The 115343-nt window shown below is 64.9% G+C and carries 109 protein-coding genes, 2 tRNA genes and 1 pseudogene (2 of these 112 running past the window's edge); 31 read left to right on the forward strand and 81 right to left on the reverse strand.

Annotation, left to right across the window (positions count from 1 at the left end; all coding sequences use genetic code 11):
- On the reverse strand, positions 1 to 301 hold the 5' portion of the coding sequence (gene rpsB, locus CH285_RS20795; protein WP_094643011.1) for a 30S ribosomal protein S2. 572 nt of this gene lie to the left of the window's left edge; only the first 301 of its 873 coding nucleotides appear in the window; its start codon is at positions 299 to 301; its stop codon lies off the left edge, out of view.
- Between the two features lie 342 nt (positions 302 to 643).
- Between rpsB and CH285_RS20800 the strand changes: the two genes are divergently transcribed.
- Entirely contained in the window at positions 644 to 1144 is a 501-nt protein-coding gene (locus CH285_RS20800) for a M23 family metallopeptidase (RefSeq protein WP_080731215.1), read from the forward strand.
- A 3-nt stretch (positions 1145 to 1147) separates the two neighbouring features.
- On the opposite strand, the gene CH285_RS20805 is transcribed toward CH285_RS20800, so the two are convergent.
- From CH285_RS20805 to CH285_RS20825, 5 genes are all read right to left on the reverse strand, one after another.
- Positions 1148 to 2209, reverse strand: coding sequence for a MinD/ParA family ATP-binding protein (locus CH285_RS20805; protein WP_052067092.1), 1062 nt, complete (start codon positions 2207 to 2209; stop codon positions 1148 to 1150).
- Positions 2210 to 2572: 363 nt separating this feature from the next.
- A complete protein-coding gene (locus tag CH285_RS20810) occupies positions 2573 to 3499 on the reverse strand; it encodes a tyrosine recombinase XerC (protein WP_032390098.1) in 927 nt (308 codons plus the stop codon).
- 69 nt (positions 3500 to 3568) lie between these two features.
- Positions 3569 to 4351 carry a siderophore-interacting protein gene (locus CH285_RS20815; RefSeq protein ID WP_027496699.1) on the reverse strand — a complete coding sequence of 261 codons (783 nt, stop codon included), beginning with the start codon at positions 4349 to 4351 and terminating at the stop codon, positions 3569 to 3571.
- A gap of 98 nt (positions 4352 to 4449) precedes the next feature.
- Entirely contained in the window at positions 4450 to 5571 is a 1122-nt protein-coding gene (dprA, locus tag CH285_RS20820; protein WP_027496698.1) for a DNA-processing protein DprA, read from the reverse strand.
- Positions 5568 to 6845, reverse strand: a complete 1278-nt coding sequence (locus CH285_RS20825) for a YifB family Mg chelatase-like AAA ATPase (protein WP_141214969.1) — start codon at positions 6843 to 6845, stop codon at positions 5568 to 5570. The genes dprA and CH285_RS20825 overlap by 4 nt, the downstream gene beginning before the upstream one ends.
- 32 nt (positions 6846 to 6877) lie before the next feature.
- Here CH285_RS20825 and CH285_RS20830 point away from each other — a divergent pair, with 32 nt between their 5' ends.
- From CH285_RS20830 to CH285_RS20870, 9 genes are all read left to right on the forward strand, one after another.
- A complete protein-coding gene (locus CH285_RS20830; protein WP_094643012.1) occupies positions 6878 to 7216 on the forward strand; it encodes a hypothetical protein in 339 nt (112 codons plus the stop codon).
- Positions 7217 to 7337: 121 nt separating this feature from the next.
- On the forward strand, positions 7338 to 7529 hold the full coding sequence (locus CH285_RS20835; RefSeq protein WP_141214970.1) for a hypothetical protein: 192 nt from the start codon (positions 7338 to 7340) through the stop codon (positions 7527 to 7529).
- A gap of 164 nt (positions 7530 to 7693) precedes the next feature.
- Entirely contained in the window at positions 7694 to 12223 is a 4530-nt protein-coding gene (locus tag CH285_RS20840) for a transglycosylase SLT domain-containing protein (protein ID WP_094643014.1), read from the forward strand.
- Positions 12220 to 12504 (forward strand): hypothetical protein, encoded by a 285-nt coding sequence (locus tag CH285_RS20845; protein ID WP_094643015.1) that lies wholly within the window; start codon positions 12220 to 12222, stop codon positions 12502 to 12504. The genes CH285_RS20840 and CH285_RS20845 overlap by 4 nt, the downstream gene beginning before the upstream one ends.
- A complete protein-coding gene (locus tag CH285_RS28040; RefSeq protein ID WP_141214971.1) occupies positions 12494 to 12691 on the forward strand; it encodes a hypothetical protein in 198 nt (65 codons plus the stop codon). The genes CH285_RS20845 and CH285_RS28040 overlap by 11 nt, the downstream gene beginning before the upstream one ends.
- A 268-nt stretch (positions 12692 to 12959) precedes the next feature.
- Positions 12960 to 13490, forward strand: coding sequence for a hypothetical protein (locus CH285_RS20855; protein ID WP_094643017.1), 531 nt, complete (start codon positions 12960 to 12962; stop codon positions 13488 to 13490).
- Positions 13487 to 13822: a hypothetical protein gene (locus tag CH285_RS20860; RefSeq protein ID WP_094643018.1), complete on the forward strand. Its 336-nt coding sequence runs from the start codon at positions 13487 to 13489 to the stop codon at positions 13820 to 13822. The genes CH285_RS20855 and CH285_RS20860 overlap by 4 nt, the downstream gene beginning before the upstream one ends.
- Before the next feature lie 44 nt (positions 13823 to 13866).
- Positions 13867 to 14322 (forward strand): hypothetical protein, encoded by a 456-nt coding sequence (locus tag CH285_RS20865; protein WP_141214972.1) that lies wholly within the window; start codon positions 13867 to 13869, stop codon positions 14320 to 14322.
- A complete protein-coding gene (locus CH285_RS20870) occupies positions 14319 to 15821 on the forward strand; it encodes a terminase large subunit domain-containing protein (RefSeq protein WP_094643020.1) in 1503 nt (500 codons plus the stop codon). Before CH285_RS20865 ends, CH285_RS20870 begins: the two co-directional genes overlap by 4 nt.
- A 7-nt stretch (positions 15822 to 15828) precedes the next feature.
- On the opposite strand, the gene CH285_RS20875 is transcribed toward CH285_RS20870, so the two are convergent.
- Positions 15829 to 16014: a hypothetical protein gene (locus tag CH285_RS20875; RefSeq protein WP_094643021.1), complete on the reverse strand. Its 186-nt coding sequence runs from the start codon at positions 16012 to 16014 to the stop codon at positions 15829 to 15831.
- A gap of 252 nt (positions 16015 to 16266) precedes the next feature.
- On the opposite strand from CH285_RS20875, the gene CH285_RS20880 reads away from it, so the two are divergent.
- Positions 16267 to 16908: a recombinase family protein gene (locus CH285_RS20880; RefSeq protein WP_094643022.1), complete on the forward strand. Its 642-nt coding sequence runs from the start codon at positions 16267 to 16269 to the stop codon at positions 16906 to 16908.
- Between the two features lie 747 nt (positions 16909 to 17655).
- Here the strand turns inward: CH285_RS20880 and CH285_RS20890 are convergent.
- A complete protein-coding gene (locus tag CH285_RS20890) occupies positions 17656 to 18780 on the reverse strand; it encodes an AAA family ATPase (protein ID WP_094643024.1) in 1125 nt (374 codons plus the stop codon).
- Positions 18777 to 18944, reverse strand: coding sequence for a hypothetical protein (locus CH285_RS28045; RefSeq protein WP_176458530.1), 168 nt, complete (start codon positions 18942 to 18944; stop codon positions 18777 to 18779). The genes CH285_RS20890 and CH285_RS28045 overlap by 4 nt, the downstream gene beginning before the upstream one ends.
- Positions 18945 to 19172: 228 nt before the next feature.
- Here CH285_RS28045 and CH285_RS28050 point away from each other — a divergent pair, with 228 nt between their 5' ends.
- Entirely contained in the window at positions 19173 to 19523 is a 351-nt protein-coding gene (locus CH285_RS28050) for a hypothetical protein (RefSeq protein WP_141215494.1), read from the forward strand.
- Positions 19524 to 19729: 206 nt separating this feature from the next.
- On the opposite strand, the gene CH285_RS20900 is transcribed toward CH285_RS28050, so the two are convergent.
- The 10 genes and pseudogenes from CH285_RS20900 to CH285_RS20945 all read right to left on the reverse strand — a co-directional run bounded on the left by CH285_RS20900 (position 19730) and on the right by CH285_RS20945 (position 28729).
- Positions 19730 to 21127: a recombinase family protein gene (locus tag CH285_RS20900; protein WP_094643026.1), complete on the reverse strand. Its 1398-nt coding sequence runs from the start codon at positions 21125 to 21127 to the stop codon at positions 19730 to 19732.
- Between the two features lie 8 nt (positions 21128 to 21135).
- Positions 21136 to 21405 (reverse strand): annotated as a pseudogene (locus CH285_RS20905) (magnesium chelatase domain-containing protein); the annotation flags it as partial.
- The gene (locus CH285_RS20910; protein WP_027496696.1) at positions 21405 to 21761 is read right to left on the reverse strand and encodes a YraN family protein; all 357 of its coding nucleotides are present in this window, start codon (positions 21759 to 21761) and stop codon (positions 21405 to 21407) included. The pseudogene CH285_RS20905 and the gene CH285_RS20910, both read right to left, overlap by 1 nt.
- A 351-nt stretch (positions 21762 to 22112) precedes the next feature.
- Entirely contained in the window at positions 22113 to 22457 is a 345-nt protein-coding gene (locus CH285_RS20915) for a histone-like nucleoid-structuring protein Lsr2 (RefSeq protein WP_027496695.1), read from the reverse strand.
- Positions 22458 to 22854: 397 nt separating this feature from the next.
- Entirely contained in the window at positions 22855 to 23160 is a 306-nt protein-coding gene (locus tag CH285_RS20920) for a DUF2469 domain-containing protein (protein WP_008717288.1), read from the reverse strand.
- A 37-nt stretch (positions 23161 to 23197) separates the two neighbouring features.
- Complete coding sequence (locus CH285_RS20925; protein ID WP_080731213.1) at positions 23198 to 23959, reverse strand: ribonuclease HII; 762 nt, start codon at positions 23957 to 23959, stop codon at positions 23198 to 23200.
- Positions 23956 to 24747: a signal peptidase I gene (gene lepB / locus CH285_RS20930; RefSeq protein WP_032383412.1), complete on the reverse strand. Its 792-nt coding sequence runs from the start codon at positions 24745 to 24747 to the stop codon at positions 23956 to 23958. The genes CH285_RS20925 and lepB overlap by 4 nt, the downstream gene beginning before the upstream one ends.
- Before the next feature lie 184 nt (positions 24748 to 24931).
- Complete coding sequence (gene rplS / locus CH285_RS20935) at positions 24932 to 25273, reverse strand: 50S ribosomal protein L19 (protein WP_027496692.1); 342 nt, start codon at positions 25271 to 25273, stop codon at positions 24932 to 24934.
- Positions 25274 to 25406: 133 nt separating this feature from the next.
- The gene (locus CH285_RS20940; RefSeq protein ID WP_370878684.1) at positions 25407 to 26270 is read right to left on the reverse strand and encodes a hypothetical protein; all 864 of its coding nucleotides are present in this window, start codon (positions 26268 to 26270) and stop codon (positions 25407 to 25409) included.
- A gap of 107 nt (positions 26271 to 26377) precedes the next feature.
- Positions 26378 to 28729 carry a Tex family protein gene (locus CH285_RS20945; protein WP_032370789.1) on the reverse strand — a complete coding sequence of 784 codons (2352 nt, stop codon included), beginning with the start codon at positions 28727 to 28729 and terminating at the stop codon, positions 26378 to 26380.
- A 68-nt stretch (positions 28730 to 28797) separates the two neighbouring features.
- On the opposite strand from CH285_RS20945, the gene CH285_RS20950 reads away from it, so the two are divergent.
- Positions 28798 to 29754 (forward strand): serine hydrolase, encoded by a 957-nt coding sequence (locus tag CH285_RS20950; RefSeq protein ID WP_051365124.1) that lies wholly within the window; start codon positions 28798 to 28800, stop codon positions 29752 to 29754.
- Between the two features lie 5 nt (positions 29755 to 29759).
- On the opposite strand, the gene trmD is transcribed toward CH285_RS20950, so the two are convergent.
- The 12 genes from trmD to ftsY all read right to left on the reverse strand — a co-directional run bounded on the left by trmD (position 29760) and on the right by ftsY (position 42540).
- Positions 29760 to 30440: a tRNA (guanosine(37)-N1)-methyltransferase TrmD gene (gene trmD, locus CH285_RS20955; protein ID WP_032370788.1), complete on the reverse strand. Its 681-nt coding sequence runs from the start codon at positions 30438 to 30440 to the stop codon at positions 29760 to 29762.
- 3 nt (positions 30441 to 30443) lie between these two features.
- Positions 30444 to 30983, reverse strand: a complete 540-nt coding sequence (gene rimM / locus CH285_RS20960) for a ribosome maturation factor RimM (RefSeq protein WP_032391541.1) — start codon at positions 30981 to 30983, stop codon at positions 30444 to 30446.
- Positions 30984 to 30998: 15 nt separating this feature from the next.
- Positions 30999 to 31241 (reverse strand): RNA-binding protein, encoded by a 243-nt coding sequence (locus CH285_RS20965; RefSeq protein WP_027496687.1) that lies wholly within the window; start codon positions 31239 to 31241, stop codon positions 30999 to 31001.
- Positions 31238 to 31717, reverse strand: coding sequence for a 30S ribosomal protein S16 (gene rpsP, locus CH285_RS20970; protein WP_032366399.1), 480 nt, complete (start codon positions 31715 to 31717; stop codon positions 31238 to 31240). The genes CH285_RS20965 and rpsP overlap by 4 nt, the downstream gene beginning before the upstream one ends.
- Before the next feature lie 171 nt (positions 31718 to 31888).
- Positions 31889 to 32683, reverse strand: coding sequence for a CPBP family intramembrane glutamic endopeptidase (locus tag CH285_RS20975; protein ID WP_255032473.1), 795 nt, complete (start codon positions 32681 to 32683; stop codon positions 31889 to 31891).
- A gap of 73 nt (positions 32684 to 32756) precedes the next feature.
- Positions 32757 to 33875, reverse strand: a complete 1119-nt coding sequence (locus CH285_RS20980) for an amidohydrolase family protein (RefSeq protein WP_094643028.1) — start codon at positions 33873 to 33875, stop codon at positions 32757 to 32759.
- A gap of 11 nt (positions 33876 to 33886) precedes the next feature.
- Positions 33887 to 35446 carry a signal recognition particle protein gene (gene ffh / locus CH285_RS20985; protein WP_032366589.1) on the reverse strand — a complete coding sequence of 520 codons (1560 nt, stop codon included), beginning with the start codon at positions 35444 to 35446 and terminating at the stop codon, positions 33887 to 33889.
- A 153-nt stretch (positions 35447 to 35599) separates the two neighbouring features.
- Positions 35600 to 36559, reverse strand: a complete 960-nt coding sequence (locus CH285_RS20990) for a M23 family metallopeptidase (protein WP_094643029.1) — start codon at positions 36557 to 36559, stop codon at positions 35600 to 35602.
- 202 nt (positions 36560 to 36761) lie between these two features.
- Positions 36762 to 39293 (reverse strand): [protein-PII] uridylyltransferase, encoded by a 2532-nt coding sequence (locus CH285_RS20995; RefSeq protein ID WP_094643082.1) that lies wholly within the window; start codon positions 39291 to 39293, stop codon positions 36762 to 36764.
- Positions 39283 to 39621: a P-II family nitrogen regulator gene (locus CH285_RS21000; RefSeq protein ID WP_019664269.1), complete on the reverse strand. Its 339-nt coding sequence runs from the start codon at positions 39619 to 39621 to the stop codon at positions 39283 to 39285. Before CH285_RS21000 ends, CH285_RS20995 begins: the two co-directional genes overlap by 11 nt.
- A gap of 72 nt (positions 39622 to 39693) precedes the next feature.
- Positions 39694 to 40998, reverse strand: coding sequence for an ammonium transporter (locus CH285_RS21005; RefSeq protein ID WP_371832919.1), 1305 nt, complete (start codon positions 40996 to 40998; stop codon positions 39694 to 39696).
- Positions 40999 to 41184: 186 nt separating this feature from the next.
- Entirely contained in the window at positions 41185 to 42540 is a 1356-nt protein-coding gene (gene ftsY / locus CH285_RS21010) for a signal recognition particle-docking protein FtsY (RefSeq protein WP_094643030.1), read from the reverse strand.
- Between the two features lie 97 nt (positions 42541 to 42637).
- On the opposite strand from ftsY, the gene CH285_RS21015 reads away from it, so the two are divergent.
- The gene (locus CH285_RS21015) at positions 42638 to 43270 is read left to right on the forward strand and encodes an MSMEG_1061 family FMN-dependent PPOX-type flavoprotein (protein ID WP_094643083.1); all 633 of its coding nucleotides are present in this window, start codon (positions 42638 to 42640) and stop codon (positions 43268 to 43270) included.
- A gap of 7 nt (positions 43271 to 43277) precedes the next feature.
- On the opposite strand, the gene smc is transcribed toward CH285_RS21015, so the two are convergent.
- The 14 genes from smc to CH285_RS21090 form a co-directional block, all read right to left on the reverse strand.
- The gene (gene smc, locus CH285_RS21020; protein ID WP_094643031.1) at positions 43278 to 46952 is read right to left on the reverse strand and encodes a chromosome segregation protein SMC; all 3675 of its coding nucleotides are present in this window, start codon (positions 46950 to 46952) and stop codon (positions 43278 to 43280) included.
- A gap of 59 nt (positions 46953 to 47011) precedes the next feature.
- Complete coding sequence (locus tag CH285_RS21025) at positions 47012 to 47287, reverse strand: acylphosphatase (RefSeq protein WP_027496676.1); 276 nt, start codon at positions 47285 to 47287, stop codon at positions 47012 to 47014.
- Positions 47284 to 48180 (reverse strand): SMP-30/gluconolactonase/LRE family protein, encoded by an 897-nt coding sequence (locus tag CH285_RS21030; protein ID WP_094643032.1) that lies wholly within the window; start codon positions 48178 to 48180, stop codon positions 47284 to 47286. Before CH285_RS21030 ends, CH285_RS21025 begins: the two co-directional genes overlap by 4 nt.
- Positions 48180 to 48608, reverse strand: a complete 429-nt coding sequence (locus tag CH285_RS21035) for an OsmC family protein (protein WP_032400562.1) — start codon at positions 48606 to 48608, stop codon at positions 48180 to 48182. The genes CH285_RS21030 and CH285_RS21035 overlap by 1 nt, the downstream gene beginning before the upstream one ends.
- A gap of 49 nt (positions 48609 to 48657) precedes the next feature.
- Entirely contained in the window at positions 48658 to 49524 is an 867-nt protein-coding gene (gene mutM / locus CH285_RS21040) for a bifunctional DNA-formamidopyrimidine glycosylase/DNA-(apurinic or apyrimidinic site) lyase (protein WP_027496673.1), read from the reverse strand.
- On the reverse strand, positions 49524 to 50306 hold the full coding sequence (gene rnc, locus CH285_RS21045; RefSeq protein ID WP_027496672.1) for a ribonuclease III: 783 nt from the start codon (positions 50304 to 50306) through the stop codon (positions 49524 to 49526). The genes mutM and rnc overlap by 1 nt, the downstream gene beginning before the upstream one ends.
- A gap of 26 nt (positions 50307 to 50332) precedes the next feature.
- A complete protein-coding gene (gene rpmF / locus CH285_RS21050; protein ID WP_032397784.1) occupies positions 50333 to 50515 on the reverse strand; it encodes a 50S ribosomal protein L32 in 183 nt (60 codons plus the stop codon).
- Complete coding sequence (locus tag CH285_RS21055) at positions 50516 to 51124, reverse strand: YceD family protein (RefSeq protein WP_027496671.1); 609 nt, start codon at positions 51122 to 51124, stop codon at positions 50516 to 50518. It lies immediately after the preceding gene.
- Positions 51125 to 51215: 91 nt separating this feature from the next.
- Positions 51216 to 52007, reverse strand: a complete 792-nt coding sequence (locus CH285_RS21060) for a DivIVA domain-containing protein (RefSeq protein ID WP_045841865.1) — start codon at positions 52005 to 52007, stop codon at positions 51216 to 51218.
- A gap of 183 nt (positions 52008 to 52190) precedes the next feature.
- The gene (coaD, locus tag CH285_RS21065; protein ID WP_027496670.1) at positions 52191 to 52679 is read right to left on the reverse strand and encodes a pantetheine-phosphate adenylyltransferase; all 489 of its coding nucleotides are present in this window, start codon (positions 52677 to 52679) and stop codon (positions 52191 to 52193) included.
- Positions 52680 to 52806: 127 nt separating this feature from the next.
- Complete coding sequence (gene rsmD / locus CH285_RS21075) at positions 52807 to 53379, reverse strand: 16S rRNA (guanine(966)-N(2))-methyltransferase RsmD (protein WP_027496669.1); 573 nt, start codon at positions 53377 to 53379, stop codon at positions 52807 to 52809.
- Entirely contained in the window at positions 53376 to 56792 is a 3417-nt protein-coding gene (locus tag CH285_RS21080; RefSeq protein WP_094643033.1) for a pyruvate carboxylase, read from the reverse strand. The genes rsmD and CH285_RS21080 overlap by 4 nt, the downstream gene beginning before the upstream one ends.
- Positions 56793 to 56902: 110 nt before the next feature.
- A complete protein-coding gene (gene recG, locus CH285_RS21085) occupies positions 56903 to 59182 on the reverse strand; it encodes an ATP-dependent DNA helicase RecG (RefSeq protein ID WP_094643034.1) in 2280 nt (759 codons plus the stop codon).
- Positions 59183 to 59196: 14 nt separating this feature from the next.
- Positions 59197 to 60864, reverse strand: coding sequence for a DAK2 domain-containing protein (locus tag CH285_RS21090; RefSeq protein WP_094643035.1), 1668 nt, complete (start codon positions 60862 to 60864; stop codon positions 59197 to 59199).
- 283 nt (positions 60865 to 61147) lie between these two features.
- Here CH285_RS21090 and rpmB point away from each other — a divergent pair, with 283 nt between their 5' ends.
- Positions 61148 to 61339, forward strand: a complete 192-nt coding sequence (gene rpmB / locus CH285_RS21095) for a 50S ribosomal protein L28 (protein WP_008717389.1) — start codon at positions 61148 to 61150, stop codon at positions 61337 to 61339.
- Positions 61340 to 61484: 145 nt separating this feature from the next.
- Positions 61485 to 62279 (forward strand): enoyl-CoA hydratase/isomerase family protein, encoded by a 795-nt coding sequence (locus CH285_RS21100; RefSeq protein WP_255032474.1) that lies wholly within the window; start codon positions 61485 to 61487, stop codon positions 62277 to 62279.
- Positions 62280 to 62284: 5 nt separating this feature from the next.
- Here the strand turns inward: CH285_RS21100 and CH285_RS21105 are convergent, their stop codons facing one another.
- The 3 genes from CH285_RS21105 to CH285_RS21115 are packed head-to-tail and all read right to left on the reverse strand — an operon-like array spanning position 62285 to position 64496.
- Positions 62285 to 62977: a uracil-DNA glycosylase gene (locus tag CH285_RS21105; protein ID WP_027496664.1), complete on the reverse strand. Its 693-nt coding sequence runs from the start codon at positions 62975 to 62977 to the stop codon at positions 62285 to 62287.
- Positions 62974 to 63498 carry a gamma carbonic anhydrase family protein gene (locus CH285_RS21110; protein WP_032366386.1) on the reverse strand — a complete coding sequence of 175 codons (525 nt, stop codon included), beginning with the start codon at positions 63496 to 63498 and terminating at the stop codon, positions 62974 to 62976. Before CH285_RS21110 ends, CH285_RS21105 begins: the two co-directional genes overlap by 4 nt.
- A gap of 38 nt (positions 63499 to 63536) precedes the next feature.
- Complete coding sequence (locus CH285_RS21115) at positions 63537 to 64496, reverse strand: thiamine-phosphate kinase (protein ID WP_371831403.1); 960 nt, start codon at positions 64494 to 64496, stop codon at positions 63537 to 63539.
- Between the two features lie 233 nt (positions 64497 to 64729).
- On the opposite strand from CH285_RS21115, the gene CH285_RS21120 reads away from it, so the two are divergent.
- A complete protein-coding gene (locus CH285_RS21120) occupies positions 64730 to 64978 on the forward strand; it encodes an Lrp/AsnC ligand binding domain-containing protein (protein ID WP_032366384.1) in 249 nt (82 codons plus the stop codon).
- A 3-nt stretch (positions 64979 to 64981) separates the two neighbouring features.
- Positions 64982 to 65620, forward strand: coding sequence for a DUF3515 domain-containing protein (locus CH285_RS21125; RefSeq protein WP_094643038.1), 639 nt, complete (start codon positions 64982 to 64984; stop codon positions 65618 to 65620).
- Positions 65621 to 65627: 7 nt separating this feature from the next.
- Here CH285_RS21125 and CH285_RS21130 read toward each other — a convergent pair whose 3' ends face one another.
- Both CH285_RS21130 and CH285_RS21135 read right to left on the reverse strand, forming a co-directional pair.
- Positions 65628 to 66734 (reverse strand): D-alanine--D-alanine ligase family protein, encoded by a 1107-nt coding sequence (locus CH285_RS21130; protein WP_027496660.1) that lies wholly within the window; start codon positions 66732 to 66734, stop codon positions 65628 to 65630.
- Between the two features lie 73 nt (positions 66735 to 66807).
- Positions 66808 to 67806, reverse strand: coding sequence for an NAD(P)H-dependent glycerol-3-phosphate dehydrogenase (locus CH285_RS21135; RefSeq protein WP_027496659.1), 999 nt, complete (start codon positions 67804 to 67806; stop codon positions 66808 to 66810).
- Between the two features lie 119 nt (positions 67807 to 67925).
- On the opposite strand from CH285_RS21135, the gene cofC reads away from it, so the two are divergent.
- From cofC to CH285_RS21150, 3 genes are all read left to right on the forward strand, one after another.
- On the forward strand, positions 67926 to 68705 hold the full coding sequence (gene cofC / locus CH285_RS21140; protein ID WP_082079224.1) for a 2-phospho-L-lactate guanylyltransferase: 780 nt from the start codon (positions 67926 to 67928) through the stop codon (positions 68703 to 68705).
- A gap of 187 nt (positions 68706 to 68892) precedes the next feature.
- On the forward strand, positions 68893 to 71013 hold the full coding sequence (locus CH285_RS21145) for an RNA degradosome polyphosphate kinase (protein WP_228139401.1): 2121 nt from the start codon (positions 68893 to 68895) through the stop codon (positions 71011 to 71013).
- On the forward strand, positions 71013 to 71948 hold the full coding sequence (locus tag CH285_RS21150; protein WP_032390087.1) for an NUDIX hydrolase: 936 nt from the start codon (positions 71013 to 71015) through the stop codon (positions 71946 to 71948). The genes CH285_RS21145 and CH285_RS21150 overlap by 1 nt, the downstream gene beginning before the upstream one ends.
- A gap of 112 nt (positions 71949 to 72060) precedes the next feature.
- On the opposite strand, the gene CH285_RS21155 is transcribed toward CH285_RS21150, so the two are convergent.
- The 3 genes from CH285_RS21155 to leuC form a co-directional block, all read right to left on the reverse strand.
- Positions 72061 to 72756: an HU family DNA-binding protein gene (locus CH285_RS21155; RefSeq protein WP_027496655.1), complete on the reverse strand. Its 696-nt coding sequence runs from the start codon at positions 72754 to 72756 to the stop codon at positions 72061 to 72063.
- Between the two features lie 149 nt (positions 72757 to 72905).
- A complete protein-coding gene (leuD, locus tag CH285_RS21160; RefSeq protein ID WP_032366380.1) occupies positions 72906 to 73523 on the reverse strand; it encodes a 3-isopropylmalate dehydratase small subunit in 618 nt (205 codons plus the stop codon).
- A gap of 47 nt (positions 73524 to 73570) precedes the next feature.
- Entirely contained in the window at positions 73571 to 75025 is a 1455-nt protein-coding gene (gene leuC / locus CH285_RS21165; protein WP_032366379.1) for a 3-isopropylmalate dehydratase large subunit, read from the reverse strand.
- A 145-nt stretch (positions 75026 to 75170) separates the two neighbouring features.
- On the opposite strand from leuC, the gene CH285_RS21170 reads away from it, so the two are divergent.
- Positions 75171 to 75899 carry an IclR family transcriptional regulator gene (locus CH285_RS21170; protein ID WP_032366378.1) on the forward strand — a complete coding sequence of 243 codons (729 nt, stop codon included), beginning with the start codon at positions 75171 to 75173 and terminating at the stop codon, positions 75897 to 75899.
- Positions 75900 to 76019: 120 nt separating this feature from the next.
- Positions 76020 to 76187: a DUF5302 domain-containing protein gene (locus tag CH285_RS28055; protein WP_158514274.1), complete on the forward strand. Its 168-nt coding sequence runs from the start codon at positions 76020 to 76022 to the stop codon at positions 76185 to 76187.
- 91 nt (positions 76188 to 76278) lie between these two features.
- Here the strand turns inward: CH285_RS28055 and CH285_RS21180 are convergent.
- Both CH285_RS21180 and CH285_RS21185 read right to left on the reverse strand, forming a co-directional pair.
- Positions 76279 to 76351 (reverse strand) — tRNA-Glu (locus CH285_RS21180).
- A gap of 99 nt (positions 76352 to 76450) precedes the next feature.
- Positions 76451 to 76522, reverse strand: a tRNA-Gln gene (locus CH285_RS21185).
- 240 nt (positions 76523 to 76762) lie between these two features.
- On the opposite strand from CH285_RS21185, the gene CH285_RS21190 reads away from it, so the two are divergent.
- Positions 76763 to 78334, forward strand: a complete 1572-nt coding sequence (locus tag CH285_RS21190) for a bifunctional 3'-5' exonuclease/DNA polymerase (RefSeq protein WP_094643039.1) — start codon at positions 76763 to 76765, stop codon at positions 78332 to 78334.
- Here the strand turns inward: CH285_RS21190 and CH285_RS21195 are convergent.
- From CH285_RS21195 to CH285_RS21205, 3 genes are read right to left on the reverse strand one after another with little or no spacing between them, the layout of a single operon-like run.
- The gene (locus CH285_RS21195; RefSeq protein ID WP_032366375.1) at positions 78286 to 79296 is read right to left on the reverse strand and encodes a YihY/virulence factor BrkB family protein; all 1011 of its coding nucleotides are present in this window, start codon (positions 79294 to 79296) and stop codon (positions 78286 to 78288) included. The genes CH285_RS21190 and CH285_RS21195 overlap by 49 nt on opposite strands.
- 46 nt (positions 79297 to 79342) lie before the next feature.
- Positions 79343 to 80818: a glutamate--tRNA ligase gene (gene gltX, locus CH285_RS21200; protein ID WP_032390085.1), complete on the reverse strand. Its 1476-nt coding sequence runs from the start codon at positions 80816 to 80818 to the stop codon at positions 79343 to 79345.
- Positions 80819 to 80825: 7 nt separating this feature from the next.
- Complete coding sequence (locus CH285_RS21205) at positions 80826 to 81599, reverse strand: fumarylacetoacetate hydrolase family protein (RefSeq protein WP_027496648.1); 774 nt, start codon at positions 81597 to 81599, stop codon at positions 80826 to 80828.
- A gap of 132 nt (positions 81600 to 81731) precedes the next feature.
- Between CH285_RS21205 and CH285_RS21210 the strand changes: the two genes are divergently transcribed.
- The gene (locus CH285_RS21210; protein WP_032390201.1) at positions 81732 to 82967 is read left to right on the forward strand and encodes an MFS transporter; all 1236 of its coding nucleotides are present in this window, start codon (positions 81732 to 81734) and stop codon (positions 82965 to 82967) included.
- A gap of 83 nt (positions 82968 to 83050) precedes the next feature.
- On the opposite strand, the gene CH285_RS21215 is transcribed toward CH285_RS21210, so the two are convergent.
- From CH285_RS21215 to CH285_RS21235, 5 genes are all read right to left on the reverse strand, one after another.
- The gene (locus CH285_RS21215) at positions 83051 to 84061 is read right to left on the reverse strand and encodes a 3-isopropylmalate dehydrogenase (protein ID WP_032387210.1); all 1011 of its coding nucleotides are present in this window, start codon (positions 84059 to 84061) and stop codon (positions 83051 to 83053) included.
- A 43-nt stretch (positions 84062 to 84104) separates the two neighbouring features.
- Positions 84105 to 85700, reverse strand: coding sequence for a phosphoglycerate dehydrogenase (gene serA, locus CH285_RS21220; RefSeq protein ID WP_094643040.1), 1596 nt, complete (start codon positions 85698 to 85700; stop codon positions 84105 to 84107).
- A gap of 184 nt (positions 85701 to 85884) precedes the next feature.
- Complete coding sequence (gene ilvC, locus CH285_RS21225) at positions 85885 to 86886, reverse strand: ketol-acid reductoisomerase (protein ID WP_170944858.1); 1002 nt, start codon at positions 86884 to 86886, stop codon at positions 85885 to 85887.
- 62 nt (positions 86887 to 86948) lie between these two features.
- Positions 86949 to 87452 (reverse strand): acetolactate synthase small subunit, encoded by a 504-nt coding sequence (ilvN, locus tag CH285_RS21230; protein WP_008717436.1) that lies wholly within the window; start codon positions 87450 to 87452, stop codon positions 86949 to 86951.
- Positions 87449 to 89407, reverse strand: a complete 1959-nt coding sequence (locus tag CH285_RS21235) for an acetolactate synthase large subunit (RefSeq protein ID WP_032366369.1) — start codon at positions 89405 to 89407, stop codon at positions 87449 to 87451. The genes ilvN and CH285_RS21235 overlap by 4 nt, the downstream gene beginning before the upstream one ends.
- A gap of 257 nt (positions 89408 to 89664) precedes the next feature.
- On the opposite strand from CH285_RS21235, the gene CH285_RS21240 reads away from it, so the two are divergent.
- Entirely contained in the window at positions 89665 to 90204 is a 540-nt protein-coding gene (locus tag CH285_RS21240; protein WP_179274019.1) for a PH domain-containing protein, read from the forward strand.
- Positions 90205 to 90263: 59 nt separating this feature from the next.
- Entirely contained in the window at positions 90264 to 92105 is a 1842-nt protein-coding gene (ilvD, locus tag CH285_RS21245) for a dihydroxy-acid dehydratase (protein WP_032370767.1), read from the forward strand.
- A gap of 72 nt (positions 92106 to 92177) precedes the next feature.
- Here ilvD and CH285_RS21250 read toward each other — a convergent pair whose 3' ends face one another.
- On the reverse strand, positions 92178 to 93125 hold the full coding sequence (locus tag CH285_RS21250) for a DoxX family protein (RefSeq protein ID WP_032372647.1): 948 nt from the start codon (positions 93123 to 93125) through the stop codon (positions 92178 to 92180).
- 93 nt (positions 93126 to 93218) lie between these two features.
- Between CH285_RS21250 and CH285_RS21255 the strand changes: the two genes are divergently transcribed.
- A complete protein-coding gene (locus CH285_RS21255) occupies positions 93219 to 94367 on the forward strand; it encodes a PQQ-dependent sugar dehydrogenase (RefSeq protein WP_032370765.1) in 1149 nt (382 codons plus the stop codon).
- A 72-nt stretch (positions 94368 to 94439) separates the two neighbouring features.
- On the opposite strand, the gene gatB is transcribed toward CH285_RS21255, so the two are convergent.
- The 4 genes from gatB to CH285_RS21275 form a co-directional block, all read right to left on the reverse strand.
- The gene (gatB, locus tag CH285_RS21260; RefSeq protein WP_027496639.1) at positions 94440 to 95951 is read right to left on the reverse strand and encodes an Asp-tRNA(Asn)/Glu-tRNA(Gln) amidotransferase subunit GatB; all 1512 of its coding nucleotides are present in this window, start codon (positions 95949 to 95951) and stop codon (positions 94440 to 94442) included.
- A gap of 70 nt (positions 95952 to 96021) precedes the next feature.
- On the reverse strand, positions 96022 to 97053 hold the full coding sequence (locus CH285_RS21265; protein ID WP_032366581.1) for an ATP-dependent 6-phosphofructokinase: 1032 nt from the start codon (positions 97051 to 97053) through the stop codon (positions 96022 to 96024).
- 101 nt (positions 97054 to 97154) lie between these two features.
- Positions 97155 to 97817, reverse strand: a complete 663-nt coding sequence (locus CH285_RS21270) for a response regulator (protein WP_027496637.1) — start codon at positions 97815 to 97817, stop codon at positions 97155 to 97157.
- Between the two features lie 10 nt (positions 97818 to 97827).
- A complete protein-coding gene (locus CH285_RS21275) occupies positions 97828 to 99015 on the reverse strand; it encodes a sensor histidine kinase (RefSeq protein WP_094643041.1) in 1188 nt (395 codons plus the stop codon).
- A gap of 220 nt (positions 99016 to 99235) precedes the next feature.
- On the opposite strand from CH285_RS21275, the gene CH285_RS21280 reads away from it, so the two are divergent.
- Entirely contained in the window at positions 99236 to 99877 is a 642-nt protein-coding gene (locus CH285_RS21280) for a hypothetical protein (RefSeq protein WP_141214974.1), read from the forward strand.
- Positions 99877 to 101271: an alpha/beta-hydrolase family protein gene (locus CH285_RS21285; RefSeq protein WP_094643043.1), complete on the forward strand. Its 1395-nt coding sequence runs from the start codon at positions 99877 to 99879 to the stop codon at positions 101269 to 101271. The genes CH285_RS21280 and CH285_RS21285 overlap by 1 nt, the downstream gene beginning before the upstream one ends.
- Before the next feature lie 35 nt (positions 101272 to 101306).
- Here CH285_RS21285 and CH285_RS21290 read toward each other — a convergent pair whose 3' ends face one another.
- From CH285_RS21290 to gatC, 3 genes are read right to left on the reverse strand one after another with little or no spacing between them, the layout of a single operon-like run.
- On the reverse strand, positions 101307 to 102389 hold the full coding sequence (locus CH285_RS21290; protein WP_052053330.1) for an alpha/beta hydrolase: 1083 nt from the start codon (positions 102387 to 102389) through the stop codon (positions 101307 to 101309).
- Between the two features lie 6 nt (positions 102390 to 102395).
- On the reverse strand, positions 102396 to 103868 hold the full coding sequence (gene gatA / locus CH285_RS21295) for an Asp-tRNA(Asn)/Glu-tRNA(Gln) amidotransferase subunit GatA (RefSeq protein WP_032366363.1): 1473 nt from the start codon (positions 103866 to 103868) through the stop codon (positions 102396 to 102398).
- Complete coding sequence (gatC, locus tag CH285_RS21300) at positions 103865 to 104164, reverse strand: Asp-tRNA(Asn)/Glu-tRNA(Gln) amidotransferase subunit GatC (RefSeq protein ID WP_027496634.1); 300 nt, start codon at positions 104162 to 104164, stop codon at positions 103865 to 103867. The genes gatA and gatC overlap by 4 nt, the downstream gene beginning before the upstream one ends.
- A gap of 292 nt (positions 104165 to 104456) precedes the next feature.
- On the opposite strand from gatC, the gene CH285_RS21305 reads away from it, so the two are divergent.
- The gene (locus CH285_RS21305) at positions 104457 to 105107 is read left to right on the forward strand and encodes an amino acid-binding protein (RefSeq protein ID WP_027496633.1); all 651 of its coding nucleotides are present in this window, start codon (positions 104457 to 104459) and stop codon (positions 105105 to 105107) included.
- A 24-nt stretch (positions 105108 to 105131) separates the two neighbouring features.
- Here CH285_RS21305 and ligA read toward each other — a convergent pair whose 3' ends face one another.
- The 10 genes from ligA to CH285_RS21355 form a co-directional block, all read right to left on the reverse strand.
- A complete protein-coding gene (gene ligA, locus CH285_RS21310; protein WP_373454747.1) occupies positions 105132 to 107282 on the reverse strand; it encodes an NAD-dependent DNA ligase LigA in 2151 nt (716 codons plus the stop codon).
- A gap of 54 nt (positions 107283 to 107336) precedes the next feature.
- Complete coding sequence (locus tag CH285_RS21315; RefSeq protein WP_027496631.1) at positions 107337 to 107519, reverse strand: hypothetical protein; 183 nt, start codon at positions 107517 to 107519, stop codon at positions 107337 to 107339.
- A gap of 25 nt (positions 107520 to 107544) precedes the next feature.
- Entirely contained in the window at positions 107545 to 108732 is a 1188-nt protein-coding gene (locus CH285_RS21320) for a GGDEF domain-containing protein (RefSeq protein WP_094643045.1), read from the reverse strand.
- A gap of 155 nt (positions 108733 to 108887) precedes the next feature.
- Positions 108888 to 109907: a methionine synthase gene (locus tag CH285_RS21325; protein WP_032407036.1), complete on the reverse strand. Its 1020-nt coding sequence runs from the start codon at positions 109905 to 109907 to the stop codon at positions 108888 to 108890.
- Positions 109904 to 110992, reverse strand: a complete 1089-nt coding sequence (mnmA, locus tag CH285_RS21330; RefSeq protein ID WP_027496628.1) for a tRNA 2-thiouridine(34) synthase MnmA — start codon at positions 110990 to 110992, stop codon at positions 109904 to 109906. The genes CH285_RS21325 and mnmA overlap by 4 nt, the downstream gene beginning before the upstream one ends.
- The gene (locus tag CH285_RS21335) at positions 110992 to 112230 is read right to left on the reverse strand and encodes a cysteine desulfurase family protein (protein ID WP_094643046.1); all 1239 of its coding nucleotides are present in this window, start codon (positions 112228 to 112230) and stop codon (positions 110992 to 110994) included. Before CH285_RS21335 ends, mnmA begins: the two co-directional genes overlap by 1 nt.
- A gap of 82 nt (positions 112231 to 112312) precedes the next feature.
- Positions 112313 to 113242, reverse strand: a complete 930-nt coding sequence (locus tag CH285_RS21340) for a lysophospholipid acyltransferase family protein (protein ID WP_051365119.1) — start codon at positions 113240 to 113242, stop codon at positions 112313 to 112315.
- A complete protein-coding gene (locus CH285_RS21345; protein WP_027496626.1) occupies positions 113239 to 114057 on the reverse strand; it encodes a GNAT family N-acetyltransferase in 819 nt (272 codons plus the stop codon). The genes CH285_RS21340 and CH285_RS21345 overlap by 4 nt, the downstream gene beginning before the upstream one ends.
- 153 nt (positions 114058 to 114210) lie before the next feature.
- Positions 114211 to 115167, reverse strand: coding sequence for an electron transfer flavoprotein subunit alpha/FixB family protein (locus tag CH285_RS21350; RefSeq protein WP_027496625.1), 957 nt, complete (start codon positions 115165 to 115167; stop codon positions 114211 to 114213).
- Positions 115168 to 115210: 43 nt separating this feature from the next.
- Positions 115211 to 115343, reverse strand: the 3' portion of a protein-coding gene (locus CH285_RS21355) for an electron transfer flavoprotein subunit beta/FixA family protein (protein ID WP_027496624.1). It continues 668 nt past the right edge of the window; only the last 133 of its 801 coding nucleotides appear in the window; its start codon lies beyond the right edge, outside the window; its stop codon occupies positions 115211 to 115213.

A 115343-nucleotide genomic window follows, 5' to 3' on the forward strand; every position in this document is an offset into this window, starting at 1 on the left:
GCATGCCACCGAGCCAGCGCTGGTTCACGTAGGGCATGCCCACGCGAGTTGCCTCAGCGGCGATGGACTCCTGTGCCTGCTTCTTGGTGCCGACGAACAGAACGGTGCCGCCGTGGGCGACCGTCTCCTTGACGAACTCGTAGGCCTTGTCGATGAAGGTCAGAGTCTGCTGCAAGTCGATGATGTAGATGCCGTTGCGGTCGGTGAAGATGAATCGCTTCATCTTCGGGTTCCAGCGACGGGTCTGGTGTCCGAAGTGTGTGCCGCTGTCGAGCAGCTGCTTCATTGTTACTACAGCCATGGCTGAATAACTCTCTTTCATGGTTCGGTTGACGCAGAGTGTCGGTGACCTCTGCCCTGGCGACCGCCGAAGTTGTCGGACCTGAACCACAGGGGGATCAGGACCGCCGACAACCGGTTCTCGTATCGTGAACTCTGCCGAGGCAGTCGATACGATGACGCGGACGCGCGAAGTCGACCCGTGCACGCACAGGCCGCAACAAGGAGTGTAGACCTGCGGCGGCCCCCGTCATAACCAGGCCCGACTGTCAAGAGATTCCGGTGCCTGTGGACGAATCTTTCGGTTGTCCACAATTCGTGCCGGGCCTCGTTTTCCAGCACATTCACAGGCCATCGTCGACGAGTGAACACTCTTCGTACCGGCTGCATCGCCTGCGTTCTTGCCGCGATCGTGCTGACCACGCCGGCCGCGGCAGCCGAATCGGACTCGTTCGCGTGGCCGATTCGGCCGCACCCTCGCGTCGTGACACCGTTCGACCGCCCGGAACACGATTGGCTCCCCGGCCATCGCGGGGTCGACCTCGCCGCGGCGGACGGCACCTCGGTTCTGGCCGTCGCCGACGGCACGGTCGTGTTCGCGGGCGTCGTGGCCGGTAAGCCGGTGGTGTCGGTGGACCATCCGGGCGGACTTCGATCGACGTACGAACCCGTGACGGCGGCGGTCGGGGCCGGAGCACGAGTACGACGCGGCGACATCCTGGGTTCGCTGACGTCGGGACACGACGGCTGCACGGCGACATGCCTGCACTGGGGCATCAAGCGGGGCCGCGAATACCTCGATCCGACGGCCCTGGTGCGTGCCCGTCCGATCAGATTGAAACCCGTGCAGGAGCCGGTTCGGTGACGGTCAGCGCGCAGGGCCGGAGTGACGACCGGACGCGGCAGGAAAGTCGTCCGCGACCATGGCGGCAAGCTCGACGAAAGCGCTCCTGGTCTGGGGACGCAGCTTCTCGAGATCGACCACGGCCCCCTCGGCGAGGTGCTCGTCGAACGGAACCACCAGCACCGCGCGGCAGCGTTCCAGGAAGTGCTGCTGCAACAAGTTCATGTCGACCGCGGACGAACCCGGTCGGACCGAACTGATCACCACGACCGTGCGCTCGACCAGATGGCCGTATCCGTGCAGTTCCAGCCAGTCCAGAGTCGCGGCTGCGCTGCGTGCCCCGTCGACGGCCGGCGAACTGACCAGAACCAGCGCATTGGCCAGCTGCAGCACCCCGTTCATCGCCGAGTGCATGATGCCGGTTCCGCAGTCGGTGAGGATCAGGTTGTAATAGACCTGCAGCATGTCGATGACTGCGCGATAGTCCTCTTCGCCGAACATCTCCGACGCCGAGGGATCCCGCTCACCGGCCAACACTTCCAGTCGGCTCGGTGCCTGCGAGGTATGAGCGCGAATGTCGGAATACCGGCGAATGTTCGGGGCTGCGGCCAACAGATCGCGAACAGTCGACGCGGTCTGACGCGGTACCCGCTCTCCGAGTGTCCCGAAATCCGGGTTCGCGTCGACGGCAATGACGCAATCTCCGCGCAGCGACGCGAACGTCGACCCCAGACCCAGAGTGGTCGTCGTCTTGCCGACCCCGCCCTTGAGCGACAGGAACGCGATGCGGTAGTCCCCCAGCACCGGCTGGCGTATGCGATCGACCTGGTTGCGGTAGCGCTCCTCGGCCGTCGACTCGCCGGGGTTGATGACGCCACCGGTCAACCGGTGCACACCGCGACGCCACCCCGACGACGAGGTGCGCTTGGGTCGTTTGAGCAGCGATTCGGCACCCAGGTCCTGACTGCTCGGACGATACGGATTCGGGGCACCTGCCCACGTCTGCGGGGACCAGGGTGCCTGCTGGGCCGGCTGGGCCTGAGACCGATCGTCCCCGACGGGCGGAACGGGCGGAACGGGCAGCATCTGTGCCTCGGGATAGGCGGCCGGCGGGCCCGGTCGAAGCGGCACGGGCGGGTTGTACCGCGGCGGCACGGGAGGTCTCTGTGCAGAATCGGGCGTCTGCCACGGCGGGGGCTGCCGGTGCGTGGAGCGTGGAGTGGACATCGGTTCCGCCGGTACGGATTTCGCGGCATCGTCGCCCCGGCCGTCGAGTGGACTGCCGTCGCCTGTACTGCCGGGTCGTGCCCCGTTCACCGGCGCACTGTGGCCATGCGTCGACCACGGCTCCGATTTACCTTGCGGTCGGTCGCGGTCCACGGTCCCCCGTATTCGGTGTAGTCGATCCTGGGCAGACGCTACCAAACGATGCGCCGCCCAGCTCGACGCTCATGCTCTGGGATGCGCCTGATCGTGCACCGCCCGCAACCGTTCGACGGATACGTGAGTGTAGATCTGCGTCGTGGCAAGAGATGCATGTCCGAGCAGTTCTTGCACCACCCGGAGATCTGCACCTCCTTCCAGCAGATGCGTGGCTGCCGTATGGCGCAGGCCGTGCGGTCCCAGGCTGGGGCCACCGGGGACTGTCTCCAGCACAGCATGCACCGCCGACCTGGCCTGTCGCTGGTCGAGTCGTCCACCCCGACGCCCGAGCAACAGGGCCGGTCCGGATCGGTCGACGGCCAGGGCAGGCCTGCCGTCGGTGAACCAGGCGTCGAGTGCCTGCGCGGCCGGCAGACCGTACGGTGCCGAACGTTCCTTGTTGCCCTTGCCCACCACCCGAACGACTCGTCGATCGGTGTCCACGTCGTCGACATCGAGACCGCACAGCTCCCCCACGCGGACCCCGGTCGCATACAACAGTTCGACGACGAGTCGATCGCGCAGCGCTATGGGATCGAGTTCGGCGGCACCCGACTCGGCAGCGTCCAGCGCTCGCGTCGCTTGATCGTGACGCAGCACTCCGGGCAGGGTGCGGTGACCCGACGGGGACGCGAGACGTTGCGCGGGGCCGACCGTCACAGCCCCGACCCGTTCGAGCCACGCCCCGAACGTTCGCACCGACGAGGTGCGCCTGGCCATCGATGTCCGGGCCGCGCCGGCCGCCGAGTACCCCGCCAACCACGAGCGCACGACACGCAGATCCAGATCGGCGATCGTTCCGCCCGGTGAGGACGCGGCCAGGTGCGCCAATAACGAACGCGCGTCGGCAACGTAGGCCCGGATGGTGTGCTCCGACCGTTCCCGGCCGAGGCGCAGGTGTTCGGCGAACTCCTCGACGTGCACCTCCAGGTGCGGCGGCAGCGAATCGGTCATCGGCTCAGCTTGGGCGCTGACGTCTCGCTCGACAACCGGACACGCCGTCGGGTGGACGTCGGTGCGCGATCAGGCGTCGACTCCCGCCTCCGCCTGTGCCAGCTCACGCTTCCAGGCTCGGAAGGTTTCCTCGGTCCGCCCCCGACGCCAGTAACCCGAGATCGACGCCCACTCGGCCCCGACCCCACGTTCCTTGCGGATGTACGGACGGAGGTTGTGCATGACGGCCTGCGCCTCACCGTGGACGAACACCTGCGCTTGCCCGGGTAACCATTCGGTGTTCTTGACGGCCTCGATCAGCGGTGCGTTGTCTCCGGCCCGGTCGTCGCCGATCTCGTTCGACGACGCGCCCCGGTGCACCCAGGTGACGTCGACGACTGCGAGAGTCTCCATGTAGATCTCGTCGTGACGATCGCCGACCTCGATGAACACCTTGGCGATGGCGTCTTCCGGGAGGGCCTCGACCGCAGCCGAGATGGCCGGGATAGCCGATTCGTCGCCTGCGAACAGGTGCCAATCGGCGTCGGGGCGAGGCGCGTATGCCCCCGACGGCCCGAAGAACGACATCTCGTCGCCCGGCTTCGCGCGTGTGGCCCACGGTCCGGCGACGCCCTCGTCGCCGTGCACCACGAAGTCGATGGCGATTTCCCGCGCGTCGGTGTCGACGGATCGAACGGTGTAGGTCCGCATGATCGGTTCGTCCTCGGTTCCGAAGAACAGCTTGACGTACGCATCGGTCTTATCGATGGCGTCGAACTCCTCGAAGCCTGGACCACCCAGATACACCCGGTGCATGTGCGGGGTCAGCGCTTCCGTGCGCACTACGGTCAACGTGGTTTTCTTACGCGGCACTACAGACCCCTCTTCGAGCGAACGACGCCGATGCTCACTGCACCGACTAAGCATTACCTAACACCCTACCTTCACCGGGCCTCGGTAGGGCCGTCACCTCAGCCGCGCACCACCCGGGCCCACCCGGTCTCGTCGTTGCTCACGAAGCCGTCCATCTCCATCACCGGTAGCGCGGCGCGGACCTTCGACAACGGAACTCCGGAACTCTCCGACAGTTCACGGGTGGACAACGCTCCCGTGGCCGGCAGCGCGTCGTAGATCAACAGTGCGGTCTCGGACAGCGCATCGATTTCCCGGAACAGATCGGGACGGGGTTCCTCCGGCGAGCCGAGCGCCCCGGCCTCGGCCACCACATCGTGCGAGCTCGACACCAGAACGGCCTCACCCTCACGAATCATGCGATGGCATCCCTTCGACGTCGGAGAAGTGACCGGCCCCGGCACCGCAAGAACGGGGCGCCCCAGTTTCGCCGCCCACGCCGCGGTGTTGCGCGCCCCGCTCCGCCATCCCGCCTCGACGACCACCACCGCCGATCCGAGTGCCGCCACCAACCGGTTGCGCGCCAGGAACCGGTGCTTGGCCGGAGTGGTGCCCGGCGCGTATTCACTGAGAACCACCCCGCTCGAGGCGATCTGACGCAACAGTCGGGAGTGTCCCGCCGGGTATGCCCGGTCGACGCCGCAGGCGAGCACCGCCATCGTCGTCCCCTCGACTCCGAGCGCCGCACGGTGCGCTGCCGCATCGATACCGAACGCAGCCCCCGACACGACGGTCCAGCCGTCCAGCGCCAGATCGGCGGAGATCTCGGCAGTGACGTGGTCGCCGTACGGACTCGACGCTCGGGTTCCGACTATCGACACCGATCGTTCGGTGTCTGCTCCGACAGACCGGTTTCCCAACGCCCACAGTGCGATCGGCGGCGATGTGTCGACACCCGCGGTGAGGCCGGACCCATCGAAGCCGAGAAAACGCCACGCAGGCCACTCGTCGTCGTCAGGGGTGATCAGCCGTCCACCGAGAGCGGCCATGTGGTCCAGATCTGCTGCTGCAGTGTCGACATGAGCCCGTGCTGCCAGTCGCTCACCCAAGTGTCCGGCGCGTACGGCTGCGGCGGTGACCTCGGGGCCGTGGGCAGCGGCGTGGTCCGTCACCGTGCGATGCGGACCCTGTGCCACCCGGGACAGATACGCCCACGCCAGCCGACGTGCGTCATAGGTCATGCCACTCCCCTGTCTCGAAAATCCAGTGCGGCACCGACCTCGTCTGCACCGGGCACGGTGCCGCCGGCGAGATCGTTCAGAGTCCACGCCACCCGTATCGCACGATCGGCACCGCGCGCGGTCAGCGATCCGTTGCGCAATGCCCGCTCGATCGGTGCCAGCGTCGACCGAGCGAGCCGAAACCGTTGGCGCAGTGCGGGTCCGGGGACTTCCGCATTGGTCCTCCACCCGAACTCCGACCAACGATGGGCAGCGGCATCTCGTGCTCCCGTCACCCGTGCGCGGATATCGGCCGTTCCTTCTCCGACGTCGTCGACCAACGCCCCGGTTGCGACTCCCATCATCTGAATTCGGAGATCGACCCGGTCGAGGAGCGGTCCGGACAGCTTTCCCAAGTACTTGCGGCGAGCAGTGGGCGCACACACGCAGTCGGCCTGCCGCGCCGGTGCGCACGGGCACGGATTGGCCGCCAGGACGAGTTGGAACCTCGCTGGGTACCGGGCCACCCCGTCTCGACGCGCAATCCGAATTTCACCGTCCTCGAGTGGGGTTCGTAGAGCTTCGAGCACCCGGATACTCATCTCGGCGCATTCGTCGAGAAACAGAACTCCGCGATGCGCGCGACTGACTGCGCCGGGCTTGGCCATGCCGGTACCTCCGCCGACCAACGCACTCACCGACGTCGAATGGTGTGGGGCGATGAACGGCGGTGACGTGATCAGCGGCCGCGCACTCGTCAGCAGCCCCGCCACCGAATGGATCGCGGTCACCTCCAGCGCCTCGGACTCGGTGAGCGGCGGGAGTATTCCCGGAAGACGTTGCGCCAGCATCGTTTTCCCGATCCCCGGTGGCCCGGTCAACATGATGTGATGCGCACCGGCCGCAGCGACCTCCAACGCCCATCGGGCATCTGCCTGACCGGCAACGTCACTGAGATCCGGGTAACTCTCCTGATGCCAGTCGGTGGGGGTGGGCGATTCCAGCGCCTGCTCACCACGAAGCCACGCAACGACATCTGCCAGGCAATCGGCACCCAACACCTCGATACCGTCAACCAGACCCGCTTCGGGCAGACACCGACTCGGCACCACCACCCGCTGCCACCCCGCCGCCTTCACCGCGAGCACTCCGGGCAGAACCCCGCGGACCGCACGCAACCTGCCGTCCAGAGCCAACTCCCCCAGAAACACCGTCTCCGACAGGCTTCCCCGCGGAATGGCCTTGGCGGCGTCGAGGACCGACAATGCAAGCGCGAGGTCGAATGGTTTGCTCACACGGTACTAATCACCGAGCAAGGAGACACACCATGACCGCAGCAACCGCTTCGCAGGAATTCGGCACCGTAAGTGTCGAGGTCGAGCGCCACGAGGACTTCACTCTATTCACCGGCCCCACAACCCACGTGACCGACCCCGCACAACCTGAGCATCCTTACGAGGTCCATTTTTCAGGGACACGCGACGACGGCGACGACCACTCCGAAGCCCTGGTGTTCATCACGCGCGACGGCCAGCCTGTGTCGAGCTTCCCCAGCCATATCGCAGCACAAATCGGGTTGGCGATCATTCAGCACGGACGCGACGCGGAACTGTTTGGCGATCCGCAAATGATCGGTGACGATCAGCGAGATGCGTTCCGCCGCTAGACTTTGCCGTTTGCACAGGCGTGCATATACGAATAGAATGAGAGCACTGGCAGAGTTCTGCCTATAGACCCCGACACCAATTCTGGTGATCGGGGTTTTCTCATTCCAAGGGAGGGTCGACGTGGAACGCGACACTGAGTTCACTGAATTTGAGTCAATCACGGCGTGCGCGGCACGTACCGGCGTCTCGGCAGGCATCCTCTACCGGATGATCCGCGACGGCAGGCTCGTCCCGTACATGTTCGCCGACACGTCGATCCGCCGATTAAAGGTTGCGGAAGTCGACGCGCTGTTCGTGCCCCAAGCAGCCTAGAACTTCCCGCTTGTCGCGGTGCTGAGGTCGGCAAGCGGGAACGGTCACCAGATGTGAGTTGATCGAAACGGAGTAGCGGGTGGTGCCGCCCCCGGATCCTCACATCTGGTGACCACCAAAACTATTGCAACACAACAACTTAATAGAAGAATTGCGGTGATCGCATGGCGTCTCCAGGCGACCAGAGTTTCAGCGCCGGATCCGTGTCACTTTCGATCCGGCCTGATCTGCGAAAGTTCCCCAGCGAGTTGCGGACGGAACTGGCGAAGCAGAAGACGCCCACCGTTCCTGTGGACCTGTTTCCGCAGTTCGGGAAGTTCAAGACCGATCTCCGCGCCGGTATCAAGGGACTTAAAACACCTACGGTCGCGATCGACGTCAAGCCAAACACGAAGTCGTTTGGCCGGAACCTGCGTACCGAGATCAACGCAATGCCCCGTCAGCAGGTGCTCGTCGACGTCATGCCGAACATGACCGGCTTCCGGGGCCGGCTCGGTGCTGAAGTTCGCGGCGTCAACACACCCACCGTCAGAGTCGGCGTCGATCTCGATTTCGGTGTTGCTCGCGCCCAGATGGCTGCATTCCGCGCAACGCACCACACGCTCCACATGAACGTCGACATCGACATCACCGGTGCCCTCGCTCGCATTGCCGCACTCCAAGCTGCATCCGCGGGCCTCAACGTCACAGCGAACGCTGTTGGGTCGATTGGGGCCTCCGCCGCCGGCATGGCGAGCCCCGTAGGCATCGCGACAGCCGCACTTGCCGGACTAGCAGCAGTGACTCTCATCCCGCTCGCCGCCTCTGCGTCACAAGCTCTCGGTGTCCTGGCCTTGCTCCCTGCCGCTGGTGCAGCGGCCACCGCGGGCCTAGGCGCGCTTATCGTCGGCGGATCCGGCGTGGCAGGCGCATTCTCCGCAATGGGCGACGCATCCTCATCGGCCGGCGAATCCGTCGAAGACTCCGCCCGGCGACAGCAGGACGCGCTCGACTCCGTTGCCGACGCACAGCAGCGAGTCACCGACTCGCAACGCGACGCCACACTCGCAGTCCAGCGAGCATCCGACGCACAACAGGATCTCAACGACGCCCGCAAGGACGCAAAGAACGCGATCGACGACATGAACCTGTCGTTGAAACAGGGGCAACTCTCCGAGGAAGCCGCAGTCCTTTCCGTCTTCCGCGCACGCCAGCGGCTCGCAGAAGCGCAGGCGGATCCAAAGTCCTCGCAGCTCGATATTGCTGAGGCATCACTTGGGGTTCGGCAGGCTGAGCAATCTGTCACTGAGGTGCGGGTTCGGAATTCGCAGAAGCGTGATGAAGCGCGTGGCGTGAATGCCAAGGGTGTTGAGGGCAGCGATCAGGTCGTCTCTGCCACTCGTAACCTTGCCGAGGCCCAGTTCGGTGTCATCTCAGCGCAACGTGACACCGCAACCGCGACGCGTGATCTCGCGAAAGCACAGCAGGACGCAGCTCGGTCCCTGACCGACGCAGCCGGTGGTGCCGACAAGCTCGCCGAAGCACTGGCCAAACTGTCCCCGAACGCGCGCGACTTCGTCCTCAAAATGCAGGCGCTGGGACCGGAGTGGAGTGAACTTCGCAGAGCAGTACAGGACAACCTCTTTGCCGGTCTTGGTGACAGCATCACGACCCTGGCAAACGCCCAGCTCCCGACCCTTCAAACAGGCCTGTCAGGTATCGCTGACGTCATCAACAAGAACCTCCGCGGCGCACTAGAAGGACTATCTACCGAGTCGGCCAAGTCTGACTTCGCTTTGATCTTTGAAAATTCGCGCATTGCAATCGATAACTTACTCGGTGGCTTACGCAATCTCGGCGGCGCATTCCTCGATATCACCGCAGTCGGTTCGGAATTCCTCCCCGAATTGACAGGTGAGGACGGATTTCTCGGCTGGACCGAACGATTCGCCAACAAAATCAAAGAAATGCGCGAGTCGGGCGATCTGAAAGACTTCATCCAGGGCGCAATCGATAAATTCGGCGAGCTATGGGATATCGGCGGCCAAATTGTCGAACTCATTGGAAACATATTCAATCCATCCAAAGAGACTGGCGACGGAATGCTTACCAGCATATCCGACACGCTCAAGAAATGGAATGAAATTCTCGGAAGCCCGGAAGGGCAGAAAGAGATGAAGGACTTCTTCCAAAAGGTAAAAGACACCTGGTCTGAAATCGCAGCCATTGTGTCCGGAATTGCCAGCGTCATCTCCACGGTCACCAGCATCGGGAAGTCACTGGGCCTCGGCGGCAACGGCGACGCAGACCGACCAGAGAACGTCAGCACCGACGGCCAGGGCTTGGACCACAAAAACGGCTTCTTCCCCGGTGTGAAGGACGGCTCATTCGGAGACAAACTGTTAGACGGCGATTGGCTCGGATCTATCGGCCAGGTGCCGAAGGTCGGGGCTCAAATGGCGGAGCCGCTGGGAATGTTGGTCGCGCCCGGTCTGACCAATCGCATAAAGGGCGATCTCGGCATTGTGTCGGATGCGTTTACCAACATGAAGGATATCGCTGGTGACGCGTTTGCGTCGTTCCCCGAGAAATTCAGTAGTTTTCGCGATGGAGTCACGGGAATTGCTTCGGACGCTCTTGATTTCATAACAAATGGTGCGGGTTTTTCGTGGCAGGGCCTCGGAAACACCGTTGGTAACGTTATTGATTCTCTGACGGGTGGCGCATTCACTCGATTCAAGGATGGCGCAACCGGTGTGGCGTCGCACATTCAATCTTTATCAGCTCCCATCGCGAATGTCTGGTACGGGATCCTCGATACGATCAAAGCGGTTATTGGCGCAATTGGCCGACAGTTCCAAAAGATACCGTCTATCGACCTTCCGTTCGGTATATCAACAAAGGGCATCAAGGAACTAGGCGATTCGCTCGTTGCGTTCTCGTCTTCGTCGTCGAACGTGGGGATGACGGGCGGTACGCAGATCGGTAAGTCGGGGCCTGTGTCGACGCGCGCTGCGGGTGGCCCGATTGTGGGTGCCGGTACGGCGACGTCGGATTCGATCCCTGCACTGTTGTCGAACGGCGAGCATGTGCTTACCGCCGATGAGGTGCAGGCGGCGGGCGGTCAGGGGGCTGTGTACCGGCTCCGTGAGGCGATCCGCAACGGCACTGTCGGGCGTTTCGCGTCCGGTGGCGCTGCGGTGTCGAATGCACGCTCCTACATCGACTCTGTTGTCGGCACCCCGTACCAGTTGGGTGGCTTGGATTGTTCGATGTTCGCGTCGGGTGTCTATCAGGCGTTGACGGGCGGCAACACAGGGCAGCGAGCATTCGATACGACGAAGTTCGCTACTGCTGCGTCGGCTGCCGCGATGGGTTTCCAGCCCGGTTTGTTCGGGTCGTTCCAGGTCGGCGTGAATCCGTTGCCTGGCGCATCGGGGCATATGGCGTTTTCGTTGGATGGTGTTCCGGGCGAGTCGGGTGGTTCGCATGGCGATGTGGCGTTCGGTTCGGGGTCGGGTGCTATCGGCGCTGATGATTCGTCGTTCCCGTTGCAGTATTCGCTTCCCGGTGCATTGTTCGCGCCTCCGCAGTCGGATGCTGATTCGGCTACTCCGGCTGTGGATTACAACTATGGTGTGACGCCGCTGGAGGGCGGCAATTACAGCCCTACGGGCACGTATGTGGGGCCTGCGACCGGTTTGGGTGGTACGTCTGCCGCGGATGCACCGTCGGTTCCGACGCTCTCTGAGATCGGCGGGAAGATCGGTACCGCGATCGGTGCCGGTTTGCCGCAGTTGCTGGGCCTTGAAGGCACGTTCTTCGATGATCCGGCGAACTCGACTGTCGGTCGTGCGTACAGCATTTTCTCGGCTCCGCGGGTAGCTCCGGGGGATCCGTTCGCGCAACGCCCTACGGGTGATGCGGGTGCTGGGTCGCAGTTGTCGACTCCGGGCGGTAACCCGAATCCGACTCCGCCTACTGATGTGACGAACCCTGATCCTGCTGGTGTGGGTCGCGGAGCGGACGCTTATGACCCTTCGCAGGGTGCTGTGCAGTGGCAGCCGGAAGTGCTTCTTGGGTTGAACCGTACGGGTCAGTCTGTTGGCGCTTTGGCTGCAACGTTGCAGCAGATTTCGTATGAGTCGGGTGGTAATCCGACGATCACGCAGGGCGTCAAGGACGTCAACTCGGGCGGCAACGAAGCGGTTGGCTTGTTGCAGGTCATCCCGAACACGTTCGCTGCGATGCGCGATCCAGCTTTGCCGAATGACCGCACCAATCCGTTGGCGAACATCGTCGCGGGCATCAATTGGGTGGTGTCTCGGTGGGGTGGTATCGAGGAGCGTTGGCCTACCCGCGGTGGTTATGCGTTGGGTGGCCCTGTGGTGGGGCCGGGTACGGGTACGTCGGATTCGATTCCGACGCGTTTGTCGAATGGCGAGTTCGTGATGCGTGCGAATGCTGTGACGCCAGAGACGTTGCCGATCTTGCAGGCGATGAACAGTGGTCAGTCGTGGGCTGCTGCGGCTGCTGCGAATGCTCAGCAGTTCCGCCGTCAGCCCGCTATGGCCGGCGCATCGTCGTCGCAGCGTTCCGAAGATTGGTCGATCAACATGGGCGACGTCTACACCCGAGACGAATCAGAACTAGAGAACCGCATCGACAGGATGCAACACCGCCGATTCCGTTCCTACACAGGAGGTTTGCGATGAGCGAACACACAATAGTCACCAACGAAACCGACATGTATCGAGCCGCTGCAATCCTTCTCCATGGCGCAGCAGGCAACAGCGGAGGCGTGGGTGAAGTGCTCGACGAGATCCACGCGACAGACGTCGAACGGTATCCGGAAACGGTGGTCGCGATGGCCGCAACGTTCGAAAGCATCCTCTCCACCATCATCACGCCCGAGAACCGACAGCAAATCCTCGAACGCCTCGTCGACCATGCCGCGTTCTTTGCCTCGAAGGAGATCGAGAACCTTGGCAGCTAAGCGATCAAAGAAAGACAAAGACGCAGACCCCGACGTCGTCATCCCAAAGCCCACCGAGGGATCCGACTACCTACGTCGGCTCGCATCACTCCGCAGTGACCAATACGCCCGACGCCAGCCCGTCGACCGACACACGCTGGCGTCGGCTACACAGCGTGCCAACGCAACGAAGGAAGACCTCGAATGACATCAGACGAAATAACCGTGACCAGCACCGAGCCCGAGTTCGAACCGTACGTGTCGCGCAGCGCAAAGGCACGACTCGCCCGCAGTCAAGCCCCGACTGAGACACCGAACCACGGCTACTTCCGGGACATCACAGTCGTGAGCCGCGGGGACGTGATCGACGAAATGCTCGACGCCCGACACGACCAAAACGAAACAGAAACCGACATTGATGCATACCGCGCAGCACGCGCCGCACGCGTCGCAGAATCGAAGGGGCCGACAGCCGCATGAACGCAACCGACACACTTCACGCACTCACCGAAGCAGCCCGCGCCGGCCACACCGTCACAGCTACGGACCTCGCAGCAGCACGCGCACAGGTAGACGCCGAACGCACCATCGACACCCTCGCAGAAGAGGGCCGCGAAGAACGCCGCCTCGCAGCCGAACGCCAGGCAGTCCTCGACGAAAGAGAAGCCGCCAAAGCGACCGTGCGCGCCGGGATCGCCGCCGCCGAAGCGAAGGTGGCCAAAGCATACGAAGACGCGGCAGACGCGCTCTCCGACCTCATCGACGCCGACGAACAATACGCGAACAAGCTACGCGAGTACCGAACACTGTTGAGCAACAGTGGATTAGACACATGGAACTACTACGCGTCGATGGAACAGCCGCCCGCATCCGAGGAGTTCGATCCGACGATCTACGTGGCCGAGCACGCCCATGGAATCACAGTCGACGGCCACCCCTACAACCCCGTGTCGGCCGACGAACGACTGAACCAGTTGATGACGCAAGCAAAGGATGCACACCGATGAACAGCACTTCCGAGATCCGCGCCCACAAAGCGGCAGCGGTCGCATTCCGCGACGCGACGTGGAACGTCAAGCACGCCCTCGCCATCGCGCTCACCGACCTCACCGACGCCAATTCACGCGCCAAGTACCGTGCAGCGCGAGACGCCCACGAAACGGCACGACTCGCCCTCATCGCAGCGCAGGCCAACGTGACCGTCGCAGCCGGCCATGAACGCCCCATGCCATTCGGTCCCGCAGGCCCAATGATCTCGGACACCGTATCGAGCGCCATCGCCGCCGAGAACGCACGGTTCACATCAGACAAAGCACTGTTCGACAAACTTGAAACGTAAGCTCGAATAAAACTGCTACACAACATAATTGAATAGAGGATACGATGAGTGAAGGCGCTCTCGAACGGGTGGACCACGACCGGCGACACGAGCCGTTCAAGCCACAGAACACCGTCGCAGTCAAGCACGGAATGTGGTCACGCTCAGATCGGTTCATCAGCGTGCGAGTCGCCGAACTCATCAACGACATCCGCGACGACTGCGACTGGCTCCGGGAACCATCGTACGAAGCAGCCTTGGTCGACTGGGCACAGTCCGAGGCCCGTATCGAGCAAGGTGAGCGGTTCCTCGCAGAAAACGGTGGGGACTACGGAGACGGTGGCGGCATCAAAGGCGTCGCCAACTACCTGATCCGGCTCCGAGCCCACACCCTCAAAGTCCGCGAACGCCTCGGACTCGACCCGCTCAGCCGGTCCAAACTCCAACGAGACCAAGCAGCAACCCAAGTCGATCTCGCGTCGCTCATGGCGAGCACCCCACCCCGCGGCGGCACTAAGTGAGCCTCATCGAAGACGCCCGCGACGACATCGACATCTTCGCCAGAGAACTCGCAGGACGCCCACTCTGGCCGCACCAACTTGAAGTCGCCTACAACCCCGCCCGCATCCGCATCATGTGCTGTGGTCGACAGGCCGGCAAGTCCTCCAGCGTCCAGATGATCGCGCTGCACACCGCATTCGCGGCCCCCAACAAACAAATCCTCATCCTGTCCGCCACACAAGACACTGCATCTGACCTGCTCCGTGAGATCTCCCGTCTCATCGCAGGCTCAAGGTGGTTCGCAGGCTCCGTAGTCGAAGACCTGAACGAGCGCATCGTGCTCACCAACGGCTCCGAAATCCGCTGCGTCTCCGCATCCGAAAAACAGATCCGCGGTAAATCCATCGACCTCCTCATCCTCGACGAGGCCAACCAGATGCCAAAGAACCTTTGGAAAGCCGCAGCATTCACCGTCATCGCCCGACCCGGCTCACGCGTCATCCTCGCCAGCACCCCGTCATTCCGGGAACACTTCTTCCGCGATCTGTTCGTCAAAGGCCAAGAGCACACCGGCATGCACGCCAGCTTCCGATGGCCCTCCACCATCTCGCCCATCATGGACACCGAGATGCTCGCCGCCCTCAAAAGCGGCATGACCGAACGAGAAATCGCGCAGGAAGTCGAAGCACAGTGGGTGGATGACGCCGGCGCATTCTTCAGCGAGCAAGAGATCCTCGACGCGGTAGTCCCCTACCACCTCACGAAACCAGAAGACGCACAACGCCAACTCGTCGCAGGCGGAATCGACTGGGGCTACGCGAACGACGCCAACGCCCTAGCCCTCATTGGAGTCCTCGACGACAGCAACCCCGCCATCGCGAACGACGACCACGCCCTCACCTACTTCGTACCATGGATTGAATCGCACTCGCAGATGCGCGCACCCGCATTCATCGATCGGATTCTCGACGTCGCCAAGGGTTACAACGTGAATCGCCTCATCAGCGAGACCAACGGAATCGGACAATTCCCAACCCAAGACCTCGCTGACAAGTTCCATGTCGCCTACCGCAGTGGCACTCTCCGTAACCGCACCCCAGTGCACCCCATCGCCACAACCAGCGCACGTAAACAGTCAGGCTTCAACCAACTGAAGCTCATGATGAACGACGGCAGACTCATCCTCAGCACCGAAACACCCGCCCTGCTCACCCAACTCCGCAACCTCGAATACACAACTTCCGAGACCGGGAACGTTCGCATCGCCGTCCCCGAGCGCCGCGGACATGACGATGAAGCGATGGCGTTGATGCAGGCAATGTCGACTATCAACAGGGGTTTCCGCGGCTACCGTCACCAACCGACCGCATGGGATAGGGCACACAATCCGCAGCCCGACCTCAACACATTGCTGACAACCCCACTTGGCACAAAGACGCCACCAACACCAACAACCTGGGACATCCAGGCAGCATTCAGACACCCACGAGGCACCAAACACGAAGACGCAGGCTGGTGAATGTTCTTTAACTCAGCAGCCGCTCCCACTCGCGATACTTCTTCAGGTTGGCCTGAATCTTCTTCAGCACACTCTTACTTCCCTTGCTGCCCGCCTCTACCGCAATCAGGGCTACACGTTCCAACGCCTCACTATCAGCGATCTCCTGTCGGACGACATCTAGCCTGGACTTCGGCACTACGGGCTCAGTCATGCGATGAACCTAGCGTGAGCTGTTCGTGGGCGTGCTGTGTTCGTTTTGTAGCAACCCCGCGCGCGTGAGGAGTGGATGTGAATCGTCGTGAGCTGAGTGATGCTGCGGATGCGTTGGAGTTGGTGCTCGGTGAGCTTGAGTCGACTGCTGATGAAGCTGCATTCCTCGCCGGCTCTGTTGCTGTGCTGAGACATCTAACTGATTGAGCCACAGGGCTTTACGCAATACGGTCGTTATGCGTAAGATGGAGGCATGACATCGACCAAGGTTCTCGGCTACCTCCGGGTTTCGACTGACTCGCAGGCGGACTCGGGCGCAGGCATGGACGCACAGCGAGCCACCATCGACGCTGAGGCAGCACGACGTGGATGGACTGTGGAGTACGTCATCGACGCCGGCATCTCCGGTGCAACGCTCGTACGCCCGGAGCTGACCAAGGCACTGACACGGCTGGACAGAGGCGAGGTATCCCACCTGGTCGCTGCCAAGCTCGACCGTGTGTCCCGGTCTGTCGCTGACTTCGCCGGCCTACTGGACCGCAGCCGTAAGGCAGGCTGGTCGCTGGTGCTGCTGGACCTCGGAGTCGATACGTCTACTGCGTCGGGTGAGCTGGTCGCGAACATGATCGCAGCCTCAGCGCAGTACGAGCGTCGTTTGATCTCACAGCGTACGAAGGATGCCCTAGCGGCTCGCAAGGCCGCAGGCGTACGACTGGGGCGTCCTACGTCGATCTCTGATGAGACCGTGCAGCGGATCGTGCGTGAGCGTGAAGCCGGCAGTGGGTTGCGTGTGATCGCTGAGGGCTTGACCGCGGATGGTGTTCCGACGACCTCGGGTAAGCCGTGGTCTACGTCGACCATTCAGCGGGTTCTGTCTGGTCCCCGAGTTAAGTAGTTCCCTAGCGCAACGAAACTTTCATACACAGGAGAAAGCCCCCACCCATTCACTGGGTGGGGGCTCATTTGCTGTTACTCCTGAGCTTCGTTGTAAGCCCTCAACCGAGCCTTCACCTGGCGTTCCAAGGATCTGCGATCACGCTCGTCCTGGACCCTTTCGTTCCAGGCTTTGACTTCCACCGGAAGAACCGTCTCTCGATGCCGTGCGTTGGTTGCGGCTATCTGAGAGTCCAGAGCAGCAACCACTATTTCGAGGCCGGGTTCACCTAGTAACTCGGCGCTGGGCACGAAGACTGCAACCTTGGAATCGGACGTCGAGTACCCCATTCTCCAGCGACCGCCTCCGGCTTCACGAGCGAGAGTGTTGAAAAGGTGGCCCCATTGCGATGGAGTCTTACTCACGGCGGATCGAACCTGCACAAGGCCTTCCCGCTCTAAGCCGTCGCTCTCGACCTTTCCGACCCGGACTACGTCATCAAATGTCGGTTCACCTTGCGACTCAACGGGGCCTGGAGTCTCATTTGCGCTCATAAGCGGTGAGAGTACTTGACTGTGTCAACATGTTGTTGTGCCAAGAGTTCCCGTATGTCGCGGAGGTGGCATAACTACTCTTATATGGCATATCTAGTGGTCAGAGAGTTATGCCAGTAGATGAGAGATGACAGTTATGCCACGGACAGTTGTGCCAACTCGGGTAGATATGCCACCTGTGCCACCGAAATAGAGATGGGCACAGGTGGCACAACTAGGCGGGTAGCGACCACATCGTCTTCGCAGGAACGCCTTCGTAGCTGATCGTGACGTCCAGTTCTTTCCGGGCGCGAGCAAGGGTCCGTTCCGCATGGCCTGCCATCCTCGCAGCGTCCTTCACCTGCTTCGATGGGACGGACGGGCCTTCCACGCCTATGTAGTCCCGTAGCCACATTGCAGCACCAACGCGTTCACTACGGTCTTCTCCACCGTCATTGAACGCATCAGTCAGATGCTCGGTGATGGTTTGCGTGGAGTCACCGACGAGCTTGAGTAGCGGCACATGTCCATCGTCGTCTTCTGATGGTGTGAACACCGGAAGCGCGGTGATCTTAAATTGTGTCGCGTCGACCTTACGTGCGCCGTTGGATTTCTCGGGGCCAATGAGGAGTCCACCCTCGACCTCGGGGTCGGCCTGAGCGAACAACGCCATGCGGGCTTTCTTGCGGAGTTCGCCGGTTCCGCCATAGGTGTCTCGCGCGTTGCCGGAAGCCATGCGGTTGGTGTGCGTGAGGAGCAGGATCGCGGCTCCCGTGGTGGTGGCGATCTCTTTCCATGGATGCAGTGCTCTGCGTGCTTGCTGGGGGTCACGAACGGACATCGACGTGGGCACAGTGTCGAGCCACGCATCGACGACAATGAGCCCGGGCGCAGTCTTGCTCTCCCGAATGAGGTGTAGATCGTGGGGAAATGTCGGTGCGCCTGACCCGTCAGCGTCGGTGCAGATGACGGAGATCATGCTGAGATCCGCGCCGGCGACTTCGAGACGCGGACGCACTGTGGACGACCAGTCGTCTTCGGTCACCACCACGAATACGTGTTCGGGCTTGCGGGCCGGGATCCCAAAACGTGGCTCAGCTCGTCCCGTGGTGACTAGTCCTGCGAGCCACGTCCACATGAGGGACTTCCCGATACCCTCCGATCCCACGAGCAGGGAGATCGCAGCTCGTGGGATCCTGTTCTGCGCAAGCCATTTGGGCTGTTCCGACCCCTGAAGGTCTTTTGCGGGCCAGAGCCTGGCAGAGATGTTCTCAGGTTCAGATTCGTTTGGAACCACGTGGAGCGACGGAGCGGCATGTGGATCGTGAGCGTCGGGGTAGTCCCGGCCGTAGGGCATCATGCGGCGACCCCTGCCCTGTCGGCTACAGCCTGAGCCAAGCGGCGATCAATGCCGCCGCGACGCCATAGTGCGCGCAGAATCTCTACGTCGAGTAGGGGTGTCATGCCCTTGTCGAGGAGCATTGCGATCGTGTCTCGCCATCCATCGAGTTCGTGGTCGGTCACAGTTACTTTCTTCTGTTTGCAGCGGCATGTCCATGGATCGACACAGCCGCATTCCGCTGGGACGCAGAGCATTGCCGCTTGCCTGCGGAGTTGCAGTACGGGGGCGATATCGGTAGTATTGACTGTGGTGGAAACGTCTGATGTGATTTTATTTATGAAACGGGTACCGTTGGCGCGGTGCCCGTTTTCGCGTGTTGGGTTCATTATTCAGTTGTCCTTTTGGTTTGCGTGACTATCTACGACGGCGGCTGTGCGAGCGGTTCACGCGGCATCGCTCCGTGCGCTGACGCCAAGCAGGCGCGCGATGCGGGCACGGGTTTCTGGAGTCATCGGCGGAGCGGCTGCCACCAACTTGGCGATGTGTTCCTCGATGGAGGTGACCTTCGCCGTCCCACCGTGATTCGCCTCTATACAGGCTGCGAGTTCGTCGTGGTCAACAAACAATTTTCCGCCGTGCCGGTGCAACTCGACCTCGCCGGCCCTCGCCCAACGGCGGTACGTCTCACGGCCGAACCCGAAAGCGATTTCAGCCTGTCTCATGTCGATCAAACGAGCGCTCATGTTTCTCCCATTGTCTAGATTTCTGGTGTTGGGAGAGACATTAAGTGGCGATTTCACATCTGGCTAACGGCAAAACCGCTGGTCACGTACACTGAGTAGACGGTTTTCGCGCAACTTTCGACGCTGAATTTCTAGCGTGACCTGCGATACCATGCTATTTCTGTAGCGTCAACGCAACAGCTCAATTAGGCGCATTTCGTAACACAATCGTTACTTTTAAGGCCTCATCCCTTGAACTCGATCGCAATACAGTCGGGGTTGAAGTAGCCCCCACCAGGCTGCCGCCCCCTCGGCTGAGCGAGGATTGTCACAGTCATAAGAGCGTCGATGACTTGTGATCGCATTGCCGGCGATTTGGCGTCCCAGACCTCACGTAGACGATCCCCTGCCAGCACCAGATCAGCCAAGATGTCCGTCGACCGAATCTCCGCAAGCTCCGAGTTCAGAGCTGCGAGCTTGGTACGCAGCCCCTCGGTGCCCTTCTTCAATTGCGAGCCGTCGATCGAGCCATCCGCGAACAGCATCGCCAACTCGTCGAGTCGTGCCTGAATCCCATCGCGCCGCACTGTCAGCTCGTCCACGTCGGCAGTGACCGGGGTCAGGAGTAGACCCGCGTCAGGCTGACTGAGCCGAGCAATGGCAACCTCCGTGACGTAGGCATCCAATACGTCCGCCACACGGCCCATGTGGGCACCACCTGAGCACCTGTAAGACTTGGCTCGCTCTCCCCCACCCACGCCCCTGCCGCGCTGGGTAGCGGTCTGCATTTTCTGCCCGCACTTACCGCACACATATATCCCGGTTCCGAGGAACTTCCGCTCTGTCGAGAAGGCCGATTTCCGCGAAGGGTCGGTCAGCATGGCCACCAGCGTCGCCCAATCGTCGGGATCCACAATCGGAGCCCAATCATTGGCGGTCACCAGTTGGCCGTCGAGTTCGATCAGGGCAGCGTTCCGAGGACGCATCACAACCCGCCGCAAGTCCCGACCTGTCCACGCCTTTTCGCCGTAGGAGGTCACGAGACCCTGCTCGTTCCAGGCACGGACGGTGCCTGCGATCGATTCGCCCCGCAGCAGGGCCGATGTTGCTTCCCTAAGGGCCTGGGCTTCGACCTCGTGATGCGTCACTCCGTCTGATTGGAACCCGAACGGTCGCCGGCCACCGCGGTACTTGCCGTCGGCAGCCGCCTGCTTCTTCGCACGAAGCTGGCGTTCGATCGAGTGCTCGACCTCATGCCGCGCCGCTGCACCCAGCATTCGTGCAAGCATCTTCCCCGACGCCGTCGATAGGTCCATCGTTCCGGCATGCACCGTCCTAATCTCGATCCGGTGCGTCTCGCAGACATCGATAAACGACTCCAGTTCGAGCGGGCGGCGATGCAACCTATCCGGGTGCCACGCGACAATCGCCTGAGCCTTCCCTGACCGAACATCGTTCAGCATTGCGTCGTACCCAGGACGCCGCTTGCCCGAGTACGCCGAGATGTCATTGTCCGAGTGCACTGCGACCACATCCCACCCGAGTTTCGCTGCGAGGTCCATGCAGTCGGCTCGCTGCCGTTCGACGCCCAGCCCTCCGCCGGTTCGGTCCTTCGAGATGCGCGTGTACACAATTGCCTGCATGTTTAGAACAGTACCTCTTGACAATGCGCCAGGTCGTACACCGAGCCACCCTTGGGCAACGTCGCCGGAGACAACGCGAGAATCACTCGACTGTCCGGCCAGGTACCACCCGAATTCTTCACCGCGGCCTTGACCCGATCACGCGATTCGTTCAGCGCGGTATCGGGCAGTCCCACCAGATGGGTCCCCGGAAGACCCTGACCGATATCGGCTTCGATCTCCACCAACACTCCGTCGACGCCGTTGACCGCCACCGAATGGGCTCGCCCCAGGGGCATCAGAACGCCGCCCTGACGTGAGTGAGAACAGGGTCGTCACCGCGACCGATCACGATGGCGATCACGTCGAATCGGATGTGGACCCACGGCCCTCCGCGAAGCGAAAGCCACTGCAACGCCAATCCTCTGATCCGAGTCTGCTTGGTGTACGTCACCGCTTCCGCCGGCGTTCCGTAACCGATTCCCGAACGCGTTTTCACTTCGACGAACACCATCGTCTCGCCCTCGCGCGCAATGATGTCGAGCTCCCCCGAACGATGCCGCCAATTCCGCTCGATCACCTCCAGGCCGATGTGCTCGAGATGGCGTGCAGCAAGGTCCTCACCGCGGGCCCCGAGTTCTTGATTGGTCGGCATGTCGAATTCCTCCACTCTGCGGCCGCACAGCACGGCCGGATCCGGTCGCCATGACGGTGACACGACCGAAAGGAGGTGATTCCGAGAAAGTGCAGGTGCCGCATTGCCCTGTGGACACGCGCAATCCTGTGGAGAGAACCGTCGAATCGCAGGGCCGACACACCTGTTTTGTCGTACCTGTGTGCTTACCGGCGTTCATGCCCTGTCGATCGCCCGACAAATGGTTCGAACATGCAAAAGCTCCGTCCGGATTACTGCACGGACGGAGCTGAAGCACGGAATCGGTAATCGAATTCGATGACCGAACTACCGCTGACCGAAGACAGCGGGCATATCAAGGCTGGGACGCGGTCAGTGCGCAGCCTCGTAGGCGGCCTGAACTTCCTGGCTGATTCGACCTCGGGCGCTGACCTCGTGGCCGTTTTCGCGAGCCCACGCTCTGATGTCCTGCAGATCGACCTTTCCTCGAGCCGGTGCAGGCGCGGCACCGGTCTTGCGGGGGCGGCGACCGGAAATCTTCTCGGCGTGCTCGATCCAGAAAGCCAGCTGCTCGTGCAGTTCGTTCGCATGCTTGAGATTCAAGTCGATGCGGTACTGGTTTCCACCGATACCGAATTCGATCGACTCCCCCTGGCCTTCTTTGATTACCGAGCCGTCGACATCGTCGATCATCTGGACAAGCGTCTTGCGTGCCATCTCGTACCTCTTACGCGTCTGGGAGAATGTGGTAATTCAAGTTCTACCACCGATTATCGGACCGAGGCAAAGACCCAACGATGTTCACATCGGCGTAGGGTCGAAAACATTCGGTACGAAAACGTGTGAATACCAGAAGCTATTTGCATCATTAAATCGAAACACTATGGGAGACAACAGAATTCGGCGCTCACATTTCGACGATTCTCCCGCGCTCGACGTAACACGGCAACGGGCCCCAGCCCGAAACAGCACACGCGGAATTATTCGGTCGGTTGTCCAGCTTTTCGCTGATCGGTGCGCTTCGGAACACTTCACACGGAGAATCCGCCGAGCGGAACCGTCCAGGTGCACCCGTCAGGCACCGGGCACACCTGCCGATCCGACCCGGAACCGACTATTCGGGGAGACGCAGATCAGGTTTGTCCAGCTCTTCGATGTTGACGTCCTTGAACGTGATCACCCGCACGTGCTTGACGAAACGAGCCGGTCGGTACATGTCCCATACCCACGAGTCCGACATCCGCAATTCGAAGTAGATCTCACCGTCGGCATTGTGCGGAATGAGTTCGACGGAGTTCGCGAGATAGAAACGACGCTCGGTTTCGACGACATAGTTGAACTGTCCGACGATGTCCCGATACTCGCGGTACAGCGAGAGCTCCATCTCGGTTTCGTACTTTTCGAGATCTTCGGCACTCATCGGTCTCTTTCATCCTCCAGTCGGGCGTGAAATTCAATCATGGCGCACCGTCGTCGGTGCAGTCCATTCGCCCCAGTGCGTCGACCTCGCTACGCGAGCGACCGGCTGCCGCGGCAGCCACGTTGGCATAGGACATTCGATGCTCCCGGCTCGGGCCGAGCGTGGTCATCGCGGTCGAATGCGCACGTGTGCTGTACCCCTTGTGCACGGCGAATCCGTAACCGGGAATGTCGGTGTCCATCTGCACCATCAACCGGTCTCTGGACACCTTGGCCAGCACACTGGCCGCAGCGATGCAGGCAGCTGTGGCATCCCCTCCGATGACGGGTAGAGACGGCACCGGAAGTCCGGGAACCCGAAAGCCGTCGGTGAGGACATACCCGGGAGTGAGGCCCAGGCCCGCCACCGCGCGGCGCATTCCCTCGATGTTCGCCACGTGCACCCCGATGCGGTCGACCTCGGCCGCGTCGACGAACACCACACTCCATGCCAGTGCCAATTTCTTGATCCGGGGAAAGAGCTCCTCCCGGCGACGCTCGGTCAGCTTCTTGGAATCGTCGAGGTCCGCGAGGGCAGTGTGCGACCGAGAGCCCAGGATGCACGCCGCGACCGTCAACGGCCCCGCGCAGGCTCCCCGGCCTGCCTCGTCGACACCCGCAACCGGACCGAGCCCGTTGCGTTCGAGTGCCGATTCCATGGTCCGCAGCCCCGCCGCCCTCCTGATGACGGGACGCGGCGGCCACGACGAGCGGCTCAGAGATGCGCGCGCACGAGGCGCGGGACGAGGACGTGCCGTCATCGACCCTGAATGTCCGGCGAGTCCAGGAGGCCGGTTCGCGATGGCGGCAACGCGATGGCCACGGCCTTACCTATCACGTTGTCCAGCGGAACGGTGCCGGTGAACTCGTCGGTGACGTGATACCGCGAGTCTCGCGAATTGCTGCGATTGTCGCCCATGACCCAGATGTTGCCCTCGGGCACCGTGACAGGGTCGAAGCACCGGCCCGATTTCAATTCGGTGTCGCACGTCATCGTGTCCGGAACGAACGGGAAATCCATCTGTATGTACGGCTCGTCCAACGGCTTTCCGTCCACGAGCACCCGTCCCTGAGCGTCACAGCACTCGACCGTCTGGCCACCGGTGGCGATGACCCGCTTGACCAGATCGTTCTCGTCCGGAGCGACGACTCCGATCAAAGAGCCCACTTCCTGGGCCCCGCGGATGACCGAATTGTCGGAGCGCTGCGAGACGAATTCGTCGTTCCAGGAATCGGGGCCGCGGAACACGACGATATCGCCGGGCTTCGGATCGCCGAATCGATAGCCGATCTTCTCCACGACGATGCGGTCCCCGGTGCAGCCGGCGCAGCCGTGCAGTGTCGGTTCCATGGATTCGGATGGGATGAGATAGACCCGGGCGACGAACGTCTGAAGCAGAAAACTCAGCACGAGAGCTACCAGAATGAGGATGGGAAGTTCGCGCCAGAAGGACCGCTGCTTGCGATCCGCACGCTTGTTCCGGGGAGACTCGTCGTCGGGCTCGTTCGTCGAACCCTGTGGGGTCGGATCCTGTGGGGACTGCGTCACCTGGACAGGTTAGCCGGAACCGTCGCCCGCGGGCCGGTCGGTCCGCGCCTGCGGCGTTTTCACCGAGCATCGCTCGTACCGGTGCGTCCGAAACATCAGGGCGGCGGCTCCAACGCACCATGCCGCGTCACCGATGTTCGGTGACGCGGCATGGTTGCTGCTCGAAGCGGTCGATACGACCGGGTCAGCGCTTTTCTTTGATCTTGGCGGCCTTGCCACGCAGATCGCGGAGGTAGTACAGCTTCGCGCGACGAACGTCGCCGCGAGTGAGGACCTCGAACTGCGCGATGTTGGGGCTGTGCACCGGGAAAGTGCGCTCCACGCCGACGCCGAACGACACCTTACGAACGGTGAACGTCTCGCGGACGCCACCGCCCTGACGTCGAATCACGACGCCCTTGAAGATCTGAATACGCTCTTTCGAGCCTTCGATAACCTTGACGTGCACGTTCAGCGTGTCGCCGGGGCGGAAATCGGGGATGTCGCTACGCAGCGACTGATTGTCGAGAAAGTCCAGGGTGTTCATCGGTTGTGCCATCCTTGCGTTCTGCGCTTGAGCAGAGGAACCGAGCGGCTCGCCACCGGGGCGGCACAACTGGTTCGTACTCCGAGTGAGGTGTGTGCCTCGCGAGAGGCAACCCGCCTATTGTGCCAGACCGTCAGGCGTTCGAGGAAATCGCCCCGACCGAGGACTGGGCCACGGTTCCGGCCTGGGGTGCAGGCACGACGGTCCGCGCGAGCTCGTCCTCGGTGGCCTCGACCGCATGAACGATGCTGGGCTTGCCCGCGATCGCATCTTGCAGGTAGATCTTGGCCCGTATCAGCGGCCTGCGCCACTTCTTCTCTCGCCGCAGCGCACGCTCCATCTTCTTCGGCCTGCTCGTGTAGCGCCACCTCGCCCAGGGTGCACTCGGCCTGCTGAGTCGGACCGCGGCCAGAATGAGGATGGGCAGAACGAACAGCCCAATCAGCCCGGTCCAGATCTTGCCCTTGAGCAGCACGACGACACACAGACTCAGGTTGAGCAGTGCCAGCACACCGAGTGTTCCGCGAACCCAGGGATCGGGATCGGCCCGGAAATCGGCGGGGCTGAGCAACTCCAACGGGTGAAGTCCCAGTAGCAGGAACCCGGTGAAGGCGACGGCTGCGAATACCGCATCGACGGATGTTCGGCCCTGCTCGGACCAGTAGACGTCGCGGAGATAGAAGATGAGTGCGAATTCGTCGAGCACGAGGGCAGCGCCGCTGCCGAAGATCGCCGCCAGCACGGCACCGATGGTCTGCGACCCGTCCACGTACACCGCGATGAGCCCGATCCCCGCCAACAGCATCAGCACGATTCCGAACACGACATGGTGAATGTGCTGACCGCCAGGGGTGATGTTGCCAGGCCACCACTTCACATCCGCGCGAATCATTCTGACGCTCAGGCGAATCAGCAGAAATCCCACGAGTAGGCCGAGCAGGAAGCAGAGCAACGGAAGGCGGCCGTGCTCGACGACACCGTGCTCCAACCACCTCACGCGCTCCACGTCCTTCCCGCCGCACGCCCGAAACAACGGCTATCGCCGAATCAGCCTATTCTCGTTCGTCGCCGCCGGGGTCGGCATCGACCGGGAAAGTCCGAGCGCTACTTCCCGAAGCCCGCTTTGCGCAACGCGTCGGCCATGGAACCTGCCGCAGGTGTCGCTGCGGGGCCACCGCCGCGTCGGTCGCGTTGCGGGCGGTTGCCCTGGCCGCCATTGCTCTGACGGCCGTTGCCCTTGCTCGAGGACGTACCGCGGGAGCGGTCACCCTGCTGCCCACGAGGTGCGTCCTTGCCACCGCTCGCACCGGGCTCGTCGTCCAACCGCAGACTCAGGCCGATGCGCTGACGTGGGATGTCGACCTCCATCACCTTGACCCGCACCACATCGCCGGATTTGACGACCTCACGCGGGTCCTTGACGAAGTTGTGCGACATCGCAGAGACGTGAACGAGACCGTCCTGATGCACGCCGACGTCGACGAAAGCACCGAACGCCGCCACGTTGGTCACGACACCTTCGAGCGTCATCCCCGGCTTCAGGTCGGCGACCTTCTCGATACCGGCTGCGAAAGTAGCGGTCTTGAACTCCGGACGCGGATCGCGTCCAGGCTTCTCCAGCTCGGAGATGATGTCGGTGACGGTGGGCAACCCGAATCGTTCGTCGACGAATTCGGCGGGATCGAGGCGGCGGAGGAGTGCGGTGTTGCCCACTACCTCGCGCACGCCCACGCCCGCCTTGCCGACGATGCGGCGCACGACGGGATAGGCCTCCGGGTGCACGCTGGAGCGGTCGAGAGGATCCTCTCCCCCGGAGATGCGCAGGAACCCGGCGCACTGCTCGAAAGCCTTGGGCCCCAAGCGCGGTACGTCCTTGAGGGTGCTGCGGCTGGCGAACGGGCCGTTCTGGTCGCGGTGCGCCACGATGCTCTCGGCGAGCGAACCGGCAATACCGGAGACCCTCGACAGCAAGGGCACCGACGCTGTGTTGACGTCGACACCCACCGCGTTCACCGCATCCTCGACCACGGCCCCGAGAGAACGGGCGAGCAGAGTTTCGGAGATGTCGTGCTGGTACTGGCCGACACCGATGGACTTGGGGTCGATCTTGACCAGCTCGGCCAACGGATCCTGCAGCCTGCGAGCGATCGAGACCGCGCCGCGGATGGAGACGTCGAGTTCGGGCAGCTCACTCGAGGCGTACGCCGACGCCGAGTAGACCGAGGCACCCGCCTCGGACACCACCACCTTGGTCAAATTCGCCGCCGGGAATTTTGCAATCAATTCTGCTGCCAGAGAATCGGTTTCGCGTGACGCCGTACCGTTTCCGATGGCGATGAGCTCCACCTTGTGCTTGGCCGCGAGCCCGGCGAGTGTGGCCACCGCCTGGTCCCACTTGCCCTGCGGCTTATGGGGATAGATCGTGTCGTAGTCGACGACCTTGCCGGTGGCGTCGACGATCGCCACCTTGGTTCCGGTACGAAAGCCCGGGTCGAGTCCCATCGTGGTGCGGTTTCCGGCGGGTGCGGCCAACAACAGATCTTTGAGGTTGCTCGCGAACACGTCCACGGCGTCCTTCTCGGCCGACTGGCGCAGTCTCATGCGCGTATCGAGTGAGACGGTGACCAGCATCTTGGTGCGCCATGCCCAGCGAACGGTATCGAGCAGCCACTTGTCGGCCGGGCGGCCGCGATCTGCGATTCCGAACTTGGTTGCGATACGCCCCTCGTAGACACTGGGCACACCGGGAGTCGGCTCGTCCCGCTCCGGTTCGAACCCGAGGGACAGAATCTCTTCCTTTTCACCGCGTAGCGTCGCGAGGATGCGATGCGAGGGCAGGCTCGTGAACGGTTCGGAGAACTCGAAGTAGTCCGAGAATTTCGCGCCTTCCTCCTCTTTTCCCTTGCGCACGGTGGCGACCAGCTTGCCGGAGGTCCACATCAGTTCACGCAGCTCACCCACCAGGTCGGCATCCTCGGCGAAACGCTCGACGAGAATTGCTCGTGCCCCGTCGAGCTGCTCCTGATCGAACTGCGCCGGGTCGGTGGACGGATCGGTGAACAGTGCGTCTGCGACGGGTTCGTGGCCCGCTTCGCGCGCAATCTGTGCCTTCGTCCGACGCTTGGGCTTGAACGGCAGGTAGATGTCCTCGACGCGGGCCTTGGTCTCGGCCAGCATCAGCGACTGTTCGAGCGCGTCGTCGAGTTTGCCCTGCGAACGGATCGATTCGATGACGGCATCTCGCCGCTCGTCGAGTTCTCGGAGGTATCGAAGTCGCTCGTCGAGTTGGCGTAATTGCGCGTCGTCCAGTGTGCCGGTGACCTCCTTGCGGTAGCGCGCGATGAACGGGACCGTGGACCCGCCGTCGAGGAGTTCTACAGCGGCACGAACCTGTTCTTCGCGAACATCGAGTTCTTCGGCTATGCGCTTGTTCACAGATTTCAGAGCAGTGGTCACGGCGATGGACCCTACCGCTAGTGTGGGACAGGTCGGTCAGCGGTTCTATGTGCGGGAGAGTTCTGTAGATGGTCAGGGGGGCTCGGTTACTGACCGCCACCTGCGCCGCACTGTTGGTCCTGAGCGCGTGCTCCGTACCGCCCGATGATCAGGCCGGCGATCCCGGTGGCAGGGATTCGGCCGAGACATCGGCATCACCGTTCCCTGATATCCAGAAGGTCGACGGCGTGGCCTTGGAAGCGCGTATTCCGATGGCGGTGGAATCGGCGCGAGCCCGAGGTGCCGATGTGAACTTCGCGTTGCTGGATCGAGAGACCGGTTCCTACTACAGCAGCGATGCCGACGAGCCGATCGAAACGGCGTCGGTCTCCAAGCTCTTCATTGCCGACGAGGTGATGTTCGAGGCGCAGTCGCAGAACCGCCCCGTCTCCGCCGACGAGCTGGCCACGATGACCAGCATGCTCGAGTTCTCCGACGACAATGCCGCATACACGCTCTGGTATCGATACGGTTCGTCCGAGATCGTCCGCGCAGTCGCGGCGCGATATGCCCTGAGGAACACCGACGCTCCCGGCGACGACCAGTGGTACAACACGGAAACGACTCCCAGCGACCTGGTCGGCTACTACGCCGGGCTGCTGAACGGCAGCGGCGGCCTGACCACCGCGTCGACCGACATCATCATCGGAATGCTGCGACGCTCGGCCCCCGTAGCTGCCGACGGCTACAAGCAACACTTCGGGATCGTCGACGGCTTACCTGGCGAGACCGTGCATGCAGTCAAGCAGGGCTGGATGTGCTGCGTGTCCGATCGGTGGGTCCATCTGTCGACGGGAACCATCGGCGCGGACAATCGCTACGTACTGGCCCTGTCGTCCCGTGAAGACATCTTCTACGCCGACGACATGGAAAGTTACCCGGACACGGCCGTCGTCGACGTGAGCGACGACGCCAGCGCACTGCACGCACGGGACACCCTGACCGGCTTCGTGTCGATGTTGTTCCCCGACGGCAGAATCAGCTGACAACGTCAGTCCGTCAGTAGATCCGGGCGTCGGTCCGCTGTTCTGCGCAGAGATTGCTCTCGACGCCAGGCGGCGATCTTCGCGTGATCGCCGGACAACAGAATCTCGGGGACGTCGAGTTCTCGCCATCGGGCCGGCCGGGTGTAACTAGGACCTTCCAGCAGCCCATCGGAGAACGAATCCTCTTGGTGGGACTGCTGGTTGCCGAGTACGCCCGGCATCAATCTGACGACGGCCTCGGCCATGACCAGTACTGCCGCCTCGCCGCCGATGAGAACGTAGTCTCCGATGCTGACTTCCTCGACCCGAACGCGGCGTGCGGCGTCGTCGAACACGCGTTGATCGATGCCTTCGTAGCGACCGCACGCGAACACGAGATGCTGTTCGGTGGACCATCTTTCCGCCGTACGTTGTGTGAACGGCACCCCCGCGGGAGTGGGGACGACGAGGAGCGACTCGTCGGTCAGCACGTGGTCGAGTGCGTCACCCCAGACGGTCGGCTTCATGACCATTCCCGGCCCGCCGCCGTACGGGGAATCGTCGACGGCCTTGTGCACGTCGTGGGTCCAGGAGCGCAGGTCGTGAACGTCCACCGATACCAGCCCGCGATCGATCGCCTTACCGAGCAGAGCAGTACGCAGTGGGGTGAGGTATTCCGGGAAGATGGTGACGACGTCGAGGCGCACGAACTACTCCGGATCCAGCAAGCCCTCGGGCGGATCGATCTCGATTGTCTTGTCTGCCAACGACACAGAGGTCACGATGGCCGAAACGAAGGGTACGAGAATCTCGGAACGACCGGATTGCTCATCGGCAGGGGGCGTGATGGACAGCAGTTCGCCTGCTGCCGAGTGCAGGACCTCACGGACGGTACCGACGACGGAACCGTCGGTCAGTACCACGGTGAGGCCTTCGAGTTCGTGATCGTAGAACTCGTCCGGATCGTCGGACGGCGGGAGATCGGTCGATTCGACGACGAAGAGAATTCCGCGCAATTCGTCCGCTGCGGTCTTGTCGTCGATACCGTTCAGACGCAGCAGAAGCCGCCCGGAGTGTTCCCGGACGGCGTCCACCGTGTGTGTCACGGGCTGTGCATTCGATCGTGGCTTGCGGCCACGCAGAACAGTTCCGACGGCGAATCTGTCGTCGGGGTCGTCGGTGCGAACCTCGACAACCACTTCACCTTTGATGCCGTGCGACTTGGCGACACGACCGATGACCAGCTCCATGATGGGTTACGTGACCTATTGGTCCGTGTCGACGACGTCGACGCGGATGCCGCGACCACCGATTCCGGAGACGAGAGTGCGCAGCGCCGTAGCGGTGCGACCACCGCGTCCGATGACCTTGCCCAGGTCGTCGGGGTGCACGTGAACTTCCACGGTGCGTCCACGACGGCCGGTGATCATCTCGACGCGAACGTCATCGGGATTGGCGACGATGCCGCGAACGAGATGTTCGACGGCATCGGCGACAACGGCACTCACTTCTCAGCAGCCTCGGCGGCCGGCGCGTCTGCCGTCTCGGTTGCTGCAGCGTCGGTGGTCTCCGCGGCAGCGGAATCGTCCGACTTCGGTGCCTTCTTCTTCTTGGCGGTGGTGGCCTCGCCCTGGGGCTCGGAATCCGCCTGCGCCAGCGCAGCGTTGAAGAGGTCGAGCTTCGACGGCTTCGGCTCGGCGACGCGGAGGGTGCCCTCGGTGCCGGGCAGGCCCTTGAACTTCTGCCAGTCGCCGGTGATCTTCAGCAGTGCCTCGACGGGCTCGGTCGGCTGCGCACCGACGCCCAGCCAGTACTGCGCACGCTCGGAGTTGATCTCGATGACGCTGGGGTCCTGCTTGGGCTCGTACGTCCCGATGGTCTCGATTGCACGGCCGTTACGGCGGGTGCGGGCGTCGGAAATGACGACGCGGTAATGCGGGGTGCGGATCTTGCCGATACGCATGAGCTTGATCTTGACGGCCATGTTCTGGTGAAGCCTTTCGAGGAGTGGTCACTGCGCAATTCAGCGGTTCGCACGGCATGCGAACCCGGTTTTGCGTTGGAGTTGTCGTGACCGCCGCGCGGTACGTAACCGGAGACGGGCGAACAGCGGTCCATTCTGCCAGACGACCACCCGATACCCTCAATCGCCCGGTCAGGCCAGCAGAATCACCAAAGCCGGAAAGGTGTTGTTGACGGAGTGAGCCGTGGTCGACGCGACGATCGAGCCACTTCTCATTCTCGCGATGCCGATGGCGAGTCCTCCCCACAGCAGGACGACGAAGCGCCACCATTCTCGGTGCCAGATGGCGAACATCACCGCCGTGATCACCAGTACCACCCAGCGGTTGCCCAGCCACGCCATCGGCATGGGTCGAGTGCGTTTTTCGAGAGCTCCCCACAACATGCCGCGGAACATCGTTTCTTCGCAGATCGGTGCGCCGATCCAAATCCACACCGCGAAAACGACTTTCCACCCCATGGCGATGTCTGCCATACCGCCCAGCGGTGCCTGATCCTGAAAATCGATACGCGAGAGCAGCACGAGTGCGAGCAGCACTCCACCGACGAGGGCGACTCCACCCCAGGCCAGACCGGATCGGATATGACCGACGAGTTCGTGAACGGATCTCGGTAGCCCGAAGTCGACGACGGGGCCGTTGCCCCTCGACATCGTGACCGCCACCGCCAGTCCTGCGGCGAGCAGGCTCGGGATCATGATCCCCACGACGAACAGCGGCGAGGACTCCGAGGACACGACCAGGCCGAGGAGCAGGAACCCGGCAAGATTGAGGCCGAGCACGAGGGCGGCCGCCGGCAGTCCCCACCGTTGGCCGGGTCTGCGCTCCGCAGCCGCTGCTTCGGCACGCCAGTATGTCTCGGACAGTCCCGAGCCCTGCTGTTGCACGTGATTCATCGGTGCCATTCCCGCCCAGCTGGGCCGGTTCACGCCGAACTCCCCCGCGCCTCCTGGTGTGCGGCCGAACTGGTCGGCACCGAATCGGTCCGGGCCTTGCCGCGGATCAACCATCGCCGTATTCCGATCCACTCGCGGCGCGTCCGCGACGATCGGTCACGCGGCCGCGCAGAATCACCAGCTCGGGGTTGGACAACACGTCCGCTCCCCCGCGCGGGTCGTCGGAGTACACGACGAGATCGGCGGGCGCACCGTGCTCGAGCCCACCGCGCCCCAGCCACGACCGGGCGTCCCAGCAAGCAGCACCGAGCGCGTCGGTCGGTGACAATCCGACGCGTCCCAGAGCGTCCACCTCGTCGGCGATGCGGCCGTGCGCGATGGATCCGCCGGCGTCGGTTCCGGCGAAGATCGGGATACCTGCGTCGTGGGCACGGCCGACGGTGTCGCCGACTCGCGCATGCAACGCGCGCATGTGCCGGGCGTAGACCGGGTAGCGGGTGGCCGAGTCCGCGATGCCGGGAAAGGTCTCGATGTTGATCAACGTCGGCACCAACGCTGTCCCGTGCTCGACCATCATCTCGATGGTCTCGTCGGTCAGGCCGGTGCCGTGTTCGATGCAGTCGATGCCTGCCGCGATCAGTCCGGGGAGTGCGTCTTCCCCGAAGACGTGCGCGGTGACGCGTGCCCCTTCCGCATGGGCCGCGGCAATGGCGTCGACGAGGATCGCGTCGTTCCAGAGAGGCCGGAGGTCTCCCACCGAGCGGTCGATCCAGTCACCGACGAGCTTGACCCACCCGTCGCCGAATCGCGCCTGTTGCGCGACCGCCTCGGGAAGTTGCGATTCGTCCTCGATGTCGACCGCCAGGCCAGGGATGTATCGCTTCGGGGAGGCGATGTGCCGACCCGCCCTGATGATGCGCGGAAGATCGTCGTGGTCGTCCAACGGCCGCGTGTCGACCGGAGATCCCGCGTCACGCAGCAGCAGAGCCCCGACGCCTCGTTCGGTCTCGGCCTGCGCGATCGACCCAGCCAGGTCGGTGTGTCCTCCGCCGTACTCGATGCCGACATGACAGTGCGCGTCGACGAGCCCGGGCAGGATCCACCCGCCGTCGTGGATGAAGTCGGCATCGGCGATGGGCTCCGTGGACAGGACGCCGCCGTCGATCCACAGGTCGATCGGGGACTCGTCCGGCAGCCCGCGTCCCCGCACCCGCAATGCCGACACCGCAGGCCCGCTTACTTCTTCGGCAGCTTCAGCTGCGAGAGATCGATTCCCTCGAGTCCCGGCGGCAATTGATCGAGGCCCTTGGGCATCGACGACAGGTCGGGCATTCCGGCAGGCATTCCACCCGGCATTCCGGGGAACCCGCCGCGGATCTTCGGCTGTGTGGGCCCGCGAGCACCCTTCTTGCCTTTCTTGCCCTTCTTGTTGTTGCGCACCTGCTTTCGCGCACCCGGCATACCCATCCGACCGGCCATCGCCGACATCATCTTGCGTGCCTCGAAGAACCGATCGACCAATTGGTTGACGTCGGAGACCTTCACGCCCGAGCCGTTCGCGATCCGCAGTCGTCGGGAGGCATTGATGATCTTCGGATCGGTGCGCTCCTGCGGCGTCATGCCGCGAATGATCGCCTGCACCCGGTCCAGTTGCTTCTCGTCAACATTGGCCAGTTCTTTCATCTGGCCCGCGCCGGGCAACATTCCCAACAGATTTCCGATCGGCCCCATCTTGCGAACGGCCATCATCTGCTCGAGGAAGTCGTCGAGCGTGAGCTGGCCGGAGCCGATCTTGTTGGCGGTGGCCTCGGCCTGCTCGGCGTCGAAGTGCTGCTCGGCCTGCTCGATGAGGCTGAGCACGTCGCCCATGCCGAGGATGCGACTGGCCATGCGGTCGGGGTGGAAGACGTCGAAATCTTCGAGCTTCTCGCCGGTCGACGCGAACATGATGGGCTGCCCGGTCACCTCGCGCACGCTCAGTGCTGCGCCGCCGCGGGCATCGCCGTCGAGCTTGGTCAGCACGACACCGGTGAAGCCGACTCCGTCGCGGAACGCCTCGGCGGTACTGACGGCGTCCTGGCCGACCATGGCGTCGAGAACGAACAAGGTTTCGTCCGGCTCGACCGCGTCGCGAATACCGGCGGCCTGGCTCATCAGCTCGGTGTCGATACCGAGACGGCCTGCGGTGTCGACGATGACCACGTCGTACTGCTTGCTGCGAGCCTCGGCCACTCCGGCGCGGGCCACCTCGACCGGGTCCGCGGCCGACACGCCGAGCGCGTTCTCGCCACCGCCGATGGACGTGCCCGGGTGCGGGGCGAAGACTGCCGCGCCTGCCCGTTCGCCGACGATCTGGAGCTGGCTGACGGCACCGGGACGTTGCAGGTCACAGGCGACGAGAAGCGGGGTGTGCCCCTGCCCCTTCAGCCACTTGGCGAGCTTGCCCGCCAAGGTCGTCTTACCGGAACCCTGCAGGCCGGCCAGCATGATGACGGTGGGCGGGTTCTTGGCGAACACCAGTCTGCGTGTTTCGCCGCCGAGGATGCCGACCAGTTCCTCGTTGACGATCTTGACGACCTGCTGAGCCGGGTTGAGTGCGCCCGATACTTCGGCACCCTTGGCGCGGACCTTGATGCGGTTGATGAACTCCCGCACGACGGGCAACGCCACGTCCGCCTCGAGCAGGGCCAGTCGGATCTCGCGGGCTGTGGCGTCGATATCCGCACCGGACAGTCGACCTTTGCCACGCAGGTCCTTGAGAGTCCCGGTCAACCTGTCGGAAAGGGATTCGAACACCGATTGCACTCCTGAGCTAGCCGATCACCGAAAACGAGCCGAGTCCGGCACTGTCACCAGACCGAGTCCGGCGTTGTCACCAGACTAACGCCAGCCCACCTTATCCTCGCTCAGGGCGTCGGGCAGTGAGTCCGTTCGGTGCGGTGCGACCGGTCAGGCCTTGCTTGCCGAATCACTCCACGTCACAGCCACGCCGCGGGTGGAGAGCCACTGTGCGGGATCGACTTTGACGCCGGCGGGATCGTGCACCTCGAAATGCAGGTGCGGGCCGGTCGACTGACCGCGATTGCCCACAGTTGCGATCTGCTCTCCGGCTGTGACCCGCTGACCGGGCTGCACCGAGAAGTCGTTGACGTGACCGTAGATGGTCTCGGTGCCGTCGTCGTGCAGAACCTTGACCCAGAGTCCGAAACCTGACGCCGGTCCCGCATCGGACACCGTGCCGTCGGCTGCAGCATAGATGGGCGTGCCGATCGGGGCGGCGATGTCCAGTCCGCTGTGCTGAGTGCCCCACCGCGAACCGAAGTTCGACGTCAACACTCCGGCGACGGGCTGGACCGTCGCCTTCTTCAACGAACGCAGACTCTCGAGCGGCGACGCCGGCCCGGCACCAGTTCCACCGAGTCCGACGTCGTCGAGCCACTGCTGGGCCGCGGCGTCCACCTCGGGGCCGAGAGCGGCGAGCGGTCCCGGAGTCGGTGCCTGTGTCGCGGCGTCCGACGGGACTGCCGAAGGATCGGTCTGTGGGGCCGGAGCCAAGTCCGGTGCGGCCTGCGGCGCCGCACCGAAAGGCGGCGCGAACTGCGGCAACTCGAACTGCGGTGGCACGAACTGCGGTGGTACGAACTGGGGCAGCTCGAATCCGGCAGGCAGCACACCCTCCGGGACGGCGAAGGGGAATCCGGCCGCGGGCGGTTCCGGGACGGGTGCCGCGCCTGCGGTGCCCGCGCCCATGGTGGTCGCGCCGACGACGATGGCGCCGGTTGCGGCGACGATGGTGGCCGCACGCCTGCCGGTGTCCTGAACTTCCTCCGCGGCGCGATGCTTGCCACCGGGCGTACCCGATGCCGTCTCGGCCGGTACGTAGATGTTCGACCGTCGGTGTGATCCCACAGTGCGCGCCTCTCGAAATGTCAGAATTGGAGCCTGCAGGAACGACGAGACGTTCGAGCAGCGGAGCCGGCAGTTCGGCCCGAAGGGCCTGCTGCGTCAGGTGACGAACATAACAAATCGGTCTCGGGGGTAAACCCATCGGCCGGAAGTTCGTGAAATGTCACCACGGCATGTCGGTTTCCGACGAACTTCCGACCAACGGTCAAGTGCCCTCGGGCTTTTCCGGGGGTTTGGGCGGTTCCGGCGATGGCACGACGGCGAGGAGCGCGCGTTCGAGATCCTCGCGCACAGCCCGACTGTCCGCGCCGGCCAAGTCGACGCAGAAGGAATCGACCACAGAACTACCCAGCGTCGATACCCGCGCCCAGCGAATATCGAATCCCTGCTGCTCGATTGCGCTCGCCAATCGACACAGCAGGCCGAGGCGGTCCTCGGCTCGCAGTTCGAGCACGACCTGACCCGGTTCGTTGTCGTCGAACCACAGCACCCGAGGCGGAGCCTGGGCGTACAGGACCGGCACAGCCGAATCCTCGCCGTCCTCGTCCGAGGTCTCGACGCGGGCGTCTCGTTCCTTCGCGTCGAGCACGGCGACGAGGTCGAGCTCGCCCGCCTGCGCACGGATGATCTCCTGCCGGATCAACCCCGCCTGCGGTGGAGCACCGAACAAGGGTGCGACATCGAACGAGTTGATCGCCGAACCGTCGTGACTGCCGAGCGAGGCCGACAGCACCCGCAAGGAATGCAGTGCCAGCACTCCGGCCGCGTCGGACAGCAGTCCCGGAGTATCGGGTGCAACCACGGTCACGACGAAGGTGTGCAGACCGTCGGTGGGCGTGATGTCGACGTGCACTCCCCCGCGCGAGGCCAACTCGATGTGCGCCGGGTCGAGCGGATCCGGCGACGGCAGAGTCTCTCCCGCCATCACCAGCCGACAACGACGAACGAGTTCACGGATCAGCGACGCCTTCCAGTCCCCCCACACCCCGGGTCCGGTCGCGAGAGAGTCCGCCTCGGCGAGTGCATGCAGAAGCTCCAGCAGAACGGTGTCCGCACCGAGCGCATCCACGACGGTCTGCACGGTTGCCGGGTCGTCCAGATCGCGCCGGGTGGCAGTCTCCGGCAGCAAGAGGTGATAGCGGACCATTGCCGTCAGCAGGGCCACGTCGGAGGGCCACAAGCCGAGCCGGTTACCGATCTGAACGGCGAGATCGGCACCGACGACGCTGTGGTCGCCGCCGCGTCCCTTTCCGATGTCGTGGACGAGCGCGCCGAGCACCAGCAGATCGGGACGAGCGACACGTGTGGTCAATGCACTTGCGTACGCGGCAGTTTCGACCAGGTGTCGATCCACCGTCCAGGTGTGCACCGCATCTCGAGGCGGGAGATCTCGAACCGCACCCCATTCCGGAATCAGCCTGCCCCACAATCCGGTTCGATCGAGCGCCTCGATGGCCGCGATGGCCTTGCGGCCGGATCCCAGCAGCACCAACAGATCGTTGAGTGCTTCCTTGGGCCACGGCTCACGGAGTTCGGGGGCGCTGTCGGACAGACGGTTGAGCGTGGAGGCAGACATCGGCATGCCGGTCTGAGCCGACGCTGCCGCAACCCGCATGATCAGACCCGGATCCTTGTTCGGTCGTGCATCGCGTGCCAGCACCACCTCGCCCGCGTGCTCGACGACTCCCTCGTCCAGCGGACGGCGAACGGGTACGCGACGTAGACGCGAAAGACCGCGTCGCGGAAGCGAATTGCCGGCGGTACGCAAACCCACATCGACCGAGTAGCTGATGGTGCGTGCCGAATCGCTGAGCACACGAGCGAGATCGAACCGATCGCCGATGCGAAGCGCAGCACCGATCTCGTCGGCGTCCTGCGCACGCAGCTGATCTCGGGCACGACCGGCCACCCGGTGAAGTTCGGTACGCACGTCGAGAAGTCGCCCGTGCGCGAATGCCAAACCGCCGCCGGGTGATTCGGGTCCCAACCCGGGCATGCCATCGGTCAACTGAGCAATCGAGAGGGCGTCGAGCAGTTGCACGTCGCGCAGCCCGCCGCGGCCGCTCTTGAGGTCGGGTTCGGCACGGTGTGCGATCTCGCCGCTCCGTGCCCAGCGCCCCTGAGTCTGGCCGATCAGCTCGTCGAAGCGACCGCGAATTCCGGTGCGCCACTGCCGACGTATGCCACCGATCAACAGGTTGCTCAATTCCACGTCACCGGCGATGTGGCGTGCTTCGAGCATGCCGAGTGCTGCGGTCATGTCCGCCGCGGCAACCTGCAGGGCCTGCGGCACGGTACGCACACTGTGATCGAGCTTGATGTGGGCGTCCCACAACGGATACCAGAGCTTGTCGGCGACGTCGGCCACGATGCGGGGGTCGAGATCGTCGTGCAACAGAATCAAGTCCAGGTCGGAGTACGGCAGCAGTTCGCGACGCGCCAGACCTCCTACTGCGACTATCGCGAAACCGGAATCCGGCTTCACGCCCAGTTCTGCGCCCTTGGTGGTCAGCCAGAACTCGTGAAGATCGACGAGCGCCTGCCTGAGCGAGGGCGCATCGAGTCGGCGGTTGCGGGTGCCGCCGTCGAGCAGTTGCTTTCTGGCCCGAGCGAGATCCGCAGCTGCATCGCTCGTGCCCTTCGATGCGGAGCCCGTAGAGACCGAAGGCCCCGGTTCTGGCGCGCGTGCGCCAGAACCGGGGCCCCCGGACCGAGACCCTGTGGGGTCAGAGCGCATCGGCGCCACGTTCTCCGGTACGGACTCGGATGACCGAATCCACCGGGGAAACCCACACTTTGCCGTCACCGATCTTGCCGGTGCGGGCTGCTTCGACGATGACCTCGACGACCTTCTCCACTGCGGCGTCGTCGACGACTACCTCGACACGCACCTTCGGAACGAAATCGACCGAGTACTCCGCACCTCGGTAGACCTCGGTGTGGCCCTTCTGGCGGCCGTAGCCCTGAACCTCACTGACGGTCATTCCGAGCACGCCGGCCTGTTCCAGCCCCGTCTTGACGTCCTCCAGGGTGAACGGTTTGACGATTGCCGTGATCAGCTTCATTTTTGCTTCCCTTCACAAGACCTCGAGTGCCCGTTGTCGTACGGTGCAGCGTTCATCTCTATCTCTACCTTGTCAGGCGAAATCATATGCAGTCTCGGCGTGCTCGGCCTCGTCGATGCCGTTCGCCTCTTCCTCGTCCGTCACGCGCCAGCCCAGCGGCTTCAGAGCGAAGGCGATGACCGCGGTCACGATTGCCGTGAAGATCAATGCGAACAACGCGATGACGATCTGCACGACGAGCTGCTTGTAGTCACCACCGTAGAACAGGCCGGTCTCGGATCCGAGGAAGCCGATTCCGATGGTGCCCCACAGGCCTGCGACCAGGTGGACGCCGACGACGTCGAGCGAGTCGTCGTAGCCGAACTTGAACTTCAGTCCGACGGCGAGAGCCGACAGCACGCCGGCGATGACGCCGAGGATCATGGCTCCGACCGGGGTGAGCGCGCCGGCGGCCGGGGTGATGGCGACCAGACCTGCGACGATGCCCGATGCGGCACCGAGGCTGGTTGCGTGTCCGTCGCGGATGCGCTCGGTGATGAGCCAGCCTGCGATGGCCGCTGCGGTGGCCGCGGTGGTGTTGACCCAGGCCACGCCTGCGATGCCGTCGGCGGCGAATGCCGAACCGGCGTTGAATCCGAACCAGCCGAACCACAGCAGCGCTGCGCCGAGCATGACGAACGGAAGGTTGTGCGGACGGTAGGCGACCTTGCCGAATCCGGCTCGCTTGCCGATGATGATCGCCAGGATCAGGCCTGCGATACCGGCGTTGATGTGCACGACGGTTCCACCGGCGAAGTCGATCGGTGCGACGTTGGCGACGGTGTCACCGTCGTCGTTGACCATCGTTCCGAAAATCTTTGCGGCCAAGCCCTTCTCGGAGCCCGACAGCAGCCCACCACCCCAGACCATGTGTGCCAGCGGGAAGTACGCGAGGGTGACCCAGATTCCGGCGAAGGCGAGCCAGGTGCCGTACTTGACTCGACCGGCGATCGAGCCGCTGATCAGGGCGACCGTGATGATGGCGAACGTGACCTGGAACGCTACGTCGATGACGTTGGCGTAACCCCATGCGCCGGCGATGTAGTTGCCGTCCGCGTCGGTGATCGAATCCTTGAGTCCGAAGAACTCGAACGGGTTGGCGAAGATACCGCCGATGTCCTGGGTGCCGTAGGACATCGACCATCCCCACAGGAAGTAGATGATCGAGACGACGGCCATAGCTCCGAACGACATCATCATCATGTTCAACACGGACTTCGACTGCGACATACCGCCGTAGAAGAACGCCAAGCCCGGCGTCATCAGCAGTACCAGCGATGCTGCCATCAGCATCCACGCGGCGTTGCCGGAGTTGGCCAACATATCCTCGGGACTCACGTACACCCTCCATTCTCCTGCACACCGGTTGGCGCGCCGTTACGCAAGAAGAGTGGTTTCACGAAGTTTCATCCGTGACACTCGGGTGTTTCGGGCATGTGAACGCATGACCGAATTCTGTTGCTAAAAGGTTTCGTGCTGGCGTTTGTGCTTTTTACCCGGTTCGCGGGAGCCCGGCGAGGTCGATCAACCGAGCAGTGCGTCGACGAACGCCCCTGGCTCGAACGGAGCCAGATCGTCGGCACCTTCGCCGAGACCGACGAGCTTGACGGGTACCCCGAGTTCCCGCTGTACCTGAAAAACGATGCCGCCCTTCGCGGTTCCGTCGAGCTTGGTCAGCACGACACCGGTGATGTCCACGATCTCGGCGAAGACGCGCGCCTGAGTCAGTCCGTTCTGGCCGACCGTCGCATCCAGAACGAGCAGCACGTCGTCGACGTGGGCCCGCTTCTCGATGACGCGTTTGACCTTGCTCAGCTCGTCCATCAGACCGGACTTCGTGTGCAGGCGACCTGCGGTGTCGACCAGCACCACGTCGACTCCGTTCTCGATTCCCTTGCTCACCGCGTCGAAGGCAACGGCGGCCGGGTCGGCGGCTTCCTTACCGCGCACCACTTCGGCACCGACTCGCTCGGCCCAGGTCTGCAGCTGATCCGCGGCAGCAGCGCGGAACGTGTCGGCCGCACCGAGGAGCACTCGCCGGCCGTCCGCGACCAGGACACGGGCGAGCTTGCCGGTGGTCGTGGTCTTGCCGGTGCCGTTGACTCCGACGACCAACAACACCGCAGGCGCGCCGTCGTGCGGAAGCGCGCGAATCGAACGATCGAACTCCGGATGCAGTTGCGCCACCAGAATTTCCCGCAGCAGGGCTCGCGCATCGGCTTCGGTACGAATACTGCGAGCTGCCATCTGCTCGCGCAGCGTACGCATGATCTCCGTCGTCGTGGCCGAGCCGATGTCGGCGATCAGCAACGTGTCCTCGACCTCTTCCCAGGAGTCCTCGTCCAGGTCTCCGCCGCCGAGCAATCCGAGCAGGGACTTGCCCACCGCGGACTGGGAACGAGCCAGACGTCCACGAAGACGGTCCAACCGACCCTCGGTCGGATCGATGGTGTCCAGTCGAGGAGCAGGTGCCTCGGCGTCCGGGGCGGGTTCCGGCACCGCAGGCGCGGTGGGCTCGGCCGGCTCGGCGGGCTCGACAACCGGCACCTGAGGCTCGACGACCGGAACCTCGGGGTCGAGGACCTCCGGCTCGTCCCGAGTGTGGGTGGGTGGCACCGGCGTCGGCTCGACCGGGAAGGTCTCGACAGGCTTCGGGGCAGGCGGGACGGGCTCGGCGGTCGCAGTGCCCTGACTGAACGAGAAACCGCTGCCCGCGGTGTAGCCACCGGATCTGTCCTTGGTGGCCGCGTCCTCGATTCGGGCGGCCTCGTCCGACTTGAGGGACACTCTCCGGCGATGAGCCAGAACGAACCCGGCGACGAGGACGACGAGCAGGACGGCAGCGATCGCCGCGACGATGATCCACGCTTGATTACTCACGTGACCATCCTCTCAGGTGGTCACGACCGAACGCATCGGTGGTGCATCGCCGAAATGGACTGTCCGCCGTCCGGGTCGTGTCGATAGCATCGTCGCCATGACGTGGACCACGGTGCGCGACGCCGACCAACTGACCGCCATGTTCGGCGAACCCAGCTTTCGGGCGGCTAACAAGGATCGCCGGACCCTGCATCCACTCGACGTGCAATGGCTCGCGGCCTCGCCTTTCTGCCTGATGGGAACCTCGGACGCGAGCGGGCGGTGCGACGTCTCCCCCAAGGGTGATCCGCCCGGCAGCCTGGTCCACGTCATCGACGAGGCCACGATCGCACTGGCCGAACGGCCCGGTAATCGTCGAATGGACGGCTACCGCAACATTCTCGAGAATCCGTTCGTCGGCCTGAACTTCTTCGTGCCGGGGCGCGGCGACACCCTGCGCATCAACGGTCGCGCGTCGCTGGTGACCGACGCACCGTTCTTCGACGAACTACAGGTCAAGGGCCACCGACCCATCATGTGCCTCGTCGTCGACATCGAGCAGGTGTTCCACCACTGCGCCAAGGCATTCATGCGGTCCAAGTTGTGGCAGCCGGACACGTGGGATGCGGACTCCATTCCCGATGTCGCGTCCTTGACGAAAGCGTTGATTCCGCAGGCACCCGAAACGGTGGAAGAACTCCGCGAGTACTACGGGCCCTCCTACGCCGAGCAGCTCTACCCCGAGAAGTAGCGCAGCCTCACGTCGCGGAATCGGTGTCGCTGGGCACCGACACGTCCGGTTCGGCGGCCTCGACGGCAGGTTCGACTGCATCGACGGCGACGCGCTCGCGATTGAGCCGCTGCGAGATGACGGTGGTGATGCCGTCACCGCGCATACTGACGCCGTAGAGGGCGTCGGCCACTTCCATCGTCGGCTTCTGGTGCGTGATGACGATCAGTTGCGACTTCTCGCGGAGTTGCTCGAACAAACCGATGAGTCGCCGCAGGTTGGTGTCGTCCAGCGCTGCTTCGACCTCGTCCATCACGTAGAACGGCGACGGTCGAGCACGGAAGATCGCCACGAGCATCGCAACGGCCGTCAGCGACTTCTCGCCGCCGGACAGCAGCGACAGTCGCTTGACCTTCTTGCCGGGCGGCCGTGCTTCCACTTCGATTCCGGTGGTGAGCATGTCCGACGGGTCGGTCAGAATCAGCCGTCCCTCGCCCCCGGGGAACAGTTTGGCGAAGACACCGGTGAATTCACGCTCGACGTCCAGCCAGGCCTCGGTGAACACCTGCAGGATGCGGTCGTCCACGTCGGCGACGACCCCGAGCAGGTCCTTGCGCGCGGACTTGACGTCCTCGAGCTGGGTGGACAGAAAGTTGTATCGCTCTTCCAGTGCCGCGAACTCTTCCAGAGCCAGCGGGTTCACCTTGCCGAGCGTGGCCAGATCCCGTTCGGCGCGTTTGACACGCGCCTGCTGAGTGGCGCGGTCGAACGGCATCGGGGCGGGTGCCACCACCTGCTCACCGCGTTCCTTGGCCGCCTCGTACTCGGCCATTTCGAGTTCGGTCGGAGGCAGCGGGACGTCGGGGCCGTATTCCGCCACCAGATCGTCGAGCCCGATCCCGTGCTGTTCGAGAATGGTCGTCTCGAGTTGCTCGATGCGCAGGGCGGCCTGGGCACGCGCCACCTCGTCGCGGTGCACCGCGTCGGTGATCGAGGCCAACTGTCCCTGCAGTGCCCGAACCTGCTCCTTCACCGTGTCGAGTTCGGCTGTGCGTGTTGTCCGTTCGGCCGAGAGCTCGTCGCGCCGTCGTGCGGCAGCAGCGACGACCGCCCCGAGACGAGTCGCGAGCTCTTGACCCGACTCCGCCACTGCGGCAGCGACCGCGGCAGCATGACGCCGAGCCGCGCTCTCCCTCTCGGCCCTGGCTCTGGCCTCCCGCTCGGCTCGCGCCGCCCGGCGTAGCGAATCTGCCCGTCCCCGGACCGACTGCGCACGCTCCTCCGCGGTGCGCACGTTCAGCCGAGCTTCGACTTCCACGGCGCGAACCTCGGTGAGCGCGGCCGCCGCCATTTCACGCTCCATCGTGGTGGCCGCGTCGCCGCTCTCACCGTCTCCCACGAACCCGGATTGTTCGTCCTCGGCGGATCGCAGGCTGTCTTCCAGCTCGGCCAGCCGAGCGACCGCTTCCTCGCGACTCGTCTCTGCCGAATCACGCTGCGTCGTCAACCGTGCCGACTCGGCATGAGCAGACCGCGCCAATTGACCGAGCCTGCCCAGCTGCTCGTACACAGCTGCCATTGCGGCATCGGATTCATTGAGGGCAGCCAGAGCCTGCTCCGCCGATTCACGTCGGTCGCGCTGTTCCGCGAGTGCACCGGAAAGGGCTGCATCGAGTTCCTCGGCCCGGCGCACGGCCGCAGCCAGCTCGACGGTCGAGGTGTCGATGGCGGATTGCACTTCGAGCGTGCTGGGCCGTCGGTCCGATCCTCCGGTCACCCACCCGGGTTCGACGACGTCGCCGTCCTTGGTCACCGCGCGCAGTCGGCCGTTGTCGGAGACGAGTCGGTGCGCGGTGTCGAGCGAGTCGACGGCGACCACGCCGTCGAGCAATGCCGTCATGGCACCGGCCAAGCGGTCCGGGTAGTCGATGAGATCGAGCACCCACCGCGCGCCATCAGGAAGTTCGGGGCGCGAGAGTGGTTGCACTGCAACGGAACTGCTGTGCACGATGGCAGCGCGACCACCGTCCGCGGCGCGGAGCGCCAGGACTGCATCGCGGGCAGCGGCGAAGGACTCTGCATGGGCAGCGTCGGCCGCCGGTCCCATCGCGACTGCGACCGCGATCTCGTATCCCGGCTCGACCGTCAGGTGCCCGGCCAGCAGTCCCGACAGTCCGTCCTGTTCGTTCTCCACCAACCAGCCGGCACCGTCTTTTCGTTCGAGGCCCATCGTCAGCGCCTCGATCCTCGCTTCGAAGGACGCCACCCTCTTACCCGCGGTGCGTTCCTCTGCCTGCAATTCCGAGACACGCGCATCGGCATGACGTAGCGCAGCCACTGCACGCTCGTAGTGGGTGTCCAAGCTCAGTTCGCTGGCGTCGAGGGTGCCGATCTGGTCCTGCACGCTCTCGAACTCGCGCTGGGCCGCCTCGCCCCGTTCACGGGCCTCGTCGATGGCCACCGACAGGCGTGCCACCTCGGCGTCGATAGATTCGACCTTGGTCCGGAACGTATCGACCCGCCCGGACAAGCGTGCAAAGCCCTCCCTGCGATCGGCCACCGCACGCACGGCCGCCAGGTGCGCCCGTTCCGCAGCCGCAGCCGCCGACTCTCGTTCGGCCAACTGTTCGCGGGCCGCTTCGAGGGTTTCCCGCGCCATCTCCACGGCTTCGACGAGTTCCATCTCTTCTTCGGCAACCCGCTCGGCCTGTGCCTCCAGCTCGTCGGGGTCCTGCCCTCGGCCGGCGCTCTGCACGGAGTCGAGGTGCCGGGCCCGCTCGTGCGCGATGCGAACAGTCGCGTTGACTCGTTCGGCCAGCGCGGAAAGTCGAAACCACGTCTGCCCGGCTGCTTCGGCGCTGGGCGTCAGGCGAGCGACGGCTTGCTCGTGTTCGGCGAGGGCGACGGTCCCCGCCTCGAGGGCGTCCTGCACCATCGCGTACTGCTCGCGAGCCGCTTCCTCGTCCTGCGTCTGGTTGGCGAATTCTTCTCGCCTGGCCACCAAATCGTCTGCCGCCAGCCGTAGGCGAGCGTCGCGCAGGTCTGCCTGCACCGTCTGCGCTCGACGTGCGACCTCGGCCTGCCGACCCAACGGCTTGAGTTGCCGACGCAGTTCGGTCGTCAGATCGGTCAGTCGCGCGAGATTGGCCTGCATCGCGTCGAGTTTGCGGACCGCCTTTTCCTTGCGTTTGCGGTGCTTGAGAACGCCGGCAGCTTCCTCGATGAATGCTCGCCGGTCCTCCGGGCGGGATTCGAGAATCGCCGCCAGCCGGCCCTGCCCGACGATCACGTGCATCTCGCGCCCGATACCGGAGTCGCTCAGCAGCTCCTGGACGTCCATCAAACGGCAGGAACTTCCGTTGATTTCGTACTCGCCCGCACCATCGCGAAACATGCGGCGGGTGATCGATACCTCGGAGTAGTCGATCGGCAGCGCTCCGTCGGAGTTGTCGATCGTCAGCGTCACCTCGGCCCGACCCAGCGGCGCTCGACCCGAGGTTCCCGCGAAGATGACGTCTTCCATCTTGCCGCCGCGCAGGGCTTTGGCACCCTGCTCGCCCATCACCCAGGTCAGAGCATCCACGACATTCGATTTGCCGGAGCCGTTCGGTCCGACCACGCAGGTGATACCGGGCTCGAATCGAAGAGTCGTCGCCGAAGCGAAGGACTTGAAGCCCTTGAGCGTCAGACTCTTCAGATACATAGCGTCCGTACTTTACCGGCCAGGTGCCCACCCGCGCGCCCAGCCTCCGGTAGTGCAGGTCAGCGCTCGACGAAACCGCTCAGATCACCGCGGGCCGACCCCCAACTCTCGACGACGAGCGTCACCGTTCCGGGGGTTCCACCGCCGCGTAGCAGTTCGAGAAGCGCGTCGAGACGATCGCGCGGTCCCTCGGCGATCACCAGCACCCGTCCGTCGGCGTGGTTGGTCGCATGACCGACGAGACCGAGTTCGAGAGCACGCGATCGAGTCCACCACCGAAACCCGACGCCCTGCACCAGGCCGTGCACCCACGCCGTCAGACGCTCGTCGTTCATGCCGGGCTCAACTCTCGGACGGATCCGTCGAAACTCGTTGCGTACAACGACGTCGGGTCGAATCCCACCCCGCCGAACGCGACCGCGGATGTCAGCGGCACACCTGTCGCCACGACACACGACGACCCCGACGTCGGGTCGATGCGAACAACTCGTCCCGCGAGATTCTGTGCGAGATAGATCATTCCGTCGACACCCACGGTCAGATCGTCCGACATGGTGAGTGGTCCGAATCCGTCGACGCGAACACGCGAGACCGAACCGGACGGATCCTGCTCGTCGAGGACGTACACGACGGGCTCGACATCGAACGTGTTGCCCACGTAGATCTTCCCGCGCGCAATCGCAATCCCGTTGGCAGACCCCAGATCCGTACGTACCGTCGACACGGTGCGATCGGTCGCGATCCGGCTCAGGCCTGCAGCGACACCCAGATTACGGGTGGTGAAGAGATCACCCGTCTCCGATCTCGCCAGTCCGTTGGGCATCGCCAGGCCCGACGCGTACGTCGAGCGACCGCCGGTATCGAGATCGAGCGCGTCGATCGTTCCGGAAGTGGAATCGAAAAGTCCTGCGGCCGCACTGTTTCCGGTGGTGAAGTACAGGGTGTCTCCGTCCCGCACCAAGCCGCCGGGTGACTCGACGCCCGACACCAGAGTGCCCCGGTCTCCGTTCGGCGCGACGCTACGTAGAGCACCCGGTCCGATCGGCGACGTCTCGGAAACGATCATCGAGCCGCGGCCGTCGAACTCGAGATTCTCGAGCATCCCGAATCCCGACGCCACTGTGCTCACCGACCACGGAGTGCACGCACTCGACGCCTGTGCGGCCGGGGCCGCGGCGATCGACGCGCCGCAGAGCAACGCAGCGGTGAGGATCGCCCGAGACTTCATCAGGCGTCCACGTCGATGTCCAGGTTGATCGTCGTTCCGGCCTTCAAGGTCCGCCCGACCGTGCACACCTTGTCGATGGCACGCTCGACGACGGTCAGCAGGCGTTGCTGCGCCTCGGGGTCCATCGCGCTGAGGTCGACTCGAAGGATCTCGTTCAACTCGGGATAGAGCTCGTTCTCGCGGTCGGCGGTCCCCGACACCTCGACGGTGGCGGAGTAGTCGTCACCGAGTCGACGAGAGAGCGGGACGTCGGAGCTCATGCCCGTGCACGCCGCGAGGGCGATCTTGAGCAGCTCCCCCGGAGTGAAAACGCCCTCGACCGACTCGGAACCGATGAGCACCTCGGCTCCCCGCGAACTGCGACCGGTGTATCGACGTGTGCCTGTGCGCTCGACCCAGAGGTTGGTCGGCGTGCTCTGTTCTGCCATGACCGAAATACTAGGCGGGCGGTTCAGGAGTGAAGCCTGCGGAATGGGGTCAGGTCCGGAGGTGTCGCGGCCGCGGCTGGCAGGTGGGGCAGCTGAACGAGGAGCGGTTCATGAATTTTTCGCGCCGGATCGGTGCGCCGCACCTCGAACAGGGCAGTCCTTCCTGCCCGTAGGCATCGAGCGACCTGTCGAAGTAGCCGGACTGCCCGTTGACGTTGACGTACAGCGCATCGAAGGAGGTTCCGCCTTGAGCGAGGGCCTCCCCCATCACCGCGTGGACCCCGGTCAGCAGACGCCGCAGCGCGGGACGCGTCAGTGTTTCTGCGATTCGATTGCCGTGAATCTTCGCGCGCCACAACGCTTCGTCTGCGTATATGTTGCCGACACCGGACAGCACGGTCTGGTCGAGCAGTGCCCGCTTGATCTCGGTGTGCTTGCCGCGCAACACGTTCACCACCGATTCGGCATCGAACAGTGGGTCGATAGGATCGCGGGCGATGTGCGCGACCGGTTCGGGTACCTGGGTTCCGTTCACCGTCACGATCGGAGCGAGTGCCCAACCGCCGAAGGTCCGTTGGTCGACGAAGCGGAGGTCGCTACCGTCGTCCAGGCGAGCTCGAATTCTCAGGTGCTTCTCGTCCGGGGCAGTGGGAGGCTGCACGAGCATCTGCCCGCTCATACCCAGGTGGACGACGGTCGCGAAATCTCCGGGTTCCATCACCAGCCACAGATACTTGCCACGCCGCTGGGCCGAGGCGATGCGCTGACCCTGCAATTGGCCGATCAGATCGAGGCCGCCGAGGTCGTGTCGCCGTACGGCGCGGGGGTGCAGTACCTCCACCGAGCGCACCGTCTTGCCGACCACGTGAGATTCCAGGCCGAGCCGGACCACCTCGACCTCAGGCAGTTCGGGCATCAGGAAGAGTCGGATGCGGAGTCGGCAACGACAGGAGTCTCGTTGTCCGACAACGAGTTCCACGCCGTGCTGGCAGCCTTTTGCTCGGCTTCCTTCTTCGACCGGCCCACCCCGACGCCGCGCGGGAATCCGCCGACGAGCACAGTGGCCGTGAATTCCTTGTCGTGGTCGGGTCCGGTGGACGAGATCTCGTACGCGGGGACACCCAGTGCACGTTCCGCAGTCAACTCCTGCAGGCTGGTCTTCCAATCCAGACCCGCACCGAGCTTGGGAGCCCGATCGAGCAAGCCGGCGAACAGTGTCAGAACCACGGTGCGGGCAACATCGATTCCGTGTTGCAGGTGGATGGCACCCAGCAAGGACTCCATACCGTCGGCCAAGATGCTGGGCTTGTCGCGCCCGCCGGTCTGCTCTTCGCCCTTACCCAGCAACAGATGACGACCGAGGCCGCCGTCACCGAGATCACGAGCCACCTCGGCGAGCGCATGCATGTTGACCACACTGGCTCTGATCTTGGCCAGCTGTCCTTCGGACTTGGTGGGGTGCACCGCGTACAGGTGCTCGGTGACCGCCAAGCCGAGCACGGAGTCGCCCAAGAACTCGAGCCGTTCGTTGGTCGGCAGACCACCGTGCTCGTAGGCGAACGACCGGTGCGTCAGAGCCAGCGTCAACAAGGGTTCGGACAGAGAAACACCGATAGCGGCGAGGAGCGACTCTCGGTCGTCCCCGCCGCTGACGGCAGTGGAGCTATTGTTCTGTGGCCCGCCGTTGTGTCGGTCCACTACTTCGTTTGTCACCTGAGCGGGAATCAGACCGCTGCGACGACCTGGCGGCCCTTGTAGGTACCGCACGAAGGGCACGCGATGTGGGGCAGCGTCTTCTCGCCGCAACCACGGTTGGGGCACGTCACGAGGGTGGGCGCAGTGGTTTTCCACTGTGCACGACGCGACCTCGTGTTGGAACGCGACATTTTGCGCTTCGGGACAGCCACTTACTTCTCCTCGGCTTCGTTGTTCACAAGTTCTGTGCTCGGTTCTGGATCCACGCCAAATTTGGCTGCAAGTCCAGCCCAGCGAGGATCAATTGTATCGTGACTGTGGCCGGATTCAGCAATCGCCAGGCGAACGCCGCATTCTGGGCACAATCCCTCGCACTCGTCACTGCAGACGGGGTGGAGTGGAAGCTCCAGACCGACCGCGTCGACGATGACGGGTTCGAGATCTATCAGGTCGTCGACGATACGGTGAATCTCGTCCGCATCCGTGGTCTCCTCGGTGATGCTGTTCGGGTAAGCGAACAGCTCGGTGAGGTAGACGTCGACATTGCCAGTGACCGGGTCGAGGCAGCGCGTGCACTCACCGGCCGTGGCAGCTCGCACGGAACCGGTGACGAGAACGCCCTCGGATACCGCCTGCAACTGCAGATCGAGCGAAACCGGTACACCGGCTTCGATGGCGATGGCATCGAGGCCGATTCGGGAAGGAGCCGGAACCGTCCGCTCGATGGTTTTCGTCGACCCGGGTCGACGACCGAGGTTGAGAATGTCCAGAACGAATCCTGCGTCCAGTTCGGGACGCGTCGTTCTCTTGGGCGGGGGCACGGCTGATCTTCCTTACTGTCGGTGTGCCTACTGTCGGTAAGCAACCACACAACGATACGCATCTGCGCATACGTGAGCAAATCGTGACGGGTCAGTGCCGACTACGACGTCCCTGGTCTGCACTTCCGTAGGAGGTGTCACCGTACGGTTCGTTGCCGTAGTCCGGGACGCCCGAGCCGGTGCGCAACTGCTGCCGACCGCGACCCACCGACCGAATGGTGCCGCTGAGGAACTCCTCGAACTCTGCAAGCTTGGTGTCGACGTAGACGTCGCACTCGCTGCGCATCCGATCGGATTCGGCGTGTGCGCTGTCGATCACCCGAGCCGACTCGGCGTGGGCCGCCTGCACGACCTCCGTCTCCGAGACGAGCCGGTTCTGTTCGGCGGTGCCGTCTGCGACCGACCGCTCGTACGACGCCGTACCGGACTCGATCATCCGATCGGCCTCGGTGCGAGCGCGAACGGTCAGCGCCTCGTACTCACGCTGGCCTTCGAGAACCGTTCGCTCGGCCTCGGCTTCGGCATCGGCCACGAGCTGATCGGCATGCGCCGACGCTTCGGACACCATGCGATCGGCCTGGGCTTTGGCGTCGGCGAGAATGCGGTCCGCCGAGTCGCGTGCGTTCTCCACCGTGTCCTGAGCTTCGGCGTTCGCACTGGTGACGGTCTTCTCCGCCGTCGCCCGCGCGTCACCCACCAGCTTGTCGCGATGATCCAACACGTCCTGCGCATCGTCGAGCTCGCCGGGTATGGCGTCACGTACGTCGTCGAGCAATTCCAGGACATCGCCGCGAGGGACGACGCACCCGGCAGTCATCGGAACGCCGCGCGCCTCCTCGACAATGGCGACGAGCTCGTCGAGCGCCTCGAATACGCGGTACACCGGTTACCCCAATCGTCGAATCTGCCACCGCGAACGCATCTGCTCCGCAGACGACACCCACAGTTCTTCGCTGTTCAGTCTGCCCGCCGATACGCCGGTCTGCGCTATACCCACCCGGTGTGTCGCCCTTTCGAACTACTGGGCCATCGAACTACTGCGCCATCGAACTACTGCGCCATCGAACTACTGGGCGGCACGCTCGGCGATACGCGACATCAACCGGTCCTGCACGAACGGCGGCAACATACCGGTGACGTCTCCCCCGAACGTGGCCACCTCCTTGACCAACGAGCTCGACAGAAAACTGTGCGCCGGATTCGCAGGGAGGAACACCGTGTCCACTCCGGTCAGCGTCCGGTTCATCTGCGCCATCTGCAACTCGTAATCGAAGTCGACAGCACTCCGAAGACCCTTCACGATCGCCGAAAAGCCCTCTTGCCGTGCGTAATCGACCAGCAGGCCATACCACGAACCGACCCGAACGTTAGGCAGATGCTCGGTCGCGACCTCGAGCATCTCGATCCGCTCCTCGACGCTGAACATGCCCTTCTTGCTCTTGTTCACCATCACCGTCACCACCACCTCGTCGAAGGCGGCCGCCGCGCGCTCGAAGATATCCAGGTGACCGATGGTCACCGGGTCGAAGGATCCAGGACACAGTGCGCCAGTCATGCCCGCGAACCTATCAGCTGAGACAGCTCATTCCGCCGGCTCCACTCCTGACCCAACCCGGTCATTCCGCAGGCTCCACTCCTGACCACTTCGGTCATTCCGCAGGCTCCACTCCTGACCACTTCGGTCATTCCGCAGGCTCCACTCCTGACCGGATTGCGATCTCGATTCGGCTCTCGCCGTACTTCTTCGACTTCTCCGGCACGAGCCCGGTCGGCCATACGGTCTCGGGCGAACGCGACGACCGTTCGAGCACGACCACCGCGTCGACCGAGAGCCATCCCCCGCTCACGAGCCGCTCGAGGAGACCGGCCACGGCGGTATCCGTGACGGCGTACGGCGGATCTGCCAACACCAGGTCGTAGGCCGCGTCGGCGGTGCCGGCCAGGACCGAGGCCACCGGCGCGCACTTGACCGAAGCTCCGGTCAGGCCGACCGATTCGATGTTCTTGCGCACTACCGCGGCCGCCCGTGCGTCGGATTCGACCAGTACTGCCGACGCGGCCCCACGTGAGAGCGCTTCGAGTCCGAGCGCACCCGACCCTGCGAACAGATCCAACACCGCGGCCCCGTCGAGCTCCATCCGACTTTCGAGCGCACTGAACAGTGCCTCTCTAACCCGCTCCGACGTGGGCCGGGTGCCTTGGCCAGGGACCGCCAATCGGCGACCCCCGGCAACGCCCGCGACGATCCGGGTCATTCGCTCCCGGCCTCTTCGCCCGTCGACCCCCCACCGATGACGACGAGCAGATCGCCGCCCTCCACCTGCTGAACGCCCGAGATCGCCAGACGAGTGACCGAGCCTCCCCGCGGTGCGGTGATCGCTGCCTCCATCTTCATCGCTTCGATCGTGGCAATGGTGTCGCCGGCCGAGATCTTCTGGCCCTCCTCGACCGCCAGGGTGACCACCCCGGCGAACGGAGCCGGAATGTGTCCGGAGTTGGAGCGGTCTGCCTTCTCGACCGTGGGTGCTTCGCTCGCGATGGACCGATCGCGCACCGACACCGGACGTAGCTGCCCATTGAGGATGCACATGACGGTGCGCATACCGCGTTCGTCCGGGTCGGAGATCGCTTCGAGTCCGATGAGCAGTTCGACGCCCTTCTCGAGCGTGACTCGATGCTCCTCGCCCTGACGCAGACCGTAGAAGAACTGGTTGGCCGACAATCGGGTCGTGTCGCCGTACTTCTCTCGATGAGCTTCGAGTTCCGCTGTCGGGCCGGGGAAGAGCAACCGATTGAGAGTGGTACGGCGTTGCGCCGACGTCCCGTCGAGGTTCTTCTCGTCTTCGTCGGTCAGCGGCGTCACCGGCTTGCCCGCACCTCGGCCTTCGAGCGCCTTGGTGCGCAGCGGCTCGGGCCAGCCGCCGGCGGGGGTTCCGAGGTCGCCGCGTAGGAACCCGACAACGGAATCGGGGATGTCGTACCGGCTGGGGTCCTCGGCGAATTCCTCGGCGGACGCATTCGCACCCACGAGCGCAAGAGCCAGATCGCCGACGACCTTCGAGCTCGGCGTCACCTTGGTCAATCGACCCAACATGCGGTCGGCCGCAGCGTAATTGGCTTCGACCGTCTCGAAGCGATCACCGAGACCGAGCGAAATGGCCTGTTGGCGTAGGTTCGACAGCTGGCCGCCCGGAATCTCGTGGGTGTACACGCGACCGGTCGGTGCCGGCAGCCCGGACTCGAAGGGCGCATACACCTTTCGCACGGCCTCCCAGTACGGCTCGAGATCGCAGACGGCCTGCAGGTCGAGACCGGTGTCGCGCTCGGTGTGCGCGGCCGCGGCGACGATCGCCGACAGCGCGGGCTGACTGGTGGTTCCTGCCATCGCAGCACAGGCACCGTCGACCGCGTCGGCTCCGGCTTCCCAGGCAGCGAGATAGGTAGCGAGCTGTCCGCCGGGAGTGTCGTGGGTGTGCACGTGCACCGGCAGATCGAAGTTGGACCGCAACGCCGTCACCAGCTTCTTGGCCGCGGGGGCACGCAACAGACCCGCCATGTCCTTGATGGCCAGCACGTGCGCGCCGGCATCGACGATCTGCTCGGCCAACTTCAGGTAGTAGTCGAGCGTGTACAGGTTCTCGTTCGGATTGGACAGGTCGCCGGTGTAACTCAGTGCCACTTCTGCGATGGCCGTACCGGTTTCGCGCACTGCATCGATCGCCGGACGCATCTGATCGACGTTGTTGAGCGCATCGAAGATACGGAAGATGTCGATTCCGGTGTCGGTGGCCTCGGCGACGAAGCTACGGGTGACCTTCTCCGGGTACGGGGTGTATCCGACGGTGTTCCTGCCGCGCAGCAACATCTGAATCGCGATGTTGGGCACGGCTTCTCGCAAGCTCGCCAACCGCTCCCACGGATCCTCGTGCAGGAAGCGCAACGCCACGTCGTACGTCGCCCCTCCCCAGGCCTCGATCGAGAGTAACTGCGGCGTCGTTCGCGCCACGTACGGCGCTACGCCGAGCAGACCACTGGTGCGCACACGCGTTGCCAACAACGACTGATGGGCATCACGGAACGTGGTGTCGGTGACACCGAGCGCCTTCTGATTGCGCAGATCGCGGGCGAACCCCTCCGGCCCGAGCGCCAGCAGCCGTTGCCGGGAGCCGTCGGGAATGGGAGCCGAGAAGTCTATGTCGGGCAGCTTGTCGTGCGGGTACACCGGCGAGGGACGTTCCCCGTGCGGCTTGTTGACCGTCACGTCGGCCAGGTAGGTGAGGATCTTGGTGCCACGGTCACCCGAGGAACGCGACGTCAGCAGTTCCGGACGTTCCTCGATGAAGGAGGTGGTGACGCGTCCTGCGGTGAAATCGGGGTCGACCAGAACCGCCTGCAGGAACGGGATGTTCGTCGCGACACCGCGAATTCTGAACTCCGCCACCGCACGTCGAGCGCGCGCCACGGCAGTGTCGAAGTCGCGGCCACGACAGGTAAGCTTGACGAGCATCGAGTCGAAGTAGGCACCGACCTCGGCACCCAACGTCGTGCCGCCGTCGAGGCGCACGCCGGCACCGCCCGGGGTGCGGTAAGCAGTGATGCGGCCGACGTCGGGCCGGAATCCGTTGGCGGGATCCTCCGTGGTGATGCGGCATTGCAACGCTGCACCGCGCAACACGATGTTTTCCTGCTGCAATCCCAGGTCCGCCAACGTCTCACCGGAGGCGATACGCAACTGCGACTGCACCAGGTCCACATCGGTCACCTCTTCGGTGACGGTGTGCTCCACCTGAATTCGCGGATTCATCTCGATGAAGACGTGATTGCCGCGGGTGTCGAGAAGGAACTCGACGGTACCGGCGCAGGAATAGCCGATCTGCTTGGCGAACGCCACGGCGTCGGCGCAGATCTTCTCGCGTAATTCCTGAGGAAGGTTGGGTGCCGGGGCCAGCTCGATCACCTTCTGGTGTCGACGCTGCACACTGCAATCGCGCTCGAAGAGATGGACGACGTTGCCTTGGCCGTCGGCAAGGATCTGTACCTCGATATGACGGGGGTCGATCACTGCCTGCTCGAGGAACACGGTCGCATCGCCGAACGCCGACTCCGCTTCGCGCGCAGCAGCTTCGATGGACTCGCGTAGTTGCTCGGGCTCGGCCACGCGGCGCATTCCGCGACCACCGCCACCTGCCACGGCCTTGACGAACAGCGGGAAAGTCATCGATTCCGATGCCGCGACCAATTCGTCGATATCGGACGACGGTTCCGACGACGCCAACACCGGTAGTCCCGCGGCCTTCGCAGCGGCGATCGCACGCGCCTTGTTACCGGTCAGCTCGAGGACATCGGCGGAGGGCCCGACGAACGTGATGCCCGCCTCCACACACGCGGCGGCGAGATCCGGGTTCTCGGAAAGGAATCCGTAGCCGGGGTACACAGCATCGGCACCGCTGCGCTTGGCGGCGGCGACGATCTCGTCGACCGAGAGATACGCCCGAACGGGATGGCCCTTCTCCCCGATCTGATAAGCCTCGTCGGCCTTCGTTCGGTGCACCGAGTTTCGATCCTCGAACGGGAACACCGCCACCGTCGAGGCACCGAGTTCGTAGGACGCACGGAAGGCGCGGATAGCGATCTCGCCGCGGTTGGCAACCAAAACTTTGGAGAACATTGGCTCAACTTACCCGGCAGACACAGCCCCGGAGGCGTACTGATCTCACGATGCGGGAACTTTTGTTCAATTTCGGCTACTGAAACGGTGCAGTGCGGACTGCGACGGGGTCAGGACTTGTCGAGGTAGTCGATTCTGTCGGATCGCCACGCCGAACGCATCATCGACGCGATGCCGGGATTGTCGGCCAGAGACGGGTCCCGCGCGAACAACGACCGGGCACAATCCTGGGCGTCGGAAATGATGTCCTCGTCGTCGATGAACGAGAGCAACCGAAGTCCGGTCACCGTGCCCGACTGCGCGGCTCCCAACACGTCACCTTCTCGGCGGGTCGCCAGGTCCAGTTTGGCGAGCTCGAACCCGTCGTTGGTGGCGGCCACAGCCTCGAGCCGAGCGAACGAGCCACCGCCCGGGCTGAGCCAGCTGATCATGATGCACAGCCCCTGATGCCCGCCGCGGCCGATTCGCCCACGCAGCTGGTGGAGCTGGCTGACGCCGAAGCGGTCGGCATCCATGATCACCATGACCGTGGCATTGGGTACATCCACGCCCACCTCGACCACCGTCGTGCAGACGAGCACGTCGATCTCACCCGCGTTGAATTCCGACATGGTGATGTCCTTGTCGTCACCGGACAGTCGACCGTGCAGCAGCCCCACACGCAGATCGGCCATCGGCCCGGCGGAGAGCGTCTCGTAGAGATCCACGGCAGCCGTCGTCTCCGGCCCGTCCTCCACTTTCGGCGCAGCCTTCTTCGCCGCTCCGCTCTTCTTGCCCGTGTCCGCATCCTCGCCGTCACCGATACGAGAACAGACCACGTAGGCCTGTCGGCCGGCCGCGACCTCCTCGTGAATCCGTTGCCAGGCTCGATCCACCCATCCGGGTTTGGATCTGGCCGGGACGACGTTGCTGACGATCGGCGACCTGCCGCGCGGAAGCTCCGTCAGTACCGACGTCTCCAGGTCCCCCAGTGTCGACATCGCGATCGTGCGCGGAATCGGTGTCGCCGTCATCACGAGGAGATGCGGGCTGGTGTTTCCACGAGCCTTCGCGCGCAAGGCATCTCGCTGCTCCACACCGAATCTGTGCTGCTCGTCCACGACGACCATCGCGAGGTCGAGAAACTCGACCCGATCCTCGATGAGAGCGTGGGTGCCGATGACGATCCCGGCATCACCTGTCACGGCATCGAGCAGGGCCGATCGCTTTGCCGCAGTGGACATCGACCCCGTCAGCAGAGCCACCTTGGTGGCCAGCTCGTGCGATCCCAGCTCGCCACCGGCGGCCAGCGTGCCGAGCATCGATCGAATCGATCGCGCATGTTGGGAGGCAAGCACTTCCGTCGGTGCCAACAGTGCGCACTGGTGTCCGGCGTCGATCACCTGCAGCATGGCACGCAACGCGACGATGGTCTTACCAGAGCCGACCTCGCCCTGCAACAGACGCGACATCGGATGCGGACCCGACAGGTCGTTGGCGATCTCCGCAGCAACCTGGTGCTGACCGACCGTCAACTCGAACGGCAGCCGGCGATCGAACTCCGCCGCGATGCCGTCGGTGATCGGTGGGCACCGCGCGGCTACCCGGTCGGACGCGTCGCGTCGTCGGTCCGCGAGTACCAATTGAACAGCCAATGCCTCGTCGAACTTCAATCGTTCCCGGGCCGCGTCCTTGTCCGCCGCAGTATCGGGAAAGTGGACCGAACGCAGCGCGGCGTCTATGTCGATGAGGCCACGCTCGCGGCGCACCGATTCCGGGAGCGGATCGACCACGTCGTCCAGCTGGTCGAGTACCTGCCGGACGCAACGCATGAATGTCCAGCTCTCGACATCTTTCGCCGCGGGATAGATAGGTACGAAGGCGCGGTCGAACACCGACATGTCGACGGCTCCGGACGAATCGACCGAGCCACGCGCCAGGCCGGCCAGCGTGCCACCGCCGACGATGCGACCCGCGGGGACGATGGCCCCGTCGTTGTCGTCGCCCCCGAGGATCACGTAACTGGGGTGGGTGAGGTTCCACCGCCGACCGAAATACTTGACCTTGCCCGAGAACATGCCCCGCCGCCCGGGCACGACCACGTGCTTGAGCTTGTGCGGGCTGAAGAACGTGGCTTCGATCCGCTGCCCGTCGGCCGAAAGGGTGACGGCAAGGAATTGACCGTTGCGGTTCTTCATCGAACGCAGGGTGGCCGATTCCACGGTGGCGACGATGGTGATGTGTTCCCCCTCGGGGGGTTCCTTCTCGCCGAGCTCGGAACCGTGCGTCATGTAGCGGTGCGGGTAGTGCCGCAGCAGGTCTTCGACGGTATGGATGCCGAACACCTCGGCCAGCGGTGCCGCAGCCGCCGCTCCGAGGACATCGTCGAGCCGATCCGCCAGCGTTGCCATTGTTCCGAGATTCCCTATTCCACTCCGAATTGCACGAGATCCCCGGGCTGCCCGCCCGGGTAGACCACCACGTCGACGCCGGGATGCGCACCCGCCACATAGTCGGCGAGCCGACCTCCGAGATCCGCGGGAGCCAGCGCCCCGAGCAACACCGTCACCATCTCACCGCCGGTGGCCAACAGCTGGTCCAGCAGTCTGCATCCGGCATCGAGCGGATGCTCGGCAACGATCACCACTTCCTGCCCGGCCAGACCGAGACAGTCACCCGGCTCGCACATGCCGACCCAGGTCAGCGAGCGTTGCTCGGCGATGCGCAACGAACCCCACCTCGTCCCCGCTGCAGCATCGGACATCGCGAACGCGTCGTCGACGGCTGCTCTGGCCGCGTCGTGCACTGCGAGCGCAGCCAACCCCTGCACCATCGCCGAGCACGGCAACATCGACACGTCCTTACCGTCGGCCCTGGCCGCAGCACCGACGGCAACGAGCTCCTGAGCGGACAGCGCCCCGTTCGGCAGCACCAGAACCTCGCGGTGCTTCATGCCCACGATGGCGCGATGCAACACCGACGAATCGATGGGCTCGTCGCATCGCACCACCGTCGCACCTTCCTGTACGTAGAGAGCCGCGGCACCGTCACCGGCGACCAGGGCCAAAATATCGCGACCCACCGACATAGCCTCGGGCTCGTGCTCACCGACGTTCGCGTCGACGGCGTACTCGGCCAGTCCGAAACACGAGATGCGCACTCCTCGAATACTTCCCGCCGCGATCCCGCACTCGACGGCACCGCCCGGGTCGGTGGTGTGCACATGAGCGGAGTACGCCCCGGAGCCGTCTCCGGCAACCACGACCGAATCGCCGAGGTCCGACAGCGCTGCACGCAGCGCTGCCGCGCGGGTGTCGTCGATACCGGGGACGACGTAGAGAACCTCGTAGCCGAGCGGCCGGGACTGCGAGCGAGTCGCTGCCCCGTCGGAGGCTCCGGGTGCGTTCGAAACACCGACTTCGATCACCCGTTCGTGGTCCTGAGGACGGCGATAGCGTCGCCTCGGCGGGGTGCGGCCGGTCACGACCTCGACCAACGCGTCGAAGATCACCGACAACCCCAGCGCCCCCGCATCCACGACGCCCGCCTCTCGCAACGGTGCGAGTTGGTCCGTCGTGCGATCGAGAGCGCGAGCGGTGGCCTCGGCGATATCGACCACCAGCGTGGCCAGATCGACGTTCGCGTCGTGGGCAGCGGCCTCGTGGGCAGCAGCCTCGAGCACCGTGAGCATGGTGCCCTCGGCGGGGACACTGACCGCGCCCGCCACCAGAACTCGTGCACGCCGCAACATGGCCTGGATCGACACGGTGTCCAGCGGACCGTCGGCTGCGGCCTCACCCACGGCGCGCAGGAGTTGCGAGACGATGACCCCGGAATTTCCTCGCGCGCCCGATACGGCTCCCACCGCCAGAGCCCGTCCGATCGCACCCGCGCCCGCGGCCGGCCCGGCACTGCGCATGGACTCGACCGCAGCGCGGAACGTGAACATCAGGTTGGTGCCGGTATCGGAGTCCGGAATCGGGAAGACGTTCAGTGCGTCGATCTCGTCGCACCGAGCAGTGAGGGAATCCACACAGCGATAGGCCCACCGGCGCAGGCCCGAGGCATCGATGGATTCGAGTACGTCGACCACCTCGAGCGCCTCCCCTGCGTTCCGTCCGTACCTGCGCCCGGGCCCGACGATGTCGGCCGCGGACAGTGCCCGAAGCTTAGTCGGGCAGAATCGTCAGCGCGGCGCGCGTGAGCCGGTACACCTCGTCTGCGGTGGCGGTTTGGTGATTGGGTGGGACGCCGCTATTCTTGCAGGGTTGCCTCGAGGCGATCTTCACGCATTGCAATCCTTGCATCTGCTCGTAGTTCGTTTCGATGTCTTCGACCACATGTAACGCTCAACATCTAACAAGGAGTTCGCGACTATGGCTGCCGTCTGCGACGTATGCGCCAAGGGGCCCGGCTTCGGTAAGTCGGTCTCGCACTCGCACCGACGGACCAACCGTCGTTGGAACCCGAACATTCAGACCGTTCACGCTCAGGTTGCGCCTGGCAACTCCAAGCGCATGAACGTGTGCACCTCCTGCTTGAAGGCAGGCAAGGTGGTTCGGGGCTGATTTCGGCCCCGCTCTTCGATTTCCTCCACGGCCTCGACCGCGTGCGAGAACTGTGCCCCGCATCCACTCGGATGCGGGGCACAGTTGTCTGTCGATGATCCTGCGCATTCGGGCAAACAGTTGGACGTCCGATAGAGTGCCGAACGTGACTCATTCGGACAGCGAAAGCTCGAGCAAGGTCAGCATCAAAGACGGAGTGCTGCACATCGTCGTCGCCACCGAAGCGGGCGGTTCCTCTCTCGACCTGGACGGCATCACCTCGGGAACGCAGGCACTGCACGAGGTGAACACCGGTGCCACATCTGTAGGAAGCGTCCTGCTCATCGGCCGCGGGCCGAACTTCTGCGCCGGCGGCAACGTACGGGACTTCGCCGGTGCCGACGATCGCGGTGCCTTCGTCGGCTCGGTTGCCGATGCGTTCCACGCCTTCGTTCGCGAACTGGCAGCAGTGACGGTTCCCATCGTCGCTGGTGTACACGGCTGGGCGGCCGGCGCCGGCATGAGCCTGGTGTGTCTCACCGATATCGCCATCGGCGGACCGTCGACCAAGCTTCGACCGGCCTACCCCGCCATCGGGTTCACGCCGGACGGTGGCATGTCCTGGACCCTGCCCCGCATCGTCGGATCCGGCCACGCAATGGACATCCTGTTGAACGATTCGATTCTCAACGGTGAGGATGCGGTGCGTCTCGGAATCCTCAGCCGCCTCGTGGGCGACGACTTCGTCGACAGCGAGGCCGAACGACTGGCCCGAACCCTCGCCGTCGGCCCCACCTCGGCGTATCAGGGAATCAAGAAGCTGCTCGCGGCGTACGACACCGCAACTCTGGCAGAGCAATTGGATGCCGAGGCCGCCTCGATCTCGGCGGCCGCAGTCTCACCTGCAGGAGTGGAAGGCGTCGACGCATTCGTCGAGAAGCGTCGCCCCGATTTTTCCTGAGCCGGTCACAGCAACGTCCAGTCGATCGGTTCGTCTCCGCCCTCGACCAACAATTCGTTGGCGCGACTGAAGGGCTTGGATCCGAAGAATCCCCGTGATGCGGACAGCGGTGACGGATGGGCCGACTCGATGTACGGCACCGATCCCAGCATGGGTTTCAGCGTCGCCGCGTCACGGCCCCAGAGAATCGCCACCAGGCCAGGAGCCCGGGGATCCTCGGCTCTGGCAACAAGAGCACGAATTGCCTGCTCCGTCACCGCCTCCCAGCCCTTCTTGCGATGCGACGCCGCTGCGGACGGCTCGACCGTGAGCACTCGGTTGAGCAGCATCACACCCTGCTCCGCCCACGGCGTGAGATCACCGTTGCTGGGCGTCGGCAGACCGAGATCGTCCGAATATTCCTTGAAGATGTTGGCCAGACTGCGTGGAACGGGACGCACGTCGGGGGCGACCGAAAAGCTCAGCCCCACTGCATGACCCGGGGTCGGGTACGGGTCCTGGCCCACGATCAGCACCCGAACCCGGTCGAACGGGTACCGAAAAGCACGCAGAACGTTCTCACCGGCAGGGAGGTAGTGCTTTCCGGCGGCGAGCTCGGCTCGCAGAAAGTCGCCCATCGCAGCAACATTCGTCTCGACCGGAGCCAAGGCACGGGCCCAACCCGGATCTACGCTCTCGGCGAGCGGGCGGGCCGTCACCGGTCGATCCGGCGCAGCGCGTCGCGGTAGTACGCGGCGTTCGCGGAGTACATCTGCACGTTGATGTCCACGTGCCCCTCCGGAACCTCGAAGCCCTCACGGATTTTCGCGGGAACACCGAGCGCCATGCTGCGTTCGGGAACGACGAACTTGAACGGCACCACCGCACCCGCACCCACGATGGAACCGGCCCCGATCCTCGAGCCGTTGAGCACCACGGAACCCGATGCAATGAGGCAGTTGTCGCCGATGGTCGCACCCTCGACATGCGCGTTGTGACCGAGAACGCATCCGGCACCGATCACGGTCGCGTCGATGGGGGTGCAGTGGATGACGGTCCCGTCCTGGATGTTGGTGCCCGCACCGACGGAGATCGTGCCGTAATCGGCTCGGAGCACGGCCGTCGGCCACACCGACGATCCCGCCGCCAAGGTCACCGCTCCGATGACGACTGCATCGGGATGGACATAGGCGTCCGGGTGAATATCGGGTTCGCGGTCGCCGAGCGCGTAGATAGCCATCCTTGCAACTTAGCCGACTCCATGGACCCGGTCGGAGCTCACTCTCGGTCGAAGCTCGACCAACCGGATCTGCCCACGCGGTGGTGCCCGGCGACAGTGACGCCACCGTCGGTTGCATTCGACGCCGGCTCGACGCGGCCGATCACGATCCACCCCGTCGGAACGGTAGCGAGGCCGGGGAACGTGCCGACGAGAGCATGATCCTCGCCGCCGGTGAGTACCCACTCGAGGGGATCTGCCCCCAACAGCTCTGCAGCCGAACGGACTTCGTCGGCGATCGGAAGACGCTCCGGTTCCAGAACCATCGATACGCCGGATGCGTCGGCGATATGCCCCAGGTCGGCCGACAACCCGTCGGACACATCGGTGAGTGATGTCGCGCCTGCCTCGGCGGCCTCGATTCCGGCACGGTACGGCGGGGCGGGCACGCGGTGTGCATCGAGAACCGCGTCGTGCCCGGAGCGATCGCCGCCTGCGAGCAACAGAGCGAGTCCGGCCGCGGACCACCCGAGCCGCCCCGCGAACGCGATCACATCACCGACCTGCGCACCCGATCGCAGTACGGGAGCCCTGCCCTGTAGGTCACCGAGCGCAGTGATCGAGATCACCAGCTGATCCGATTGCACCACATCACCGCCGACGATCGCCGAACCCGCAGCCGACGCCTCGCGCCACATGCCCTCGTTCAGACCGTCCGTCACGCTCACCGGTGTGTCCGCCGGGCAGCCGAGAGCAACCAGGAATGCCGAGCACTGCCCACCCATCGCGGCGATGTCTGCCCCGTTCTGCGCGATCGCCTTCCGGCCGATCTCCACTGGAGTCGACCAATCGAGCCGAAAGTGCCTGCCGTGCACCAACATATCTGTCGTGGCGGCCACCCTGCCGTCGGATGCACTGACGACGGCAGCGTCGTCGCCGGGGCCGACGATGGTCGACGTCGGTTGCACTCGATCGGCGACGGCCCGGGCGATGACGTCGAACTCGCCGATCTGGGCCACCGTCGGTTCGGCGGCGGTGGTCCCCGAAGGGCCGGTGTCGTCGATGATGTTCCTCCCTCAGAGCGCAATTCGGACGTCGGTCTCCCGCGAAACCGGCACCGCGCCTGCGGTACCTTTAGCGGTGCCCGGGCCCGGTCCGGCGCAGCCGGTTTCGTGCTGTGAGTACGCAACCGACTCAACGTACAGTCGACTCAACTTACAGTCGATCGTCCCAGCAAGGAAAGGGACCACCGATGGTGCAAGCCTTCGTTCTCGTTCAGACCGAAGTCGGCCGTGCCACGACCGTTGCGCGGCAGATCGAGTCGGTCGACGGCGTCGTATCCGCAGAAGCTGTGGTCGGACCCTACGACGTCATCGTCAGGGCCGACGGCGCATCCGACACCGAGATCGCGGACATCGTCTCCCGAATTCAGAAGGTCGATGCCATCACGCGCACCCTCACCTGTCCCGTCGCCCCGCAGTCGACCTCGACGGTTCGGTAGCGCATGAATTCTGCCGACCAGGACCACGACCACAACCACGACAAAGACAACGGCGACGACGCCGGCACCCGGTCCGAGAATGCAGCAGCGGCCGACGAGACCCGCGAGCAGCGCCACCCTGCGGTCATAGCCACCGCGATCGCCCTGCCGGTCGCGTTGGTGGTGGGAGTTCTCGTGGCCGCGATAGCGGTGAACAGCTCCCCCGCCCACGATCCGGTAGCGCTGGGGCCGGTCGACGCACCCGACGCCGCGAGCGCACAGTGCTCGACCCTCCTCGATGCGCTGCCCGACGAGCTGGGCGACTACAGCCGCGCCGACCTGGCCGACCCGGCACCTGTCGGAGTCCGAGCCTGGGTATCGGCCGAGGAGAACGCCGAGCCGGTCGTGCTTCGCTGCGGGCTGCCTCGCCCTATCGGATTCGATGTGGCTGCACCACTTCAGGTGATCGACGGCGTCCAGTGGTTCGAGGTGTCCGGCGAGAACGACGGCATCGACGCCAGCACGTGGTTCGTCGTCGATCGGGGCACGTACATCGCTCTCACCATTCCCGGCGACTCCGGCCCGACACCTCTGCAGGATGCCTCGTCAGCAGTGTCGGCAGCACTACCCCAGCAGCCCCTCGACCCGGCACCGTTGCAGTAGCGCCGGGTCAGCGCAGGCCGGTACCGCGTGCGAGAGCGGTGTCGATCAGGGTGCTGATCAGGGTCGAGTAGTCGATTCCGCTCTCGGCCCACATCTTGGGGTACATCGAGATCGACGTGAATCCGGGCATCGTGTTGATCTCGTTGATCACCGCGCCTTGCTCGGTGACGAAGAAGTCGACCCGCGCTAATCCTTGGCAGTCCAGTGCGCGGAAGGCCGAGACTGCGAGTTCGCGAATACGATCGCTGATGTCGTCGTCGAGTGCGGCAGGAATGTCGAATTCGCTGACATCGTCGAGGTACTTGGTGTCGAAGTCGTAGAAGGCGTGATCGTCGCTGTCCGCGTCGGGGAGCCGGATCTCGGCGATCGCGCTGGCGCGCACGCTGCCGTCGGGGAATTCGAGTACGCCGCATTCGACCTCGCGGCCGTGGATCATTCCTTCGACGATCACCTTGGGGTCGTGCTCGCGGGCAACGCCGATCGCCGACTGCAGGTGATCCCACGAGGTGATGCGCGAGATTCCGATCGACGATCCGCCTCGCGCGGGCTTGACGAAGGCAGGGAGACCGATGTGGTCGCGTTCGGCTTCGGTCAGGTCATCGGTGCCGCGTCGCAGCACGACCTGCCTGCCGATCGGTAGTCCGTCGGCTCCCAGAAGCTTCTTGGTGAACTCCTTGTCCATGCCTGCGGCACTGGCCAACACTCCGGGACCCACGTACGGGACACCGGCGAGTTCGAGCATTCCCTGCAGGGTGCCGTCCTCGCCGTACGGCCCGTGCAGCACCGGAAACACGACGTCGACCGCAGCCAGGACCTGTCCGGCGTCGCCCTCACCGAGAGCGATCAGCGCGCCTGCGCGTCCCGGATCGGTGCTCAGCGCGAGTGCGGCACCGGACTTGTCCACCGTCGGCAGTACTCGATCCCGAATCGTCAGCGCATCCGGATCACTGGAGCCGAGCACCCAGGCACCGTCGGGGGTGATCCCCACCGGGACAACCTCGTAGGTATCGGGGTCCAGATTCGCGAGCACGCTACCCGCCGAGACACAGGACACCGCGTGCTCACTGCTGCGGCCACCGAAGACGACGGCAACTTTGATTCGGGGAGTACTCACGGTGACAAACCGTACCGCCGTCTCCCCGCGAACGCGGATTCGCCCTGTTCGTGCACACGTCGCGAACGTGACCTCACTCGGGCTTGATTCGACGCCCCAGCAGGTGGCCCACCGCGTCCGGAACCGACATTCCCCCGTGACACACACGGTGCACGGCATCGGTCAACGGCATCTCGACGTCGTAGCTCTCGGCGAGCGCGCGCACCGACGTACAGGACTTCACGCCCTCGGCCACCTGCCCGTGCGCTGCTTCCTGCGCGCTCTCGAGGGAGCCGCCCGAACCGAGCCGCTCACCGAACGTACGGTTGCGCGAGAGCGGCGACGAGCAGGTGGCGACCAGATCTCCTACACCGGCGAGCCCGGACAGCGTCGACGGTGTGGCCCCGAGCGCGACTCCGAGCCGGATGATCTCGGCCAGGCCTCGGGTCATGATCGACGCGAGGGTGTTCTCGCCGTAGCCGACTCCGCTGGCCATTCCACAGGCGAGGGCGATGACGTTCTTGCACGCGCCACCGATCTCGGCACCGATGACGTCGGAGTTGGTGTACGGCCTGAAATATCCTGTGGCGCAAGCTTTTTGAATCTCAAGGGCTCGTTGCGAGTCGGAACACGCGATGACCGTCGCGGCCGGCTGCCCCTCGGCGATCGGGCGCGCCAGATTCGGCCCGGACAGGCAGGCCACCCGGCTGGGATCGGCCCCGGTCACCTGTGAAATCACCTGACTCATGCGCATGAGCGTTCCGGTCTCTATGCCCTTGGCCAGAGACAGCAGTGTCGCGTGCGGTGCGATCGCATCCGTCCACTCCCCCAGATTCGCGCGCAGACTCTGCGACGGCACCGCGAGCACCACGATGTCCGCGCCGTCGAGGGCGGTCGCCGGATCGCTCGTGGCGCGGATCGACGACGGCAGTTCGATTCCGGGGAGGTAGTCCGCGTTCTCGTGCCGTTCGCTGATCGAGGCAGCGAGTTCCTCTCGGCGCGCCCACATGGTGACATCGGTTCCGGCATCGGCCAACACTTTGGCGAATGCGGTACCCCACGACCCGGACCCCAGTACCGCTGCTCTGCTCATGCCGCCAACCTCTCACCTGCTCGCCGATGCCCTGCCTACGCGCGCATCACCCTAACGCGCAGACCTGCCCGGGCGGTCGGAGTCGGCAGACATCGGTGACGCTGGCAGGATCGAACACCATGGGCGCAATTCGAAGCAGCGACGACGACCGCGAGAGTCGGCCGTCCGATGCGCTGCGCCGCGCGGTCGGAGTCGTCATCGCGGTCAAGGACCTGACAGCGGCGAAGTCCCGTCTGGCGTCCGAGTTCTCCGGGGCCGACCGGACCCGATTGGTGCTCGCCATGTTCGTCGACACGGTCACCGCGGCCGGTTCGGTGTCGGTGGTCGATTCGGTCACCGTCGTCACACCCGATCCGGTCGTCGCCGACACCGCGCGACAAATCGGTGCCCGGGTGCTGGACGAACCGTCGGCTTCCGGCGCACGAGATCCCGAAGCCCGTCTCAATGCCGCATTCTCCGCTGCTGCGGCCGCACTGCGAGTCGATCACGCACCACGCGATCGCCACGGGAACCCCGGCGCGGCCCCGGCCGATCGGGTCGACATCGTTGCGCTGCAAGCGGATCTGCCTGCGCTGCGTCCCGCCGAACTCGCGCAGGCGTATGCGACGGCAATCTCCGGCGGCAGGTCGGTCGTGGTCGACCATCACGGCACCGGAACCGCAGCGCTGATCCTGAAGAATTCTGCCGACGAGCTCGCGCCGCTGTTCGGATCGGATTCCGCACGCCGCCACACCTTGTCGGGAGCGCGACCACTGGACGGCACGTGGCCGGGACTTCGACTCGACGTCGACACCGTCGACGACGTACGTCGGGCTCATCGACTCGGGGTCGGGCCGGAGACGACAGCCGTACTCCGCTCACTCGGTTGGAGCGACGAGGAATCCGCAACCACCGCGTGATTCGGTGAACGTGCGAACAAGTTCGGTCATCGGAGTTTCACCGACGGCGGGTATGGGGGATGATCGTGCTGTGAGCACAGACGACGCGCAGCCAGCGACCGAAGATCCGGCGATCGAGACCGCGGAGAGCAACGGTGCGGACAGCAACGGTGCGGAGCCGGTGTGGAGTGCCCCGGTGACCGCAACGATGCCGAGCATTCCCTCCGCCCTTCCTGCCGCCACTCCGGAATCGGTGGATGCTGCCATGGTGCTTCCCGAAAATCGGTACCTGAACCGGGAATTGAGCTGGCTGGATTTCAACTCCCGCGTTCTCGCGCTCGCAGAGGACTCGTCCCTGCCGCTACTCGAGCGTGCCAAGTTCCTGGCCATCTACGCGTCCAATCTGGACGAGTTCTACATGGTTCGTGTCGCAGGGCTCAAACGCCGCGACGAGACCGGACTGTCGGTTCGATCGGCCGATGGCATGACCCCGCGTGAGCAGCTCGCGGTCATCGGGCAGCGCACTCAGGAGCTCGCTCTCAAACACGCCCGAGTACTGCTCGATTCGATCCTGCCCGAGCTCACGGCCGAGGGCATCGCAATCATCCGGTGGTCCGATCTCGACAGCGACGAGCGTGCGCGTCTGTCCGACTATTTCACCGAACAGGTCTTCCCGGTTCTCACCCCGCTGGCAGTGGACCCGGCGCACCCCTTCCCGTACATCAGCGGCCTGAGCCTGAATCTCGCTGTGACGGTGAAGGATTACTCCACGACCGGCGAGCACTTCGCCCGCGTGAAGGTACCCGACAACGTCGACCGATTCGTGCGCGTCAAGCGCGGTGAGGGGAGCCATCGCATCGACGCCTTCCTGTCGATGGAGGAATTGATCTCGGCGCACCTCGACGTGTTGTTCCCCGGCATGGAGGTGGTCGAGAGCCACGCGTTCCGCATTACTCGCAACGCCGATTTCGAGGTCGAAGAGGACCGCGACGAGGATCTCCTGCAGGCACTCGAACGAGAGCTGGCGCGTAGGCGTTTCGGTTCTCCCGTCCGCCTCGAGATCGCCGACGACATGACCGAGCACATGCTCGAACTGTTGCTACGCGAACTCGACGTCGATCCGGGCGACGTCATTCAGGTTCCCGGTCTGCTCGATCTGTCGTGCCTGTGGCAGGTCTACAGCGTCGACCGCCCCAATCTCAAGGACGCTCCCTTCGTCCCGGCAACACATCCCGCGTTCGGTGAGCGCGAAACCCCGAAGAGCGTGTTCTCGACGCTGCGCGACGGCGACGTTCTGGTGCATCACCCGTACGACTCGTTCTCCACCAGCGTGCAGCGCTTCATCGAACAAGCTGCGGCCGATCCGCAGGTCCTCGCGATCAAGCAAACTCTGTACCGCACCTCGGGTGACTCGCCGATCGTCAACGCACTCGTCGACGCGGCCGGGGCCGGCAAGCAGGTGGTCGCCCTCGTCGAGATCAAGGCACGATTCGACGAGCAGGCGAACATCGAGTGGGCACGCAAGCTCGAAAAAGCCGGGGTGCACGTGGTCTACGGCCTCGTCGGGTTGAAGACTCACTGCAAGACCTGCCTCGTCGTCCGCCGAGAAGGATCGGTCATCCGCCGGTACTGCCATATCGGCACGGGCAACTACAACCCGAAGACGGCGCGTATCTACGAGGACGTCGGATTGCTCACGTCGTCGCCCGAAATCGGTGCGGACCTCACCGACCTGTTCAACTCGCTCACCGGATACTCGCGAAAGTCCAAGTACCGCAATCTCCTCGTGGCCCCGTACGGCGTGCGACGCGGCATCGTCGAGCGCATCGAAGCAGAAGTCGAGCACCTCAAGGCGGGCCGCGCAGCCGGAATTCGCCTCAAGGCCAACGCTCTTGTCGACGAGCAGGTGATCGACGCTCTCTACCGCGCATCGGTCGCCGGGGTCCCCGTCAAGGTGGTCGTACGCGGGATCTGCGCGCTCAAGCCGGGCGTACCGGGCCTGTCGGAGAACATCGAAGTTCGGTCCATTCTCGGTAGGTTCCTCGAACACTCACGGGTTCTGCATTTCCAGGGTGCCGACGAATTCTGGATCGGCAGCGCCGACATGATGCACCGAAACCTCGACCGGCGAGTGGAAGTGATGGCCCAGGTCAAGGATCCGAAGCTGACCAAGCAACTCGGTGACATCTTCGACTCGGCCCTCGACCCCACCACCCGCTGCTGGGAACTGGGGCCGGACGGTGGCTGGGTCGCGTCGCCTGCGCAAGGCGAAAGTGTCCGAGAACACCAGGTGGAATTGATGCGCAGCCGGAGGAATCAGGCGTCCTGATGGGCACTTCCGATGGCTCCCCCCGCGCCAACATCTTCGCGGCCGGATCGATTCTGTGGCGACGATCGCCGGAGAACGACTCGGTGGTGGAAGTAGCTCTGGTACACAGGCCGAAGTACGACGACTGGTCTTTTCCCAAGGGGAAGCTCGATCCCGGGGAGACAGCGGTCGACGCGGCTGTCCGAGAAGTCAAGGAGGAGACGGGTTTCGACTCGACTCTCGGACGGTCGCTGTCGTACGTCACCTACCCGATTCCTGGCCACCGTCGCATGAAGAAGGTGCTCTACTGGGCTGCCGAGGCAACCGGCGGAGAATTCGTCCCGAACGACGAAGTGGACGAACTCCGTTGGATCGCACCCGACAAGATCGGCGGCGAACTCTCGTATCCCATGGACCACAAGATTCTTCGACGATTCGTCGCCAAGCCGGCAGCTACGTCCACCGTGCTGCTGGTCCGGCACGGCAGTGCCGGCTCGCGGTCGCGATACAAGGGCAACGACGCCGATCGCCCCCTCGACAAGACCGGTAGACGTCAGGCCGAGGCACTCGTCTCACTATTGGGCGCGTTCGGCGGTGACTCGGTGTATGCAGCCGACCGCGTCCGGTGCGAACAGACGGTCGCGCCGTTTGCCGAATCGCTGGGCGTGCAGGTCGAACCGGAGCACCTGCTGTCCGAGGAGGGGTACGCCGAGGACCCCCGAAAGGGCCGCCACCGGGCTCGCGACATCGCCGAGACGATGGGTACACCGGTGATCTGCAGCCAAGGCAAGGTGATCCCCGATCTCATGCGATGGTGGGCCGACAAGGACGGCATCACGTTGCCTGCCAACAGGAATCGAAAAGGGAGCGTGTGGGTGCTCTCACGCCACGACGGTCGGCTCGTTGCGGCCGACCACATCGCCAGCCCGCTACCGAACCTGGTCGCCGACGACTGAGTTGCATCCGCGGATCACGAACACGGCAGAAGGCCCCGACCGAAATTTCGGTCGGGGCCTTCTGTGGAGTGCGAGAACGACCCGGTCCTGGATGACCGGTGCCGGTCGAGCGTTACTTCTTTGCAGCGCGCTTCGCGGGTGCCTTCTTGGCCGGAGCCTTCTTGGCGGGGGCCTTCTTGGCGACGGTCTTCTTGGCCGCTGTCTTGGCCGGAGCCTTCTTGGCAGGGGCCGTAGTGGTTGCGGCCTTGCGTGCGGTCGTCTTGGCCGGAGCCTTCTTGGCAGCAGCCGTCGTGGTCTTGCGTGCGGTTGTCTTTGCGGGAGCTGCCTTCTTGGCGGCGGTCTTTGCGGGAGCTGCCTTCTTGGCGGCAGTCTTGGCCGGAGCTGCCTTCTTGGCTGCCGCGGTGGTGGCCTTGCGGGCGGTCGTCTTCACCGCTGCCTTCTTGGCGGCGGTCTTCTTCGCTGCCGCAGTCTTCTTGGCCGGAGCTGCTGCCGAACCGCGCTTGACGGCAGGTCCGGTTGCGGGCAACTTCTGTCCACCGGCGATGACGGCCTTGAACTGCGCGCCCGGACGGAATGCCGGTACGTTGGTCGGCTTGACGCGAACGGTCTCGCCGGTGCGGGGGTTACGGGCGACACGCGCCGCGCGACGACGCTGCTCGAACACGCCGAAGCCCGTGATCGTGACACTTTCGCCGCGGTGGACCGCGCGCACGATGGTGTCGACGATGTTCTCGACAGCCTCTGTGGCGCTCCGCCTGTCAGACCCCAACTTCTCGGTCAGGGCGTCAATCAGCTCTGCCTTGTTCATGGATTTCCTCCGCTATATTGTGGCCCATCGTCGGACCGACTACTACAACGGTAAACCCCAAGTCGTCAAGAGTCTATGCGCCACGCCAATTTTCATTTCGGTGTCGCGGAATGCTTCACGGCCGCAAAGCGTGTCGGACCCCCCGTCCGTCAGCTTTTCGAAGGCTCCTCGATCCTTGCCGGAAGGGTGAGGGGTTTGTATGAAGGCCTTGACTTTTCGTACTCCGTAATGGCCTCTACCTGGCGTAATGTCAGTCCGATGTCGTCCAGACCCTCCAGCAGACGCCACCGCGTGTAGTCGTCAATCGCGAAGCGCACCACCAAGGTTCCAGCCGTGACCGTCTTGTCGACGAGGTCCACGACGAGCTCCAGACCGGGCTGTTCTTCTAAGGCTTTCCACAGCAATTCGACGTCCGATTGCTCCACCTCGGCCGCCACCAACCCGGCCTTGCCCATGTTTCCGCGGAAGATATCGGCGAATCTGGATGCGATGACGACCCTGAAACCGAAGTCCGACAGCGCCCAGACAGCGTGCTCGCGTGACGATCCCGTGCCGAAGTCCGGCCCGGCCACGAGAACCGATCCGCGGTCGTAGGGCGCGAGGTTCAAGATGAAGTTCGGATCGGACCGCCAACCGGCGAACAATCCGTCCTCGAATCCGGTGCGAGTCACGCGCTTGAGATAGACCGCCGGAATGATCTGGTCGGTGTCGACATTGGACCGCCGGAGCGGAACGCCGATGCCTTTGTGTCGAGTGAAAGCTTCCATCGAAATTTCTCCTGTGAGTTCGATCGATCCGGTCGGAGGGCTCGCTGCTACGCGAGATCCGCCGGAGAGGACAGGGTTCCGCGAACTGCAGTGGCCGCCGCAACCAGAGGCGACACGAGGTGAGTGCGACCACCCTTGCCCTGACGCCCCTCGAAATTGCGGTTGGACGTGGACGCCGAACGCTCTCCCGAGGTGAGCTGATCGGGGTTCATTCCCAGACACATCGAGCAGCCGGCCTGCCGCCACTCGGCCCCTGCTGCGGTGAAGATCTCACCGAGTCCTTCCTCTTCGGCCTGCGCGCGCACCCGCATCGACCCGGGTACCACCAGCATTCGCACGCCGTCTGCGACGCGGCGGCCCTCGAGGACGGACGCCACCGCACGCAGATCCTCGATGCGGCCGTTCGTGCAGGAGCCGACGAACACGGTGTCGACGGAGATCTCGCGGATCGGTGTACCGGCTTCGAGACCCATGTACTGCAAGGCCTTCTGGGCCGATACGCGCTCGCCCTCGTCGAGCATTGCCTCGGGATCGGGCACGGCATCTCCCAACGGAGCACCTTGACCCGGGTTCGTTCCCCAGGTGACGAACGGCGTCAGAGTGCTCGCATCGATGTGTACCTCGTTGTCGAACACCGCATCCGGGTCGGTTGCCAGTTCGTTCCAGGCGGCCACCGCCGCATCCCACTCCGCCCCCTGGGGCGCATGCGGCCGTCCCTTCAGGTATTCGTACGTGATCTCGTCGGGTGCGATCATGCCCGCGCGCGCCCCGGCCTCGATCGACATGTTGCAGATGGTCATTCGGGCTTCCATCGACAACTTGCGGATGGCCTCACCGCGATATTCGAGCACGTATCCCTGACCGCCGCCGGTGCCGATCTTGGCGATCACCGCGAGAATCAGATCCTTGCTCGTCACACCGGGAGCCAGTTCTCCGTCGACGGTGATGGCCATGGTCTTGAACGGTCGCAGAGACAGAGTCTGGGTGGCCATCACATGCTCGACCTCGCTGGTGCCGATTCCCATTGCGATCGAACCGAATGCACCGTGCGTCGAGGTGTGGCTGTCTCCGCACACGATGGTCATACCCGGCTGGGTCAGACCGAGCTGCGGGCCGATGATGTGGACGATGCCCTGATCGAGATCTCCCATCGGGTACAACCGAACTCCGAATTCCTCGCAGTTGCGGCGCAGAGTATCGACCTGGGTGCGTGAGACGAGATCGGCAATCGGCGCGAAGATGTCGGCCGTCGGGACGTTGTGGTCCTCCGTTGCGATCGTCAGGTCTGGGCGACGAAGCTCGCGGCCGGCCAAACGCAGACCGTCGAATGCCTGGGGGCTGGTGACCTCGTGTACGAGGTGCAGATCGATGTAGATCAGATCCGGCTCACGTGCACCGCCTTCTCCCCCACCGGGGACGACCACATGTTGGTCCCACACCTTCTCCGCCAGCGTCTTCGGCGCTTGTGCTACGGACGCATCGGATTTCGTCGTTTCGGACATCGCTGTCGCAGACCTCGTCTTCCCTGTCGTCGCGCCGGCGGACGGGCTGGTCCACCTCGCGTGATCGTCTCGACATCGTCCCCCGCGGCACGCTGGACTTCTCGCGGTTGTGCAATCTCAGCATCCGGGAGGCTAATATCGTTCTATGAGACAGCATAGCCTGAGCGGCGCCGTCGACAAATCGAGCGGTATCGGTGTCCTCGACAAGGCCATGGCCGTGTTGCATGCAGTGGCCGAGACACCCTGCACTCTCAACGACCTGTGTGCCCGCACAGCGCTCCCCCGCGCCACTGCGCATCGGCTCGCGGTCGGACTCGAAACCCACCGCCTCCTCGTGCGCGATTCCGACGGATTGTGGCGCACCGGTCCGGGGCTGGGGGAATTGGCGGCGAGCGCGTCGGATGCGCTGCTCGACGCCGCAGCATCGGTACTGCCTCGGCTTCGCGAAATCACCGGAGAGAGCGTGCAGATCTACCGCCGCGAGGGGACCGTTCGCGTCTGTGTCGCATCCATGGAGCCCCCGACCGGTCTCCGAGATACCGTGCTCGTCGGGGCCCGGCTACCCATGACAGCCGGCTCCGGTGCGAAAGTTCTTCTGGCGTGGGCAGATTCGCAGACTCAACGCACAGTGCTGCCGGACGCCGAATTCGGCGAACGGGTGCTGCTGGAGATCCGCAGGCGAGGGTGGGCGCAGAGCGCGGGTGAACGTGAGCCGGGGGTCGCGAGCGTCTCGGCTCCCGTTCGCGACAGCAACGACACTGTCGTGGCGGCGATCTCGGTGTCCGGCCCGATCGACCGCATCGGACGCAAGCCGGGCGCACGCTGGGCAGCAGACCTGCTCGCCGCCGCCGACGCGCTGCACAAGCGCCTCTGACCGCCGACCCGAGGCCGATCGCGCGGCACTCACCAAAAACCGGCTGAAGAGGCCGAAGAAGTGGAGTACGTTCGTCTCGAACGGCCCACCCGGCCGGTCGCCGACTGCAAGGAGTGCCCCATGTCAGAATCCGGCAGCGAAGAGTTGAAGAAGAAGTTCCGCGAGGTTCTCGAACAGAAGAACAGCAAGTCGCACAATTCCGTCGACCACAAGGACGGTGGCCCCAAGGTGAACAATGCCCACGGTCCGGCCGATCACCAGAAGATGTTCCGCCGCAAGAGCGTCTGACGCGAAGCGACACCACCGCACGACAGCAACGACGGTCACACCGAAACGACAGCACCCCCTCGATCCGGAGATCGAGGGGGTGCTGTCTTCGTAGCCCCGACGGGATTCGAACCCGCGCTACCGCCTTGAAAGGGCGGCGTCCTAGGCCGCTAGACGACGGGGCCAGGAACTTCACCTGCATTGTTGACGCTGTATCGAACACGTGACGCTGAGGTAGCTTAACTGCCTCGGCATCGGCGGCAAAATCGCCGCTCACCTGCTCGCTGGGGTACCAGGACTCGAACCTAGAATGGCGGTACCAGAAACCGCTGTGTTGCCAATTACACCATACCCCAATGGACTTGAATCGAGGTACGCATCCGATCGATGTGCACTGCGTTTCGAGCCGGGATAGAGACTATCAAAGGTCACTACCCATTCTCCAAATCGGCTGCTCAGAGCCCTGATAACCGCCCTCGACCGCCCTCGAGGCCCGCTCGGACACCATCGCGTGACCGCAGAACCCGCGCATCGTCGGCCGCAGAGCATGCAGCAGACTTCTGTGTCGTGAGCGTTCTCGAACTTCGCAGACGCCGATGAAGGTGCTGCTCGTTCCCCAGGGCAACCGGGCCGTGCTGATCCGCCTCGACGAGGACGGCTCCCCGTCCGGCGGCAGTTCCGCTGCCGAGGAGGTGACCGACGATCTGGTGGGCTCCGTGGCCGCTGTCGAGCGAGAGCACGCTCCCCGTTGGGTGTGGGAGGACACGAGCCGCATCTACCCGCGACTGCTCGACGGAGGGGTGCGGGTCCGGCGCTGCCACGATCTCGCCCTCGTCGGTGCCATTCTGGCGATGCGAACGGGGCGCACCACGACACCGTCCACACCCGCAGACCTTCGACCCGGATTGTTCGACGCCGACCCGCATGCCGATCCGGTGGCAGTGCTCGCCGACTACCGCCGTCAGAGCGAGGAGATCGGTGATGATCGGGCGCTGCAGCTGTTGGCGGCCGCCGAGTCGGCCGGAGGTCTGGCCGCGGCGGAGATGACCTTCGACGGATTGCCGTTCTCGGCCGCTGCGCATCGGCGGCACCTCGACGCGACGCTCGGTGCGAGGCCGGACGACGGATCGACTCCTCCTGCGTTGGTGAAGCTCGAGAACGAGATCTCGTCGGTGTTCGGGCGCCGCGTGAACCCCGGTTCACCCGCGGAGGTGGTCGCCGCGTTCGCCCGCGCCGGTATCGAGCTCACATCCACTCGAGCACACGTGATCCGAGACATCGACCATCCTGCGGTGCCGCTGTTGCTTCGCCACCGAGATCTGTCGAAACTGCACAGCACCAACGGGTGGACGTGGCTGGACGCGTGGGTTCGCGCAGATCGTTTCCGGCCGGTCTACGTGCCAGGGGCCGTCGTCTCCGGCCGCTGGGCGAGCCGGGGCGGTGGGGGTCTGCAGATCCCGAAACCGCTGCGCGCCAGCGTGATCGCCGACTCGGGGTACACCTTCGTCGCCGCCGACGCCGGCCAGCTCGAGCCCCGCATTCTCGCCGCGATGTCGGGTGACCCACGCATGGTCGCCGCTGCGGGAACAGCGGATCTCTACGCCCCCGTCGCGGCCGAGTCGTTCGACGGTGATCGTGCGCACGCCAAGGTCGCTGTTCTCGGAGTGCTGTACGGCGCGACGTCGGGTGAGGCTCGTGCGTTGCTGACCCGCCTACGCGCCAGATTCCCCGACGCGGTGGCGGTCGTGGAAGAGGCGGCGCGGGCCGGTGAGCGGGGCGAGGTGGTCCGGTCGTGGCTGGGCCGAGCGTGCCCTCCCCCTACGCCGCAATGGTGGTCCACCGGTGACGCCCACGCGCGTGGCCGATTCACCCGCAACTTCGTGGTGCAGGCGACCGCAGCCGAATGGGCGCTGTGCCTGTTGGCAGATCTGCGCGGGCGATTGCGGGCGAGCAGAAGTGAGTTGGTGTTCTTTCAGCACGACGAAGTAGTGGTGCACTGTCCACTCGGAGACGCACCGTGGGTGTCCGAGGCCGTTGCGGCGGCGGCAGACTCGGCTACGCGTCTGATGTTCGGCGACACGGCGGTGCTCTTCCCGATGGAGACCAGGATCGACCGCTTCTACGGTGCCCCGGCTGCCGAGCCGGAGTTCGGGCCGGAGTCCGACTGAGCGCTCGGTGGGTCCTCGAACGTCACGTCTATTTCCTCGAACGCGGTACTGCGCTGTGCTTCTGCCTGTCCGGTGTAGGTGAGTTTGTCACCTTCGGTCAGGTCGACGTCGTCGGTGAACGGGGCCAGAAGGGCCCGCGGGAACAGCCTGTCGACACGAACCACGTTGATCTCGATGCAGATCACGATCGATACCGAGGTCACGTACAGAAAGGCCAACAGCCCGAGCACGACCGCAAAGACACCGTTCGTCACCGTCGCACTCGCGGCGACGTACTTCACGTACACACCGCCGAAGGTCTGCAGCAGCTGCCACGTCAGACCGGCCGCTATGGCTCCCGGGAGTACCTGTCCGATCGACACCGCTCGCACTGTGGCGAGCCGAAACGCCACGACGAACACCCCGACGTACAGCAGCGTTCCGATCACGAACACGACGAGACCGGATTCCGGGCCGAAATATCCTGCAGCACTGAGCACATTGAGTGCGGTGATCGCCAGTACCGCCAGACCCACGGTGCTCAGCAAACCCAATCCCCGCACTCGGGCTCGAATGGGATCGGGCCGAAGATTCTTCGGTACGGCCCATGCGGTGTTCATCGCGTTCTGCAACGCAACGGACACGCCGAGTCCGCCGTAGAGCGACCCGAGGATACCCACCGTCAGACCGACAGTGCCGCCACCTATCCGTTCGGGACGCCCCAGTTCTTCCCCGATCGCCGGGATCTGACCGAGTGCAGAGTTCAGGATCTGTTGTTGCAGCTCCGGGTTGCCCATCAACACGATGCCCAGAATCACGGAGAAGAGCAGCAGCGCAGGAAAGAGCGAGACGAATGCGTAGTACGTGATCAGCGCGGCCAGGTAACCACCCTGATCGTCGACGAACTTGTAGACCACCGCAATCGGAAATCCGAGAACCGGACGCCTGCGCTGCAGTCGATCCAGTCGGTCGGCGACGCTCATGTGCGAGAGTCTCCGACCGACCTCGACGGCCGACGTCGCACCGCCGTCACGCGATAAGGGTACGTGCGGCGGTCAGACGAGCGAGTGTCCTCTCGCGGCCGAGAAGTTCCATGGACTCGTACAGCGGCGGGCTGATGTGGGAGCCGGTGACTCCCACCCGAACCGGCGCGAAGGCCTTGCGGGGCTTGAGTTCCATCTTCTCGATGAGCGCGTCCTTGAGGGCGACTTCCAGCTCGGCTGTCGACCAATCCGTCACTGCGGTCAGTGCTTCGATGGCGGCGTCGAGTACCGGCGCCGCGTCTGCGCCGAGATTCTTGGCCGCCGCCGCAGGATCGATCTCGAACTCCGCGTCGTCGACGAAGAGGAACTTCAGCAGGCCCCACGCATCCGACAGCACGACGATGCGCGTCTGCACCAGATCCGCCGCGACAGCGAACATCTTCTCGTCGACCGGCTCGGCGAGATGCCCTCGAGCAACGAGGAACTCGCGTAACCGTGCCGCGAAGTCGTCTGCAGCCAACATCCTGATGTGCTCGGCGTTGATCGCGTCGGCCTTCTTCTGGTCGAAGCGCGCAGGGTTGGAATTGACCGACGAGATCTCGAACGCCGCCACCATCTCGTCGAGCGAGAACACGTCGTGATCGTCGGAGATGCCCCACCCGAGAAGCGCCAGGTAGTTCAGCAGCCCCTCCGGGACGAAGCCTCGGTCGCGGTGGATGAAGAGGTTCGATTCGGGGTCACGCTTGGACAGCTTCTTGTTGCCCTGGCCCATCACGAACGGCAGATGTCCGAACTCCGGGGTGCGGTCGGCCACACCGATTCGGATCAGGGCCTCGTACAGTGCGAGCTGTCGAGGCGTCGACGACAACAGGTCCTCGCCGCGCAGCACGTGCGTGATCTTCATCAGTGCGTCGTCGACCGGATTGACCAACGTGTACAGCGGAACTCCGTTGCCGCGAGTCAAGGCGAAGTCCGGTACGGTCCCCGCCTTGAACGTGGTCTCGCCGCGTACGAGGTCGTTCCACGTCAGATCGTGATCGGGCATGCGCAGCCGCACGACGGCCCCACGTCCCTCGTCGAGGAATCCCTGCCGCTGCTCCGGCGTCAGGTCGCGGTCGAAGTTGTCGTAGCCGAGCTTGGGGTCACGCCCGGCGGCCTTGTGCCTCGCTTCGACTTCCTCGGGCGTCGAGAACGACTCGTAGGCTTCGCCGGCATCGAGCAGTTGCTGTACGACAGCCACATGCTGGTCGCGTCGCTGGGACTGGCGGTAGGGCTCGTAGGGACCGCCCACCTCGGGGCCCTCGTCCCAATCCAGACCGAGCCATCGCAGCGCGTCGAGCAACGCTGCGTAGGACTCCTCGGAATCGCGAGCGGCGTCGGTGTCCTCGATCCGAAAGACGAAGGTGCCGCCGTGATGTCGCGCGAACGCCCAGTTGAACAGGGCGGTGCGGACCAGACCGACGTGCGGTGTGCCGGTGGGCGACGGGCAGAACCGAACGCGGACATCTGCTGCTGTGGTCATCGTTGTCCTACTTCTTCGCTGCGACTGGGTTGGTCAAGGTTCCGATTCCCTCGACGGTGATCGACACACTGTCTCCGTCGGTGATGGGGCCGACACCCTCGGGCGTTCCGGTCAGAATGACGTCTCCGGGCAGCAGGGTCATCACTGCGGACACCCACTCGATGATCTTCGGAATATCGTGCAGTAGAAGCGAAGTACGACTCTGCTGCTTGACGACGCCGTCGACCTCGGTCTTGATTTCGAGGTCGGAAGGATCGAGGGATGTCTCGATCCACGGCCCGAGGGGGCAGAACGTGTCGTGCCCCTTCGCCCGGGTCCATTGCCCGTCGTGCTTCTGATGGTCGCGTGCCGAGACGTCGTTGGCGACGGTGTATCCGAGCACCACGTCGTACGCCTTGGAGGCGGGCACGTCCTTGCACGGACGACCGATCACGATGGCGAGTTCGCCTTCGTAGTGCACCTCGTTCGACGACGGAGGCAGCACGATGGCCGCACCCGGACCGACGATGGAGGTGTTCGGCTTGATGAAAATGACGGGAGTCTCCGGTGCTTCACCACCCATCTCGGCGGCGTGCGCGGCGTAGTTCTTACCGATGGCGATCACCTTGCTGGCGAGGATCGGTGCGAGTAGTCGCACGTCGGCCAGTGGCCACGATCGACCCGTGAACGTCGGTGTGCCGAAAGGATGTTCGGCAATTTCCTTCGCCGTCCGGGCATCCCCCTCACCTTCGATACTCACGAATGCCACACCATCAGGACTTGCAATTCGACCGAGACGCATGTCGAAAGTCTATCGACCGCCGTTCTCCGCACGCCGATGCCGTCCGGTCCGTCGATCTTTCGCCGGTGTAATGTTTCGATCTGTATCCAGATAGCAAGATTGTGTGTTCACATAGTGAGACGAGAGGCCGGAATGAGCGCCACGAAGCAGCTGTCCAGTATCGGCGAGACGCGACGGTGGTTCATGCTCGTGCTCGGGATGCTCGCGCAGACTGCCGGTGCCGTCTTCATCAACGGTGCTGCATTTCTCATTCCCGCCCTGCACGACGACCGGGGACTCGGACTTGCGACCGCAGGATTCGTGGTTGCGATGCCGACCGTGGGCATCATGCTGACCCTCATCGCATGGGGCGTGCTCGTCGACCGCATCGGCGAACGTCTCGTTCTCGTGATCGGGCTCGGGCTCACCGCTGCCGCGAGCCTGGCTGCTGTGGTCAGCACGTCCATTCCGGCGCTCGCCGCCCTGCTGTTGATCGGCGGTATGTCTGCGGCCAGCGCGAACAGCGCGAGCGGACGCGTCGTGGTGGGCTGGTTTCCGCCGCACCGTCGTGGGCTGGCCATGGGCATCAGACAGATGTCGGTTCCCCTCGGCGTGGCCGTCGCGGCACTGACCATCCCGCCTGTCGCGCGTGACCACGGCGTCGGCGCGGCCCTGCTCGTGCCCGCTGCCGTCTGCGCTGCGAGCGCTCTGCTGTGCCTGGCCGTGGTCGACCCTCCCCGTCCGAACCGCACCGATGCGGCGGCGCAGGGTCTGCTCGACAATCCGTACCGCAACAGCAGCCAACTGTGGCGCATTCACGCCACGTCCATCCTGTTGGTGGTGCCGCAGTACGTGGTGTGGACGTATGCGCTCGTGTGGCTGATGACCGACCGAGGGTGGACGGCCGCGGCCGCGGGTGTCCTCGTCACGCTGACCCAGATTCTCGGCGCACTGGGTCGGATGAGCGTGGGCGCGCTGTCCGATCGTGTCGGTAGCCGCATGCGGCCTTTGCGGTGGGTGGCCGTGACGGCCGCTGCCAGCATGCTCGGGCTCGGCATCGCCGACTGGTTCGACTCCCCCGCCGCCATCGTCCTGCTCGTCGTCGCGTCCGTCGCCACCGTTGCCCCGAACGGCCTCGCGTTCACTGCTGTCGCGGAAATCTCGGGACCGTATTGGAGCGGACGCGCTCTCGGGGTACAGAACACGAGTCAGTACGTGTTCGCCTCGGCTGTGCCGCCGGTGTTCGGGGCGATCGCGGCCATCAGCTTCCCCGTGGCGTTCCTGGTGTCGGCGGTCTTTCCCGCGCTCTCCGTACCGATCGTGCCCGACGATCCGGCACCCGAGCCCACGGACGAGACGTCCGACGCCGGTGCAGACCGCGCCGGCTGACGTGCCCAAGGGGTGACCTGCCCGTGATACACGACATGCCACGGTGGGCTGTCGGCCCACCGTGGCATGTCGTGGCGTGAGAGTTACAGGCGAGCGGCGATCCGAGCGCCGATCTCTTTCGTCGACGCGGTCGTGGTTCCCCGCTCGGCGAGATCCGCTGCGACAGCGGCTTCTACTCGCGCGGCCCCCGCCGCGTCGCCGAGATGATCGAGTAGCAAGGACACCGACAGGATGGCAGCGGTCGGATCGGCCTTCTGCTGTCCCGCGATGTCGGGCGCACTACCGTGCACCGGCTCGAACATGCTGGGGTTGGTACCGGTGGCGTCGATGTTTCCACTTGCGGCCAAACCGATTCCGCCGGTGACGGCAGCCGAGAGGTCGGTCACGATGTCGCCGAACAGATTGTCGGTCACGATCACGTCGAACCGGCCGGGATCGGTGACGAGGTGAATCATCGCGGCATCGATGTGCTGATACGCGACCTCGACGTCCGGGAAGTCCGCCGAGACTGCCTCGACCGTGCGGGCCCACAGGCTACCGGCGAACGTGAGCACGTTGGTCTTGTGCAACAGCGTCAGGTGCTTCTTGCGAGTCAGCGCCCGCTCGAAACCGTTGCGCACCACGCGCTCCACGCCGTAACGAGTGTTGACGCTGACCTCGGTGGCCACCTCGTGCGGTGTACCGACACGCAGTGCACCGCCGTTTCCGGTGTACGGACCCTCGGTACCCTCCCGAACGACGACGACGTCGATCTGCTTGTCCCCGGCCAGCGGACCGACCACGCCCGGGTACAACTTGGCCGGCCGCAGATTGATGTGGTGATCGAGCTCGAATCGCGCCCGCAGCAACAGCCCACGCTCGAGCACACCACTGGGCACCGACGGATCGCCGATGGCTCCCAACAGAATTGCGTCGTGCTCACGCAGTTCTGCCAACACCGAATCCGGCAGCAACTCTCCGGTGGCGTTGTAGCGCCGCGCCCCGAGGTCGTACTCGGTCTTCTCGGCTCCGGGTGCGACCACGTCGAGAACGGCAAGCGCTTCGGCGACGACCTCCGGTCCGATTCCGTCCCCGGCGATGACGGCCAGCTTCATTTCACTCCTCGTTGTTCGTGTCGGTCCGATCGGCTGCGAGCGATCAGGACAGGTCGACCAGCTCGATGGTGGAGGCACCCACAGCGGTGGCGATGCTCGCACTGAGCTCTGCCGGAACGTCCTTGTCGACGCGCAGCAGAATCGTTGCGCCGTCGCCCTCGGAGTCCTGGCTCAGTGCTGCGGCCTGGATGTCGATTCCGGCGTCGCCGAGCAGAGTGCCGATTCGACCCAGGCTTCCGGGCTGATCCGCGTAGTTGACGATGAGGTTCTTGCCCTCGGCACGGAGGTCGAAGTTGCGGCCGTTGATGTTGACGATCTTCTCGACCTGCGAGGTGCCCGTCAGAGTGCCGGCAACGTTGAGGACCGATCCGTCACCGTAGACGGCGCGAATGTCGACGACACTGCGGTGGTTCTCGCTCTCGGGAGCGGTGGTCACTTCTGCTGTGACACCGCGCTCCTCGGCGAGCGACGGAGCGTTGACGAACGTGACCGAATCCTCGATGACGGCCGAGAACAGTCCGCGCAACGCGGACAGTTTCAGGATCTGCACGTCCTCGCTCGCGAGTTCGCCGCGAACGTCCACCGACAACGAGGTGGGCAGCTCGTCGGACAGGGCTCCGAGCAGCACACCCTGCTTACGTACGATTTCGAGCCACGGCGATACCTCTTCGCCGACGGCCCCACCCTTGACGTTGACCGCGTCGGGCACGAATTCGCCTGCGATAGCCAGCAATACGGACTTGGCCACATCGGTGCCCGCTCGGTCCTGCGCTTCGGTGGTCGATGCCCCGAGGTGGGGAGTGACGACGACCTGCGGCAGCTCGAACAACGGGCTGTCGGTGCACGGCTCGGAGGCGTAGACGTCGATGCCCGCGGCGAACACGTGACCGGAGGTGATGGCGTCGGCCAGTGCCTGCTCGTCGACCAGTCCACCGCGTGCGGCGTTGACGACGATGACCCCGGGCTTGGTCTTGGCGAGGGCTTCCTTGCCGATGATGCCCTTGGTCTCCGGCGTCTTCGGCAGGTGCACCGAGAACATGTCGGCCCGCTCGAGCAGCTCGTCCAGGCTCACCAGTTCGATACCGAGCTGCGCCGCGCGCGCTGCCGAGACGTAGGGGTCGTACGCGATGATGTGGGTCTCGAACGCGGCCAGACGCTGCGCGAACAGCTGGCCGATACGGCCGAGTCCGACGACGCCGACGGTCTTGCCGAAGATCTCGACACCGTTGAACTTGCTGCGCTTCCACTCGTGCTGACGCAGGGTGGCGTCGGCAGCCGGAATCTGGCGCGCGGCCGCGAGAAGCAACGTCACCGCATGCTCGGCGGCCGTGTGGATGTTGGAGGTCGGTGCGTTGACGACGAGGACGCCGCGCTCGGTGGCTGCGGGCACGTCGACGTTGTCCAGGCCGACACCGGCGCGGGCGACGATCTTGAGGTTGGTCCCGGCAGCGAGCACCTCGGCGTCGACCGTGGTCGCGGACCGCACGAGAATGGCGTCGGCCTCGGGAACTGCAGCGAGCAACGCGGGGCGATCCGGACCGTCGACCCAGCGAACCTCGACGCCGTCGCCCAGTGCCTCGACGGTGGACGGCGCAAGTTTGTCGGCGATCAGAACGACAGGACGGCCTGGCTGGCTCACGTGAAAAACTCCCTATATCGGTTCGAGACGTGGTCGGAAAAATTCGGCGGGCTGTGCAGCACGAACAGTTTAGAGGTCCGAGACGTCACACGGTGACGCCACCGGACTCACGCACCGAAGGGCACCCCCGGCAATCCAGGGGTGCCCTTCGATCAGATTGCGTGACAACGCGATTCGATGAGAATCAGGCCGTCTCGGTGATCGGGCGGTCGACCCAGCTCATGAGGTCGCGCAGCTTCTTGCCGGTGACCTCGATGGGGTGCTCGGCGTTGGCCTTGCGCAGGCCTTCGAGCTCGGTGTTGCCGTTCTCGACGTTGGCGACGAGGCGACGGGTGAATTCGCCCGACTGGATGTCGGCCAGGATGGCCTTCATGCGCTCCTTGGTGCCTGCGTCGATGACGCGCGGTCCGGAGAGGTACCCACCGAACTCCGCGGTGTCGGACACCGAGTAGTTCATGCGGGCGATGCCGCCCTCGTACATGAGGTCGACGATGAGCTTGAGCTCGTGCAGCACCTCGAAGTACGCCATCTCGGGTGCGTAGCCGGCCTCGACCATGACCTCGAAGCCCGTCTTGACGAGTTCTTCGGTGCCGCCGCACAGCACGGCCTGCTCACCGAACAGGTCGGTCTCGGTCTCTTCCTTGAACGTGGTCTTGATGACGCCTGCGCGGGTGCCGCCGATGCCCTTGGCCCACGACAGCGCGAGGGCCTGGCCCTCACCCTTCGGGTCCTGGTCGATGGCGATGAGCGCGGGAACACCCTTGCCGTCGACGAACTGACGGCGCACGAGGTGGCCGGGGCCCTTGGGGGCAACCATGCCGACGGTCACGAACTCCGGAGCCTTGATCAGGTCGAAGTGAATGTTGAGGCCGTGGCCGAAGAACAGCGCGTCGCCGTCCTTCAGGTTGGGCTCGATCTCCTCGGAGAAGATCTTTGCCTGAGCGGTATCGGGTGCGAGCACCATGATCACGTCGGCCCACTCGGACACCTCCGCGGGAGTTCCGACCTTCAGGCCCTGCTCCTCTGCCTTGGCGCGGGACTTCGAGCCTGCCGCCAGGCCGATGCGAACATCGACGCCGGAGTCGCGCAGGCTGAGCGAGTGCGCGTGGCCCTGGCTTCCGTAGCCGATCACAGCGACCTTGCGGCCCTGGATGATCGACAGATCAGCATCGTCGTCGTAGAACATCTCGACTGCCACTGGTTGTTACCTTTCCTCTTGGGTTTTACGCATGTTCGTCACCGAGGCCGCTAACGCGACGCAGTGATCGATTTCGGTCCACGTCCGACGGCAACGACTCCCGACTGAACTATTTCTCGAATTCCATAGGGGTCCAACATCTTCAGCAACGCGTCGAGCTTGGAGCGGGTGCCCGTCGCCTCGACCGTCACCGCCTCGGGAGAGACGTCGATGACCTTGGCGCGGAACAGATTCACCGTTTCGATGACCTCGCTCCGAACGCTGGCATCGGCGCGGACCTTGATCAGGACCAACTCGCGCGCCACCGAGGAATCGTCGTCCTGCTCGACGATCTTGATGACGTTGATGAGCTTGTTGAGCTGCTTGGTCACCTGCTCGAGCGGGAACTCGTCGACCGTCACCACGATCGTCATGCGCGAGATATCGGGAATCTCGGTGCCGCCGACGGCGAGTGAGGAGATGTTGAAGCCGCGGCGCGAGAACAACGCGGCCACGCGCGCCAACACACCTGGCTTGTCCTCGACGAGAACGCTGAGGGTATGGCTGGTGCTCACAGGTCCGTGCCTTTCGCGTCGTTGTTCATCGGGTGCGGTGCCTGCTCGCGTTCCATCGCGTCGTCGAGTCCTGGCTCACTGCCCACGGTCTCGTCCTCGTCGAACAGCGGACGGATGCCGCGGGCGGCCATGATCTCGTCGTTACCCGTTCCGGCGGCCACCATCGGCCACACCTGGGCGTCGGCACCGACGATGAAGTCGATGACGACCGGACGATCGTTGATGGCGCGTGCCTGGGCGATCACCGCATCCACGTCCTCTTCCCGCTCGCACCGCAAACCGACGCATCCCAGTGCCTCGGCAAGCTTGACGAAATCGGGGATACGGACGGCACCGTGGGTGCCGAGGTTGGTGTTGGAGTAGCGCTCCTCGTAGAACAGGGTCTGCCACTGCCGAACCATGCCGAGGTTGCCGTTGTTGATGAGCGCGACCTTGATGGGGATTCCCTCGACCGCGCAGGTAGCAAGCTCCTGGTTGGTCATCTGGAAGCAGCCGTCGCCGTCGATGGCCCACACCTCGGCGTCGGGTAGTCCCATCTTGGCTCCCATGGCGGCCGGAACCGCGTACCCCATCGTGCCGAGACCACCGGAGTTGAGCCACGTGCGCGGCTTCTCGTAGTTGATGAACTGCGCGGCCCACATCTGATGCTGGCCGACGCCTGCGCAGTAGATCGCGTCGGGACCGGCGAACTTGCCGACCGAGGAAATGACGAACTCGGGAGACATGGAACCGTCGGACGGACGGTCGTAGCTCAACGGGTACGTCTTGCGGATGCCGTCGAGGTAGACCCACCACTGCTCGAGGTCGAGAGTCGTTCCGGTGGCGCGATCGGCCCGCAGGGCCTCGATCAGCTCGGTGATGACCTCGCCGCAGTCGCCCACGATCGGCACGTCCGCGTATCGGTTCTTGCCGATCTCGGCCGGGTCGATGTCGGCGTGGATGACCTTGGCATCGGGAGCGAAGGACGAGAGCTGACCGGTGACGCGGTCGTCGAACCGGGCACCGAGCGTGATCAGCAGGTCGCTGCGCTGCAGAGCGGCGACCGCCGCGACGGTGCCGTGCATACCGGGCATGCCCAGGTTCAGCTGGTGGGTGTCGGGAAATGCCCCGCGCGCCATCAGCGTCGTGACGACCGGGATGCCGGTCAGTTCGGCGAGCTCGAGCAGTTCTGCCGACGCGTTGGCCTTGATGACACCGCCACCGACGTACAGCACCGGCTGCTTGGCATCGGCGATGTAGCGTGCCGCTTCGCGAACCTGCTTGCCGTGCGGCTTGGTGACCGGGCGGTAGCCGGGCAGACGCATTTCCGGCGGCCACGAGAACGTGGTCTGCGCCTGCAGCACATCCTTCGGGATGTCGACGAGGACGGCACCGGGACGACCCGACGCGGCGATGTAGAACGCCTCGGCCATGATGCGCGGGATGTCCGCACCGTCGGTGATCAGGAAGTTGTGCTTGGTGATGGGCATCGTGATACCCGAGATGTCGGCTTCCTGGAACCCATCGGTACCGATGAGGCTGCGGGCGACCTGACCGGTGATCGCGACGATGGGAACCGAGTCCATCTGCGCGTCGGCCAACGGGGTGACGAGGTTGGTCGCGCCCGGGCCGGACGTCGCCATGCAGACGCCGACCTTGCCGGTCGCCTGGGCGTAGCCGGTGGCGGCATGACCCGCACCCTGCTCGTGGCGAACGAGCACGTGGCGCACCTTGACGGAGTCGAAGAGCGGGTCGTAGACCGGGAGAACCGCGCCACCGGGAATGCCGAATACGGTGTCGACGTCGAGTTCTTCGAGAGCTCGTACGACCGACTGTGCGCCGCTGACCTTCTCGGGTGCGACGTGGCGTCGCGATCCGTTGGTCGCCGCGTCTGCGGACGGGTTGCTGGTCGACGGGCTCGTGGCTGTCCCCGACTTACGTGTCGTGGGCCCTGGGCGTGCGGTTGGTGCGCTCACTGATTGCTTCCTCAGGAATGTGAAATTGCTGGGCGATCTCTGGGCAAGAAAAAACCCCCGTCAGCGTGAGCTGTACGAGGGTGGCGCGTCGATGCGAGTTTGAACAACCGGCTCAGGCGTTGACGCGCCGGCCGATTACGAGTATCCAATTCCGCTTCACGCACTGAACGGTAGGCGCGCGCACAGGGAAGAGTCAAACTCGTCACGACGCAATCCCATTATGTGAGATCGCGTAGATGCAATGCGAAGATGAATGGGTGTCGTCTTCGCAGCAGTCCGAACCACCTCGGCCATCATCCCACACCGGTTCCGAGCAACCGAACAGTGCCGACGGGCCACCGCCGTCGAGCAGGCAGGTCATCCGCCTCCCGCGTCTGGCCCTGATCGGCGTCGGGTTGCTCCTGTTCAGTACCTCTCTGCCTGCAGCGAGCTGGCCCGCCGCACTGGGCTGGCTGCTGATTCTGCCGATCGTCGCGTGCATCTGGGTGCTGCGTGTGCGCACCGTCATCACCCCCGAGGCGATCACGGCCCGCCGTTTCATCGGCTCCGACGTCATCGAGTGGGAGTCCGTGGTCGGACTGCACTTCCCCGATCGCCGCTGGGCACGCGTGGTGCTCACCGACAAGACGGAGAAGTCACTTCCGCTCGTGCGGTTCGATCGGCTCCCCCAACTCGCGGCCGCCAGCGGCGGTCGCATCACCGACCCCTATGCCGCGGCAGCTGCGGCGGAGGATCAGGCACGCGCAGAGGCCGAGAATGCCGAGCACGACGACGAACAGGCACCGAAGGATCGCTGACGAGGGGCCGAGTAACCTCCTCGTTGCGATCACCGCTGCAACGAACGAGGAACTGCACTATGCCGCCGCTACGCTCACGGGTCACCACTGTCGGACGCAATGCTGCGGGCGCGCGCTCGCTGTGGCGCGCCACCGGAATGACCGATTCGGATTTCGGTAAACCGATCGTCGCCATCGCGAACTCGTACACCCAGTTCGTACCCGGCCACGTTCACCTGAAGAACGTCGGCGAGATCGTCGCCGACGCCGTCCGCGCGGCAGGCGGAGTCCCTCGCGAGTTCCACACCATCGCCGTCGACGACGGAATCGCCATGGGGCACGGGGGCATGCTGTACTCGCTGCCCAGCCGCGAGATCATCGCCGACTCGGTCGAGTACATGGCCAACGCCCACACTGCGGACGCACTCGTGTGCATCTCCAACTGCGACAAGATCACCCCCGGCATGCTCAACGCGGCCATGCGATTGAACATCCCGGCGGTGTTCGTCTCCGGTGGGCCGATGGAGGCCGGTAAAGCGGTGGTCGTCGGAGGGGTCGCGCAGGCACCCACCGACCTGATCACCGCGATCTCTGCCAGCGCGAACGATGCCGTATCCGAAGAGGGCCTGGACGAGGTCGAGCGCAGCGCGTGCCCTACATGCGGGTCCTGCTCGGGCATGTTCACCGCCAACTCGATGAACTGCCTCACCGAAGCGCTCGGGCTGGCGTTGCCCGGCAACGGCTCCACTCTGGCCACCCACGAGGCCCGCCGCGCCCTGTTCACCCGGGCCGGCACGACCATCGTCGAGGCGGCGATCAAGTACTACCGGGACGAGGACGAGTCGGTGCTGCCCCGCAACATCGCCACCCCGGCGGCATTCCGCAACGCGATGGCACTGGACGTGGCGATGGGCGGCTCGACCAACACCGTGCTGCACACGCTCGCGGCGGCGCAGGAGGGCGAGGTCGATTTCGATCTCGACACCATCGACGGCATCAGCCGCAAGGTGCCGTGTCTGGCCAAGGTGTCCCCCAATTCGGATTACCACATGGAAGACGTGCACCGGGCGGGTGGAATTCCCGCCCTGCTGGGTGAACTGCGGCGTGCGAATCTGCTCGAGACCGACGTCTCGACCGTCCACACGAAGAGCTTCGACGAGTGGCTCGACACGTGGGACATCCGCTCCGGTGCCGCATCCGACGAGGCGATCGAGCTGTTCCATGCCGCTCCCGGCGGTGTCCGAACCGTCGAACCGTTCTCCACGAGCAATCGCTGGTCCTCCCTCGACACCGACGCCGCGGGTGGTTGCATCCGCGATCTAGAACACGCCTACACGGTCGAGGGCGGTCTGGTGGTGCTGCGCGGCAACATTGCCGTCGACGGCGCGATTCTGAAGACCGCGGGCATCGACGAGGACCTCTTCTCGTTCCAGGGACCTGCGCTGGTCGTCGAGTCTCAGGAAGAAGCCGTCTCGGCCATCCTGCAGAAGAAGATCCAACCCGGTGATGTGCTCGTCGTGCGGTACGAGGGACCCAAGGGTGGACCGGGAATGCAGGAGATGCTGCACCCGACGGCGTTCCTCAAGGGTGCCGGTCTGGGCAAGGTCTGTGCCCTGATCACCGACGGACGGTTCTCCGGCGGTACGTCGGGCCTGTCCATCGGACACATCTCCCCCGAGGCTGCGGCCGGCGGCGTGATCGGCCTCGTCGAGAACGGCGACCAGGTCCGCATCGACGTCGCCACGCGCACGCTCGAGATCCTCGTCGACGAGGAAACTCTGGAGACTCGACGCGCGAAGATGCTCGCGTCCGAGCGGCCGTGGCAGCCGGTCGATCGACAGCGCACGGTCACGACGGCGCTGCGCGCGTACGCCGCACTGGCGACATCCGCGGACAAGGGTGCTGTGCGCTACGTGCCCTGAGCAGAAAAGCATGTGAGTGGTTCCTCGTAGCAGGGTACGAGGAACCACTCACATGGTTGGTTGTCGACCGGATCAGCGGACGACCGGATTCGCTCCGTTGAGGAAGATCCAGATGCACACGCCCGCAGCGATTCCCACCGCGAGTGCGAGGAACGATCCGATGCGCGGGCGGGTTGCCCAGCCGCGGCGGCCGTCGAACGCGATCTTTCCGGGTCCGGTGAGAATGATAGCCGCGGCCGCGAAGCCGAGAACGGTTTCGTACTCCACGCCGGTGGCACCGGAGAACTGCAGCCCCGGCTCTGCCACCTGCTTGAAGCACCAGGCGTTGATGATGGTCGCCAACACAGCTGCACCGGCCAGCGGCGTCGCCAGTCCCAGGATCAGCAGTGCGCCGCCGAGGGTTTCGCCGGCCGCGGCCGCGATGGCGAGGATCTCCGGGTATCGGAACCCGGACTCCTCCAGGAGATTCTGAAATCCGTCCAGCCCGGGACCGTTCCACAATCCGACGAGTTTCTGTAAGCCGTGCCCGAGGAACACTGCTCCGATGGCGACGCGTAGGACGAACAGGCCCAGATCGGTGGTGCCGCGTCGGGCCGGAACTTCCACGGTCTCGGTGCGCACCGGGGCTGCCGGGGCGGCGACTGCCGAATCGGAGGACTCACCGAGATACTCCGTCGGACGATCCGAGTACGCGTTCGAGGTGGCACCGGCCGTCGTAGCCGTCGTCGGCGTCTGGGTCGGCGAGTCGGCGAAAGCCGACGGACGGTACGTCGGGATCTTCTCTGTCGGTGCCGCATCGGTGCTCCGCTTGTCGGATGCGGAGGAATGCGGGAAGTCCAACTCGTCGTCGGTTCGGGGCAGACGATCCGAACGCTGCGCACCGAACGCTGTGGTCGATGCACCGGACGCGTCGGAACCCGAACGCGTGGGCGAAATCTTCTCGGTGGGGTTGTCGTACGGGCTCTCGGCCGGTTCGTACGAGGGATCCTGCTGGTTGGGGTCACGCGGTGTATCGGTCACCTCCCCACACTAAGGCCGACAACCCCGCGCCACCGACGTTGACGCTCACGGCCGCGTGGCGCGTCGGACTCGACGTTCCGTAACGTTCGAACCATGAAGCCGCTCGGAGCATCGTCACGAACTGCCCGCGCGGCTGTCGTCGCCCTGTCGACGACGGCTGTTCTGCTCGCCGGGTGCGCCCGATTCGACGACTCCAACTCGTCCCCGTTCACTCCCGCGCCGGATGTCGGAGCTGCCGAACTCAAACCCACCACACCCAGCGAGACCTCGCCCCCGGCGGGTCCGAACGCCCCGCAGCCCGTATCGGGACCGTGCGTGGATCCCGACCCGGCAGTGATCGCCACCTGCCTCGACACCACGGGCGGACTCGTAGCTCTTCCCGACGGCCAGAGCAGCCTCGTGGCAGAACGCAGGACCGGCCGCATCATGGAGGTCACCGCAGGCCGGACGCCACAGCAGGTGGCCACGATCCCCGTCGACGGCACCGGCGACGGGGGCCTGCTGGACATCGCGCTCTCGCCCACGTACGCCGAGGATAAACTGCTCTACGCGCTGATCACGACGGCGTCGGATACGCGGGTCGTTCGGCTCGCGCAGGGGGACGTACCCAAGGACATCTTGACCGGGATCCCCCGCGGGGCCGCGGGAGTCCGAGGTTCCCTCGAGTTCTACACGCCGAACGAACTTCTGGTGTTGACCGGCGACAACGGCGATGCCGTGGCCGCCGCGGATCCGAACTCGTTGTCCGGCAAGCTGTTACGCGTGACGTCACTGTCGCCGACTCCTACTCCCCCGCGGCCGGGGATCGCGCTCAGCGGTATCGGCACAGCGGGCGACGTGTGCACCGACGGCAGCGGAAACATCTACGTCACCGACCGCACCGCCACCGAGGATCGCCTGCAGCGCATCGACAAGCTGGGAGCAGTGTTCTCCCCGGTGTGGACCTGGCCCGACCGTCCGGGTGTGGCCGGGTGTGCCGCCGGTCAGAGCGGCGTCGCGGTTGCCCTGACCACAGCGAAAGCTGTTGCAGCACTGGCCACGGACCCGAACACCGGAGCGGTCTCGGCCGAGCCGACCCTGTTGATCCAGGACAAGTACGGGCAGTTGAACGGGGCTACCAGCACGAGCGACGGTCAGATTCTGGTGGGAACGGTGAACAAGAACGGCACTGCCGTCGGCCCCACCGACGACCGCGTCGTCAAGGTGCCGTTCCCTGCCGGCGGTGGTGGCGGCTTCGACTGATCCGACAGCTCCTTCGAACGACAAGGGCGGCCGGGCAGCAATCGCTGCCCGGCCGCCCTGCTCATGCGTCGATCAGGACTGACCGCACGCCGCCAGCACGAGTTCCTTGACTCGGGCGGCATCGGCTTGTCCCCGCGTCGCCTTCATCACCGCGCCGACGATGGCACCGGCGGCCTGGACCTTGCCACTGCGAATCTTGTCCACCACACCGGGGTTCGCGGCAAGTGCTTCGTCGACGGCGGCTTGAAGCTTGGTGTCGTCTTTCTCCAACACCAGATTCCGCGCCGACATCACCTCTGCGGGCTCGCCCTCACCGGCCAAGACGCCGTCCACGATCTGACGAGCACCGTTGTTGTTGACCTTGCCGTCGGCCACCAAGGCTGCCACCTCGGCCACCTGAGCCGGAGTGATCGCCAGATCCCCCAATTCGACGCCGGCGATGTTGGCCTGCTGCGCCAGGTACGACACCCACCACGACCGCGCAGCCTGCGCCGACGCGCCGGCGTCGACGGTCGCCGCCACGAGTTCGAGAGCACCCGAGTTGACCAAGTCGCGCATTTCCTCGTCGGAGACGCCCCAGTCCTTCTGAATTCGCCCGCGGCGCAACCACGGCAGCTCGGGCAGAGTGGCTCGCAGCTCCTCGATCCACGCTGCATCCGGGGCCACGGGAGCGAGGTCGGGCTCCGGGAAGTAGCGGTAGTCCTCCGCGGTCTCCTTCTTCCGGCCCGCCGTGGTGGTGCCGTCGGACTCCTGGAAATGTCGGGTTTCCTGCGTCACCTCGCCGCCGGATTCGAGCACCGCAGCCTGACGGCGCATCTCGTAGCGCACGGCGACCTCGACGCTCTTGAGCGAGTTGACGTTCTTCGTCTCGGTGCGAGTACCGAACTCGGTGGCCGACTTCCGCATCAATGAGACGTTGGCATCGCAACGCAACGAACCCTGATCCATCCGCACATCGGAGACGTTCAGCGACTTCAACAGGTCACGCAATGCGGTCACGTACGCCCGCGCCACCTCCGGTGCCCGCGCCCCGGTACCGGTGATGGTCTTGGTCACGATCTCGACCAGGGGCACACCGGCGCGGTTGTAGTCGAGCAACGAATGCGATGCGCCCTCGATTCGTCCGGTTGCGCCACCGACGTGCGTCGACTTGCCGGTGTCTTCCTCCATGTGGGCGCGCTCGATCTCGACGCGGAACGTGCTGCCGTCGTCGAGCACGACGTCGAGGTAACCCTCCGTGGCGATCGGCTCGTCGTACTGCGAGATCTGGTAGTTCTTCGGCTGATCCGGGTAGAAGTAGTTCTTCCGCGCGAACCGTCCCCACGGGGTGATCGAGCAATTGAGCGCCAGCCCGATACGAATCGCCGACTCCACCGCAGCAGCGTTGACCACCGGCAGTGCGCCGGGAAGGCTCAGGCACACCGGGCACACCTGCGTATTGGGCTCCGCACCGAACGCGGTGGGGCAACCACAGAACATCTTGGTGGCCGTACCCAACTCGACGTGGACCTCCATGCCGAGCACGGGGTCGAACGTGGCGAGCACATCGTCGTAATCGATCAGATCGACGGTTGCAGCAGTCATGCTCCGTAGTTTATGCATTGCATTCGCCACCCGAGTAACCACGTGTCCTCGCGCACCGATCGCCTCGGGGTCAGCCGAAGAACGCTGCTGCGTCGTCGTACCGGGTCTGAGGGACCCGCTTGAGTTGCTTGGTGGCCTCGGCCAACGACACCAGGCCGATCTCGGCACCGCGCAGCGACACCATCTTTCCGAAGTCTCCGGAATGCGCGGCATCGGTGGCGTTGACACCGAATCGCGTTGCGAGCACACGGTCGTACGGAGTGGGAGTGCCGCCACGCTGCACGTGCCCGAGCACCGTGGTGCGTACCTCTTTGTTGATGCGACGTTCGATCTCGACGCCGAGCTGATGTGCGACTCCGGTGAATCGGACGTGCCCGAATTCGTCGATACCGCCGTCGAGCAATTGCATCGACCCTTCGACGGGCTTTGCACCTTCGGCCACGACGCAGATGAAGTGGGAGTCGCCCCGCTGAAAACGTTTGCGCACCAACGTGCATACCTCTTCGACGTCGAAGGGCTGCTCCGGGATGAGAGTCATGTGCGAGCCCGAGGCCAATCCCGCGTGCAACGCGATCCAGCCTGCGTGTCGGCCCATCACCTCCACCAGCATCACTCGCTGGTGCGATTCGGCGGTGCTGTGCAGTCGGTCGATCGCATCGGTGGCGATGGTGAGCGCCGTGTCGAAGCCGAATGTGACGTCGGTGCAATCGATGTCGTTGTCGATCGTCTTGGGGACACCGACCACCGGTACGCCCTCCTCCGACAGCCACGCAGCTGCCGTCAGAGTTCCTTCACCGCCGATCGGAATCAACACGTCGATGCCGTTGTCCTCGAGGGTCTGCTTGACTCGGTCTAGACCGGCCCGCAGCACGTCGGGGTTGGTTCGAGCCGTCCCGAGCATGGTGCCGCCCTTGGTGAGCAGCCGGTCGTTGCGGTCGTCGTTGCGCAGCTGGACCCGACGGTCTTCGAGAAGCCCACGCCACCCGTCCTGGAATCCGACGACCGTAGAGCCGTATCGCGCGTCGGCGGTGCGAACGACAGCGCGGATCACCGCATTGAGCCCTGGGCAATCGCCGCCTCCGGTCAGAACTCCGATGCGCATCGATTTTGGCCTCTCTGCTCGCAGGCCCGCGGAGCGGACCGAAGTGACGAACATCAGCCTAATCGGGCGTGGGTCCCCGCGCGCGCCGGTACCGGTCGGCCTCACTTGGGCGTGACGACACCGGTTTCGTAGGCCAGCACGACCGCCTGCGCGCGGTCGCGTAGCCCGAGCTTGCTCAGCACCTTGCCCACATGGGTCTTGACCGTCTGTTCGGCCAAGAACAGCGCACCTGCAATTTCCGCATTGGACATACCGGTCGCGATCAGTTCGAGAACCTCGCGCTCGCGCGGCGTCAGATCGGCCAGGCGCGAAGGAGTGTTCCTCCGCGCACCGCGACGAGTCGTGACGTCGGAGATGAGCCGTCGGGTCACCGACGGTGCCAGGAGCGCATCGCCGGCCGCGACGACTCGTACGCCTCTGATCAGTTCCTCGGCCGGCGCGTCCTTGAGGAGGAATCCGCTGGCCCCGAGAGCCAGGGCCTCGTAGACGTAATCGTCGATGTCGAAGGTCGTCAGCATCAGGACGCGGACCGGCGACGCGTGCGACGCGGACAGGATCGCGCGGGCCGCGTCGAGCCCGTTCATCTCGGGCATGCGCACGTCCATCAGCACCACGTCCGGCAACAGCCGCGCTACCTCCCTGACGGCGGTACGACCGTTGTCGGCGTCGCCGACGACCGAGATGTCGTCCTGAGCGCCGAGCAGTGCACCGAACCCCTGCCGCACCATCGCTTGATCGTCGGCGATGAACACCGTTGTAACCACGCGTGACAGCCTAAACCGCGTCGCCGGCGTCACCCGTTGCCGGCGGAGTCGACATTCCGGTCGGCACACGAACCGCAACCTCGAACCCACCGCCGGGCAGAGGGGCTGCATGCAGCCGGCCGTGTGCGGCCTGCGCTCGCTCGCGCATTCCCGCGATTCCGTGCCCGCCGCAATCGCTTCCGGGAGTGCGGGAGATGCTCGGGTTCGGAGCCGGTGCGTTGATTACCGTCATGTCCACGACGGCAGGGCCGATCGCGATACACACCTCCACCTCGGCTTCGGGCGCATGGCGCGCGGCATTGGACAGCGATTCCTGCAGAATACGGAACAGGGCCAGTCCTGTTGTCTCCGAAACCGATTCGACGGTACCGGTGATGGTCCACCGCACATTCATGCCCGCTCTGCGACTCGCCTGCAATGTGCGTTCGAGATCCAGTGCACTCGGCGCGGGCGCGTCCTGCATCTGCGCTCCATCACTACGCAGAACCCCGAGCATCCCCCGGATCTCGTTGAGCGCCTCGCGTGCACTCGCGCCGATCAACTCGAATTCCCGGGCCGCGGCCGGTGACACGTCGTCCAGTCGGTACGGCGCGCTCTGGGCCTGCACGACGACCATCGACATGTGGTGTGCCACGACGTCGTGCAGATCGCGGGCGATCTTCGCCCTCTCCTCGAGAATCGTGCGGCGAGTGCGTTCGAGTTCGCTGACCTCCTCCTGCTGCGCAAGCTGCCTGCGCGAGAGAACGAGCCACCGGATCAGCAGTCCGAACACGACCACCGCAGTCAGACCCACCGACCACCCGATTCCGTCGGAGCCCGGCATGTACGCGAAGAACACCAGCATGCTGGCCAACCACGCCACCAACAGGACCGGCACCGGAGAACGCAGCGCCACCGCGAACAACAACGTCAACAGGACGAGGACGTGCACCACTTGCCACGGGTAGTCGTAACCCGGAACGCGGTCGAATGCCGCCGGAATCACCAACGCGGACAGCGCCGATACTGCCCACCCCATCGCGGGATTCAGTCTGACCAGAGCGAACGGAAACGCTGCCAACGCTGCGACGAACGGTAGCAACGGAACCGAAACCTGATGCGTGACCGTCAGTGTCGGCCACGCGATCGAGTACAGAATTGCCGTCACCGCGATGATCAGCACGTCGACCGAACGGACGCCGCCGATCTGCTCGGGCACCCTGCGCCGAGCACGTACCCCGAGTTCGAGACTCGTCGACCTTTTCTTTCGCACGTCTCGAGCCTAGGCAGCATCGACCACCGGCGTCCTCGTACCGGGGTATCGGTTCGGCATGGCTCGGAGGTATCAGGACCGCGTCGAACCGGTCCCGGGGGCACTCACCACAGCCGAACCTCGGAGCGATGCTTGCCTCGGCCGGCCGAACTTAGCGTCGATCCTCATGAGCCGGAACATATCTCGCACCCTGATGTGCGTGGCAGCTGCCATCGTCGTCGTGACCGCCACGACGGGAGCAGCAACGTCGTCACCCACCGAGGACCGTCGCTCCCCCATGGCACTGACCGTTCGTGCACTGGTCACCGAACCCGCCGAGGACGCTGCGTCGACCATCCCGAGCGACTTCGCAGACGTCATGGGCTACCGGCCCGCGGTGCAGGACGGGATGGCGAGCAATCCCGGCGGGGATTGCTCGTCCCCGATCCCACTGCCACCCGAGTTCGAGGCTGCGTGCCGAGCCCACGACCTGGGATACGACCTCCTCCGGTACGCGAGCGCGACGGGGACGACCGTCGACCCACAGTGGCGCAGGGCGATCGACGCCCAACTCGACAGTCGCATGCACGACGCCTGTGACCATCGCACCGACGACGGGTCCCGGCAGATCTGCGACGCAGCCGCGGTCGTGGCGGCAACGGCAGTCGACCTCAATTCCTGGCGACAATCGTTCGGTGCACCGGTCGCCGAACCCGCCATGCCCCTGACACTGTTCGGAGCCGTGCTGGCGCTGACGCTGCTGATCGCGTCCGTTGTCGCGCGGTACCGACGTGTGTCGATGACCCCGACCCGCACGGACCGACGCTGATGTCCACCACGGCCATCCCGGACCGCGAGGTCGAGACCCCAGTCGCATCGGATGTCGAGTCGCCCAACCGTCTTCGCTTGCCGAGACTCGGCACGTCGGTGTCCGTTGCAGCGGCTGTGGCGATCTCCTCGGTTCCGTCACTTCTGCCCCGCTCCGCCGTCACTGCGGCCCTGTTCACCGGATTCATGGTGGCACTCGCTCTGACGGTCGCATGTGCGGGCCGACGGGTGTTCGGGCCACGACGGCCCGCGTCGCTACGGCTACGAGCGTGGACCGTCGTCACTGCTGCATTGATCTCGGGCGTCGCGTTGGCCTCGAACATGCACTGGCAGAATCGATTACGAGCCGCGATGGACGTCGAGCCGGTGAGCTGGAGCTACGCCGTCGACGTTACCGGGGGTGCCCTGTGCGTTGCGCTCGTACTGTGCGGAGCCGGTAGCGCGCTCCGGCGAATCTTCTCCGCTCTGGGCCGGAACCGTTGCGTGGCACTGCTCGTCACGGTCGCTGCATTGTCGTACACCCTGGCCGTTCCGTTCGTGCGGTCCACTCTGTCGGCCTCGTACTCGGCCTCGAACTCGGCGATGGACGACGCAGTGGCCGCCCCGACATCGGAGACGAGATCCGGCGGTCCCGGATCCTCGGCACCGTGGCGCACACTGGGACGCGAGGGCCGCGCGTTCGCGTCGGGAGGGCAGGATCTCGACACCGTACGCACGTACGTGGGACTCGAGTCGGCCGCGACACCGGACGAGCGTGTGGCACTGGCCGTCTCCGAGATGGAACGGGCTGGAGCCTTCGAACGCAGCGTCGTCGTGGTCGCGATTCCCACCGGGTCCGGCTGGGTGGACGAGAATGCGATCACCGGGGCCGAAAGAACGTTCGGCGGTGACGTCGCGACGGTGGCGGTGCAGTACTCCGACAAGCCAAGTTGGGCGACCTTCCTGTTCGCCGAGGACGACGCCCGCCGGTCCGCGAACGCCGTGGTTCGAGCGGTCGCCACACGAGCGGCGGCGGAGCCGACCACACCGAAAGTCGTCGTGTACGGCCAGAGCCTGGGTTCGGTTGCAGGAAGTGATGCGTACCTTGCCGTGCAACAGAACATTTCGTCACTCTGCGGGGCTGTCTGGGCCGGCCCGCCCGCGGGATCGGTCGACACCGACGGTGCCGCCGTCCTGGCCAACTCCTCGGACCCCGTCGCGCGATGGTCTCTCGATCTGTTGTGGTCGCCGCCGGATACGACGACGTTCACGATCGACGCCCCACGGCCGCCGTGGTTGCCTGTCGTCGGCTTCCTGCAGACGTCCGTCGACCTGCTCGCCGCATTGGATGTCACGTCGGGCCACGGCCATCGATACGGGACCGACCAAGGCGAGGCCATGGCTCGCTGCCGCTAACGAGAGGGGCCGCCGGAAAAGGGAGTGCTGGTCCGTCAGCCGAGCAGACCGAGCCGATTGCCGAGCCAGTCCATCTCCTGATCGAGCGCCGGCGCCCAGACCTGCATCGAGTGTCCTCCCGGCAGCTCGCTGTAGTGCACATCCATGCCCGCGGCGGCGGCTGCCCGGTAGGCCCGCTCGGTCTGCGGCCTGAACTCCTCGTCGTCGGCTCCGACGACGAAGGCACCGGCAGAGTCGGGAAAGCTGTTGCGGGAGAGCACGTTCAGCGGCGTAGAACGATCGAACCGATCCTCGTCGGCCGGTGTGTCCGCCCCGTACGCAGCAAGGACCGACTCCGCTCTGGTGCCACGACGTTGTTCGTCCTCACCGGAGATGTCGAGAAATGTGGGGTACGCCGACGGGTCCGTCGTCGCGAGCTGAAGGGCGCAGGTTCCGCCGTAGGAGTACCCGCCGACCGCCCAGGATCGCGGGTCCGAGGACACGTGGAGGTTCGACCGAACCCACTGCGGGACATCGACTGTCAGATACGTCGCAGCATTACCGAGGTCCGAATCCATGCACATCGGGTTGGCTTCGGTGTCCCCCAGCCCGTCGGCAACGACGACAACCGGGGCGACGCCGCCGTGACGTGCCGCGAATGCGTCCATCGTCTGCGGTAGTCGGCCACCTTCGATCCAGTCGACCACATGGCCGGGCTGTCCCGTGAGCAACACCAGTACCGGGAGGTCGTCCGCCCCGTCGTCGTACGCGGCCGGGAGATAGACCGTCGCCGGACGAGCACGGAACTGCGACACCGTGCCGGGCACCTCCACGTCGAACAACCGGCCGTGTCCTTCGACGTGCACGACCGGCGCACGCCCGAGTGCCGACGCGGCCGTGGGGTACCGCGTCACCGTCAGGTTGGTCAGTACGGCGGTCGCCACCAGGAGCGCCGCTGCCAGGCCCAGTGCGCTCAGCCCACCGACGGGCGAGCCGAGCGGACGGCCACGGCGGATGCGAACCACGATCGCACCGGCGGCCACGATCGCCAGCACCGTGGCCGCCGCCAATCCGATGACCGGGACCGCTCCACCGAGCAAGGGCAGATGCGCCAACCGGGCGGCCCACCGATGCAGCACCTCGAACTACCGCAGATCGCCGCGGGCAGCCTCGTACGCAGCGCCGACGCGGTAGAGCCGCTCGTCTGCGAACGCGGGAGCCATGATCTGCAGACCCACCGGCAGACCGTCCTCGGACGCCAGTCCGGACGGCACCGACATCGCGCAGTGGCCGGCGAGGTTGGTGGGCAGGGTGCACAGATCGTTGAGATACATCGCCATCGGGTCGTCGACTTTGTCGCCCAACGGGAATGCCGTCGTCGGGGTCGTCGGCGATACGAGCACATCCACCTTCTCGTATGCCGCGTCGAAGTCCTGCGCGATCAAGGTGCGGACCTTCAGGGCCGAGCCGTAGTACGCGTCGTAGTAACCGGCCGACAGCGCGTAGGTGCCGATCATGATGCGGCGCTTGACCTCCGGCCCGAACCCCTGAGCGCGGGTGGTGGCCATGACCGATTCGGCGCTGTGGTGGCCGTCGTCGCCCGCACGCAGGCCGTACCGCATTCCGTCGAACCGAGCCAGGTTGGACGACACCTCGGACGGGAGAATCAGGTAGTACGCAGCCAATGCGTGGACGAAGTTGGGGCACGACACCTCGACCACCTCGGCGCCGAGCGAAGTCAATGCGGCCACTGCGGCGTCGAAGGACGAGATGACACCGGACTGATAGTTGTCCGAGTGCAACTCCTTGACCACACCCACCTTCACTCCGGTCAGGTCGCCGCGAGCGCCCTCTCGGGCCGCCTCGACGACGGGACGAACCGGGGTGTCGACCGACGTGGAATCCCGCGGGTCGTAACCCGCGATGACCTCGTGCAGCAACGCGGTGTCGAGCACCGTACGACCACAGGGTCCACCCTGATCCAGCGAGGAGGCGCAGGCGATGAGTCCGTACCGCGAGACGCTGCCGTACGTCGGCTTGGTTCCCACGGTGCCGGTCAGTGCCGCGGGCTGCCGGATGGATCCACCGGTGTCGGTGCCGATGGCCAACGGTGCCTGGAACGAGGCGAGCGCAGCCGCGCTTCCGCCTCCCGAGCCGCCCGGGATCCGGGTGGTGTCCCAGGGGTTCTTGGTCGGTCCGTACGCGGAGTTCTCGGTCGAGGAGCCCATCGCGAACTCGTCCATGTTGGTCTTGCCGAGAACCGGAATGCCCGCCGCTCGCAGCTTCGAGGTCAGCGTCGCGTCGTACGGCGACACCCACCCGTCGAGAATCTTCGAGCCGGCGGTGGTCGGCATGTCGGTGGTGGTGAACACGTCCTTGAGCGCCAACGGCACCCCGGCGAGCGGTGAGGCCGGTGCCGAGCCCGCGGCCAGCCCGGCGTCGACGTCGTTCGCCGCGGCCAGCGCCTGCGCGCTCGCCACATGCAGAAAAGCGTGAAGGTCGCCGTCGACCTCGGCAATCCGATCCAGATGTGCCCGGGTCACCTCCACCGCACTGACGTCCCGCGAGTGGATACGGTCGGCGAGCTCGGACGCGTCGAGCTTGGTCAGGTCGGTCATTCGCTCTCTCCCAGAATCTGCGGCACCGCGAAACGGCCCTCCTCGGCATTCGGTGCACCGGACAGCGACTGCTCCGGCGTCAGACCGGGAACGATCACGTCGGGACGCGTCACATTGACGATGTCGCTGGGGTTGGCTGTCGGCGCAACGTCGTCCGTCGCCACCTCGGCCACGGTCTTGACGTGATGGAGGATCGAATCCAACTGGCCGGCGAACTCGTCGAGTTCGGCGTCGCTGAGAGCCAAGCGCGACAGCCGGGCGAGGTGAGCGACCTCGTCGCGGGAGATATCGGGCACCGCGTAGACCCCTTTCACACAGTAGGAGTGGGGCCTGCAGGAACCGGCCCCGTATTTGCGCAGAGCGAACCGCACAGGTCCGCGAACGCGGTCCAGCCTAGTGCGCACCGTTTCGCCGACCTCACTCCCGGTCAGCGGTCTCGATCGGCCGCCGATCTCGCCCGCACGAGTGTCAGAATTGTCACGTCCCGCGTTGCGTGTCGAGCCGGCCAGGTCGAAGATGCAAAGATTGCTCGCGCCGGGGGTGCACAGTGTTCCCTGAACTACGCCAGACGTCGAAAGGGAGCGTGCCATGTCCTACCTGCTCCGCGTGCAGCTGCCCGACCGGCCGGGCAGCCTCGGATCGCTGGCCGTGGCCCTCGGCTCGGTCGGAGCGGACATCCTCTCGCTCGACGTCATCGAACGCGGCGACGGCTACGCGGTCGACGACCTGGTGGTCGACGTCGCGCCCGGTTCGCTTCCCGACACACTGATCACTGCAGCCGAGAACCTCACCGACGTCCGGGTCGACTCGATCCGGCCGTACACCGGCGTTCTCGACACCCATCGCGAACTGGAACTGATCGACCGGGTCGCAGCGGCATCCGACGACCGTCTGCAAGTTCTGGTCGACGGCGCTCCCCGCGTTCTGCGCGTGGGCTGGAGCACCGTGGTGGCCACCAACGCGCACGGTCCGTTCCGCCTGGTCGGTAGCCCGGGCGCACCCGAAACACACGCCGCCGAACTACCCTGGTTCCCGTTGACCTCTCCCGCTGCACTCGACTCCGACGCAGACTGGGTACCTCAGGTGTGGCGGGACATGGACACCAAGATCGCTGCCGCTCCCCTCGGCACCACCGGCACCGTGCTGATGCTCGGCCGGCCGGGAGGGCCCGAGTTCAGGCCGTCGGAGGTAGCCCGGCTCGGTTACCTCGCCGGGATCGTCGCAACCGTCCTGACCTGATCACCGGAACTCGCCCGGTCTCCCCTACTGCGACGCGTCGGTATCCGTCGGCGGCTCCGACACTGCGTCCGGGCCTTCGGTCAACAGACGCGTGAACCCTGCCTCGTCCAGGACCGGTACGCCGAGCTCGACGGCCTTGTCGTGCTTCGAACCGGGCGATTCACCGACGACGACGAACGCCGTCTTCTTCGAAACCGAACCGGCGGCCTTTCCGCCCCGCAGCAAGATCGCCTCTTTGGCCTCGTCGCGCGAGTAGGACTCGAGCGAACCGGTGACGACGATCGACAGGCCTTCCAGATTGCGCTCGATGGAGGCGTCTCGCTCGTCCTCCATCCGCACACCGGCATTCCGCCACTTCTCCACGATGGCCCGGTGCCAGTCGACCTCGAACCATTCGGACACAGCAGCCGCGATGGTGCCGCCCACCCCGTCCACCGCCGACAACTCCTCGACGGACGCTGCTTCGATGCGCTCGAGGCTGCCGAATTCTCCGGCGAGGGCTCGTGCCGCGGAGGGGCCGACGTGGCGAATGGACAGGCTCACCAGCACTCGCCACAGAGGCTGATTCTTGGCGGAGGACAAATTGTCGAGCAGTTTGCGACCGGTGGCCGACAATGCGCCCGATTTCGTGCGGAAGATCGCCGTCTTCATCAGGTCTTCTTCGGTGAGCGAGAACAAATCGCCCTCGTCCTCGATCGCACCGGTGGCCAGAAGATCCGTCGCCGCTTCGTATCCGAGACCCTCGATGTCGAAACGCTGCCGTTCGGCCACGAAGAACACACGCTCACGGCGTTGCGCCGGGCAGAACTGCGAATTGGGGCAGCGCAGGTCCGCGTCGCCGTCCTTCGCCGGTGCCAACGGCGTCGAGCATTCCGGGCATTCGGTGGGCATGACGAATTCGGTCTCGTCGCCGGTCCTGGCGTCGACGACCGGGCCGAGCACCTCCGGAATGACCTCTCCCGCTTTGCGAATCGTGACGGTGTCACCGATCAGAACGCCCTTGCGCTTGACCTCCGACGCGTTGTGCAGGGTCGCGAGAGACACCGTGGACCCCGCGACGAGCACCGGCGTCATGTACGCGAACGGAGTCACTCGACCGGTTCGGCCGACGCTGACGCGAATGTCCAGCAGGGTGGTGGTGACTTCCTCGGGTGGGTACTTGTACGCGATGGCCCACCGCGGTGCTCGCGACGTCGTTCCGAGCCGACGGTGCAACGACATCTCGTCGATCTTGACCACCAGGCCGTCGATCTCGTGCTCGACGTCGTGGCGGTGCTTGTCCCAGTACTCGACCTTCTCGACGACGGCGTCGATGCCCTGCACGCGCGTCGTGTGGGTGGAGATCGGCAGACCCCACGCCTGCAGAGCCTCGTAGGCGTGCCATTGCGAATCGGGGGTGAACCCGACCATCCGTCCGAAGCCGTGACAGATCATGCCGAGACGCCGTTTCGAGGTCACGGCCGGATTCTTCTGACGAAGCGAGCCCGCCGCCGAGTTCCGCGGATTGGCGAACGGGGGTTTGCCCTCTTCGACGAGCGCCGCGTTGAGTGCTTGGAAGTCCTCGAGCCGGAAGAACACCTCCCCGCGCACCTCGAGCAGCTCCGGGATCGGATATTCGGCGCTGCCGGTCAAGGTATCGGGTATGTCGTCGATCGTCCGAGCATTGAGCGTGACGTCCTCGCCGGTCCGCCCGTCACCTCGGGTCGCACCGCGCACGAGAGTTCCGTTCTCGTACACCAGGTTCAACGCCACACCGTCGATCTTGACTTCGCACAGGTAGTGCAGATCCGGACCGGCCTCGGTCTCGACCCGCTTGGCCCACGCACGGAGCTCGTCGTGATCGAACACGTTGTCCAAGCTCAGCATTCGTTCCAGATGGTCGACGGCGGTGAACTCCGTCGCGAAACCACCGCCTACGAGTTGAGTCGGTGAGTCGGCCGTGCGCAGGTCCGGGTGGGCTTGTTCGAGATCGTTCAGTTCGCGCAGCAGGGCATCGAATTCACCGTCCGAGACGATGGGCGAATCACGTACGTAGTAGCGGAATTGATGTCCACGTACTTCCTCGGCCAGTGTCTGCCACCGCTCGCGGTCGGCAGGGGTGGCAGGATCGAGTTCGACTCCGGCAGCCTCGGCGGCATCGTCGGTTCCTGCAGGCAGTTCGGTCGGCTCAGGCACGTGACGAAGATTATCCGACGGCACCGACATCGAAACGATCCTGCGTCCGGAAGGCTATCTGCCCATCAGGCCCAGCAGCAGGGTGGCGGCGATCAACGCCACCGCGCAGATCCCGGCAGTCAGCGCGAATCCGGTCAGGAAGTCGTCGGAGTAGATACCGCCGAGGACGGAGGCCATCACCGAGAGCAGGACACCGGCGGGCAGACCGCGCCGCTGGGCGTCCGAGAGTCGATACATGTCTCGATCATCGCAGATCCCCGTGTCAGATCTCGTCGACGACCACACTGTTCCCGCCGGACTGCTTGGACCGATACATCGCCGCGTCCGCCGTGCGAGCCGCTCGTCCCACGACGGAGGTGCCCACGTCCCACAGCGCGGAGTCCTCACGCAGCAGTGCCATACCGACGCTCGCCGTGACCGGAATGTCGTCCCGGTGGTCGCACAGCACGCGCACCACATCGACGCCGAGGTCGACGGTGCTCTGCGCATGTCCGACGACGGCCAGCAGAAATTCTTCGCCACCGGTTCGCGCGAGCACTCCGCCGTGGTGGCGGGCGAGTCTGCGCAGCCGATCCGCGACCCGGACGATGACCTCGTCGCCCCGGCTGTGGCCGTAGCGGTCGTTGACGGCCTTGAACTTGTCGATGTCGACCACCAGGAACGCCATCGACAGTCCGCGTTTGTTCGCGAGCTGCCACAGGTCGAGCAGTTCACTGTCGATACCGCGGCGGTTGTACACCCCGGTCAGAGGGTCGAGTACCGACCGCTTGGCGTCGTTGGACAACGTCGTCCACGCCACCTGCGCGAACACCGGTACCGCCACCGTTGCCAGCAACAGCACCACCGTCGCCGTCGCGACCGCCGGTCCGTCGACGGCAACCACCTCGCCGTCCATCACAGCGAGGAACGTGCGAATACCGAAGCCGATGATGAACGTCGCCGTCCACACCAGGTGGGCGACGAGCAATCGAGGGCTGAGGAAATACGTACAGAACGCTCCGGTGACGGCGAACAGCACCGTTCCGATCAGGGACGCGACCGGCGCGTACAACACCAGCACCGAGGTGGTCAGAATGTCGCCGAACGCCAGGAACCCGACGAAGAACTTCTTCCCGGGGATCGGGCCGAACACGCACCGTGCGGCAACGAGTACCTGCATGAACAGGACGAAGAAGACCCACCCGATTGCCGGCGAGCCGGTGGGGCCGAGATCGCTGAACAACATGAGAATCGACGTGAGGGCATACATCAGGACGGCGGTGCCGAAGACGACCCGGATGATTCCCGTCAGTGGACGAGTGGACCGGTGGTTGAGGATCCATTCGAAGTCGTGCGGAGCCCGGTACCAATCCGACGTGGCGGCGGCGAGTTTGGCCAGAACTCCGCGTCGATGCCGGCCGGAACGTCGGAGGGAGGCGACTTCATCGAAGCCGCGACCACCTGATGCCATGTACGAACTCCCACCGATTCAAAGCAGACCCCCGACGGCCGTGTGAATGATGTCACACCTGTTGTACGTCCCGAACGACCCGGGACGGAGCCGCAGGACGCTCCAGGCATTCCGACTCGGCACACTGTGTTTCGTCACAATGTCCCGGTCCGTGGTCACAACGATTCGGGTGCGTCCCGATAGGCCGCGACAACCTCGTGGGTGAGAGCCGTTGCTCGACGAGCCCACTCGGGCGTGCTTCCGGCCAAGCCGCAGGACGGCGTCACCGACACCTGCGAAGCGAGTATCGAACGATCGAAGCCGAGGCTGTCGACCAACTTCACACCGGGCTCGGCGCACTCGCGCCACAAGTGTGGTCGGTCCGGGGTTGCCGACGGCACCGATCCCAGTACGAGGGTCTTGCCGGCCTGGAGCAGCTCTCCCAGCGCATCGAGGTCGGTTCGGCGCAGCTCGTGTGCATCCACGGCCACCGCGACGGCTCGGGTTCGGCGCAGCAGATCGACGGGAGCTCCCCCGTCACAGCAGTGCACAGCGACCGGTAACGCGATGGTGTCGATCAGTGAGTCGAGCAGGTCCAGAACCTCCGGTTCCGGGATCGCGCGCACCGAGTCGATACCGGTGATCCCGGTCAGACTGCCCGCGAGAACGGCGGCGAGACTGGGTTCGTCGAGTTGGACCACCACGTTCGCCGAGAGTCTGCGTGCCACTTCTGCGCAGTGCAGGCGCAGCCCTTCGCCGAGGGATTCCGCGAAGTGCCGTAGAGCGCCGCGGTCGGTCAGCGCGCGGTGTCCGTGCCGCAATTCGACCTGCGCGGCCATGGTGAACGGTCCTGCAGCCTGCACCTTGATGGTCCGGCCGGCACCGCGTAGTCCCGCGACCTCCCACAGTTCCTCGAGCACGTCCAGATCCTCGGTGAGAAAGTCGGTCGCACGGCGACCGGCCAGCATCGGACGCGGTACGACGCGGTAGCCCGACGTCCGGACGTCGAGTTCGACGTCGACCATGATGGCTCCGGTGCGGCCGATCATGTCGGCACCGAGCCCGCGCCCTGGCAGTTCGACCACGTGTGGCAGTTCACCCAGCTCGCCGAGGACGATGGCGACGGCCTCACGAACGTCGGTGCCGGGCCACGAACCTATGCCGGTCGCCAGCCCTCCGAACGTGCTCGGGGTCACTCGCGCTCGGATCGGGTGCCCGAGATGGTCGAGCTGCCGATCACGATGTCACCGTGAATGTCCTTGCGGTACAACACCGCTGCCTGCCCTTTGGCGACACCGGTCAAGGGTGCCCGGAGCTGGATCTCCATCCCGTCGCCGACGGCCTCGGCAACCGCGTCGGTCAGCCCGCCGTGCGCCCGAACCTGTACGACGCATTCGATGGGCCCGGTGGGCGCGGTGCCCTCGGTCCACACTGCGCGGTCTCCGGTGATGGACCAGACGTCCAGCTTCTGCGCCGAACCGACCATGACGGTGCCGGTGTCCGGTTCGATCGAGGTGACGTAGCGCGGACGGCCGTCCACGGCCGGTCCTTCCACCCCGAGACCCTTACGCTGGCCGATGGTGAAGCCGTGCACACCGTCGTGGTCCGCCAACTCGGCTCCGGTCTCGGAGTCGACGACCTTGCCGGGACGAACACCGATGTGTGCGCCGAGGAAGGCCCGGGTGTCGCCCGAGGGAATGAAGCAGATGTCGTGACTGTCCGGCTTGTCGGCGACGGCGAGACCCCGCTCGGCTGCTTCCTCGCGGATCTCGGACTTGGGGGTGTCGCCGATGGGGAACATCGCACGCGAAAGCTGTCCTCGGTTCAGGACGGCCAGCACGTAGGACTGATCCTTGTCGGCGTCCACCGCACGCCGCAGAACTCCGTCGTGCAGTTGCGCGTAGTGCCCGGTCGCGACGGCGTCGAAGCCCAGTGCCAACGCGCGGTCCGCGAGCGCGGAGAACTTGATCTTCTCGTTGCACCGCAGGCACGGGTTCGGTGTCTCCCCCGCGGCGTACGAGGCGACGAAGTCGTCGATGACGTCTTCTTTGAACCGATCCGCGAAGTCCCAGACGTAAAACGGTATTCCGAGGACGTCGGCAGCTCGGCGTGCATCCCCGGCGTCTTCTTTCGAGCAGCACCCGCGCGAGCCGGTCCGCAGCGCCCCGGGAGCGGTGGACAGCGCCAGATGAACGCCCACGACGTCGTGCCCCTCGTCGACGGCTCGAGCCGCGGCGACTGCGGAGTCGACTCCCCCGCTCATGGCAGCAAGAACACGCATCAGCGATTTCCTCCTCGAGCTCCGACGCCGGCAAGTCCGGCGGCACGAGCACGTTCGACGACCTGCGGCAGGGCCGCAAGCACAGTGGTGATGTCCGAATCGGACGAGCCGGTTCCCAACGAGAACCGCAGGGATCCGCGGGCCACGCCCGGATCGCACCCGAGCGCGATCAGAACATGGCTCGCGCTCGCCACACCCGCCGTGCAGGCGGATCCCGTCGAACATTCTATGCCCGCGGCGTCGAGAAGCATCAACAGCGAATCCCCCTCGCACCCGGGGAAGGTGAAGTGCACGTTTCCGGCGAGCCGCCCGTCGCCCTCCGGGCCGTTGAGGATGGCGTCGGGCACCACCTCGCGAACCCCGGTGATGAGTCGATCACGCAACGCGCGAGTTCGTTCCCCGTGCAGCGACAGATTCTGCACCGTCGAGCGCAGTGCGGCCGCCATCGCGACGACGCCGGCCGTGTCGGGCGTGCCGGACCGGACGTCACGTTCGTGTCCACCACCGTGGAACAGCGGCACGCACGGGACCTGGCGGCCCAACAACAGGGCTCCGACGCCCTGTGGGCCCCCGAACTTGTGCGCGGCGATACTCAGGGCGGACAGACCGCTGTCGGCGAATCCCACTGGTAGGTGCGGTACGGCCTGCACGGCGTCGCTGTGCATCGGAACGCCGTACTCCGCGGCCACCGCTGCGAGTTCGGCGATCGGCATGACGGTGCCGATCTCGTTGTTGGCCCACATGACCGTCACCAGCGCGGTCTCGTCTGCGTGCAGAGCCAGCTCGGCGCGCAGCACATCGGGGGTGACCCGGCCCTCGTCGTCGACCGGGAGCCAGGTGACACTCGCCCCTTCGTGCGCGACGAGCCACTCCACCGCGTCGAGCACGGCGTGATGCTCCACCGAGCTGGCTATGATCCTGGTCAGTGCGGCGTTCGAGTCTCGACGGGCCGAAAAGATGCCCTTGACGGCGAGATTGTCGCTTTCGGTACCACCGGAGGTGAATATCACCTCGGACGGGCGCGCACTGAGGTCCGCGGCAATCGACTCGCGAGATTCCTCGACTCGGCGACGGGCGGACCGGCCCGAGGTGTGCAGCGACGACGCGTTCCCGACGGTGCCGAACACCGAGTTCATCGCCTCGATCGCACACGGCAACATGGGAGTGGTCGCGGCGTGATCGAGGTACACCGATGGCTGCGGCGGGGCGGGGGCAGGCGTACTGCGCACAGAAGGCATAACGAGCTCGACGATACCCGGTCGAGCGACCGCAGACCTACCTGCGCGAGGTGGGTCCACGGTCGCCCGGTTCAGCTGTGGATCAGGCGGCTGCAACCGTCGGCGCGCTGGGGCTTCGCTCGGCTTCGGCCATCACCTCGTGCACCGCCGGGTCGTAGACGTCCTTCCGGGGTCGTTCCGCAGGCTCTACTCCGTCGTCGCGTCGAATCGCCACCTCGCAGCGCCGCGCGAGGTCGTGTCGATCGCCGCCGGGCGCTTCCGGGGCGGTGAACTCGACCTCGGCGCGCAGTCCGGCGAGCCGGAAGATGCGGCCGATCGACGCTCCGATCGTCTCGTCTCCGACGAAGCACGTCGCGGTGGTCGGTTCGCCGTGTCGATCGAGATAGCGCAGCCGGATGGGCTGCACCCACGTCTCGGAATCGATGGCAGCCTGCAACAGGGCCGGGCGAAGCGATCCGTAGGCCAACCCACACCAGGTGGTGGCCTCGGGGAACACGACAACCGAAGCGCCCGCGCGGATTCGGTCGGCAACCTGGTCGACAACGGCCGGGAGCTCACGCAGTCGTGCGCGATCGATGGGAAGCACCTTCATGGCCCGGGCCAGTCGCCCGAGCAGCGGCCAGTCCACCAGATCGGCTCGGGCAACGAACGTCGACGGGCGCACTGCCGTGAGGACGACGACGTCGGTCCACGAAATGTGTCCGGAGACGTGCAGGGCACCACCTGCCGTACGCGACCGCTCTCGCTCCGAGCGTGTATCGAGCACGGTGAGATCGATGCCGATGGCCGATAGCAGCATCCGAGCGCCCAGCCGCGTCAATGCATGCCGAACCCGGGGAAAGGGCACCCCCAGGACGACCAACAGCGGCAGCAGCGCAAAGGCCGCGATTGCCGCAACGATGCGCAGAACGAGGACGATTCGACGCACCGTGGGCGGATTCTTCGGCAGACACCCGTCACTGCACGGAGAGGACGGCATCCAGGCGTGTGCGCGAACCAGGGGTTGCGTCATCGGGCACCCGACTCGAATGTCGTTGCTGCAGAACGAAGACGGTCCAGATACCTGGTGTTGGCCTCGTGCAGGCCGAGGAGCGCGACGAAATCCGCCACTCCGAATTCCGGGTCGTGGGCGGGCTCACCGCAGATGGAGGCACCGAGCCGGAGGTAACCGTTCATCAACGGCGGCATGGACGCTCGCTTCGCCGCCGGAATGTCGAGGAGATCGACGCCGTCGACGACCACGGGGTTGTAGGGCACGACCCGCCTGTCGACCGCTGTCGCGTGTCGATCCAACAGCCGGTCGCGAACACCACGCACGTTGGCCCCGACCGCTTCCCCGGGAGCCGATTGCATCGGAACCGACACGCAACCCATCACCCACTCGTATCCCGTCACGTCGAGGTAGTGCAGGATTCCCGCCCACATCAGGCCGAGGACCGACCCCGATCGGTGGTCGGGATGCACAGCAGCCCTACCCATTTCGACGATGTTCATCCCGACGGGATCGAGCGCGGAGATGTCGAATTCGGTTGCGGTGTAATAGCCGCCTGCCGACACCGCGGCCTGCGGCGGCAACATGCGATAGCAACCGACGAACGTGTCGGTCCACTGGTCGCGAACGAGAAGGTGGTCGCAGAAATCGTCGAACCGGTCGGCGTCCAGACCGTCCGTGTCGGTGGGTATGGCAAAGCCGGGCTCGGAGGCGAACACGTCGTAGCGCAGGCGCTGCGCCGCGAGTCGGTGTTCGGGGTCGGTGGACAACACGAGCGAATAGCGGTCGGTGGCCGGGACGATCGATGCAGTCGAGCTCATGACGGAAGTGGTCATGAGGTGTGTCTAACGAGCGGGGAAGACTACCGGGCATCGCCGAGGAGAAGTGTCGGAAGAGTTTGCATGAACACGATTGCGCCCATCGAAACGCGACGGGCCCCCACCGCAATCGCGATGAGGGCCCGTCGAGCAGAGATTTTCGCCGAGAGGCTATCCCTTGTGCTTCTTGACGGCCTCGGTCAGCTGAGGCGCGACGTTGAACAGGTCACCGACGATGCCGTAGTCGGCGATCTCGAAGATGGGTGCTTCCTCGTCCTTGTTCACCGCGACGATGGTCTTCGAGGTCTGCATGCCGGCACGGTGCTGGATGGCTCCGGAAATGCCGAGTGCAACGTACAGCTGCGGGGAGACGGTCTTGCCCGTCTGGCCCACCTGGAACTGGCCCGGGTAGTAACCGGAGTCCACGGCGGCACGCGAGGCACCCACTGCGGCACCCAGCGAATCTGCCAGATCCTCGACGACGGTGAACTTGTCGGCGCTGCCGACGCCACGGCCACCGGAGACGACGACCGTTGCTTCGGTCAGTTCCGGACGGTCGCCGCCGACGATCGGGTCACGCGAGGTGACCTTGACGGTGCCCTCTTCCTGCGCCGGGACCTCGACGGTCTCGCGGGTTCCCGCTCCGGCCTTCGGCTCTGCCTCGACTGCGCCGGGGCGCAGCGAGAGGACGGGGACGTCGCCGTTGGCCTTGGCCTCGACGGTGAACGCACCACCGAAGATGGAGTAGACGGCACTGCCGTCGCCGTTGATCGCGACGACGTCGTTGTGGTAGCCCGAGCCCAGACGGGCGGCGAGACGGCCGGCAACTTCCTTGCCCTCGATCGTCGCTGCGGTGATGATCGCCGCAGGCGAGACCGACTCGGCGAGAGACGACAGGACGTCGACCTTCGGCGTGACGAGGAAACCGTCGACGTCGTCGGACTCGGCGACGTAGATCTTCTCGGCACCGGCCTCGGTCAACGCGTCGGCGACCTTGTCGGCGGTACCGACCGGGCCGGTGACGACCGCGGACGGCTCACCCAGTGCGCGGGCCGCGGTGATCAGCTCGGAGCTGACCTTCTTCAGTGTTCCTTCGACGTGCTCCACGAGCACGAGTACTTCTGCCATGACTTTGCTCCTCGTTGGTCTTCGATTGCTCGGTGGGGCGGGATCAGATGATCTTCTGGCCTACGAGGTAGGTGGCGATCTTGTCGCCGCCGTCGCCCTCGTCGGTGAGCCGCTCGCCGGCAGTCTTGGGAGGCTTGGGGGTGGACGAGGTGACCGTCGTTCCGGCGTTGTCGACG

Source organism: Rhodococcus sp. 05-2256-B1 (assembly GCF_002258465.1).
Lineage (GTDB): Bacteria > Actinomycetota > Actinomycetes > Mycobacteriales > Mycobacteriaceae > Rhodococcoides > Rhodococcoides fascians.

Coding starts and splice junctions, on each gene's coding strand:
- CH285_RS20805 (WP_052067092.1), bottom strand. CDS start 2,209: ATGCTGCCCGTTCCGCCCGTTCCGCCCGTCGGGGACGATCGGTCTCAG.
- CH285_RS20810 (WP_032390098.1), bottom strand. CDS start 3,499: ATGACCGATTCGCTGCCGCCGCACCTGGAGGTGCACGTCGAGGAGTTC.
- dprA (WP_027496698.1), bottom strand. CDS start 5,571: ATGACCTATGACGCACGTCGGCTGGCGTGGGCGTATCTGTCCCGGGTG.
- CH285_RS20830 (WP_094643012.1), top strand. CDS start 6,878: ATGACCGCAGCAACCGCTTCGCAGGAATTCGGCACCGTAAGTGTCGAG.
- CH285_RS20840 (WP_094643014.1), top strand. CDS start 7,694: ATGGCGTCTCCAGGCGACCAGAGTTTCAGCGCCGGATCCGTGTCACTT.
- CH285_RS20845 (WP_094643015.1), top strand. CDS start 12,220: ATGAGCGAACACACAATAGTCACCAACGAAACCGACATGTATCGAGCC.
- CH285_RS20855 (WP_094643017.1), top strand. CDS start 12,960: ATGAACGCAACCGACACACTTCACGCACTCACCGAAGCAGCCCGCGCC.
- CH285_RS20860 (WP_094643018.1), top strand. CDS start 13,487: ATGAACAGCACTTCCGAGATCCGCGCCCACAAAGCGGCAGCGGTCGCA.
- CH285_RS20865 (WP_141214972.1), top strand. CDS start 13,867: ATGAGTGAAGGCGCTCTCGAACGGGTGGACCACGACCGGCGACACGAG.
- CH285_RS20875 (WP_094643021.1), bottom strand. CDS start 16,014: ATGACTGAGCCCGTAGTGCCGAAGTCCAGGCTAGATGTCGTCCGACAG.
- CH285_RS20880 (WP_094643022.1), top strand. CDS start 16,267: ATGACATCGACCAAGGTTCTCGGCTACCTCCGGGTTTCGACTGACTCG.
- CH285_RS20890 (WP_094643024.1), bottom strand. CDS start 18,780: ATGATGCCCTACGGCCGGGACTACCCCGACGCTCACGATCCACATGCC.
- CH285_RS20900 (WP_094643026.1), bottom strand. CDS start 21,127: ATGCAGGCAATTGTGTACACGCGCATCTCGAAGGACCGAACCGGCGGA.
- CH285_RS20910 (WP_027496696.1), bottom strand. CDS start 21,761: ATGCCGACCAATCAAGAACTCGGGGCCCGCGGTGAGGACCTTGCTGCA.
- CH285_RS20915 (WP_027496695.1), bottom strand. CDS start 22,457: ATGGCACGCAAGACGCTTGTCCAGATGATCGACGATGTCGACGGCTCG.
- CH285_RS20920 (WP_008717288.1), bottom strand. CDS start 23,160: ATGAGTGCCGAAGATCTCGAAAAGTACGAAACCGAGATGGAGCTCTCG.
- CH285_RS20925 (WP_080731213.1), bottom strand. CDS start 23,959: ATGACGGCACGTCCTCGTCCCGCGCCTCGTGCGCGCGCATCTCTGAGC.
- rplS (WP_027496692.1), bottom strand. CDS start 25,273: ATGAACACCCTGGACTTTCTCGACAATCAGTCGCTGCGTAGCGACATC.
- CH285_RS20950 (WP_051365124.1), top strand. CDS start 28,798: ATGGTCAGGGGGGCTCGGTTACTGACCGCCACCTGCGCCGCACTGTTG.
- rimM (WP_032391541.1), bottom strand. CDS start 30,983: ATGGAGCTGGTCATCGGTCGTGTCGCCAAGTCGCACGGCATCAAAGGT.
- rpsP (WP_032366399.1), bottom strand. CDS start 31,717: ATGGCCGTCAAGATCAAGCTCATGCGTATCGGCAAGATCCGCACCCCG.
- CH285_RS20995 (WP_094643082.1), bottom strand. CDS start 39,293: ATGCGCTCTGACCCCACAGGGTCTCGGTCCGGGGGCCCCGGTTCTGGC.
- CH285_RS21000 (WP_019664269.1), bottom strand. CDS start 39,621: ATGAAGCTGATCACGGCAATCGTCAAACCGTTCACCCTGGAGGACGTC.
- CH285_RS21015 (WP_094643083.1), top strand. CDS start 42,638: ATGACGTGGACCACGGTGCGCGACGCCGACCAACTGACCGCCATGTTC.
- smc (WP_094643031.1), bottom strand. CDS start 46,952: ATGTATCTGAAGAGTCTGACGCTCAAGGGCTTCAAGTCCTTCGCTTCG.
- CH285_RS21025 (WP_027496676.1), bottom strand. CDS start 47,287: ATGAACGACGAGCGTCTGACGGCGTGGGTGCACGGCCTGGTGCAGGGC.
- CH285_RS21030 (WP_094643032.1), bottom strand. CDS start 48,180: ATGAAGTCTCGGGCGATCCTCACCGCTGCGTTGCTCTGCGGCGCGTCG.
- CH285_RS21035 (WP_032400562.1), bottom strand. CDS start 48,608: ATGGCAGAACAGAGCACGCCGACCAACCTCTGGGTCGAGCGCACAGGC.
- mutM (WP_027496673.1), bottom strand. CDS start 49,524: ATGCCCGAACTGCCTGAGGTCGAGGTGGTCCGGCTCGGCCTGGAATCT.
- coaD (WP_027496670.1), bottom strand. CDS start 52,679: ATGACTGGCGCACTGTGTCCTGGATCCTTCGACCCGGTGACCATCGGT.
- rsmD (WP_027496669.1), bottom strand. CDS start 53,379: ATGACCCGGATCGTCGCGGGCGTTGCCGGGGGTCGCCGATTGGCGGTC.
- CH285_RS21080 (WP_094643033.1), bottom strand. CDS start 56,792: ATGTTCTCCAAAGTTTTGGTTGCCAACCGCGGCGAGATCGCTATCCGC.
- recG (WP_094643034.1), bottom strand. CDS start 59,182: ATGGCAACGCTGGCGGATCGGCTCGACGATGTCCTCGGAGCGGCGGCT.
- rpmB (WP_008717389.1), top strand. CDS start 61,148: ATGGCTGCCGTCTGCGACGTATGCGCCAAGGGGCCCGGCTTCGGTAAG.
- CH285_RS21110 (WP_032366386.1), bottom strand. CDS start 63,498: ATGGCTATCTACGCGCTCGGCGACCGCGAACCCGATATTCACCCGGAC.
- CH285_RS21120 (WP_032366384.1), top strand. CDS start 64,730: ATGGTGCAAGCCTTCGTTCTCGTTCAGACCGAAGTCGGCCGTGCCACG.
- CH285_RS21125 (WP_094643038.1), top strand. CDS start 64,982: ATGAATTCTGCCGACCAGGACCACGACCACAACCACGACAAAGACAAC.
- CH285_RS21135 (WP_027496659.1), bottom strand. CDS start 67,806: ATGAGCAGAGCAGCGGTACTGGGGTCCGGGTCGTGGGGTACCGCATTC.
- cofC (WP_082079224.1), top strand. CDS start 67,926: ATGGGCGCAATTCGAAGCAGCGACGACGACCGCGAGAGTCGGCCGTCC.
- CH285_RS21145 (WP_228139401.1), top strand. CDS start 68,893: ATGCCGAGCATTCCCTCCGCCCTTCCTGCCGCCACTCCGGAATCGGTG.
- CH285_RS21150 (WP_032390087.1), top strand. CDS start 71,013: ATGGGCACTTCCGATGGCTCCCCCCGCGCCAACATCTTCGCGGCCGGA.
- CH285_RS21155 (WP_027496655.1), bottom strand. CDS start 72,756: ATGAACAAGGCAGAGCTGATTGACGCCCTGACCGAGAAGTTGGGGTCT.
- leuD (WP_032366380.1), bottom strand. CDS start 73,523: ATGGAAGCTTTCACTCGACACAAAGGCATCGGCGTTCCGCTCCGGCGG.
- leuC (WP_032366379.1), bottom strand. CDS start 75,025: ATGTCCGAAACGACGAAATCCGATGCGTCCGTAGCACAAGCGCCGAAG.
- CH285_RS21170 (WP_032366378.1), top strand. CDS start 75,171: ATGAGACAGCATAGCCTGAGCGGCGCCGTCGACAAATCGAGCGGTATC.
- CH285_RS28055 (WP_158514274.1), top strand. CDS start 76,020: ATGTCAGAATCCGGCAGCGAAGAGTTGAAGAAGAAGTTCCGCGAGGTT.
- CH285_RS21190 (WP_094643039.1), top strand. CDS start 76,763: ATGAAGGTGCTGCTCGTTCCCCAGGGCAACCGGGCCGTGCTGATCCGC.
- CH285_RS21195 (WP_032366375.1), bottom strand. CDS start 79,296: ATGAGCGTCGCCGACCGACTGGATCGACTGCAGCGCAGGCGTCCGGTT.
- gltX (WP_032390085.1), bottom strand. CDS start 80,818: ATGACCACAGCAGCAGATGTCCGCGTTCGGTTCTGCCCGTCGCCCACC.
- CH285_RS21205 (WP_027496648.1), bottom strand. CDS start 81,599: ATGCGTCTCGGTCGAATTGCAAGTCCTGATGGTGTGGCATTCGTGAGT.
- CH285_RS21210 (WP_032390201.1), top strand. CDS start 81,732: ATGAGCGCCACGAAGCAGCTGTCCAGTATCGGCGAGACGCGACGGTGG.
- CH285_RS21215 (WP_032387210.1), bottom strand. CDS start 84,061: ATGAAGCTGGCCGTCATCGCCGGGGACGGAATCGGACCGGAGGTCGTC.
- ilvC (WP_170944858.1), bottom strand. CDS start 86,886: ATGTTCTACGACGACGATGCTGATCTGTCGATCATCCAGGGCCGCAAG.
- ilvD (WP_032370767.1), top strand. CDS start 90,264: ATGCCGCCGCTACGCTCACGGGTCACCACTGTCGGACGCAATGCTGCG.
- CH285_RS21255 (WP_032370765.1), top strand. CDS start 93,219: ATGAAGCCGCTCGGAGCATCGTCACGAACTGCCCGCGCGGCTGTCGTC.
- gatB (WP_027496639.1), bottom strand. CDS start 95,951: ATGACTGCTGCAACCGTCGATCTGATCGATTACGACGATGTGCTCGCC.
- CH285_RS21265 (WP_032366581.1), bottom strand. CDS start 97,053: ATGCGCATCGGAGTTCTGACCGGAGGCGGCGATTGCCCAGGGCTCAAT.
- CH285_RS21280 (WP_141214974.1), top strand. CDS start 99,236: ATGAGCCGGAACATATCTCGCACCCTGATGTGCGTGGCAGCTGCCATC.
- CH285_RS21285 (WP_094643043.1), top strand. CDS start 99,877: ATGTCCACCACGGCCATCCCGGACCGCGAGGTCGAGACCCCAGTCGCA.
- gatA (WP_032366363.1), bottom strand. CDS start 103,868: ATGACCGACCTGACCAAGCTCGACGCGTCCGAGCTCGCCGACCGTATC.
- CH285_RS21305 (WP_027496633.1), top strand. CDS start 104,457: ATGTCCTACCTGCTCCGCGTGCAGCTGCCCGACCGGCCGGGCAGCCTC.
- CH285_RS21315 (WP_027496631.1), bottom strand. CDS start 107,519: ATGTATCGACTCTCGGACGCCCAGCGGCGCGGTCTGCCCGCCGGTGTC.
- CH285_RS21320 (WP_094643045.1), bottom strand. CDS start 108,732: ATGGCATCAGGTGGTCGCGGCTTCGATGAAGTCGCCTCCCTCCGACGT.
- mnmA (WP_027496628.1), bottom strand. CDS start 110,992: ATGCGTGTTCTTGCTGCCATGAGCGGGGGAGTCGACTCCGCAGTCGCC.
- CH285_RS21335 (WP_094643046.1), bottom strand. CDS start 112,230: ATGCCTTCTGTGCGCAGTACGCCTGCCCCCGCCCCGCCGCAGCCATCG.
- CH285_RS21340 (WP_051365119.1), bottom strand. CDS start 113,242: ATGACGCAACCCCTGGTTCGCGCACACGCCTGGATGCCGTCCTCTCCG.
- CH285_RS21345 (WP_027496626.1), bottom strand. CDS start 114,057: ATGACCACTTCCGTCATGAGCTCGACTGCATCGATCGTCCCGGCCACC.
- CH285_RS21350 (WP_027496625.1), bottom strand. CDS start 115,167: ATGGCAGAAGTACTCGTGCTCGTGGAGCACGTCGAAGGAACACTGAAG.